At 71.0% G+C, this 113,244-nt stretch carries 110 protein-coding genes and 1 pseudogene (1 of these 111 cut by a window edge); 68 read left to right on the plus strand and 43 right to left on the minus strand.

Annotation, left to right across the window (positions count from 1 at the left end; genetic code table 11):
* Together pgi and DI272_RS36925 are read left to right on the plus strand one after the other, a co-directional pair.
* The coding region (pgi, locus tag DI272_RS36920) for a glucose-6-phosphate isomerase (RefSeq protein ID WP_258314787.1) at positions 1-1,165 on the plus strand (1,165 nt) is incomplete at its 5' end.
* Positions 1,166-1,269: 104 nt separating this feature from the next.
* Positions 1,270-2,253 carry a hypothetical protein gene (locus DI272_RS36925; RefSeq protein WP_181387438.1) on the plus strand — a complete coding sequence of 328 codons (984 nt, stop codon included), beginning with the start codon at positions 1,270-1,272 and terminating at the stop codon, positions 2,251-2,253.
* A gap of 30 nt (positions 2,254-2,283) precedes the next feature.
* Here the strand turns inward: DI272_RS36925 and pgl are convergent, their stop codons facing one another.
* From pgl to tkt, 5 genes are read right to left on the minus strand one after another with little or no spacing between them, the layout of a single operon-like run.
* Positions 2,284-3,066, minus strand: coding sequence for a 6-phosphogluconolactonase (gene pgl, locus DI272_RS36930; protein ID WP_109499524.1), 783 nt, complete (start codon positions 3,064-3,066; stop codon positions 2,284-2,286).
* The gene (gene opcA, locus DI272_RS36935; protein ID WP_109499525.1) at positions 3,063-4,097 is read right to left on the minus strand and encodes a glucose-6-phosphate dehydrogenase assembly protein OpcA; all 1,035 of its coding nucleotides are present in this window, start codon (positions 4,095-4,097) and stop codon (positions 3,063-3,065) included. Before opcA ends, pgl begins: the two co-directional genes overlap by 4 nt.
* Positions 4,094-5,632, minus strand: a complete 1,539-nt coding sequence (zwf, locus tag DI272_RS36940) for a glucose-6-phosphate dehydrogenase (RefSeq protein ID WP_109499526.1) — start codon at positions 5,630-5,632, stop codon at positions 4,094-4,096. Before zwf ends, opcA begins: the two co-directional genes overlap by 4 nt.
* 3 nt (positions 5,633-5,635) lie before the next feature.
* Entirely contained in the window at positions 5,636-6,754 is a 1,119-nt protein-coding gene (gene tal / locus DI272_RS36945) for a transaldolase (protein WP_109499527.1), read from the minus strand.
* 33 nt (positions 6,755-6,787) lie between these two features.
* Entirely contained in the window at positions 6,788-8,875 is a 2,088-nt protein-coding gene (gene tkt, locus DI272_RS36950; protein WP_109499528.1) for a transketolase, read from the minus strand.
* Positions 8,876-9,289: 414 nt separating this feature from the next.
* Between tkt and DI272_RS36955 the strand changes: the two genes are divergently transcribed.
* From DI272_RS36955 to DI272_RS36970, 4 genes are all read left to right on the plus strand, one after another.
* Positions 9,290-10,276, plus strand: coding sequence for a heme o synthase (locus tag DI272_RS36955; protein ID WP_109499529.1), 987 nt, complete (start codon positions 9,290-9,292; stop codon positions 10,274-10,276).
* Between the two features lie 68 nt (positions 10,277-10,344).
* Entirely contained in the window at positions 10,345-10,677 is a 333-nt protein-coding gene (locus DI272_RS36960; protein ID WP_109499530.1) for a hypothetical protein, read from the plus strand.
* A gap of 91 nt (positions 10,678-10,768) precedes the next feature.
* Positions 10,769-11,875: an amidohydrolase family protein gene (locus DI272_RS36965; protein WP_109499531.1), complete on the plus strand. Its 1,107-nt coding sequence runs from the start codon at positions 10,769-10,771 to the stop codon at positions 11,873-11,875.
* 46 nt (positions 11,876-11,921) lie between these two features.
* Positions 11,922-12,662, plus strand: coding sequence for a nucleotidyltransferase domain-containing protein (locus tag DI272_RS36970; protein ID WP_109499532.1), 741 nt, complete (start codon positions 11,922-11,924; stop codon positions 12,660-12,662).
* Here the strand turns inward: DI272_RS36970 and DI272_RS36975 are convergent.
* From DI272_RS36975 to DI272_RS36990, 4 genes are all read right to left on the minus strand, one after another.
* Entirely contained in the window at positions 12,617-13,618 is a 1,002-nt protein-coding gene (locus DI272_RS36975; protein WP_181387572.1) for a heme A synthase, read from the minus strand. The two genes, DI272_RS36970 and DI272_RS36975, sit on opposite strands and share 46 nt — an antisense overlap.
* A 66-nt stretch (positions 13,619-13,684) precedes the next feature.
* Positions 13,685-14,455: an ABC transporter permease gene (locus DI272_RS36980; RefSeq protein WP_109499534.1), complete on the minus strand. Its 771-nt coding sequence runs from the start codon at positions 14,453-14,455 to the stop codon at positions 13,685-13,687.
* Complete coding sequence (locus DI272_RS36985; protein WP_109499535.1) at positions 14,452-15,375, minus strand: ABC transporter ATP-binding protein; 924 nt, start codon at positions 15,373-15,375, stop codon at positions 14,452-14,454. The genes DI272_RS36980 and DI272_RS36985 overlap by 4 nt, the downstream gene beginning before the upstream one ends.
* A gap of 45 nt (positions 15,376-15,420) precedes the next feature.
* Positions 15,421-16,218, minus strand: a complete 798-nt coding sequence (locus tag DI272_RS36990) for an aminoglycoside N(3)-acetyltransferase (protein ID WP_109499536.1) — start codon at positions 16,216-16,218, stop codon at positions 15,421-15,423.
* Between the two features lie 161 nt (positions 16,219-16,379).
* On the opposite strand from DI272_RS36990, the gene DI272_RS36995 reads away from it, so the two are divergent.
* The 8 genes from DI272_RS36995 to DI272_RS37030 are packed head-to-tail and all read left to right on the plus strand — an operon-like array spanning position 16,380 to position 22,928.
* Positions 16,380-17,123, plus strand: a complete 744-nt coding sequence (locus DI272_RS36995; protein WP_109499537.1) for a metalloregulator ArsR/SmtB family transcription factor — start codon at positions 16,380-16,382, stop codon at positions 17,121-17,123.
* On the plus strand, positions 17,120-18,544 hold the full coding sequence (sufB, locus tag DI272_RS37000) for a Fe-S cluster assembly protein SufB (RefSeq protein ID WP_109499538.1): 1,425 nt from the start codon (positions 17,120-17,122) through the stop codon (positions 18,542-18,544). The genes DI272_RS36995 and sufB overlap by 4 nt, the downstream gene beginning before the upstream one ends.
* A 54-nt stretch (positions 18,545-18,598) precedes the next feature.
* Positions 18,599-19,780 (plus strand): Fe-S cluster assembly protein SufD, encoded by a 1,182-nt coding sequence (gene sufD / locus DI272_RS37005; RefSeq protein ID WP_109499539.1) that lies wholly within the window; start codon positions 18,599-18,601, stop codon positions 19,778-19,780.
* Entirely contained in the window at positions 19,780-20,097 is a 318-nt protein-coding gene (locus DI272_RS37010) for a non-heme iron oxygenase ferredoxin subunit (protein ID WP_109499540.1), read from the plus strand. The genes sufD and DI272_RS37010 overlap by 1 nt, the downstream gene beginning before the upstream one ends.
* A 7-nt stretch (positions 20,098-20,104) precedes the next feature.
* Complete coding sequence (sufC, locus tag DI272_RS37015) at positions 20,105-20,869, plus strand: Fe-S cluster assembly ATPase SufC (RefSeq protein ID WP_109499541.1); 765 nt, start codon at positions 20,105-20,107, stop codon at positions 20,867-20,869.
* A complete protein-coding gene (locus tag DI272_RS37020) occupies positions 20,866-22,122 on the plus strand; it encodes a cysteine desulfurase (protein WP_109499542.1) in 1,257 nt (418 codons plus the stop codon). The genes sufC and DI272_RS37020 overlap by 4 nt, the downstream gene beginning before the upstream one ends.
* A 9-nt stretch (positions 22,123-22,131) precedes the next feature.
* Positions 22,132-22,599 carry a Fe-S cluster assembly sulfur transfer protein SufU gene (sufU, locus tag DI272_RS37025; protein WP_109499543.1) on the plus strand — a complete coding sequence of 156 codons (468 nt, stop codon included), beginning with the start codon at positions 22,132-22,134 and terminating at the stop codon, positions 22,597-22,599.
* A complete protein-coding gene (locus tag DI272_RS37030; RefSeq protein WP_058926035.1) occupies positions 22,596-22,928 on the plus strand; it encodes a metal-sulfur cluster assembly factor in 333 nt (110 codons plus the stop codon). The genes sufU and DI272_RS37030 overlap by 4 nt, the downstream gene beginning before the upstream one ends.
* 54 nt (positions 22,929-22,982) lie before the next feature.
* Here the strand turns inward: DI272_RS37030 and DI272_RS37035 are convergent, their stop codons facing one another.
* Positions 22,983-23,798, minus strand: coding sequence for an AbfB domain-containing protein (locus DI272_RS37035; protein WP_109499544.1), 816 nt, complete (start codon positions 23,796-23,798; stop codon positions 22,983-22,985).
* Between the two features lie 345 nt (positions 23,799-24,143).
* On the opposite strand from DI272_RS37035, the gene DI272_RS37040 reads away from it, so the two are divergent.
* The 3 genes from DI272_RS37040 to DI272_RS37050 are packed head-to-tail and all read left to right on the plus strand — an operon-like array spanning position 24,144 to position 26,004.
* The gene (locus DI272_RS37040; RefSeq protein ID WP_109499545.1) at positions 24,144-25,124 is read left to right on the plus strand and encodes a sulfotransferase; all 981 of its coding nucleotides are present in this window, start codon (positions 24,144-24,146) and stop codon (positions 25,122-25,124) included.
* A 17-nt stretch (positions 25,125-25,141) separates the two neighbouring features.
* Positions 25,142-25,462 carry a multidrug efflux SMR transporter gene (locus DI272_RS37045; protein WP_109499546.1) on the plus strand — a complete coding sequence of 107 codons (321 nt, stop codon included), beginning with the start codon at positions 25,142-25,144 and terminating at the stop codon, positions 25,460-25,462.
* Positions 25,462-26,004 carry a TetR/AcrR family transcriptional regulator gene (locus DI272_RS37050; RefSeq protein ID WP_109499547.1) on the plus strand — a complete coding sequence of 181 codons (543 nt, stop codon included), beginning with the start codon at positions 25,462-25,464 and terminating at the stop codon, positions 26,002-26,004. Before DI272_RS37045 ends, DI272_RS37050 begins: the two co-directional genes overlap by 1 nt.
* Here DI272_RS37050 and DI272_RS37055 read toward each other — a convergent pair.
* Positions 25,988-26,875 carry a winged helix-turn-helix transcriptional regulator gene (locus DI272_RS37055; protein WP_109499548.1) on the minus strand — a complete coding sequence of 296 codons (888 nt, stop codon included), beginning with the start codon at positions 26,873-26,875 and terminating at the stop codon, positions 25,988-25,990. The genes DI272_RS37050 and DI272_RS37055 overlap by 17 nt on opposite strands.
* A gap of 133 nt (positions 26,876-27,008) precedes the next feature.
* On the opposite strand from DI272_RS37055, the gene DI272_RS37060 reads away from it, so the two are divergent.
* Together DI272_RS37060 and dapD are read left to right on the plus strand one after the other, a co-directional pair.
* Positions 27,009-28,271 (plus strand): MFS transporter, encoded by a 1,263-nt coding sequence (locus DI272_RS37060; RefSeq protein ID WP_109499549.1) that lies wholly within the window; start codon positions 27,009-27,011, stop codon positions 28,269-28,271.
* A gap of 33 nt (positions 28,272-28,304) precedes the next feature.
* The gene (dapD, locus tag DI272_RS37065; RefSeq protein ID WP_109499550.1) at positions 28,305-29,294 is read left to right on the plus strand and encodes a 2,3,4,5-tetrahydropyridine-2,6-dicarboxylate N-succinyltransferase; all 990 of its coding nucleotides are present in this window, start codon (positions 28,305-28,307) and stop codon (positions 29,292-29,294) included.
* Between the two features lie 66 nt (positions 29,295-29,360).
* Here the strand turns inward: dapD and DI272_RS37070 are convergent, their stop codons facing one another.
* Positions 29,361-30,281, minus strand: a complete 921-nt coding sequence (locus tag DI272_RS37070) for a DUF4231 domain-containing protein (RefSeq protein ID WP_109499551.1) — start codon at positions 30,279-30,281, stop codon at positions 29,361-29,363.
* Positions 30,278-30,511 (minus strand): hypothetical protein, encoded by a 234-nt coding sequence (locus tag DI272_RS37075; RefSeq protein ID WP_109499552.1) that lies wholly within the window; start codon positions 30,509-30,511, stop codon positions 30,278-30,280. The genes DI272_RS37070 and DI272_RS37075 overlap by 4 nt, the downstream gene beginning before the upstream one ends.
* Positions 30,512-30,715: 204 nt before the next feature.
* On the opposite strand from DI272_RS37075, the gene DI272_RS37080 reads away from it, so the two are divergent.
* The gene (locus DI272_RS37080; RefSeq protein WP_109501245.1) at positions 30,716-31,264 is read left to right on the plus strand and encodes a SigE family RNA polymerase sigma factor; all 549 of its coding nucleotides are present in this window, start codon (positions 30,716-30,718) and stop codon (positions 31,262-31,264) included.
* A complete protein-coding gene (locus DI272_RS37085; RefSeq protein ID WP_109499553.1) occupies positions 31,261-32,481 on the plus strand; it encodes a hypothetical protein in 1,221 nt (406 codons plus the stop codon). The genes DI272_RS37080 and DI272_RS37085 overlap by 4 nt, the downstream gene beginning before the upstream one ends.
* Position 32,482: 1 nt before the next feature.
* Here DI272_RS37085 and dapA read toward each other — a convergent pair whose 3' ends face one another.
* Complete coding sequence (gene dapA, locus DI272_RS37090; RefSeq protein ID WP_181387440.1) at positions 32,483-33,379, minus strand: 4-hydroxy-tetrahydrodipicolinate synthase; 897 nt, start codon at positions 33,377-33,379, stop codon at positions 32,483-32,485.
* 175 nt (positions 33,380-33,554) lie between these two features.
* Between dapA and DI272_RS45740 the strand changes: the two genes are divergently transcribed.
* The 5 genes from DI272_RS45740 (at position 33,555) to DI272_RS37110 (ending at position 36,121) form a co-directional block, all read left to right on the plus strand.
* Positions 33,555-33,689, plus strand: coding sequence for a hypothetical protein (locus DI272_RS45740; protein WP_258314788.1), 135 nt, complete (start codon positions 33,555-33,557; stop codon positions 33,687-33,689).
* The gene (locus DI272_RS37095) at positions 33,686-34,357 is read left to right on the plus strand and encodes a hypothetical protein (RefSeq protein WP_109499555.1); all 672 of its coding nucleotides are present in this window, start codon (positions 33,686-33,688) and stop codon (positions 34,355-34,357) included. Before DI272_RS45740 ends, DI272_RS37095 begins: the two co-directional genes overlap by 4 nt.
* A 52-nt stretch (positions 34,358-34,409) precedes the next feature.
* A complete protein-coding gene (locus tag DI272_RS37100; protein WP_109499556.1) occupies positions 34,410-34,820 on the plus strand; it encodes a phage holin family protein in 411 nt (136 codons plus the stop codon).
* Positions 34,817-35,317, plus strand: coding sequence for a DUF3618 domain-containing protein (locus tag DI272_RS37105; protein ID WP_109499557.1), 501 nt, complete (start codon positions 34,817-34,819; stop codon positions 35,315-35,317). The genes DI272_RS37100 and DI272_RS37105 overlap by 4 nt, the downstream gene beginning before the upstream one ends.
* 102 nt (positions 35,318-35,419) lie before the next feature.
* The gene (locus DI272_RS37110) at positions 35,420-36,121 is read left to right on the plus strand and encodes an antibiotic biosynthesis monooxygenase (protein WP_109499558.1); all 702 of its coding nucleotides are present in this window, start codon (positions 35,420-35,422) and stop codon (positions 36,119-36,121) included.
* 57 nt (positions 36,122-36,178) lie between these two features.
* On the opposite strand, the gene DI272_RS37115 is transcribed toward DI272_RS37110, so the two are convergent.
* The gene (locus DI272_RS37115) at positions 36,179-38,008 is read right to left on the minus strand and encodes an endonuclease/exonuclease/phosphatase family protein (protein ID WP_109499559.1); all 1,830 of its coding nucleotides are present in this window, start codon (positions 38,006-38,008) and stop codon (positions 36,179-36,181) included.
* Between the two features lie 318 nt (positions 38,009-38,326).
* Between DI272_RS37115 and DI272_RS37120 the strand changes: the two genes are divergently transcribed.
* Positions 38,327-39,754: a hypothetical protein gene (locus tag DI272_RS37120; RefSeq protein WP_109499560.1), complete on the plus strand. Its 1,428-nt coding sequence runs from the start codon at positions 38,327-38,329 to the stop codon at positions 39,752-39,754.
* A 68-nt stretch (positions 39,755-39,822) separates the two neighbouring features.
* Here the strand turns inward: DI272_RS37120 and DI272_RS37125 are convergent, their stop codons facing one another.
* Genes DI272_RS37125 through DI272_RS37135 form a run of 3 tightly spaced genes read right to left on the minus strand, consistent with a single transcriptional unit; the run spans position 39,823 to position 41,755 of the window.
* On the minus strand, positions 39,823-40,272 hold the full coding sequence (locus DI272_RS37125; protein WP_109499561.1) for a hypothetical protein: 450 nt from the start codon (positions 40,270-40,272) through the stop codon (positions 39,823-39,825).
* 37 nt (positions 40,273-40,309) lie between these two features.
* A complete protein-coding gene (locus tag DI272_RS37130; protein ID WP_258314789.1) occupies positions 40,310-41,470 on the minus strand; it encodes a S1 family peptidase in 1,161 nt (386 codons plus the stop codon).
* Positions 41,471-41,521: 51 nt separating this feature from the next.
* Positions 41,522-41,755, minus strand: coding sequence for a hypothetical protein (locus tag DI272_RS37135; protein WP_109499562.1), 234 nt, complete (start codon positions 41,753-41,755; stop codon positions 41,522-41,524).
* A 270-nt stretch (positions 41,756-42,025) separates the two neighbouring features.
* On the opposite strand from DI272_RS37135, the gene DI272_RS37140 reads away from it, so the two are divergent.
* The 3 genes and pseudogenes from DI272_RS37140 to DI272_RS37155 all read left to right on the plus strand — a co-directional run.
* Complete coding sequence (locus DI272_RS37140; protein ID WP_109499563.1) at positions 42,026-43,474, plus strand: alkaline phosphatase PhoX; 1,449 nt, start codon at positions 42,026-42,028, stop codon at positions 43,472-43,474.
* 443 nt (positions 43,475-43,917) lie between these two features.
* The gene (locus DI272_RS37150) at positions 43,918-45,498 is read left to right on the plus strand and encodes a TROVE domain-containing protein (protein ID WP_109499564.1); all 1,581 of its coding nucleotides are present in this window, start codon (positions 43,918-43,920) and stop codon (positions 45,496-45,498) included.
* A 65-nt stretch (positions 45,499-45,563) separates the two neighbouring features.
* A pseudogene (locus DI272_RS37155) lies at positions 45,564-45,967 on the plus strand (pyridoxal-phosphate dependent enzyme); the annotation flags it as partial.
* 38 nt (positions 45,968-46,005) lie between these two features.
* Here DI272_RS37155 and DI272_RS37160 read toward each other — a convergent pair.
* The 8 genes from DI272_RS37160 to DI272_RS37195 form a co-directional block, all read right to left on the minus strand.
* A complete protein-coding gene (locus DI272_RS37160) occupies positions 46,006-47,220 on the minus strand; it encodes a TerD family protein (protein ID WP_109499565.1) in 1,215 nt (404 codons plus the stop codon).
* A gap of 85 nt (positions 47,221-47,305) precedes the next feature.
* Positions 47,306-47,530 carry a hypothetical protein gene (locus tag DI272_RS37165; protein WP_109499566.1) on the minus strand — a complete coding sequence of 75 codons (225 nt, stop codon included), beginning with the start codon at positions 47,528-47,530 and terminating at the stop codon, positions 47,306-47,308.
* A 73-nt stretch (positions 47,531-47,603) separates the two neighbouring features.
* Complete coding sequence (locus DI272_RS37170) at positions 47,604-48,593, minus strand: zinc-dependent alcohol dehydrogenase family protein (RefSeq protein WP_109499567.1); 990 nt, start codon at positions 48,591-48,593, stop codon at positions 47,604-47,606.
* Positions 48,590-49,435: a carbohydrate ABC transporter permease gene (locus tag DI272_RS37175; RefSeq protein ID WP_109499568.1), complete on the minus strand. Its 846-nt coding sequence runs from the start codon at positions 49,433-49,435 to the stop codon at positions 48,590-48,592. The genes DI272_RS37170 and DI272_RS37175 overlap by 4 nt, the downstream gene beginning before the upstream one ends.
* On the minus strand, positions 49,432-50,370 hold the full coding sequence (locus tag DI272_RS37180; protein WP_109499569.1) for a carbohydrate ABC transporter permease: 939 nt from the start codon (positions 50,368-50,370) through the stop codon (positions 49,432-49,434). Before DI272_RS37180 ends, DI272_RS37175 begins: the two co-directional genes overlap by 4 nt.
* Positions 50,367-51,737, minus strand: a complete 1,371-nt coding sequence (locus DI272_RS37185) for a sugar ABC transporter substrate-binding protein (RefSeq protein WP_109499570.1) — start codon at positions 51,735-51,737, stop codon at positions 50,367-50,369. The genes DI272_RS37180 and DI272_RS37185 overlap by 4 nt, the downstream gene beginning before the upstream one ends.
* A 76-nt stretch (positions 51,738-51,813) precedes the next feature.
* Entirely contained in the window at positions 51,814-52,581 is a 768-nt protein-coding gene (locus DI272_RS37190) for a DeoR/GlpR family DNA-binding transcription regulator (RefSeq protein ID WP_109499571.1), read from the minus strand.
* 307 nt (positions 52,582-52,888) lie between these two features.
* The gene (locus DI272_RS37195) at positions 52,889-53,698 is read right to left on the minus strand and encodes an NAD(P)-dependent oxidoreductase (RefSeq protein WP_109499572.1); all 810 of its coding nucleotides are present in this window, start codon (positions 53,696-53,698) and stop codon (positions 52,889-52,891) included.
* A 163-nt stretch (positions 53,699-53,861) separates the two neighbouring features.
* Between DI272_RS37195 and DI272_RS37200 the strand changes: the two genes are divergently transcribed.
* The 24 genes from DI272_RS37200 to DI272_RS37315 all read left to right on the plus strand — a co-directional run bounded on the left by DI272_RS37200 (position 53,862) and on the right by DI272_RS37315 (position 81,436).
* Entirely contained in the window at positions 53,862-54,806 is a 945-nt protein-coding gene (locus tag DI272_RS37200; RefSeq protein ID WP_109499573.1) for a 5-dehydro-4-deoxyglucarate dehydratase, read from the plus strand.
* Entirely contained in the window at positions 54,803-55,963 is a 1,161-nt protein-coding gene (locus tag DI272_RS37205; protein ID WP_109499574.1) for a hypothetical protein, read from the plus strand. Before DI272_RS37200 ends, DI272_RS37205 begins: the two co-directional genes overlap by 4 nt.
* Positions 55,964-56,211: 248 nt before the next feature.
* Positions 56,212-56,802 carry a TIGR03086 family metal-binding protein gene (locus tag DI272_RS37210; RefSeq protein WP_109499575.1) on the plus strand — a complete coding sequence of 197 codons (591 nt, stop codon included), beginning with the start codon at positions 56,212-56,214 and terminating at the stop codon, positions 56,800-56,802.
* A gap of 151 nt (positions 56,803-56,953) precedes the next feature.
* Complete coding sequence (locus DI272_RS37215; protein ID WP_109499576.1) at positions 56,954-57,703, plus strand: MBL fold metallo-hydrolase; 750 nt, start codon at positions 56,954-56,956, stop codon at positions 57,701-57,703.
* A 162-nt stretch (positions 57,704-57,865) separates the two neighbouring features.
* Positions 57,866-58,534 carry a GntR family transcriptional regulator gene (locus DI272_RS37220; RefSeq protein WP_109499577.1) on the plus strand — a complete coding sequence of 223 codons (669 nt, stop codon included), beginning with the start codon at positions 57,866-57,868 and terminating at the stop codon, positions 58,532-58,534.
* A complete protein-coding gene (locus DI272_RS37225; RefSeq protein WP_109499578.1) occupies positions 58,531-59,439 on the plus strand; it encodes a dihydrodipicolinate synthase family protein in 909 nt (302 codons plus the stop codon). The genes DI272_RS37220 and DI272_RS37225 overlap by 4 nt, the downstream gene beginning before the upstream one ends.
* The gene (gene araD / locus DI272_RS37230; protein WP_109499579.1) at positions 59,436-61,175 is read left to right on the plus strand and encodes an L-arabinonate dehydratase; all 1,740 of its coding nucleotides are present in this window, start codon (positions 59,436-59,438) and stop codon (positions 61,173-61,175) included. Before DI272_RS37225 ends, araD begins: the two co-directional genes overlap by 4 nt.
* Before the next feature lie 84 nt (positions 61,176-61,259).
* Positions 61,260-62,195 (plus strand): carbohydrate ABC transporter permease, encoded by a 936-nt coding sequence (locus DI272_RS37235; protein ID WP_109499580.1) that lies wholly within the window; start codon positions 61,260-61,262, stop codon positions 62,193-62,195.
* A gap of 23 nt (positions 62,196-62,218) precedes the next feature.
* Positions 62,219-63,085 carry a carbohydrate ABC transporter permease gene (locus DI272_RS37240; RefSeq protein ID WP_258314929.1) on the plus strand — a complete coding sequence of 289 codons (867 nt, stop codon included), beginning with the start codon at positions 62,219-62,221 and terminating at the stop codon, positions 63,083-63,085.
* A complete protein-coding gene (locus DI272_RS37245) occupies positions 63,085-64,368 on the plus strand; it encodes a polysaccharide lyase family 1 protein (protein WP_109499582.1) in 1,284 nt (427 codons plus the stop codon). Before DI272_RS37240 ends, DI272_RS37245 begins: the two co-directional genes overlap by 1 nt.
* Positions 64,365-65,504 (plus strand): Gfo/Idh/MocA family protein, encoded by a 1,140-nt coding sequence (locus tag DI272_RS37250; RefSeq protein ID WP_109499583.1) that lies wholly within the window; start codon positions 64,365-64,367, stop codon positions 65,502-65,504. Before DI272_RS37245 ends, DI272_RS37250 begins: the two co-directional genes overlap by 4 nt.
* A complete protein-coding gene (locus DI272_RS37255; protein ID WP_109499584.1) occupies positions 65,504-66,349 on the plus strand; it encodes a PmoA family protein in 846 nt (281 codons plus the stop codon). Before DI272_RS37250 ends, DI272_RS37255 begins: the two co-directional genes overlap by 1 nt.
* The gene (locus DI272_RS37260) at positions 66,346-67,848 is read left to right on the plus strand and encodes a glycoside hydrolase 43 family protein (RefSeq protein WP_109499585.1); all 1,503 of its coding nucleotides are present in this window, start codon (positions 66,346-66,348) and stop codon (positions 67,846-67,848) included. The genes DI272_RS37255 and DI272_RS37260 overlap by 4 nt, the downstream gene beginning before the upstream one ends.
* A 33-nt stretch (positions 67,849-67,881) precedes the next feature.
* On the plus strand, positions 67,882-69,876 hold the full coding sequence (locus tag DI272_RS37265) for a pectinesterase family protein (protein ID WP_109499586.1): 1,995 nt from the start codon (positions 67,882-67,884) through the stop codon (positions 69,874-69,876).
* 48 nt (positions 69,877-69,924) lie between these two features.
* Entirely contained in the window at positions 69,925-71,268 is a 1,344-nt protein-coding gene (locus DI272_RS37270) for a sugar ABC transporter substrate-binding protein (RefSeq protein ID WP_109499587.1), read from the plus strand.
* Between the two features lie 92 nt (positions 71,269-71,360).
* A complete protein-coding gene (locus DI272_RS37275) occupies positions 71,361-72,155 on the plus strand; it encodes a rhamnogalacturonan acetylesterase (RefSeq protein ID WP_109499588.1) in 795 nt (264 codons plus the stop codon).
* A gap of 34 nt (positions 72,156-72,189) precedes the next feature.
* On the plus strand, positions 72,190-73,518 hold the full coding sequence (locus DI272_RS37280) for a polysaccharide lyase family 1 protein (protein ID WP_109499589.1): 1,329 nt from the start codon (positions 72,190-72,192) through the stop codon (positions 73,516-73,518).
* A 125-nt stretch (positions 73,519-73,643) separates the two neighbouring features.
* A complete protein-coding gene (locus tag DI272_RS37285) occupies positions 73,644-74,774 on the plus strand; it encodes a pectinesterase family protein (protein ID WP_109499590.1) in 1,131 nt (376 codons plus the stop codon).
* Entirely contained in the window at positions 74,774-75,799 is a 1,026-nt protein-coding gene (locus DI272_RS37290) for a pectinesterase family protein (RefSeq protein ID WP_109499591.1), read from the plus strand. The genes DI272_RS37285 and DI272_RS37290 overlap by 1 nt, the downstream gene beginning before the upstream one ends.
* Positions 75,792-77,036 (plus strand): polysaccharide lyase family 1 protein, encoded by a 1,245-nt coding sequence (locus tag DI272_RS37295; RefSeq protein ID WP_109499592.1) that lies wholly within the window; start codon positions 75,792-75,794, stop codon positions 77,034-77,036. The genes DI272_RS37290 and DI272_RS37295 overlap by 8 nt, the downstream gene beginning before the upstream one ends.
* Positions 77,023-78,072, plus strand: a complete 1,050-nt coding sequence (locus DI272_RS37300; protein WP_109499593.1) for a dienelactone hydrolase family protein — start codon at positions 77,023-77,025, stop codon at positions 78,070-78,072. The genes DI272_RS37295 and DI272_RS37300 overlap by 14 nt, the downstream gene beginning before the upstream one ends.
* Before the next feature lie 46 nt (positions 78,073-78,118).
* Positions 78,119-79,231 (plus strand): chondroitinase-B domain-containing protein, encoded by a 1,113-nt coding sequence (locus tag DI272_RS37305; protein ID WP_109499594.1) that lies wholly within the window; start codon positions 78,119-78,121, stop codon positions 79,229-79,231.
* Between the two features lie 108 nt (positions 79,232-79,339).
* Positions 79,340-80,137: an HAD family acid phosphatase gene (locus DI272_RS37310; protein WP_109499595.1), complete on the plus strand. Its 798-nt coding sequence runs from the start codon at positions 79,340-79,342 to the stop codon at positions 80,135-80,137.
* A 144-nt stretch (positions 80,138-80,281) separates the two neighbouring features.
* On the plus strand, positions 80,282-81,436 hold the full coding sequence (locus DI272_RS37315) for a right-handed parallel beta-helix repeat-containing protein (RefSeq protein WP_109499596.1): 1,155 nt from the start codon (positions 80,282-80,284) through the stop codon (positions 81,434-81,436).
* A 115-nt stretch (positions 81,437-81,551) separates the two neighbouring features.
* Here DI272_RS37315 and DI272_RS37320 read toward each other — a convergent pair whose 3' ends face one another.
* The 3 genes from DI272_RS37320 to DI272_RS37330 form a co-directional block, all read right to left on the minus strand.
* A complete protein-coding gene (locus DI272_RS37320) occupies positions 81,552-82,382 on the minus strand; it encodes a pectate lyase (protein ID WP_109499597.1) in 831 nt (276 codons plus the stop codon).
* Between the two features lie 106 nt (positions 82,383-82,488).
* Positions 82,489-83,349, minus strand: coding sequence for a hypothetical protein (locus DI272_RS37325; protein WP_109499598.1), 861 nt, complete (start codon positions 83,347-83,349; stop codon positions 82,489-82,491).
* Positions 83,346-83,912, minus strand: coding sequence for a SigE family RNA polymerase sigma factor (locus DI272_RS37330; protein WP_109499599.1), 567 nt, complete (start codon positions 83,910-83,912; stop codon positions 83,346-83,348). The genes DI272_RS37325 and DI272_RS37330 overlap by 4 nt, the downstream gene beginning before the upstream one ends.
* Before the next feature lie 235 nt (positions 83,913-84,147).
* Between DI272_RS37330 and DI272_RS37335 the strand changes: the two genes are divergently transcribed.
* Complete coding sequence (locus DI272_RS37335) at positions 84,148-85,605, plus strand: NCS2 family permease (RefSeq protein WP_109499600.1); 1,458 nt, start codon at positions 84,148-84,150, stop codon at positions 85,603-85,605.
* 12 nt (positions 85,606-85,617) lie between these two features.
* Here the strand turns inward: DI272_RS37335 and DI272_RS37340 are convergent, their stop codons facing one another.
* The 3 genes from DI272_RS37340 to DI272_RS37350 all read right to left on the minus strand — a co-directional run bounded on the left by DI272_RS37340 (position 85,618) and on the right by DI272_RS37350 (position 88,412).
* On the minus strand, positions 85,618-87,069 hold the full coding sequence (locus tag DI272_RS37340; RefSeq protein WP_109501247.1) for a penicillin-binding protein 2: 1,452 nt from the start codon (positions 87,067-87,069) through the stop codon (positions 85,618-85,620).
* A 95-nt stretch (positions 87,070-87,164) separates the two neighbouring features.
* Entirely contained in the window at positions 87,165-87,635 is a 471-nt protein-coding gene (locus DI272_RS37345) for a GNAT family N-acetyltransferase (protein WP_109499601.1), read from the minus strand.
* Positions 87,636-87,638: 3 nt separating this feature from the next.
* A complete protein-coding gene (locus tag DI272_RS37350; RefSeq protein ID WP_109499602.1) occupies positions 87,639-88,412 on the minus strand; it encodes an IclR family transcriptional regulator in 774 nt (257 codons plus the stop codon).
* Between the two features lie 133 nt (positions 88,413-88,545).
* Here DI272_RS37350 and DI272_RS37355 point away from each other — a divergent pair, with 133 nt between their 5' ends.
* A complete protein-coding gene (locus tag DI272_RS37355) occupies positions 88,546-90,075 on the plus strand; it encodes an aldehyde dehydrogenase (NADP(+)) (protein WP_109499603.1) in 1,530 nt (509 codons plus the stop codon).
* Positions 90,076-90,194: 119 nt separating this feature from the next.
* The gene (locus tag DI272_RS37360) at positions 90,195-90,803 is read left to right on the plus strand and encodes a DUF1349 domain-containing protein (protein ID WP_109499604.1); all 609 of its coding nucleotides are present in this window, start codon (positions 90,195-90,197) and stop codon (positions 90,801-90,803) included.
* Here the strand turns inward: DI272_RS37360 and DI272_RS37365 are convergent.
* Positions 90,706-92,163 (minus strand): MFS transporter, encoded by a 1,458-nt coding sequence (locus DI272_RS37365; protein WP_109499605.1) that lies wholly within the window; start codon positions 92,161-92,163, stop codon positions 90,706-90,708. The genes DI272_RS37360 and DI272_RS37365 overlap by 98 nt on opposite strands.
* A gap of 49 nt (positions 92,164-92,212) precedes the next feature.
* Between DI272_RS37365 and DI272_RS37370 the strand changes: the two genes are divergently transcribed.
* The 5 genes from DI272_RS37370 to DI272_RS37390 all read left to right on the plus strand — a co-directional run bounded on the left by DI272_RS37370 (position 92,213) and on the right by DI272_RS37390 (position 96,859).
* Positions 92,213-93,220, plus strand: a complete 1,008-nt coding sequence (locus tag DI272_RS37370) for a GlxA family transcriptional regulator (RefSeq protein WP_258314791.1) — start codon at positions 92,213-92,215, stop codon at positions 93,218-93,220.
* A 90-nt stretch (positions 93,221-93,310) separates the two neighbouring features.
* Positions 93,311-94,027, plus strand: coding sequence for a DsbA family oxidoreductase (locus DI272_RS37375; protein ID WP_109499606.1), 717 nt, complete (start codon positions 93,311-93,313; stop codon positions 94,025-94,027).
* 61 nt (positions 94,028-94,088) lie between these two features.
* Positions 94,089-95,183, plus strand: a complete 1,095-nt coding sequence (locus DI272_RS37380) for an aminotransferase class V-fold PLP-dependent enzyme (RefSeq protein WP_181387442.1) — start codon at positions 94,089-94,091, stop codon at positions 95,181-95,183.
* Between the two features lie 40 nt (positions 95,184-95,223).
* Positions 95,224-95,829, plus strand: coding sequence for an RNA polymerase sigma factor (locus DI272_RS37385; RefSeq protein ID WP_109499607.1), 606 nt, complete (start codon positions 95,224-95,226; stop codon positions 95,827-95,829).
* Positions 95,830-95,854: 25 nt separating this feature from the next.
* Entirely contained in the window at positions 95,855-96,859 is a 1,005-nt protein-coding gene (locus DI272_RS37390) for a maleylpyruvate isomerase family mycothiol-dependent enzyme (RefSeq protein WP_109499608.1), read from the plus strand.
* An 89-nt stretch (positions 96,860-96,948) separates the two neighbouring features.
* Here DI272_RS37390 and thpD read toward each other — a convergent pair whose 3' ends face one another.
* From thpD to DI272_RS37415, 5 genes are all read right to left on the minus strand, one after another.
* Positions 96,949-97,836 (minus strand): ectoine hydroxylase, encoded by an 888-nt coding sequence (gene thpD / locus DI272_RS37395; RefSeq protein ID WP_109499609.1) that lies wholly within the window; start codon positions 97,834-97,836, stop codon positions 96,949-96,951.
* 5 nt (positions 97,837-97,841) lie between these two features.
* On the minus strand, positions 97,842-98,240 hold the full coding sequence (locus DI272_RS37400) for an ectoine synthase (protein ID WP_109499610.1): 399 nt from the start codon (positions 98,238-98,240) through the stop codon (positions 97,842-97,844).
* A gap of 20 nt (positions 98,241-98,260) precedes the next feature.
* On the minus strand, positions 98,261-99,532 hold the full coding sequence (gene ectB, locus DI272_RS37405) for a diaminobutyrate--2-oxoglutarate transaminase (RefSeq protein WP_109499611.1): 1,272 nt from the start codon (positions 99,530-99,532) through the stop codon (positions 98,261-98,263).
* A gap of 131 nt (positions 99,533-99,663) precedes the next feature.
* A complete protein-coding gene (ectA, locus tag DI272_RS37410; RefSeq protein ID WP_109499612.1) occupies positions 99,664-100,194 on the minus strand; it encodes a diaminobutyrate acetyltransferase in 531 nt (176 codons plus the stop codon).
* A gap of 440 nt (positions 100,195-100,634) precedes the next feature.
* Positions 100,635-101,735, minus strand: a complete 1,101-nt coding sequence (locus tag DI272_RS37415) for an alanine--glyoxylate aminotransferase family protein (RefSeq protein WP_109499613.1) — start codon at positions 101,733-101,735, stop codon at positions 100,635-100,637.
* A 261-nt stretch (positions 101,736-101,996) separates the two neighbouring features.
* Between DI272_RS37415 and DI272_RS37420 the strand changes: the two genes are divergently transcribed.
* From DI272_RS37420 to DI272_RS37445, 6 genes are all read left to right on the plus strand, one after another.
* Entirely contained in the window at positions 101,997-102,860 is an 864-nt protein-coding gene (locus DI272_RS37420; protein ID WP_109499614.1) for a transporter substrate-binding domain-containing protein, read from the plus strand.
* A gap of 4 nt (positions 102,861-102,864) precedes the next feature.
* Positions 102,865-103,698 carry an amino acid ABC transporter permease gene (locus DI272_RS37425; RefSeq protein WP_109499615.1) on the plus strand — a complete coding sequence of 278 codons (834 nt, stop codon included), beginning with the start codon at positions 102,865-102,867 and terminating at the stop codon, positions 103,696-103,698.
* Complete coding sequence (locus DI272_RS37430) at positions 103,695-104,492, plus strand: amino acid ABC transporter ATP-binding protein (RefSeq protein WP_109499616.1); 798 nt, start codon at positions 103,695-103,697, stop codon at positions 104,490-104,492. Before DI272_RS37425 ends, DI272_RS37430 begins: the two co-directional genes overlap by 4 nt.
* 55 nt (positions 104,493-104,547) lie before the next feature.
* Positions 104,548-105,339, plus strand: a complete 792-nt coding sequence (locus tag DI272_RS37435; protein WP_109499617.1) for a PIG-L deacetylase family protein — start codon at positions 104,548-104,550, stop codon at positions 105,337-105,339.
* A 30-nt stretch (positions 105,340-105,369) separates the two neighbouring features.
* Positions 105,370-106,461, plus strand: a complete 1,092-nt coding sequence (locus DI272_RS37440) for an amidohydrolase family protein (RefSeq protein ID WP_109499618.1) — start codon at positions 105,370-105,372, stop codon at positions 106,459-106,461.
* A gap of 254 nt (positions 106,462-106,715) precedes the next feature.
* The gene (locus DI272_RS37445; RefSeq protein ID WP_109499619.1) at positions 106,716-107,621 is read left to right on the plus strand and encodes an SCO1860 family LAETG-anchored protein; all 906 of its coding nucleotides are present in this window, start codon (positions 106,716-106,718) and stop codon (positions 107,619-107,621) included.
* 174 nt (positions 107,622-107,795) lie between these two features.
* Here DI272_RS37445 and cobC read toward each other — a convergent pair whose 3' ends face one another.
* The 5 genes in view from cobC to cbiE are tightly spaced (each overlapping or abutting the next) and all read right to left on the minus strand, a layout consistent with a single transcriptional unit that may run on beyond the window.
* On the minus strand, positions 107,796-108,872 hold the full coding sequence (cobC, locus tag DI272_RS37450; protein ID WP_109499620.1) for an Rv2231c family pyridoxal phosphate-dependent protein CobC: 1,077 nt from the start codon (positions 108,870-108,872) through the stop codon (positions 107,796-107,798).
* Positions 108,862-109,806, minus strand: coding sequence for a sirohydrochlorin chelatase (locus tag DI272_RS37455; RefSeq protein WP_109499621.1), 945 nt, complete (start codon positions 109,804-109,806; stop codon positions 108,862-108,864). Before DI272_RS37455 ends, cobC begins: the two co-directional genes overlap by 11 nt.
* Complete coding sequence (locus tag DI272_RS37460) at positions 109,803-110,390, minus strand: precorrin-8X methylmutase (protein ID WP_109499622.1); 588 nt, start codon at positions 110,388-110,390, stop codon at positions 109,803-109,805. The genes DI272_RS37455 and DI272_RS37460 overlap by 4 nt, the downstream gene beginning before the upstream one ends.
* Positions 110,387-112,090: a precorrin-3B C(17)-methyltransferase gene (cobJ, locus tag DI272_RS37465; protein ID WP_109499623.1), complete on the minus strand. Its 1,704-nt coding sequence runs from the start codon at positions 112,088-112,090 to the stop codon at positions 110,387-110,389. Before cobJ ends, DI272_RS37460 begins: the two co-directional genes overlap by 4 nt.
* Positions 112,087-113,244: the 3' portion of a precorrin-6y C5,15-methyltransferase (decarboxylating) subunit CbiE gene (cbiE, locus tag DI272_RS37470; RefSeq protein ID WP_109499624.1), read on the minus strand. The gene runs 78 nt beyond the window's last position; only the last 1,158 of its 1,236 coding nucleotides appear in the window; its start codon lies off the right edge, out of view; it ends in the stop codon at positions 112,087-112,089. Before cbiE ends, cobJ begins: the two co-directional genes overlap by 4 nt.

The following is a 113,244-nucleotide window of genomic DNA, read 5'->3' on the forward strand; positions in this document are numbered from 1 at the left end:
CCCCGCGATGGCGTACGAGGTGCTGCGCGCCTACACCGACCGCGACCTCACCGTCCGTTTCGTGTCGAACGTCGACGGCGCCGACCTGCACGAGGCGACCCGCGACCTGGACCCGGCCGAGACACTGTTCATCGTCGCGTCCAAGACCTTCACCACCATCGAGACGATCACCAACGCCACTTCGGCGCGGGAGTGGCTGCTCGATGAGCTGAAGGCCGGTCAGGAGGCCGTCGCCAGGCACTTCGTCGCCCTGTCGACGAACGCCGGGAAGGTCGCCGACTTCGGCATCGACACGGCGAACATGTTCGAGTTCTGGGACTGGGTCGGCGGTCGCTACTCCTACGACTCGGCGATCGGCCTGTCCCTGATGATCGCCATCGGCCCGGACCGCTTCCGCGAGATGCTCGACGGCTTCCGCATCGTCGACGAGCACTTCCGCACCGCGCCCGCCGAGTCCAACGTGCCCCTGCTGATGGGCCTGCTGGGCATCTGGTACGGCAACTTCCACGACGCGCAGTCGCACGCGGTGCTGCCCTACAGCCACTACCTGTCGAAGTTCACCGCCTATCTCCAGCAGCTGGACATGGAGTCCAACGGCAAGCACGTCGGGCGGGACGGGCAGGCCGTGGACTGGCAGACCGGACCGGTGGTGTGGGGCACGCCCGGCACCAACGGGCAGCACGCCTACTACCAGTTGATCCACCAGGGCACCAAGCTGATCCCGGCGGACTTCATCGGCTTCGCCGAGCCGCTGGCCGAGCTGAGCGAGGGGCTGAAGGCGCAGCACGACCTGCTGATGGCCAACTTCTTCGCCCAGACCCAGGCGTTGGCGTTCGGCAAGACGCCGGACGAGGTGCGGGCCGAGGGGGTGCCGGAGGAACTGGTGGCCCACAAGACGTTCCTGGGCAATCACCCGACGACGACGATCCTGGCGAAGGAACTCACGCCGTCGGTGCTCGGACAGCTCGTCGCGCTGTACGAGCACAAGGTCTTCGTGCAGGGCGCCGTCTGGAACATCGACTCCTTCGACCAGTGGGGCGTCGAGCTGGGCAAGGTGCTCGCCAAGCGGGTCGAACCGGCACTCACGGAAGGCGCGGAGGTGCCGGGGCTGGACGGCTCGACGCAGGCCCTGGTGGCCAAGTACCGGGAGCTGCGCGGCCGGTAATCGTCGCGAAGGGTCAACGATGCGGGAAAGCGGACGGTGCGCCGCCGTCCGCTTCCCGTAGAATCCCCGACGATCATGGAAGCCATGGCTCGGGGGAGTGCAAAGTGGCTGGTTCGTACGGCAGTTGGACAGGTGGCTCGCTGACGGCGAGAGATCTGCTGAAGCCGAAGCACGCGGCACGGGCGGCGTTTCATCCCGCGTGGATCCCGGAGTCCATCGACCCGGCGGTCGAGCAGCTCAAGAAGATCCGCCTCATCGCCGGGACGATCGCCGCGGTCGGTGTCTACACCTTCGTCGAGGGCGGCTTCGCCTTCGACGAGATGCTGGAGAACATGCTGACGGCGTCCGTCGTCCTGCTGTTCGTCACACCGCTCACGGTGGGCATCATGCTTCTGGTGTGGAAGCGTGACGGAGACATCCGGGCGCTGAAGCCGTCGCTGTTCAACTCGTTGAAGCTGCTGCTGCTCTTCGTCGGGTCGATCGTGCTCACCGTCGTTCTGCTGCAGTCGGCGAACGCGGCGGGACTCCTCATCCTGCTGCTCGCCCCGCTGGTGATCTGGCTCGCGGTCTTCGTCGGGCGCGGTGCCTGGCACGTGGGCGCGAACTTCTTCGGCACGGCCGGTGTGCACCGCTGCCTGCCGCCGCTGCTGGCCACGGTCACCACCTGGCTGATGGCCCTGCCCGACCTCCTCACGGGCGATCTGCACGGCCTCAGCCTCGGGATGGGTGTCCTGTTCATCCTGGGCGCGCCGGTGACGGTCACGGGGATCGCGCTGATGGAGATGCGGCGACTGGACCAGCGGTACGGCATCCGGCTGAAGGCCCACCCGGCCACCCAGACGCCGTTCGTCCCACCGATGCCACCGAACGCCCCGCCCGTACCGCCGGGCACCCCTCCGTACGTGCCGCCACAGGGCAATCCGTACGGCCCGCCGCCCGGAAACCCCTACAACCAGGGCAACCCGTACGGCCCGCCGCCCGGAAACCCGTACGGTCCGCCGCCCGGGCACCCCTACAACCGGGGCAGCAACCCGTACGGTCCGCCCTCCGGGAGTCCCTACAACGGCGGGAACCCGTACGGAAGTTGACCGTACGGGTTCCTCAGGGGGCCGATGGCGTCAGGACGACGCCGGCGGGTACAGCGACCTCGGCAGCTGCGAGGCCGCCGCCGCGTCCAGCAGCCACAGGGTGCGGGAGCGGCCCTGGGCCCCGGCCGCCGGGGCCTGGATCTCGCCCGCGCCCGACAGGGCGATCGCCGCGGCCTGCGCCTTGTCCTCGCCGGCCGCCAGGAGCCAGACCTCGCGGGCGGCGCGGATGGCGGGCAGGGTGAGGGTCACCCTGGTCGGCGGGGGCTTCGGGGCGCCGTGGACGCCGACCACCGTGCGCTCGGTCTCGCGGACCGCCGGGAGCTCCGGGAACAGCGAGGCGACGTGCGTGTCCGGGCCGACGCCCAGCATCAGGACGTCGAAGGTCGGCACGGAGCCGTGGTTCTCCGGGCCGGCCGCACGGGCGAGTTCCTCGGCGTAGGCGGCTGCCGCCGCCTCCACGTCGGCGCCGTGCGGGCCGTCCGAGGCAGGCATGGCGTGCACCCGCTTCGGGTCCAGCGGCACCGCGTCCAGCAGGGCCTCGCGGGCCTGCGTGACATTGCGGTCCGGGTCGCCCTCGGGCAGGAACCGTTCGTCGCCCCACCACAGGTCGAGCCGGCCCCAGTCGATCGCGTCCCGGGCGGGTGCCGCCGCCAGCGCGGCCAGCAGGCCGTTGCCGTTGCGTCCGCCGGTGAGGACCACGGACGCGTAGCCCCGGGAGGCCTGCGCGTCCACGATCTTCGTGATCAGGCGGGCCGCCGCGGCCTGCGCCATCAGCTCCTTGTCGCGGTGCACGACCAGCTGCGGAGTGCTCATTTCGCCGCCGCCTTCCTCGACGAGGCAGTGGCCCGCTTGGCGGTCGCCTTCTTCGCCGGAGCCTTGACCGCCTCCTCCACGGGAGTCTCCACGGCCACCGCCGGGGCGGGGTTGAGCTTCTCCACCCCGAACCGCAGCGCGGACGCGTACGTGTCGTCCGGGTCCAGGCGGCGCAGCTCCTCCGCGATCAGCTCGGCCGTCTCGCGCCGCTTGAGCGCCACCGCACGGTCCGGCTGGCCCTCGATGGACAGCGTCGCGAGGGCGCCGTCCGCACGGTCGAGGACGATCGGGCCGTGATTGGTGTCCATGCGGACCGCGGTGAGACCGGGCCCCGAGGACAGCGACCGCTTCACCGGCACGTCCAGCCGGTCCGCGAGCCACATCGCGAGGAGCTCGCAGCTCGGGTTGAACTCCTCGCCCTCCACCTCGACCGCGTTGACGTCCACCGTGACCTGGTCGAGGGCCGCAGCCAGCATCGAGCGCCACGGCGTGATGCGGGTCCAGGACAGGTCGGTGTCGCCGGGCGTGTAGGTGTCGGCGCGGGCGCCCAGGTCCCGTACCGGCTGCTCGGAGGCGTAGGTGTCGGTGACCCGGCGCTGGGCGAGCGCGCCCAGCGGGTCGTTCGCCGGGTCGAGCGGCGCGTCCACCGGCCACCAGACCACCACGGGGGCGTCGGGCAGCAGCAGCGGCAGGACCACCGACTGGGCGTGGTTGACGACTTCGCCGTACAGCCGCAGGACGACCGTCTCGCCGGTGCCCGCGTCCGCGCCCACCCGCACCTCGGCGTCCAGGCGGGACTGCGTCCGGTCGCGGGGGGAGCGCGAGACCCGCTTGATGACCACCAGCGTGCGCGAGGGATGCTCGCGCGACGCGTCGTTGGCGGCCTTCAGGGCGTCGTACGCGTTCTCCTCGTCCGTGACGATGACCAGCGTGAGCACCATGCCGACGGCCGGCGTGCCGATGGCCCGGCGGCCCTTGACCAGCGCCTTGTTGATCTTGCTGGCGGTGGTGTCCGTGAGGTCTGTCTTCATGGCCGGCGCCAGCTCCGTCCCTCTCGTGCGAGCATTTCGTCCGCCTCGACCGGCCCCCACGTACCGGACGGGTACTGGGCGGGCTTGCCGTGCTTGTCCCAGTACTCCTCGATCGGGTCGAGGATCTTCCAGGACAGCTCGACCTCCTCGGTGCGCGGGAAGAGGTTCGAGTCGCCGAGCAGCACGTCGAGGATCAGACGCTCGTACGCCTCGGGGCTGGACTCCGTGAAGGACTCGCCGTAGGCGAAGTCCATCGACACGTCCCGGATCTCCATCGAGGTGCCCGGCACCTTGGAGCCGAAGCGGACCGTGACGCCCTCGTCCGGCTGGACGCGGATGACGATGGCGTTCGACCCGAGTTCCTCGGTGGCCGTGGTGTCGAAGGGGGAGTGCGGGGCCCGCTGGAACACCACCGCGATCTCGGTGACCCGGCGGCCCAGACGCTTGCCGGTGCGCAGATAGAAGGGGACGCCCGCCCAGCGGCGGTTGTCGACCTCCAGCTTGATGGCGGCGTACGTGTCGGTCTTCGACTTGGGGTCGATGCCCTCCTCCTGGAGGTAACCGACCGCCTGCTCGCCGCCCTGCCAGCCCTCGGCGTACTGGCCGCGCACGGTGTCCCGGCCCAGGTCCTTCGGCAGCCGTACCGCGCCGAGCACCTTGGTCTTCTCGGCGGCCAGCGCGTCCGCGTCGAAGGACGAGGGCTCCTCCATGGCGGTGAGCGCCATGAGCTGGAGGAGGTGGTTCTGGATGACGTCACGGGCGGCGCCGATGCCGTCGTAGTACCCCGCGCGACCGCCGATGCCGATGTCCTCGGCCATCGTGATCTGCACGTGGTCCACGAAGGACCGGTTCCAGATCGGCTCGAACATCTGGTTGGCGAAGCGCAGCGCCAGGATGTTCTGGACCGTCTCCTTGCCCAGGTAGTGGTCGATGCGGAAGACCTGGTCCGGGGCGAAGACCTCGTGGACGACCTTGTTCAGCTCCTCGGCCGACTTCAGGTCGTGGCCGAAGGGCTTCTCGATGACCGCGCGCCGCCAGGAGCCGGACGACTGGTCGGCCAGCCCGTGCTTCTTCAGCTGCTGGATGACCACCGGGAAGGAACGCGGCGGCACCGACAGGTAGAAGGCGAAGTTGCCGCCCGTGCCCTGCGCCTTGTCGAGCTCCTCGATGGTGCCGCGCAGCCGCTCGAAGGCGTCGTCGTCGTCGAAGGTGCCCTGGACGAAGCGCATCCCCTGGATGAGCTGCTGCCAGACCTCCTCACGGAACGGCGTACGGGCGTGCGCCTTGACGGCGTCGTGGACCTCGGCGGCGAAGTCCTCGTGCTCCCACTCGCGGCGCGCGAACCCGACGAGCGAGAAGCCCGGCGGCAGCAGACCCCGGTTGGCGAGGTCGTAGACGGCGGGCATGAGCTTCTTCCGGGACAGATCGCCCGTGACGCCGAAGATGACCAGGCCCGACGGCCCCGCGATACGCGGGAGCCGTCGGTCCGCGGGGTCACGGAGCGGGTTCGCTCCGGAACCGGAAAAGGCTGGCAAGGTCTAGCCCTCCGAGGGTGCGAGGCGCTCCAGCTCCGCCTCGGTCGACTTGAGCAGGTCGTTCCAGGACGCCTCGAACTTCTCGACGCCCTCGTCCTCCAGGAGCTGCACGACCTCGTCGTAGGAGATCCCGAGCTTCTCGACGGCGTCGAGCTCGGCGCGGGACTGCTCGTACGTACCGGCGACGGCGTTGCCGCGGATCTCGCCGCTCTCCTCGGTGGCCTGGAGGGTGGCCTCCGGCATGGTGTTCACCGTGTTGGGCGCGACGAGCTCGTCGACGTAGAGGGTCGCCTTGTAGGCGGGGTCCTTCACGCCGGTCGAGGCCCACAGCGGGCGCTGCTTGTTGGCCTGCGCCTTGTCCAGGGCGGCCCAGCGGTCGGAGGAGAAGACCTCCTCGTACGCCTGGTAGGCGAGGCGCGCGTTGGCGACACCGGCCTTGCCGCGGGCGGCCTTGGCCTCGTCGGTGCCGAGCGCGTCGAGCCGCTTGTCGATCTCGGTGTCCACGCGGGACACGAAGAAGGACGCCACCGAGTGGATCAGGGACAGGTCGAGGCCCTTGGCCTTGGCCTTCTCCAGACCGGCGAGGTACGCGTCCATGACCTCGCGGTAGCGCTCCAGCGAGAAGATCAGCGTGACGTTGACGCTGATGCCGTTGCCGATCACCTCGGTGATGGCCGGCAGACCCGCCTTGGTGGCCGGGATCTTGATGAGGGTGTTGGGGCGGTCGACCAGCCACGCGAGCTGCTTGGCCTCGGCGACCGTCGCCTTGGTGTTGTGGGCCAGACGCGGGTCGACCTCGATCGACACCCGGCCGTCCTGGCCGCCGGTGGAGTCGAAGACCGGGCGCAGGATGTCGGCGGCGTCGCGGACGTCCGCCGTCGTGATCATGCGGATGGCCTCTTCGACGGTGACCTTGCGGGCGGCGAGGTCCGACAGCTGCTGGTCGTAGCCGTCGCCCTGCGAGATCGCCTTCTGGAAGATCGACGGGTTGGTGGTGACGCCCACGACGTGCTGCTGGTCGATCAGTTCGGCGAGGTTGCCGGACGTGATCCGCTTGCGCGACAGGTCGTCCAGCCAGATCGCGACGCCTTCTTCGGAGAGGCGCTTGAGTGCGTCTGTCATGGAATTACATCTCCTACGTGTCGTATGTCAGCGTCAGCGCTGGGCGTCGGCCAGGGATTCCCGGGCCTTGGCAGCCACGTTCTCGGCAGTGAAGCCGTACTCCTGGAAGAGGACCTTGCCGTCGGCGGAAGCGCCGAAGTGCTCCAGGGAAACGATGCGACCGGCGTCCCCGACGTACTTGTGCCAGGTCAGACCGATCCCGGCCTCGACCGCGACACGCGCCTTGACGGCGGGCGGCAGGACGCTGTCCCGGTACCCCTGGTCCTGCTCCTCGAACCACTCCACGGACGGCATGGACACGACGCGCGTGGGCACACCGTCGGCCTCCAGCGCCTCGCGCGCCTCGACGGCGACGTGCACCTCGGAGCCGGTGGCGATCAGGACGACCTCCGGGGCGCCGTTCGACGCCTCGAAGAGGACGTAACCGCCCTTGGCGGCGTCCTCGTTGGGCTCGTACGTCGGCACGCCCTGGCGGGTCAGCGCGAGGCCGTGCGGGGCGCCCTTGCCGAACTCCTTCGTCCAGCGCTTGAGGATCTCGCGCCAGGCGATGGCCGTCTCGTTGGCGTCGGCCGGGCGGACCACGTTCAGGCCCGGGATCGCGCGCAGCGAGGCCAGGTGCTCGACCGGCTGGTGCGTCGGACCGTCCTCACCGAGGCCGATGGAGTCGTGCGTCCACACGTACGTCACCGGCAGGTGCATCAGCGCCGACAGGCGGACGGCGTTGCGCATGTAGTCGGAGAACACGAGGAACGTGCCGCCGTAGATGCGGGTGTTGCCGTGCAGCGCGATGCCGTTCATCTCCGCGGCCATGGAGTGCTCGCGGATGCCGAAGTGGATCGTGCGGCCGTACGGGTTCGCCTCCGGCAGCGGGTTGTCCGCCGGGAGGAACGAGGAGTCCTTGTCGATCGTGGTGTTGTTGGAGCCCGCGAGGTCGGCGGAGCCGCCCCACAGCTCGGGGATCACCGCGCCGAGCGCCTGGAGGACCTTGCCGGAGGCCGCGCGGGTGGCGACGCCCTTGCCGGGCTCGAAGACCGGGAGCTTCTCCTCCCAGCCCTTGGGCAGCTCGCCCGCGGCGATGCGGTCGTAGTCGGCGGCGCGCTCGACGTTGTTGTCCCGCCACTGCTGGAAGGACTTCTCCCACACCGCACGGGCCGCCTGCCCGCGCTCGAGGGCGCCCCGGGTGTGGGCGATGACCTCGTCGGCGACCTCGAAGGTCTGCTCCGGGTCGAAGCCGAGGACGCGCTTGGTGGCGGCCACCTCGTCGTCGCCGAGCGCCGAGCCGTGGGCGGCCTCGGTGTTCTGGGCGTTCGGGGCGGGCCAGGCGATGATCGAGCGCATCGCGATGAAGGACGGCCGGTCGGTGACCGCCTTGGCCTGCTGGATCGCGGCGAAGATGGCGGCCGGGTCGAGGTCGCCGTTGGCCTGCGGCTCGACGCGCTGGACGTGCCAGCCGTAGGCCTCGTAGCGCTTGACGGTGTCCTCGGAGACGGCCGTCTCGGTGTCGCCCTCGATCGAGATGTGGTTGTCGTCCCACAGCAGGATCAGGTTGCCGAGGTTCTGGTGGCCGGCCATCGAGGACGCCTCGGCGGAGATGCCCTCCTGGAGGCAGCCGTCACCGGCGATGACGTACACGAAGTGGTCGAACGGCGACTCGCCCTCGGCGGCCTCCGGGTCGAACAGGCCGCGCTCGTAGCGGGCGGCCATGGCCATGCCCACCGCGTTGGCGACACCCTGGCCGAGCGGGCCGGTCGTGGTCTCCACGCCCTTGGTGTGGCCGTACTCCGGGTGGCCGGGGGTCTTCGAGCCCCAGGTCCGGAACGCCTTCAGGTCGTCCAGCTCCAGGCCGAAACCGGCCAGGTAGAGCTGGGTGTAGAGGGTCAGGGACGAGTGGCCCGCGGACAACACGAACCGGTCGCGCCCGACCCACTCCGGGTCCGCCGGGTCGTGCCGCATCACCTTCTGGAAGAGGGTGTAGGCGGCGGGGGCCAGGCTCATCGCCGTACCCGGATGGCCGTTGCCGACCTTCTGTACGGCGTCGGCGGCCAGGACGCGGGCGGTGTCCACGGCCCGCTGGTCCAACTCGGTCCACTCGAGGTCTGTGGTGGTCGGCTTGGTGCTCACCCTGGGTCAGGGCTCCTCTCCACATGTCGCGCATGTCGAAATGCCGGTGCTCGGGGCGCCCCGGACGTTGTCGAGCCTACCCCCGTAAGTACGTGCGTTTTTTCGACTCAATCCAGACTGACGGGCCCTTCGAGAATCCGCCTGCCGACTGGTCCGAATCGCGTTCGGCAACTGAATACGGCGCCGCTCGTTCGAGTGCTCAACCGAGTGTCGGCGGGCTCGTCCGAAGAGGGGGCGGCCGGGCCTTCCGAGGACCCCCGCCGCGCCCTGGTCCGGGTCATCCGTGGGGTGCTGCCCAACACGACCCCACCCCCGCGAATGTCGGGGTATGGGCAACGTCTACAGTGGCGTGGTACGCGCGAGCCTTTACCGGGACTTCACACGGGAGGGGTTTGCTGGGATGTCTCTGTAGGGGTGTGCGTGACGGCCGTCGAATCCCGTCCAGCCGATGGGGGCACCTCCCACGCCTTTAAGGCAGTGGGGGAGCTGGGGGAGAGCAAGAGCTCAAGTCACCGGCCGTTCGGGGCCCGTGTGAAGGCATTCGTGGCGCTGACCAAGCCGCGGATCATCGAGCTCCTCCTCATCACCACCGTTCCGGTGATGTTCCTCGCCGAGCAGGGGGTGCCCGACCTGACGCTGGTGCTGCTCACCTGCGTCGGCGGCTACCTGTCCGCGGGCGGCGCCAACGCGCTGAACATGTACATCGACCGGGACATCGACGCCTTGATGGACCGCACCTCGCAGCGTCCGCTGGTCACCGGCATGGTGTCGCCGCGCGAGTGCCTGGCCTTCGGCATCACCCTCGCGGTCGTCTCGACGCTGCTGTTCGGCCTGACCGTCAACTGGCTGTCGGCCTGGCTGTCCCTCGGTGCGCTGCTCTTCTACGTCGTCGTCTACACGATGATCCTCAAGCGCCGCACCGCGCAGAACATCGTGTGGGGCGGCATCGCCGGCTGCATGCCGGTCCTGATCGGCTGGTCGGCCGTGACCGACTCCCTCACCTGGGCGCCGGTCATCCTCTTCCTGGTCATCTTCTTCTGGACGCCGCCGCACTACTGGCCGCTGTCCATGAAGGTGAAGGAGGACTACGCGCGCGTGGGCGTGCCGATGCTGCCGGTCATCGCCTCCAACAAGACGGTCGCCAAGCAGATCGTCGTCTACAGCTGGGTGATGGTCGCCGTCTCCCTGCTGCTGACCCCCCTCGGCTACACCGGCTGGTTCTACACGCTGGTCGCCCTTGTCGCGGGCGGCTGGTGGCTGTGGGAGGCGCACGCGCTCCAGAACCGCGCCAAGGCTGAGGTGACGGGCGCGAAGCTCAAGGAGATGCGCCTGTTCCACTGGTCGATCACCTATGTGTCGCTGCTCTTCGTGGCGATCGCGGTGGACCCCTTCCTGCGCTGAGCCGGGCTGACGTACGTCACAGTGCCCTGGCCTCGCCAGTGGATCTACCGGTGAGTAGCATCCTGGCCATGGCAGACACGCAGCAGGTTGACGCGAAGGCGGACCGCAAGGCGGCCAAGCTCGCCAAGCAGATCACCGCCTTCTCCAAGGCACACGGCGGCGCCGAGGGCCAGGTGGCCTACCTCGGTCAGCGCGGCGCCCGGATCGCCCTCGTGGGCGAGGACGGCAACTGGGGCAACCTGGTCGCCCCCACCTTCGAGATCGCCCAGAAGGCCGTCGAGAAGTCCGGCATCACGGTCCACGAGGACTTCGACGGCGAGTTCGCGGCCAAGGTGCGGACGGGCCGGTACGAGTGGACCCGCATGGCGGGCATCCAGGTCGGCGGCCCGAGCAACGGCTGACGATTCACACCGGGCGCGCGGGACCAACACCTGACGCCCCGTTCACCCGTTAGGCCCCGTGAGAGGACAAGGTCCAGTCACGGGAGCCCGGATGATCGAAACGCCGTCCCTCGTGGACCAGTACTGCCACGGCGTACTGAGAACCGAGCTGGGCCTCGGCACCTTCGAGGCCCAGTTGGCGCGCACCGAGGGGCCGCCCGCCCCCGGTACGACCCTCTTCGACACCCAGACCGGCTTCGCCGTGCGCCGCTGGTGCCCCCCGCTGCTCGGTCTGGAACCGCACTGCCCGCCCGCCCGCTACCTCGCCCGGCGCCGTGAACTCGGCGTGCTGGAAGCGGGCCGCAGGCTGCTGCGCGGCAGCGGCATCACGACGTACCTCGTCGACGCGGGCCTGCCCGGCGATCTGACCGGCCCCGACGAGATGGCGACGGCGTCGGACGCCGACGCCCGCGAGATCGTGCGGCTGGAGCTCCTCGCCGAACAGGTCGCCGACACCTCCGGCACCGTCGAGTCCTTCCTCGCCAACCTCGCCGAGTCGGTGCACGGCGCGGCGAGCGGCGCGGTCGCCTTCACCTCGGTGGCGGGCGTACGGCACGGACTCGCCCTCGCCCCCGAGCCGCCGGGGCCGGGCGAGGTGCGGGGCGCGGCGGGGCGGTGGCTGGCGGACCGCCGGGTGGGCGGCGAGCTGTCCGATCCGGTGCTGTTACGGCACCTGCTGTGGATCGCCGTCGCGTCGGGGCTGCCGCTCCAGCTGCACGCCGGGCTCGGCGAGCCGGGCCAGCGGATCGACCGCACCGACCCGGTCCTGCTCACCGACTTCGTCCGGGCCACGGCCGGCCTCGGCACCGACCTGGTCCTGCTGCACGGCTACCCGTACCACCGGCACGCCGCCCACCTCGCGGGCGTCTTCCCGCACGTCTACGCCGACTCCGGTGCGGCACTCGTACGGACCGGGGCCCGGGCGGCGACCGTCCTCGCGGAGATCCTCGAACTCGCCCCCTTCGGCAAGATCCTCTTCTCCAGCGGCGCACAGGGGCTGCCGGAACTGCACGTGGTGGGCGCCCGGTTGTTCCGCGAGGCCCTGGGGCGGGTGCTCGGCACCTGGGTCGCCGAGGGGGCCTGGTCGCTGGCGGACGCGCAGCGGGTGGCGGGGCTGATCGCGGCGGGCAACGCGCGACGGGTGTACGGGCTGGAGTGAGGCGCACGGGGTGTACGAGCCCGGAGGGTCTGCACAGGATGGGGGCATGCAGACCGACGCGTTACTCGACCGCTTCCTGTCCGGCCTCGCCGCGCTGCGGCCGCTCGCCGTCTGGGCGCACGGGTCGCTCGCCGGCGGCGACTACCAGGAGGGCCGCAGCGATCTGGACCTGATCGCCGTGCTGGACCGCCCGATCGGCGCGCGCACGCTCTGGCGGCTGGCGACACTGCACGCCCGGCTGCGGAACGAGCCGCTCGCCGGGCTGCTGCACTGCACCTACCTGCACCCCGAGGCCGTCGAGGACTCCCGGCGCTCCCATCCGACCTGGGCGCACGCGCAATTGTTCAAGCGCCCGGTCACCCCGGTGACCCGGCGGGAACTGCACACCTTCGGGCGGGTGCTGCACGGGGAGGCGCCCGCGGAGCTGTTGCCGCCGGTGCCGGACATCGCGCTGGACGCGTTCGTCGTACGCGATCAGCGCGACTTCTGGCGGCCGAAGCTCGCGAAGCCGGAGCGGTGGCGCGAGGCGCCCTGGGTCGACGTGGGGCTGACGACCTTCGCCCGCGCGACCGCCACCCTGCGCGAGGGACGGCTCATCACCAAGCGGGAGGCGCTGGAGCTGCTGCCGGAGCTCGGCGCGCCCGCCGAGGTCGTCGAGGACATCCGCCGGCGGCGGTACGACAGGACGCCGACGCCGGCCACCGAGGAGTGGGCGGCGCGCAGGGGCGAGCTGACCCGGAACTACCTGGGACCGGCGATCGACGAGCTCGTGGCGGCGTACGGCTGATCCGGCAGCCGGACCTCGACCTCGGGCCGCTCGCGCAGCGCCAGCAGCACCCGCAGCACCGCGATCCACACCAGGCACGAGCCGAACATGTGCACGCCGACGAGGATCTCGGGAAGGTCGGTGAAGTACTGGACGTACCCGATGACGCCCTGCGCGAGCAGGATCAGGAAGAGGTCGCGGGTGCGGTCCAGGGGGCCCTTGGGCGCGTCGACGGCCTTGAGGACGAACCACAGGGCGAACGTCAGCGTCACCACGATCCACGCCAGCACGGCGTGCAGCTTGCTGACCGTCTCCCAGTTCAGCGGCATCCGCTCGACCTCGCTGGAGTCGCCCGCGTGCGGGCCCGAGCCGGTCACCACCGTGCCCACCGCGATCAGCAGGACGGACGCGGCGACCAGGAACCACACCAGCTGCTGCACCGACTTGCCGACCAGCGGACGCGGCGTGCCGTCCCCCTCCCGGGTGCGCTGCCACATCACGGTGGCGACCGCGATCAGGGCGGAGGAGAGCAGGAAGTGCGCGGCGACCGTGTACGGGTTCAGACCGACGAGGACGACGATGCCGCCGAGCACGGCGTTGCCCATCACGACCCAGAACTGCGCCCAGCCCAGCCGGGTGAGGCTGCGGCGGTACGGCTTCTCGGAGCGCGCGGCGATGATGGCCCAGCCGACGGCGGCGCACAGGACGTACGTCAGCATGCGGTTGCCGAACTCGATGTAGCCGTGGACGCCCATCGCGGCGGTGTTGTGGATCGAGTCCTCGGTGCACTTGGGCCAGGTCGGGCAGCCGAGGCCCGATCCGGTGAGCCGCACCGCCCCGCCGGTGACCACGATGACCACCGACATGACGAGCGCGGCGAGAGCCGCCCGCTGCACCGTCCGGGGTTCCGGGGTCCAGCGCGCGGCGATGAAGGCGAGCGGGTTGCGCACGGCGGCTGCGGCGTCGGCGCGGGTCATCTTTGGCACGGGGTCCATCGTAGGGGGCTGCTTGTGCACGCTTTCACGAGGGGGTTGCCCGAGGGGCTATTCCCACCGGAAGAACCGCCCGGCCGCGGCGAGTCCGACGACTGCCCACACCGCCAGGATTCCCAGGTCGCCCCACGGCATGGCGGCCCCGTGCTGGAGCACGTCCCGCAGACCGTCCGAGAGGGCCGAGATGGGCAGCAGGCCGAGGACGTCCTGCGCGCCGGCGGGGAACTTGTCCATCGGGACGATGACTCCGCCGCCGACCAGGAGGAGCAGGAAGACGAGGTTGGCGGCGGCCAGGGTGGCCTCGGCCTTCAGCGTCCCCGCCATCAGCAGGCCGAGGCCCGAGAAGGCGGCCGTCCCCAGGATCAGCAGCAGCACGACGGCCGCCGGGTTCCCCTGCGGGTCCCAGCCCAGCGCGAAGGCGATCACCGTCAGCAGCACGATCTGGAGGATCTCCGTCACCAGCACCGACGCCGTCTTCGCCGTCATCAGGCCCCAGCGGGGGAGCGGGGAGGCGGCCAGCCGCTTCAGCACGCCGTAGCGGCGCTCGAAACCCGTCGCGATCGCCTGACCGGTGAAGGCCGTGGACATGACCGCGAGCGCGAGGATGCCGGGGGTGAGGAAGTCCACCGCCTCGCCCGCGCCCGTGTCGACGATGTCGACGGAGCTGAACAGGACGAGGAGCAGGGTCGGGATCACGACCGTCAGCAGGAGCTGCTCGCCGTTGCGGAGCAGCATCTTCGTCTCGAGTGCCGCCTGAGCCGCGATCATGCGGCCGAGCGGGGCCGCGCCCGGCTTCGGGGTGTACGTACCGGTCGCGGTCACGAGCGCAGCTCCTTGCCGGTCAGCTCAAGAAATACGTCTTCCAGCGTGTGCCGCTCGACCGAGATCTTCTCCGGCATCACGCCGTGCTGGGCGCACCAGGAGGTGACGGTGGCGAGCAGCTGCGGGTCCACCTTGCCGCCCACCCGGTAGGAGCCCGGTGTCAGCTCCGCCGCCGTGCAGTCCGCCGGGAGCGCCTTCAGCAGGGAGCCGACGTCCAGGCCAGGGCGGCCCGAGAAGCGGAGGGTGTTCTCGGCGCCGCCCTTGCACAGCTCCTCCGGGGAGCCCTGGGCGATGACCCGGCCGGCGTCGATGATCGCGACGTCGTCGGCGAGCTGCTCGGCCTCGTCCATGTGGTGCGTGGTGAGGATGACCGAGACGCCGTCGGCGCGCAGCTCGCGGACCAGGTCCCAGGTGGCGTGCCGGGCCTGGGGGTCGAGGCCGGCGGTCGGCTCGTCCAGGAAGACCAGCTCCGGGCGGCCCACCACCGCCATCGCCAGCGCGAGGCGCTGCTGCTGGCCGCCGGACAGCCGCCGGTACGTCGTCCGGCCGCAACTGCCCAGCCCCAGACGCTCGATGAGGGCGTCGACGTCCAGGGGGTGGGCGTGCAGCTTGGCGACATGGCGCAGCATCTCGTCCGCGCGGGCGCCCGAATAGACGCCGCCGGACTGGAGCATGACGCCGATCCGGGTGTGCAGCTCGCGGGACTGCCGGACCGGGTCGAGGCCCAGGACGCGTACCGTGCCGGAGTCCGGTTTCCGGTAGCCCTCGCAGGTCTCGACCGTGGTCGTCTTGCCCGCCCCGTTGGGACCGAGCACGGCGGTGACACCCGCCCTGGCCACCAGGTCGAGGCCGTCCACCGCGGTCTTCGTGCCGTACCGCTTCACCAGGGCCTGGACCTGGACCACGGGCTCACTTCGCATGGCTCAAGAGTCTAGGTACGGCGGGGACGGCTCCGGTCGCCGGGTTCAGATCTCCTCCTCGCGGGACCGGTGCACCGCCAGCCAGCGCTGCGCGTACGCCACCGCGTCCACCACCGGGAACAGCCGTGCGTCGGCCGCGCCCACCGTGCCCCGGACGACGGGGCGGTCCCGTTCGAAGTCGTGCCCCAGCTCGTCGAAGCGGTCGGAGGTGATCGACACCTCGGTCACCGTCTCCCAGCCGACCGGGCCCGGGCGGCCGACCTTCACCAGGGGCGACGGAATGCGGTACTCGGCGAGGTGGAAGCTGGTGCAGGCGTCGTAACCGGCGCCCAGGAGCAGCACGCGCGCGTGGAGCTCCTCCAGGCGGGCCAGGGGGCTGCGCTCGCCGAGCCGGCAGTCGGTGGCGTGGCCGTCGATCACCTCACGCGCGCGGGCGCCGATCGCCGCGAAGGACGTCTGGGGGTGCGCGCTGCGCAGGGCGCCGGGCCAGGTGCGGACGGTCTCAGGGATCACACCGACCCCGCGGGTGGGGGTGATCGAGGGGTCGTAGGCGGGCATGGCGGCCCGGATCGGCTCCCACCACTCCTCGGGCACCGGCGGGTTCTCCCAGAGGGCCGGGTCGGAGAGGTCGCCGGTCTGGGTGGGGACCACCAGGGTGCCGCGCGGGCCGAGGGCGTCGAGAAGTCCCTGGACGACGGCCACCGGCCCGCCGCAGACCCAGCCGAGCGCCTTCAGGGAGGAGTGCACGAGGAGGATCTCGCCGTCCCGGACACCCAGCTCGCGCAGGTGCGCGGCGATGGTGCCGCGGGTGACAAGAGGGCCGGTCGGAGGGGGTGTGGGCATGGTTGTGGAGTGTCCCCGAAGGGGGTCGGCGATGCCACCGAATTGATCGATCAAAGATCGTTCTCGCAGGTCAGGTTAGCTTTACCTAAGTGATGCACCGCACCGTTGATCGGTCCGGACGTGGGTTGCCCGGCTCTGGAGAATTACGCAACAATGGCGTTGTGAAAAACGTCGGCGAGGCTCGGGAGACCCCCACGGGGACCCCGCAGGAGGAGCTCGCGACCGGGGAGCGCTCGACGCGCAACCGGGTCGCGCGATCCATCCTGGACCACGGGCCGTCGACCGTCGCCGAGCTGGCCGGCCGGCTGGGCCTGACCCAGGCCGCCGTGCGCAGGCATCTCGACGCGCTGGTCGCCGACGACGTCGTGGAGGCGCGCGAGCAGCGGGTCTACGGAGCGCGGACGCGCGGTCGCCCCGCCAAGGTCTTCGCGCTCACCGACTGCGGCCGCGACGCCTTCGACCAGTCGTACGACAAACTCGCCGCGGACGCCCTGCGCTTCATCCAGGAGCGGTTCGGCGGGGACGAGGCCGTCGCCGCCTTCGCGCGCGCGAGGGTCGCCGAGCAGGCCGGCGCCTACCGCGAGGCCATCGAGGCCGCCGCCCCCGAGGAGCGCACCGAAGCCCTGGCCAAGGCCTTGAGCGCGGACGGGTACGCTGCTACGGCGCGCAGCGCACCGGTCGGCGAGCAGCTGTGCCAGCACCACTGCCCCGTCGCCCACGTCGCGGAAAAGTTCCCGCAGCTCTGCGAGGCGGAGACCGAGATCTTCTCCCAGCTGCTCGGAACGCACGTCCAGCGACTGGCGACCATCGCGCACGGTGACGGCGTCTGCACGACGTTCATCCCCAAGATTTCCCACACCACACACAACGCATCTGCAAGCACGGCCGGGAGGAACCCCGCATGACTCTCCCCATCGAGGAGACTGCCCACCCCGAGCTCGAGGGCCTGGGTAAGTACGAATACGGCTGGGCGGACTCCGACGAGGCCGGTGCCTCTGCCAAGCGCGGCATCAACGAGGACGTCGTCCGCGACATCTCGGCGAAGAAGAACGAGCCGGAGTGGATGACCAAGCTCCGCCTCAAGGGCCTGCGCCTGTTCGACAAGAAGCCCATGCCGACCTGGGGCTCGGACCTCTCGGGCATCGACTTCGACAACATCAAGTACTTCGTGCGCTCCACGGAGAAGCAGGCGGAGTCCTGGGAGGACCTGCCCGAGGACATCAAGAACACCTACGACAAGCTCGGCATCCCGGAGGCGGAGAAGCAGCGCCTCGTCGCCGGTGTCGCGGCCCAGTACGAGTCCGAGGTCGTCTACCACCAGATCCGCGAGGACCTGGAGGAGCAGGGCGTCATCTTCCTCGACACCGACACCGCCCTCAAGGAGCACCCGGAGCTCTTCAAGGAGTACTTCGGCACCGTCATCCCGGTCGGCGACAACAAGTTCGCGTCGCTGAACACCGCGGTGTGGTCCGGCGGCTCCTTCATCTACGTCCCGCCGGGCGTCCACGTGGAGATCCCGCTCCAGGCCTACTTCCGCATCAACACGGAGAACATGGGCCAGTTCGAGCGGACCCTGATCATCGTCGACGAGGGTGCCTACGTGCACTACGTCGAGGGCTGCACCGCCCCGATCTACAAGTCGGACTCGCTGCACTCCGCGGTCGTCGAGATCATCGTCAAGAAGAACGCCCGCTGCCGCTACACGACCATCCAGAACTGGTCGAACAACGTCTACAACCTGGTCACCAAGCGCGCCGTGGCGTACGAGGGCGCGACCATGGAGTGGATCGACGGCAACATCGGCTCCAAGGTGACGATGAAGTACCCGGCCGTCTACCTGATGGGCGAGCACGCCAAGGGCGAGACCCTGTCCATCGCCTTCGCGGGCGAGGGCCAGCACCAGGACGCCGGCTCCAAGATGGTCCACATGGCGCCGAACACCTCCTCCAACATCGTCTCCAAGTCGGTGGCGCGCGGTGGCGGTCGTACGTCCTACCGCGGTCTCGTCGAGATCGGTGAGGGCGCCGCCGGCTCCAAGTCCAACGTGCTGTGCGACGCGCTGCTCGTCGACACCATCTCCCGCTCCGACACGTACCCCTATGTGGACGTCCGCGAGGACGACGTGTCCATGGGCCACGAGGCGACCGTCTCCAAGGTCTCCGAGGACCAGCTCTTCTACCTGATGAGCCGTGGTCTGAGCGAGTTCGAGGCGATGGCCATGATCGTGCGCGGCTTCGTCGAGCCCATCGCCAAGGAGCTGCCCATGGAGTACGCGCTGGAACTCAACCGGCTGATCGAGCTCCAGATGGAAGGCGCGGTCGGCTAAGCGACCCCCGTCTCCGTCAAGTCACTTACGCAGGAAGAGAGCAGACCGACAGCCATGGCTGAGGCTCACAACATCCCGGTGGGTTCCACCACCGCCGGCTCGATCGCGGTGGCCGCCGAGTCGACCGTCGCCACGCGCATGAGCGCGCCCCCGTCCTTCGACGTGGCGGATTTCCCGGTCCCGCACGGCCGCGAGGAGGAGTGGCGGTTCACCCCGCTGGAGCGCCTGCGCGGGCTCCACGACGGCACCGCCGTCGCCACCGGCGACGGCGTGAAGGTCGACGTGCAGGCCCCCGAGGGCGTCACCGTCGAGACCGTCGGCCGCGACGACGCGCGCCTCGGCAAGGCGGGCACCCCGGTGGACCGCATCGCCGCGCAGGCGTACTCGGCGTTCGAGAAGGCCGGTGTCATCACCGTCCCCAAGGAGACGGTCCTCACCGAGCCGATCCGGATCGCCGTGCACGGCGAGGGCGGCACCGCCTTCGCCCACCAGGTGATCGAGCTGGGCGCCTTCGCCGAGGCCGTCGTCGTCATCGACCACACCGGTGACGCCGTCCTCGCCGCCAACGTCGACTACGTCCTGGGCGACGGCGCCAAGCTGACCGTCGTCTCCGTCCAGGACTGGGACGACAAGGCCGTGCACGTGGCGCAGCACAACGCCCTCGTCGGCCGGGACGCCTCCTTCAAGTCCGTGGTCGTCACCTTCGGCGGTGACGTCGTACGGCTGCACCCGCGGGTCGCCTACGCCGGCACCGGCGGTGAGGCCGAGCTGCTGGGCCTGTACTTCACCGACTCCGGTCAGCACCAGGAGCACCGCCTCCTGGTCGACCACAACACCCCGCACTGCAAGTCCAACGTCGTCTACAAGGGCGCGCTCCAGGGCGACGACGCGCACGCGGTGTGGATCGGTGACGTGCTGATCGAGGCCGCGGCCGAGGGCACCGACACCTACGAGATGAACCGCAACCTGGTCCTCACGGACGGCGCCCGCGTCGACTCGGTGCCCAACCTGGAGATCGAGACCGGCGAGATCGTCGGCGCCGGCCACGCCTCCGCGACCGGCCGCTTCGACGACGAGCAGCTCTTCTACCTGATGGCCCGCGGCATCCCCGCCGACGAGGCCCGTCGCCTGGTGGTCCGCGGCTTCTTCGCCGAGCTGGTCCAGCAGATCGGCGTCGAGGACATCGAGACGCGGCTGCTGGAGAAGATCGAGGCCGAGCTGGAGGCCACCGTCTGATGGCCTACGTACGCGCCTGTGGGCTGAGCGAGCTGGAGGAGGACACCCCGAAGCGGGTGGAACTCGACGGCACGCCGGTCTCGGTCGTCAAGACCGAGGGCGAGGTGTTCGCCATCCACGACATCTGCTCCCACGCGAACGTCTCGCTCTCCGAGGGCGAGGTGGAGGACTGCCAGATCGAGTGCTGGCTGCACGGCTCCAGCTTCGACCTCCGCACCGGCAAGCCGTCCGGCCTTCCCGCGACGCGCCCCGTCCCCGTATACCCCGTAAAGATCGAAGGGGACGACGTGCTCGTCTCCCTCACCCAGGAGTCCTGAGGCACCCATGGCAACGCTTGAAATCCGAGACCTGCACGTCACCGTCGAGGCCGACAACGCCACGAAGGAGATCCTCAAGGGTGTCGACCTGACCGTGAAGCAGGGCGAGACGCACGCCATCATGGGCCCCAACGGCTCCGGCAAGTCGACCCTCGCCTACTCGCTCGCGGGTCACCCGAAGTACACGATCACCAGCGGCACCGTCACCCTCGACGGCGAGGACGTCCTGGAGATGTCCGTCGACGAGCGCGCCCGCGCGGGCCTGTTCCTGGCGATGCAGTACCCGGTCGAGGTCCCCGGCGTGTCCGTCTCCAACTTCCTGCGCACCTCCGCCACCGCCGTCCGCGGCGAGGCCCCCAAGCTGCGCACCTGGGTGAAGGAGGTCAAGGAGGCCATGGAGCGCCTCAACATGGACCCCTCCTTCGCCGAGCGCAACGTCAACGAGGGCTTCTCCGGCGGTGAGAAGAAGCGCCACGAGATCCTCCAGCTGGAGCTGCTCAAGCCGAAGGTCGCGATCCTCGACGAGACCGACTCCGGTCTGGACGTCGACGCCCTCCGCATCGTCTCCGAGGGCGTCAACCGCGTCCGCGAGACCGGCGAGGTCGGCACCCTGCTGATCACGCACTACACGCGCATCCTGCGCTACATCAAGCCCGACCACGTCCACGTGTTCGCCAACGGCAAGATCGTCGAGTCGGGTGGCCCCGAGCTCGCCGACAAGCTGGAGGCCGAGGGCTACGAGGCTTACACGAAGGGTGGCGCATCCGAGTGACACAGCTGCCGGGCCTCCTCGACGTCGAGGCGATCCGCAAGGACTTCCCCATCCTGGACCGCCAGGTCCACGACGGGCAGAAGCTCGTGTACCTGGACAACGCGGCGACGTCGCAGAAGCCGCGCCAGGTGCTGGACGCCCTGAGCGAGTACTACGAGCGCTACAACGCCAACGTCCACCGCGGTGTGCATGTGCTCGCCGAGGAGGCCACGGCGCTGTACGAGGGCGCGCGGGACAAGGTCGCCGCGTTCATCAACGCGCCCTCGCGCGACGAGGTCATCTTCACCAAGAACGCCTCCGAGTCGCTCAACCTCGTGGCGAACATGCTGGGCTGGGCCGACGAGCCCTACCGCGTGGACTCCGACACCGAGATCGTCATCACGGAGATGGAGCACCACTCCAACATCGTGCCGTGGCAGCTGCTCGCGCAGCGCACGGGCGCGAAGCTGAAGTGGTTCGGGCTGACCGACGACGGCCGTCTCGACCTTTCCAACATCGACGAGATCATCACGGAGAAGACGAAGATCGTCTCCTTCGTGCTGGTGTCGAACATCCTCGGCACGGTCAACCCGGTCGAGGCGATCATCCGCCGTGCGCAGGAGGTCGGTGCGCTCGTCTGCATCGACGCCTCCCAGGCGGCGCCCCACATGCCGCTGGACGTCCAGGCCCTGCAGGCCGACTTCGTGGCCTTCACCGGCCACAAGATGTGCGGTCCGACGGGCATCGGCGTGCTCTGGGGCCGCCAGGAGCTCCTGGAGGACCTGCCCCCGTTCCTGGGCGGCGGCGAGATGATCGAGACGGTGTCGATGCACTCGTCGACGTACGCTCCCGCCCCGCACAAGTTCGAGGCGGGCACGCCCCCGATCGCCCAGGCGGTCGGGCTCGGCGCGGCGATCGACTACCTGAACTCGATCGGCATGGACAAGATCCTCGCCCATGAGCACGCGCTGACGGAGTACGCCGTCCAGCGGCTGGCGGCGGTCCCCGACCTGCGGATCATCGGCCCGACCACGGCCGAGGACCGGGGCGCGGCGATCTCCTTCACGCTCGGCGACATCCACCCCCACGACGTGGGCCAGGTGCTGGACGAGCAGGGCATCGCGGTCCGCGTGGGTCACCACTGCGCCCGGCCCGTCTGCCTGCGCTACGGAATTCCCGCGACCACGCGAGCGTCGTTCTATCTGTACTCCTCGCCGACCGAGATCGACGCACTGGTCGACGGCCTGGAGCACGTACGGAACTTCTTCGGCTGAGAGGCTGTCGTGAAGCTGGATTCGATGTACCAGGAAGTCATCCTGGACCACTACAAGAACCCGCACGGGCGTGGTCTCCGGGACGGCGACGCCGAGGTGCACCACGTGAACCCGACGTGCGGTGACGAGATCACCCTGCGTGTGAAGTACGACGGCACGACGATCGAGGACGTGTCGTACGAGGGCCAGGGCTGCTCCATCAGCCAGGCCTCGGCCTCGGTCCTGAACGAACTCCTGGTCGGCAAGGACCTGTCCGACGCGCAGAAGATCCAGGAGACCTTCCTGGAGCTGATGCAGTCCAAGGGCAGGCTGGAGCCCGACGACGCGATGGAGGAGGTGCTGGAGGACGCGGTCGCGTTCGCCGGTGTCTCCAAGTACCCGGCCCGGGTCAAGTGCGCCCTCCTCAGCTGGATGGCGTGGAAGGACGCGACGGCCCAGGCCCTGGGCGGAGCCGACGCGGAAAGGAAGACGGCATGAGCGAGACCGTTGAGATGAAGCCGGCCTCGGAGGAAGAGATCCGCGAGGCGCTGTACGACGTCGTCGACCCCGAGCTGGGCATCGACGTCGTCAACCTGGGCCTGATCTACGGCATCCACATCGACGACGCCAACATCGCGACGATCGACATGACCCTGACCTCCGCGGCCTGCCCGCTGACGGACGTCATCGAGGACCAGGCCAAGTCCGCCACGGACGGCCTCGTCAACGAGCTGCGCATCAACTGGGTCTGGATGCCGCCGTGGGGCCCGGACAAGATCACGGACGATGGGCGGGAGCAGCTTCGGGCGCTCGGGTTCAACGTCTGACACAGGGCGTGCGGAAGGGGCCGTGGTCGTGGACCGCGGCCCCTTCCCGTGTGCTCAGGCCGGCCCCGCCACCAACCGGAACGCCGAGTCCTGGCGGTACAGGTCGCTGTACTGGTACGGGTCCAGCTTGAGTTGGAAGTTCTGGTGGCGCAGGTAGCGGCCGGGGTAGTTGACCGACTCCAGCATGATCGCGCCGGAGACGGATGCCGCGCGGGAGCAGAAGGTCGCGTCCTGCCGGAACAGGGGCGAGCCGTCGTTGCGGCCGGCCACCAGGATGAAGTCGCGGTGGCGCAGGTACTGGCCGTCGGCGGTGGCGAAGGAGTAGCAGGAGCTGTCGGCCAGGCCCTTGACCAGCTTGAAGGTGGAGTCCTCGCGGAACTCCGAGCCGCCGACGGGGTCGAGCTTCACATAGCCGCCGCTCACGTGCCAGTACCGGTCGGGGTAGTTGACCGAGCGGACGGAGCGCCAGCTGGCCGCAGGCTTCGGGGCCGATGAACTCGGCTGTGACGACGGGGATTTGGCCGTCGGATGCGCGGCCGGGGAAGGGGACGCGGAGCCCTGTTGGCGGGGGGCCGAGGTAGTGGCCTCGTCGGTGGTGAGACCGCTCTTGCCCTTCGGCGGCGTCACCTCCGGCTGTGACGGGGTGCCGAACGAGATCAGGCCCGGCAGTGTCCCGCCGTCCGAGGGGGACGCCTGTGACAGGGTGTCAGGATTCCGGTCCGTCCAGGCTATCGCCGTCACACAGGCGATGATCGTGGCCACCGCCAGCGCACCCGCGAGATAGAGACGCCGGGTGCCGGGGGCTCGGGACGGGTCGGGGGCCCACCCGCTCTCCCAGGGCTGAGGAGGGCGGGACTGGTCTTCTGGCATGCGCGGTTCCTCCGGCGGAGCCCATGGCAAGGCCGCGGCTGTGATGGGGGGTGGATGAACGGTGAAGCAGACGGCACAGTAGTGGAACCGCTTGCTTCGCAGCAGTCCTTTCAGCGAGCGGTTTCCATATCGTTCCCCACCGCGCGTTCACACCGCTTTCGCCGCCGCTTCCACATCGCTTTCTCAGCGCCCTCCCAGGCCCGCCTCATCCCCGGTCGGCAGCGTGGAAGCGTGGTTACCTCCGTACCTTCCGTACCTTCCGAGCCCTCCGTACCTTCCGAGCCCTCCGAGCCCTCCGTACCTTCCGAGCCCTCCGAGCCCTCCGCCCCTCGTGGTCCGTCCGCCGTGCGGCCCGTCTTCGTGCTCGGCTGCCCCCGCTCCGGGACCACGCTGCTGCAACTCATGCTGCACGCCCACCCGCGCATCGCCCTGCCTCCCGAGACCCGTTTCGTGCTGCCCGCCTACGAGCGGCGGCTGGGCTTCGGCGACCTGCGGGAGCGGGGCAACCGTGCCGCGCTCGCCCAGTGGATCACCGGCCGCGAGGAGACCCGCTTCCATGAACTCGGCCTGGACGCCGACGCCGTGGCCGAGCGGATCGCGGACGGGCCGCCCACCCTCGGCTCCGCGCTGGGCGTCCCGCTCCAGGCCTACGCCGAGAGCCACGGCAAGGTGCGCTGGGGCGACAAACGGCCCGCCTACGCCCTGCACGTCGAGGAGATCCTGCGGCTCTTCCCCGACGCCCAGTTCGTGCACCTGGTCCGCGACGGCCGCGACTGCGTCGCCTCCCTGCTGGGCATGCCCTGGTGGCATCGCGGCTTCCACGAGGCCGTCGCCACCTGGGCGCAGGTGATGGACACGACCCGCCGACACGCCCGCCGACTCGGCCCCGGCAGCTGGCACGAGCTGCGCTTCGAGGACCTGGTCGCCGATCCCGAGCCGCAACTGCGCGCGCTGTGCGGTTACTTGGGTGAGGAGTACGACCCCCGGACGACCGAGCCGCGGCGCCTCGCGAGCACGGCCGTACCCGCCCGCAAGACCTGGCACCGCCGCACCCACGGCGCGCTCGACGCCTCCCGCGCGGGGAGCTGGCAACAGCGGTTGACGCCCCATCAGATACAGCTGTGCGAGGCGGCGTTGGGTGAACGCCTGCGCCGCAACGGCTACGAACTCAGCGGCGCCGTCCGGCCCGACCCCGCCGAGCTGCTCCGCTACCGCAAGGTCTCCGCCCTGCGCCGCGCCGCCCACGCCAAGCGGCGGCTGCTCGACCGCATGGCGCGGCTGCGTGAACCCGGTCCCGTGAGCAGTTGTGTACGCCCGTACGCATGATGTGTACACTCGTACACATGGGATACGTACTGCTGGCCGGGGCCATCGCCGCCGAAGTGGCCGCGACGACCGCGATGAAGTACAGCGAGGGCTTCAGCCGGCTGCTGCCGTCGCTGCTGACCGTCCTCGGCTACGTGGTCTCCTTCGCACTGCTCGCGCAGACCCTGAAGTCGGTCGCGATCGGTACGGCGTACGCGATCTGGGCCGGGGTCGGCACCGCGACCATCGCCACCATCGGGATGGTCTTCCTCGGGGAGGGCATGACGGCCGCCAAGGCCGCCGGGATCGCGCTGATCATCGTCGGGGTGGTCGTGCTGAACCTGGGCGGGGCGCACTGATGGCCCGCCGCTACGACCCCGAGCGCCGGCAGCGGATCATCGACGCGGCGATCCGGGTCGTCGGGGAGAAGGGGCTGGCCGGGCTGAGCCATCGCACGGTCGCCGCCGCGGCCGATGTGCCGCTCGGCTCGACGACGTACCACTTCAAGACCCTCGACGAGCTGATGGTCGCGGCCCTGCGGCAGGCGAACGAGGGCTTCGCCAAGGTGATCGCGGCGCGCGGCGGGCTGGAGGACCCGCGGGCCGACCTGGCCGCGGAACTCGCGGGCTGGATGGGCGAGTGGCTCGCCGGGGACCGTACCGGTGTGGAGCTGGAGTACGAGCTCTACCTCGCCGCCCTGCGCCGCCCCGCGCTGCGTCCGGTCGCCGGCGAATGGACCGAGCGGCTCGTCGACCTGGTGGCCCGCCGCACCGATCCGGTCACGGCGCGGGCGCTGGTGGCGCTGATGGACGGGATCTGTCTTCAGGTGCTGCTGACGGACGGGGTGTACGACGAGGAGTACGCGCGGGACGTGCTGGCGCGGATCATCCCCGCCCGGTGAGGTTCCGGACGGTGGTCAGCGCCGCCGCCACGCTCCCCGCGATGTCCGTCACCGGATACTGCACGTCCCGTACCACCCGCTCCCGGTCGACCACGAGGGTGAGCCGCTTCAGCCTGCTCGCGCCCGCCGCGCGGAACGTCGGCAGCCGCAGGGCGGCGATGAGATCGAGGCCGGCGTCGGAGAGCAGGGGGAAGCCCAGCCGTTCCTTCTCCGCGAACGCCCGCTGTTCGTCCGGGCGTTGGGTGGAGACGCCGTGCACGGTGGCGCCCGCCGCGGTGAACTCGGCCCGCCGGTCGCGGTAGGTGCAGGACTCCAGGGTGCAGCCGGGGGTGCCGGGGATGTCCGACCAGCCGGGCGGATAGGAGTCGGCGCGGGCGTAGGCGCCGGGGAAGCAGTACAGGACGGTGAACGGGGTGCCGTCCGCGACCGGGTCGCGCAACTCGCCCTGGTCGTCGAGGAGTCGGAGCTCGGGGAGGCGGGTGCCGGCGAGTTCGTGGACCCGCCGGGTCTCCGCCGAGGCCTGTGCCGCGGTGGCCGTCGTGCCGCCGTCGCCGAGGACCCAGGTGTCGCCCCAGTCCTGGAGGGCGACGAGGACGGGCAGCAGGGCGTGGCCGCGCGGGGTGAGCCGGTACTCGTAGCGCACGGGGCGTTCCTGGTACGGCACCCGGGTGAGCACGTCCGCGTCCACGAGGAGGTGCAGCCGTTCGGTCAACACCTTTCGGGACATGCCGAGTTCGCGCTGGAGCTCGTCGAAGCGGTGCACGCCGCGGGCGGTGTCGCGGACGATCAGCAGGGTCCACCAGTCGCCGACGACGTCCAGGGCCTGCGCGATGGCGCAGGTGGAGTCCTCCAGGCTCGTCCTGCGGGCCATGGTGTCCCGTCCCTTCGTCCGCCGGCTGGTGTCCGGCGGGGTGTCCGTCGGCGTCTTGTGTGTCGTTGACCCGAGGCTGCCATGCTGACATAGTCAGTTCCCAAAAGGAACTCAGTCGGGCGGTGGGGGACCGGTGCGAGCGTTGCGAGAAGTGCCGCGGGCGGTGTGGCTGTTGGCCTGCGGCACGTTCGTGAACATGGCCGTGAGTGTCGGGTTCGCGTTCGTGTTCCTGTACGCGACCGGTCCGCGGGGGCTGGGTGCCGGCGAGGCCGGGGTGCTCGTCGGGATCGGGGGCGCCGGGCTGGTCGCGGGGAACTTCACCGGGGGGTGGTACGGGGACCGGTTCGGGCATCGGCGGGTGCTGCTGGTGGCTGCCGTGGGGGCGGGGGTGCTGCTGGGGGCGGTGCCGGTGCTGCCGACGGCGGCCCTGTACGGGGCGCTGCCGCTGGCGCAGTACGCGTCCGGGGTGCAGCGGGCCGCGCAGTCGGCGTTGGTCGCCGTCATCGTGCCGGAGGGGGTGCGGCGGCAGGCGTTCGCCGTGGTGCGGGCCGCGGCGAACGGGGGGTTCACGGTGGGGCCGGTGCTGGGGGCGGTGGTCGCGACGCGGTTCTCGTACGACTGGCTGTACGTGGGGGAGGGGGTGGGGAGTGCGGGGCTGGCGTGCTGGACGGCTCGGGTGGTGCCGGCGGCGCGCGAGGTGATCCGGCGCCGGCCGCGGGAGGAGCGGAGCGGGGGTGTGTGGGCGGCGTTGCGGGCGCGGCCGGCGGTGCTGGTGCTGCTGCCGGCGATCGTGGTCGTCGACGTCGTCTACCGGCAGCAGTACTCGACGTTTCCCGTCTTCCTCGCGGAGCACGGGATGGATGCGCGGGTGTACGGGACGCTGCTCGCCGTCAACGGAGGGATGCTGCTGTGCCTTGAGCTGCCGGTCGCGGTGGTGCTGCGGAAGCGGTCGCCGTTGCGGGTGATCGGCGCGGGACTGGTGTTGGTGGGGGCGGGGTACGGGGTGCTGCTGGTGGGGGTGGGACTCGGTACGTGTGTGGTGATGATGGCGTTGCTGACCTTGGGGGAGGCGCTGTACAAGACGACGGCCACGGCGTACGTCGCCGATCAGGCGCCGGAGCATGTGCAGGGGCGGTTCCAGTCGTTGTACGCCGGGGCCTCGATCAGTGGGGTGGTGCTGGCTGCGCCGTTGGGCGGGGGGTTGTATGCGGTGGCCCCGGGGACGGTGTGGCCGGTGTGTGCGGGGCTGGCGGTGGTGGCGGGGGGCGCGGTGTTGTGGAGCGGTGGGCTCTTTCGCCCCCGCCGCCCGCACCCGTCCCCAGGGGCTGCCGCCCCTTCGCCCCCGCCGCACCCCCGCCCCACCGCCCGCCACCTGAGACGCGCCCGCGCTGGTTAGCCTCCGCGGCCCCCCGCCGGTTAGGTTGCCCTCATGACCGACACGACTGCTCCTCGTACCACCGGCGCCGTGGCCGCCGGGCTTGCCACCATCGCTGCTGACGGCACCGTTCTCGACACCTGGTTCCCCGCGCCCGAGCTGAAGGAAGAGGCCGGGCCCTCCGGCACCGAGCGGCTGTCCGCCGAGCAGGCCGTGGCGGCGCTCGGGGACGGGGCCGCCAAGGCAATCGGTCCGGACGCACGCCGTGGGGTCGAGGTCGTCGCGGTTCGTACGGTCATCTCCTCGCTCGACGCCAAGCCGATCGACGCCCATGACGTCTACCTGCGCCTCCACCTGCTCAGTCACCGGCTGGTGAAGCCGCACGGGCAGAGCCTGGAAGGCATGTTCGGCTTCCTCGCCAACGTCGCCTGGACCTCCCTCGGCCCCGTCGCCGTCGACGACGTCGAGAAGGTGCGGCTCAACGCCCGCGCCGAGGGCCTGCACCTGCAGGTCACGTCCATCGACAAGTTCCCGCGGATGACGGACTACGTCGCCCCCAAGGGTGTCCGGATCGCCGACGCGGACCGGGTCCGCCTCGGCGCGCACCTCGCCGAGGGCACCACCGTCATGCACGAGGGCTTCGTCAACTTCAACGCCGGCACCCTCGGCACCTCCATGGTCGAGGGCCGTATCTCCGCCGGTGTCGTCGTCGGTGACGGTTCCGACATCGGTGGCGGCGCCTCCACCATGGGCACCCTCTCCGGCGGCGGCAGCGTCATCATCTCCATCGGCGAGCGCTGCCTCGTCGGCGCCGAGGCCGGCGTCGGCATCGCGCTCGGCGACGAGTGCGTGGTCGAGGCCGGGCTGTACGTCACCGCCGGCACCCGCGTCACCATGCCCGACGGCCAGATCGTCAAGGCCCGGGAGCTCTCCGGCGCCTCCAACATCCTCTTCCGCCGCAACTCGGTCACCGGCGCGGTCGAGGCCCGGCCGAACAACGCGGTGTGGGGCGGCCTGAACGAGATCCTGCACAGCCACAACTGATCAGCGGCCACGGAGCAGACAGCGCCCTCCCGGCGGACCCCGTCCCCGGGAGGGCGCTCGCGCACCTCACTCCGGATGCATCCGCACGGCCCGCATCCCCAGCCGCCGCGCCAGCCACATCGTGTGCTCCCTGCTGATCGCCTGCTCCGCCGAGACGACGTACCGCGACCAGTCGGCCTCGGTCGTGACGTTGGTACCCGTCATACGGACGAAGCCGAGTTCCGTGGCCGTGAGGGAGTAGGCCGAGGCGAGGTTGTCGTACTGCTTGACCTCCAGCCACGCACCCGCCGCGGCGACGGCGGCGGCCACGACACTGCCGGCGTCGATGTCGGCGAGGTCCAGCAGACTGACGGTGCTCGCGGCCACGCCGAGGACCTCGAAGACGATCAGAGTGGTGCGCCACTTGGCGGAGTTCTGCTTGTTGAACCTGGCTTTGCCGATGTACCAGGCCTCCTGGTCCGCCACCCGCAGCGTGAGGTAGGCGGACTTGCGGCCCGCGAAGTCGAGCGCCCTGACCTCCCGCATCCGGTCCGTGACCTGTGCCTGGCCGAACGCCAGGCCGGGGAGACCGCCCTCCGTCGTCAGGTCGTGGATGCGGGTCAGCAGGACGTCGCGGGCCTCGTCGTCCGCGAGCGACGGCGGGAACGGCTCCGCGCCCGCCATGTAGCGCCACGCCAGCGTCTTGACGGACTCGGCCAGCGCCCGGCCGTTGTACCAGCGTTCCTCGGGCTTGTCCCGCAGCAGATGGACCTCGGTGAGCAGCGCGGCGATGAAGGCGGTCAGCGCGAGGGCCGCCGCCGTCCTCCCCACCGCGCCGTGGCGGTCGACGGCGGCCGCGACGCCGCCGAACACGGCTGCGGCGAGGGCGAGTTGCAGCCGTCCCCGGGTCCACTTGAGGTAATCGCGCTGCCCTTCCTTGGATATCGCGTCCGCCGACTCGAACACCCCGGGAAGATCCTTCTCCTCGAGGGGGCTTGGCGACGTCATCGAGTGGTTCCCCCGCTCTGCGCTGACGGTGCGTTCACGTCAGCGTAGCGTTCCGCAACATCGCAAAGTCCCGCTCCCGGGTGCAGGGTCACCCGGATCGTCGTGCAACCCTCGGGGCGGCGCTCCGGCTTCGCCGCGTACGGGTTCAGCGGGCCGTCGACGTTGAGGAAGAGCAAGTCGAGGAAGAGCAAGTCGGGGAAGAGCAAGGGGCGCAAGGAGCGGCTGCTCACCGGATCACCGTACGGCGAGGAGGGGATGCCGGCCGCTGAGAATTCCGCGCGCGGCAGGCATAGCGGGACGCGACCGCGCGCGTCACAAGGGGGCAGAGGGGCGGACACCGGGTCCGCCCGGGGGACGGGCCCAAGGTACGGGCCCCAGGTACGGGTCCCAGGGACGGGCCCCGGGGGAATCAGCCGGGGGAAGAGAAGGTGACGATGGATGCCGAGGCGCAGGACAGTTTCCGGGAGTTCGTGGAGCACCGGTCGTCCGCGCTGCTGAAGACGGCCGTGCTGCTCAGCGGCGGGGACCGGCACGCCGCCGAGGACCTGCTGCAGAACGCGCTGATCAAAGCGGCCGGCCGCTGGCACCGCATCGACGAACCCGAGGCGTACGTACGGCAGATCCTCTACCGCCAGCAGATCAGCCGCTGGCGGCTGAAATGGCCCAGACGCGAACTCAGCGTCGCCGAGCCGCCGGAGGGCCGTACCGGCGCCGACGACTCCTCGGCCGCCGAGGTGCGCCTGGTGATGCGGGGCGCGCTCGCACGGCTCACCGCCCGGCAGCGCACCGTCCTGGTGCTGCGCTACTTCGAGGACCTGCCGGAGGCGGACGTGGCCCGCATCCTGGGCTGCTCCGTCGGCACCGTACGGTCCACCACCCACCGTTCGCTCGCGCGACTGCGCACCCTCGCCCCCGAACTGGCCGCCCTGAACACGTCGAGCCGGCCGTCCCGTGACTACGCACCCGTGGAGGTACGTCCGTGAACGTCGAGGAACTCGTACGGGACTCGCTGCGGGACCTGGCCGGTGCGCAGCAGCCGGCGCCGCCGGGGTTCGCCGACCGGGTGCTGGCCGTGCGACGACGCCGGCGGGCCCGCACGTTCGCGTCCGTCGCGGCGGCCACCGCGGCCGTGGTCGCCGTCTCGGTGGCGGTGCCGCAGCTGGTCTCCGGCGGCGACGACGTACGGCCGAGCGGGGTCACGGGCGGGCGGAACGGCTCGCTGCCGGTGCGGGCGATCTCGGCCGGGCAGACCGTGATGGCCGCCTACTACACCGCCGAGGCCCGGCGGACCACCAAGGACGAGGGGATCTCCGAACGGACGTACCGGCTCCTCGACCCCGCCACCGGGCGCTACCGGAAGGACACCCGGTGGTCCTACGTCGCCGTCGCACCCGGCGCCAGGACCGCCGCCGTCCTGGAACGCACCCTGCCCACCCGCCGGATCGGGCTGCTCGACCTCACGACGCGGAAAGTCACGAAGTGGATCCCGGTCAGCGTGGGGGTCGGCGGGCTGGCGTTCTCCCACGACGGGACCAAGCTGGTCGCCACGACGTACGACGAGCACCCCGACCGGCTGTTCGAGGTCAAGAGCGCCAACGGCGGCGTGCCCGGCTGGATGGCGGACCGGGCCACGAGCCGGAGCGGATACATGGTCCTGGACCTGGTGAGCGGCGACGGTACCTGGTGGCAGATCAAGTCCGGCCGCGACGTCCCCAGCCGCGCGGACTTCGCCTTCACCGACGACGACAAGGCGCTGTACGGGCGCATCGTCAGCAGCGAGGACGGAACCGAGGAGTTCTACGACCTGTCCGGCCGGAAGATCGCCGCGCCCGCGAAGGAGAAGCACCTGCGCTGGGACGTCCCGGCCCGGCTCTCCCCGAACGGTGAGCTGGCCGCCCTCGGTCTGACCAAGGAGGTCGACCTCGGCAAGAAGCTCGCCGGCAAGTCCTACTCCTCGATCCGCAACCCCCGCACCGGCAAGGAGATCACCAAGGTGCGCGGCGGCCACCTGCTCGCCTGGGTCGACGACCACCGTCTGATCGCCTGGGAACGCACCACACCGCTCAAGAACGCCGGCTACAAGGACCATCTCGTCCTCGTCACGATCGGCAGCGACAAGGTCGTCCCCCTGAGCGGCGAGCGCGATCCGGACGACGGCTCCCAGCGCCTGGCCTGGGAGCCGGTGTTCGTGCGGCGCTGATTCAGCGAAGCTCCCGGTAGGCCGCGAGCAGCCCGTCGACCGTCCGCCGGTCGGCGGGCAGCAGCGGTGCGCGGACCGGGCCCGCGGGCAGGCCCAGTTCGTTCAGCAGGGCCTTCGCGGTGACCGTGCCGGGCAGGCCCGCCGACATCATCAACTCGATGAGGGGCGTGGCGCGTTGCTGGAGGCGGGCCGCCTCGGCCGTGTCGCCCGCGTCGAACGCGTCGAGAACGGCGCGCAGTCGGGCGGGTACGACATTCCCCACCGTGCTGATGTAACCCGCGCCGCCCACCGCGTACAGGGCGAGGTTGTGCTCGTCGCAGCCCGCGTAGTACGCCAACTCCGTGCGGGCGATGACCTTCTGGGCGGCGAGGAAGTCGTAGGAGCAGTCCTTGACCGCGACGATCCTCGGGTGTTCGGCGAGCCGGATCAGGGTGTCCGGCTCGATGCGGGTGCCGGTGCGGCCGGGGATGTCGTAGAGGGCGATCGGCAGGCCGGAGGCGTCCGCGATCTGGCGGAAGTGCGCCTCGAGGGCGTCCTGCGGGGGCCTGCTGTAGTACGGGCTGACCAGCAGCACCCCGTCGGCGCCCGACTTCTCGGCCTCCAGGGCGAGTTCGACGGTGTGCCGGGTGTCGAAGGTGCCGATGCCGGTGAGGACCGACGCCCGGGTGCCCACCGCCTCCCGCACCGCCCGTACGAGGTCCGCCTTCTCGGCGTCCGAGGTGGTCGGCGACTCACCCGTCGTGCCGGACAGGACCAGGCCGTCGCAGCCCTCCGACACCAGCCGCTCGGCGAGCCGCTGCGCGCCGTCCAGGTCGAGGGCGCCGCCCTCGGTGAAGGGCGTGATCATCGCGCAGAGGGCGCGGCCGAAGGGCGGGGCGGCGGAACCGGAGTAGGTCATGGGAGTAGTCTCGGCACAGTCATCGTGAAGCTCCACTTAATTCTTCTACGATGTATTGATAAGCGATGCTGAGAGATTGTGGGGGTGCGGTCCGGCGCAGGCCCTATGTCCAAATCGGCCCCTGATGGGTCACCATGGCCAGGACGGTCATCGGCCCCTGGTCATGGGAGGCGTCATGAAGCTCGGCAAGGCACTCGCCACCGGAGTCGCGGAAGAACGGCCGCAGACCCATGAGGAAGAACCCGGACTCCGGCTCCCCGAGGAGATCGAGGAACTGCAGGCGCCCGAAGAGGTACCGGCCGCCCGATGAGGTTCCGGCTTCCGGAGGAACGCCCGACGGAGCCACCGACCGGATACAAGATCGCCCACCCGGTGCTGTCCCACGACGGCACCCGGGCCGGGTTCACCGGTGTGTCGCTGGGCGGCGCGCTGCCGTACGGGGTCCTGGCCGACGCGTCCTGCGTCTACGGCCTGCGGCACCGGGCGCCGCACCGCCGCTGCGACTGCGGCTTCCACTGCGTCCACGACCGCGCGACGGCCGAGGCGCTGCTCTGCACCGCCGAGCACCGCGCGGCCGTCCTGCTGGAGGTCACCGTCCTCGGCCGCTACCTCCGCTTCGAACTCGGCTACCGCTACGCCCGCCAGCGCGTACGCACCGCCACCGTCGCCCCCTGCGCCTGCGGCGCGACCGCCTCCGCCCTCGCCGACGCCGGCTGGGGCAGGCCGGGCTGGCGCGGCCTCGCCCCGTCCTGCGCGGCCTGTCTGCGCGGGCGCACATCCGTGTCGCTCGCCTCCTTCGCCCGGCTGGCGGGGGAGGGGCTGCGGGTGGTGGCGGGCAGCGGGGGCACGGCGACGGCGGACCTCGACGTGTCCGAACTCGCCGCGGAGGCGGCCCTGTTGCAGGCACGCCTCGACTGGTTCCAGACGCAGCTGGCCAGGCTCGGGGAACGGGGGCACGGCCGGGACCCGCAGGGGTAGCGCGGGCGGGTCCGGGTACCCGGAGGTTCCGAACCGAGAGGAGGCGGACACCGTGACCCAGACCCCGGAATCCCGGCAGGCCCAGCACTCCGTGGGCGAACTCGTCGGCCAGGCCACCGAGCAGCTCTCCCAGCTCGTACGACAGGAAGTGGCCCTCGCCAAGGAGGAGCTCGCCGAGAAGGGGCGGCGGGCCGGCCGCGGCGGCGGGCTGCTCGGCGCCGCGGGCGCGATCGCCTACGCCGGGCTGCTCGCCCTCGCCGCCACGGCCGCCGCCGCCCTCTCGCTGACGCTGCCCGTCTGGGCCGCGGCGCTCATCGTGACGGCCGTGCTCTTCCTGACCGCCGCCCTGCTGGCCGCGAACGGCCGCGCCCAGCTCCGCCGCGCCGCGCCGCCCACGCCCGAGGAGGCCCTCGGCAGCGTCAGGGCCGATGTCGAGGAGATCAGGGAAAGGGCGCATCGATGACGGACAGGACGACGCCGGGTGTGGACAGCGGGGCCAAGGGCCCCGAGGAACTGCGCGAGCAGATCGAGCGGACCCGCAGCCAACTCGGTGACACAGTGGAGGAGCTGGCAGGAAAGATGGACGTGAAGAGCCGGGCGCGGGCGCGCGCGGCCGACCTGCGGGACAAGGCGGGCGCGATGACCGTGCAACTGCGCAGCACCGCGGCGCAGGCCGGCCACACGGCGCACGACAAGGCGGCCCAGGCCGGGCACGCGATGCACGACAAGGCCGCCCAGGCCGGTCGGAAGGTCCAGGACCGGGCCGCGCGGACCGGTCATCAGGGCCAGGACCGGGCCACGAAGGCGGGGCACGAGGTGCAGCGGCGGGTGGAGCACAGCGTTCCGCAGCCCGCCCGGTACGTCGTCCAGGCGGCGATCCGGCACCCGCGGCCGGCGCTCGTCATCGGCGCGACGCTCGCCGCGGTGGCCGTGGTGACGTGGCGGTACCCGAAGAAGTAGGGAGCTGGGACGCACCGGACAGGATGAGCACTTGACCTGAACCTTGGTTGAGGCCGGAGGGTCGTCGGTACACGCATCGGCAAGCGAACAGCGGAGACCGACATGACCCGTCGTACCGACGACCACCCCGACCTGACCGACCCGCGCGTCGGAGCGCCCTTCTTCAGCACCTGGCGCGTCGGCACCCCCGAGCGGCAGCGCCGGGCGGTGGCGGCGATCGCGCGGACCTGGGAGCGCCGCGCCTGGCCCACCGCCGGCCTGCTCGGCTACCACGTCTACGCCGGACACGACGGCTCCACACTCCTCCACCACTCGCAATGGACGAGCGAGGCCGCGTACGAGGCCTTCGTGAAGACCCAGCGGCAGGAGCGCGTCGACGAGGTCGACACCGACGTGCCGGGCATCGAGCGGGTCCGGCTCGACCGCTTCCGCCGCTATCGCAGCGGTACCCGCGAGGGCGACACACGGGTGCCGGGGTGCATCGTGATCGTCGACGTCGAGTTCGAGGGCCCCGACCCGGAGCGGCAGCGCGCCTGGGTCGACGCCGTCCTCGAGGCGCTGGAGAGCGAGCCGGACCCGCACCCCGGCGGCATCGGCGCCCACTTCCACCTCGCCACCGACGGCACCCGCGTCCTCAACTACGCGGAGTGGGAGACCGCCCAGGCCCACATCGACGCCCTGGCCGCACCCGGCGACGGCATCGGCTCGGCGACCGAACCGTGGCGGCGCGTCCAGAACTTCCCCGGACTCAAGAGCAGCACGGTCAGCCGCTACGAGCACGTGCTCGGGCTGGTACCCGCCTAGTACGGCCGGGCCCGGCCGAACTCGTCGTCCGGCCGGGCCCGGCGAAGTGCCGTACGGTCACGGCTTGAAGCGCAGGACCTGCGGGTCGTGGTCGCTGATCTGGTCGTTGAACTCCGAGTTGACGTGCACGCTGTCGTACTCGAAGCCGCAGCCGCGCCGGATCGACGGGGAGACCAGGATCTGGTCCAGGACCTGGGCGTTGCCCTGGTAGACGTACGAGTAACGCTCGCTCTTCGGCAGCGACTTGATCGCCGACCACAGGGCGCCGTCCGTCTCCAGGATCTTGGCGGTGTCGGAGAACTCGTAGTCGTTGATGTCGCCGAGGGCGACGACGTCCGCGTTCTTCTGGGTGTCGAGGATCGACTTCACGAAGGCGTTGACCAGGGTGGCCTGCTGGTGGCGCTGCACCTCCGAGCTGCGCGGCACCGGCTGGTACTGCGAGGTCAGGCCGTAGTCGCCGCCCTTGGAGTTGAAGTGGTTGGCGATCACGAAGACCGTGCGGCCGCGGAAGACGAACTCGCCGGCCAGCGGCTTGCGGCTGTCGTCCCAGGCCGCGTCGGCCGGGGCGATGCGACCGGGGGAGACCGTCAGGGCCGCCTTGCCGTGCTCCCTCGTCACCCCGACGGCCGTCGTGGCGTCGCCGCCCGCGCGGTCGGTGAAGGAGACCCGCTCCGGGTTGAACAGGAACACCTGGCGGATGTTGCCGCCCGGCTGGCCGCCGTCCTCGCCGTTCACCGGGTCGATGGAGCGCCAGTCGTACGCCGGGCCGCCCGCGGCCACGATCGCGTCGATCAGCTTCTGCACCGTCTGGTCGGCGGCGACCGTACCGTCGTTCGTCACGCCGTTGTTGTCCTGGATCTCCTCCAGGGACACGATGTCGGGCGACTGCAGGTTGTTCACGATCGCGGCGGCGTGCGCGGCGAAGGTGCCGTCGGAGGGGTCGAGGTTCTCGACGTTGTACGTCGCGACCGCCAGCTCGCCGTTCTTCTGCTTCTGCGTCGTCTCGCGGGCGATGCCGCTGCTCTTCAGCGTGCCGATGGTGTGGGCGACGAGGGTGTAGCCGCCGTACTGGCTGTAGTCCAGCGGGCCCTCGGTGGCGCCCTCCAGGACGTCACCGACGTTCGCCACCGGGAAGGCGGAGGTCGCGCCGAGCGACTGGATCTGCAGCCGGCCGGTGTTCTGGGAGTCGTAGGAGCCGTAGACCGTGCCGCCGCGGCGGTTGGCGTTCTCGTGCGGCTTCACCGTGACCCACAGCTCGGTGTACGGGTCGGTGGCGCCGGTCACCCGGGTGTCGGCGACCCGGACGTTCTCGCCCTCCAGGGACTCGTAGTAGTCCAGGGCGTACTTCGACGGCTGCAGGGTCAGGCCGTTGACCGAGTTGTTCGCGGCGCTGTCGCCGGCCGGGGCGTAGGCGTCCGGGACCGACTCGGCGTCGACGACCGTGGCGGCCGGGACGGCGTTGCCGCTGGAGACGACCGTGGTGGTCGGCTTGGTGATCTCGGTGATCGACTGGTTGCCGGAGGAGGTGCCGCCGGGGACGTACTCCGAGACCGTGCCCGACACCCTGACGAGGTCGCCGACGGCGACGCCCTTCGGGGTGGAGCTGGTGAAGACGAAGACGCCCTCACTGGTGGCCGGGTTGTCGTCCGCGTCCGGGTCCTGGATCCAGAAGCCCTTCGACGAGCCGTAGGTGCGGATGCCGGTGACGATGCCGGAGACGTCCGCGACCTTCTGGCCGGCGTACGGGGATATCCGGGTCGTGCCCTGGATGTCGTGGATGCGCACGGAGTCGGCGTGCGCGGGGGAGGTCAGGACGACCGTGGACGCGGCGGAGCACACGGCGGCGACGGTGAGCGCGGCGAGGCGCGCGGAAGACTTGCTCGGCAACGGGATCCCTCCGGGGACGTTCTGGTGCGCCGGGACGAGGGTGGAGCGTGGAACGGCGGGAGCCGCGACCGGTGGGGCGGTGGCGACGCGCGTAGAAAATACAGTGAACAGGTGTGCAGCAGGTTTCTACGCGCGTAATCTCCTGTGTGATCAGGTCACTTGTCAAGGTTTCGGCCATGTACGGGACCTGACGGGGAGATGAACCGGGCGGCATGGGTGGAAATCCGTCTAGGCTGAGCGGCTGAGTGGTACGAAGCGCTGCCCCGCGGCCTCGCGTCGTCCCGCGTCGTCCCGCGTCGCCTCTAGGAGAACCATCCGATGTCAGACAGCTCCCCCCTGCCGCCGGTGCGGCTGCACCCCGAAGCGGAGCTGGCGCGGGACGCGCTGTCCACGCCGTTGCTCGCCCGGGCCGCCCGGCTCGCCCGCTGGGCCTCCGCCGAGACCCGCGTCGACGCCGGCGGCGGGCTCGTCGAGGACCAGCTCCCCGCCGCCGCCGAGTTCCTCGGCCTGACCGGGGACGACGCCGCGGCCTGGGCGAGCGAGGCCTGGCGGGTCGCCGTCGACACCGGGCTCGTCGAGATCACCGACGAGGAGGAGGGCGCCGTCGCGGCCGGCGAGGACCTCGCCCTGCTCACCGGCGGCTCCCCGCAGGACGTGCTCGGGGTGTGGCTCGGGGCGCTGGAGACGGTCGTCGCCGACGCGAGTGTGCCCGACCTCGACGACCTGATGGACGCCATGGACGAGGGCGGCGAGATCGACCTCTCCTCCCTCGACTGGGACCCGGAGGCCGAGGCCGACTTCCTCGACGGCGTGCTCGGCAACCTCTATCTGCTCACCGTCAACGAGGACGGCCCCGGCGACCGCCCGGTGCCGCTCCCCGCGCTCGCCGCGTCCATGATCGTGCCCAACGACATGGGGGAGCCCACCAACGACGTCCTCGAACAGGTCTCCGACGCGATGATGCGCCTCGACGACCAGTTCCGGGTCCTGGAGCCGATCGGGCTCGTCGAGTACCAGCCCGTCGACGAGGCCCTCATGGCCGACGCCGACGAGGAGCCCGCCGCCCCGGTCGACGACACCGACGTCTCCCGCTACGGCATGGTGCGGCTCACCCCGCTCGGGCTCTACGGGCTCCGGGCGCGGCTGCTGGAGGCCGGATTCGCGGCGCCCGCCGTCGGGGACCTCGCCGACAAGGGTGCGGACGTGCTCCTCGACGGGACGGCGGCCTTCCCGCCCGGCGCCGCGCAGGCCGAGACCGAGCAATGGCTCACCCGGCGTGAACCCCTCGCCGCCGCACGAGAGTTGCTCGCCGCCAGCCGCGGCGGCGACAGCGGCGCCCCGCTGCGCAGACTGCGCTGCCAGCAGGCGCTGTCCCTCGTGGGCGCGGAGGCCGAACCGGCGCTGCGGGACGTCCTCGACGACCCCGAACTCGGCGGACTGGCCCGCGTCTGGCTGACCGAGCGCGGCGCCACGGACGTACCGCCGCCCTCGGAGGCGATGATCTTCTGGCTCACCGTCGACACCGTCGCCGCGCAACTCGCCGCCGAAGGCAACTCCGAGGAGCTGCAAGGGCTCGTGGAGGGCCTCGCCCAGCAGCACAGCGGGTTCTTCGCCGCCGCCTGGCGGGTGGACCACCCGGCCACCGCGGACGTGCTGGAGGCGATGGGCCGGCTGCACCCCGACAAGAAGATCGCCAAGGAGGCCAGGAAGGCCGCCTTCAAGGCCCGCTCCCAGCAAGGCGGTTGACCCGCCCCCGGGATGCCGCGGGGCCCGGCGGCGGGCGACGCCGCCGGGCCCCGCGTCCGGAAAACGGGTCAGCAGTGGTACACCGTCGTGTGCCGGAACGACGACGTGGCCCCGTTGAAGCCGTACGTCCCCCGGTACGCCGGCGGGTTCTGGAACTCCCCGATGAGGGTCAGCGTCTCGGCGCAACCGCCGCCGCTTCCCGCGCGCCGGGCGTCCAGCCGGATCGTCTGGCCCATGAAGCCGCCCGTGATGTTCCAGGTGCCGCCGCAGATCGTGCCGGTGATCTGACCGCCGATCACGACGTACGGGTAGGTGTTGGGGTTGTACTTCACCTCCAACTGCCAGGTGACCGCGGCCCCGTTGTGCAGCTCCAGCTTGGCCGACGTCGCCAGCGCCTCCGGCGACACGCCCTGCTCCCTCGCGAAGGCCTCGTCGCGCGTCTTGACCTCGGCGCCCTGCGCGTTGTGGAAGCGGTGCTCGGCCTGCGCGCCCTTCTTCTTCTGTGCCTGTGTGGTCATGGGGATACGCCCCCTCCCGTGACGAGTTGACCGGCCGTCAGGCCAGCAGTTCGGCGATCTCGACACGCAGCAGCGCGCGGACGTTCTCGATGTGGTTGGCGACCGTCACCACGGACGACCCCGCGAACAGCAGCCCCACCGCCACGTTGTCGAGCGAGGTGACCAGCGAACCGGAGTCGCCGCCGGCCGAGATGTTCGTGGTGAGGACCTGGTCCTTGAAGCGGGCGGTGCCCGCCGTGCCGTAGTTGACGTCGATCGTCGCGTCGACCGAGATGATCCGGCCGAAGCTGATGTTGGTCGTGCGGCCCGACTTCTTCACCAGATCGCCGACCGACACCTTGGCCTTGCGCCGCCAGGCCCGTGGCGCCCCGCTGAAGTACTGCTCCCGCGTCGCGTCCTGGAACTCCACCCGGCCCAGCGCCGCGTCCACCACGTTGCCCTGGCGCTCCAGCGGGATCTGCGGCGCGAACTGGATCGGGATGAAGCGGTCCAGGGTCGCGATCCGGTCCGCCGGGTCCGTGCCGCCGTCGAAGACGCCCGGCTGCACGATCGGGCTGCCCAACTGCGCCCGGTTGGAGTCCGCCAGCACGTGGTTGTTGGACAGGAGGTAGAACTTCGCCGGTGTGCCCAGCCCCGGCCCCGGCGGGTCGACCGTCGCACCCGGCAGGAAGTCGTACACCACGCTGCCGAGCGTGCCCGCCGTCACCCGCACGTTGCCGATCGAGAACCCCGACGGACACGGCCGCATCCGGCGCCGGAGCAGCTGCGGCTCCAGCCCCGGCGCCCCGCTCAGCTCCTCCAGCAACGGCTGGGAGAGCCGCGCCAGTTGCTCCTGCACGTTGCCGTCCGGGCCGTAGGACAGCCCGAGCCGGTCCTCGGCGCGCCGGGACTGCCGCTGCTGCCGCTGCGCGGCGACATGGCCGACCGCCACCACGTCCGTGGGGGTGCCGTCGTCCATCTGATACGGGATCACGTCCCGCTCCGGGATCATCGATTCCGGGACTTTCTGCGTCACGAACACCAACACGGCTTCCTCGCCGGTGGGTTGGCCGCCCGTCCACTTCACGCCGTGTCCGAAGCCGACCACGTTCGCCAGCGGCTGCTCACGGCGCAGGAAGTCCGACAGTGCCTGTTGGCGGGAGCTGTCGCTCAGCTGACCGCCGGTGGGTCCTCGCATCAGTTCGGGCCGGCTCGTCATGGCCAGACCACCTTCTTCCCCGGTGTCATCGCAGTTCCGGGGCAGGACGGGCTACTCCTCCTGCGCGGAGACCTCGCCGATCGCGAGCACGCGCACGGGTACGCCGTCGAGCTCGTCCGGAACCACGTCCTCGTCCCTGAGCCGGTCCCGGGGCACCTTGCGGGTCACGAAGACGAAGATGACGTCCTCGCCCGTGTGCTCGTCCTTCCCGGTTCCGACCCCCGTCACATGGGGCAGGCTCAACAGCCGGCCCTCGTGGAGGCTGCGCGCACGATGTGCGTCCACGTCGGCTCGCCTCCCCCGGGTTCTTCAGGTAGTTGGGTGTCTATTGCCGCGCACACCGGCGGTCAAGGTGTGCCGCCTTAAATCATGGCATTGGTGCAGTTTCACACGTGATGACCTTGTTTACGAAGATTCACGGATGTACGGATTCATGGAAGCGATCCTGCGGACGTCGTCCGGTGTTCAACTCCCGTTCAGGCATGGACGGGAGCGTGACGCCGACCCGAGGTCCGCCACCCTCCACGGCACACCTTTCGCCACACAGGAGACACCATGTCGCTCACCCGCAGGGACTTCGCCAGAACATCCGCGATCACCGGTGCCGGTGTCGTACTGGCCGGAAGCGTCGGCGCCCTCGCCACCGCGCCGCAGGCCCTCGCGTCCACCGACACCGGCCTCGACGCCGAGAGCGGGGCGGACGCTCGCGGCGGGGTCGGCTACGGTCCCCTGATCCCCGACCCCGACGGCATCCTCGCGCTGCCCGCCGGGTTCAAGTACCGCGTCGTCACCTACAGCGGCAAGACCAAGCTGGAGTCGGGCGAGACCACCCCGTCCAACCACGACGGCACCGCCACCTTCGACGGCCCCCGCGGCACCACCCTCCTCGTCAACAACCACGAGCTGAAGGGCCCGCGCGCCAACTGGAAGTACCCCGTCCCGCTCACCGAGGGCCTGGTCTACGACCCCGCCGCGGCCGGCGGCTGCACCGTCGTCGAGGTCCGCCCCGACGGACACGTCGCCGAGTGGGTCGGCATCGCCGGCACCTCCACCAACTGCGCCGGCGGCCGCACCCCTTGGGGCACCTGGCTCACCTGCGAGGAGAACTCCGACAAGGCCGGCGTCAACGGCATGACCAAGGACCACGGCTACGTCTTCGAGGTCGACCCGTCCGACCGGCGCGCCAACCGTGACCCCAAGCCGCTGAAGTTCTTCGGCCGTTACGACCACGAGGCCGTCGTCATCGACCCCAAGCGCGGCCACGCCTACCTCACCGAGGACGCGGCCTCGCCCAACGGCCTCCTGTTCCGCTGGACCCCGCCGAAGGGCTTCGCGTACGGCCGCGGCAAGTTCCGCACCCTCGCCGACGACGCCGGCGCCCTCCAGGCCTTCAAGTGCTTCGACTCCGGCGGCCAGTTCGTCGACGACCTCTCGCGCGCCACGAAGATCGGCACCGTCTACGGCGTCGACTGGGTGGACGTCCCCGACCGCGACGCCAGGACCGTCGCCGTCCGCAAGCAGTTCACCGACGGCCAGGTCACCCGCGCCCGCAAGCTGGAGGGCATGTGGTGGGGCGACGGCGGCGCCTACATCGTCTCCTCCTACGCCCGCGCGGAGAGCCCCGTCCAGCACGACGGCCAGGTCTGGTTCTACGACCCCAAGCGCCGCACGCTGACCCTCAAGGTGCTCCTCGGCGTCAACCCCGACCCCTCCGCCGACGGTGCCTTCGACGGCCCCGACAACATCACCGTCTCCCCGTACGGCGGCCTCGTCATCGCCGAGGACGGCGAGGGCGTCCAGCACCTCTTCGGCGCCACCGACAGCGGCCGGACCTACCCGATCGCCCGCAACGAACTCAACATCGGCACCGAAGACGAGCCCGAGTACAGCGAGTTCACCGGCGTCACCTTCTCCTGCGACGGCAGGACCCTGTTCGCCAACATCCAGACCCCCGGCATCATGCTCGCCATCACCGGCCCCTGGAAGCGCCAGAAGCGCGCCTGAATTTAATTGAGTCGCCCACCCGCGGCCCGCCTCCTAGAGTGAAGAACGTCCAGGTGCGAAGGCAGGACCTACTTCCACTCATAATGGGGCGGCCGCGGGTTCGAATCCCGCCACCGGTACCACGCGCCGGTGTAGCTCAGGGGTCAGAGCACCTACGTCGGTTCCGCCGACCTGAACTCTGGACACCACAACTTCACGCACTTCCCGGTGCGAGTCTTTTGATCTCGGGGAGGCGCAGCTCATGGTGGGTGCCCGGTGCGCAGGCAACGGCTACTTCTCCGGATCAGAACGTTGCGGGTTCGAATCCCGTCATCGACTCAGGGTCGGTGTAGCTCAATGGACAGAGCATCTGACTTAGTTCCGTGGCCGACTTCTGATCTCGGGCACCCTCCTTCTGCCGCGCCTCCCTCCGAAAACCTTCAGTGAATTCGGGGGAATTCAGCATGTCGCGATTCAACAAGCGAGCCGCCAGGGCACAGCCCACTTCGCGCGTCACCGCCACGGGCCGCGTGCTGCGCACCTACGAGGGCGGCCGGGGCCGCGAGCGGGACGCGCGCTCCGAGCTCTTCCTCCTCGCCGTCGCCAACTTCGTCTCCCAGCAGACCTTCTACGAGAGCGGTGCCGACCGCGACGACCGGTTCGCGAAGCTCGTGCGCGAGCTCGCCGTCACCGACCCGGAGTGGACCGCCGGCCTGCTCGGCTGGCTGCGCGGCGAGGGCAACCTCCGTACCGCGTCCGTCGTCGGCGCCGCCGAGTACGTGAAGGCACGCCTCGACGCGGGCGCCACCGGCGGCCCCTCCAACCGGCAGGTCGTCGACTCCGTGCTGCGGCGCCCGGACGAGCCCGGTGAGCTGCTCGCGTACTGGACGGCGACCCACGGCCGCAACGTGCCCAAGCCCGTCAAGCGCGGCATCGCCGACGCCGTACGCCGTCTCTACAGCGGGAAGTCCCTGCTGAAGTACGACACCGCGGCCAAGGGCTACCGCTTCGGCGACATCCTCAACCTGGTGCACGCGGCGCCCGACCCGGACAAGGCATGGCAGGGAGAGCTGTTCCGGTACGCCCTCGACCGCCGGCACAACCCGGACACGGCCGTGCCGCCCGCGTCGAACCGGACGCTGGTTGCGCACCGTGAGCTGATGGCGCTGCCGGTCGGGGAGCGGCGCGCGGTCGTCACCGCCGAGGGCGGCGCCGAGCGGCTCGCCGCGGCCGGGATGACGTGGGAGGCGCTGGCCGGGTGGATCCAGGGGCCGATGGACCGGGCCGCCTGGGAGGCGGTGATCCCGTCCATGGGCGCGATGGCCCTGCTGCGCAACCTGCGGAACTTCGACCAGGCCGGCGTCTCCGACGAGGTCGCCGCCCAGGTGGCGGCCCGGATCAGTGACCCGGCGGAGGTCGCGCGGTCGCGGCAGTTCCCCTTCCGGTACCTCGCCGCGTACCAGCACGCACCGTCGCTGCGCTGGGCGTACCCGCTGGAGCAGGCGCTCGGCCACTCGCTGGCCAACGTGCCCGCGCTGCCCGGCCGGACGCTCGTGCTCGTGGACCGTTCGGGCTCGATGTGGGGCCGGCTGTCCGACCGTTCGCAGCTCAACCGGGCGGACGCGGCGGCGATCTTCGGCACCGCGCTCGCGCTGCGTGCCGAGCGCGCCGTCCTCGTGCAGTTCGGCACCACCAGCGCCGAGGTGCGGTTCCGCAAGGGGGAGTCGGTGCTGAAGATCCTGGAGCGCTTCGGCGACCTGGGCGGCACCGACACCACGGGCGCGGTGCGCCGGCACTACCGGAAGCACGACCGGGTGCTGATCGTCACCGACGAGCAGTACGCGTTCAGCCACTACGGCGACCCGACCGAGCAGGTCCCCGCCGACGTGCCGGTCTACACCTGGAACCTCGCCGGCTACCGGGCGGGCCACGGCCCGTCGGGCAAGGCGAACCGGCATGTATTCGCGGGACTTTCGGATGCCGCGTTCCGCATGGTTTCACTGATCGAAAGGGGCCATGACGGTCATTGGCCCTGGCTTGCCTGACCAGTTGGAGTTCATCGGTATGTCGCCATGAAAACAAGGCTGTGCGCCATGCCTGACTGTTCGAGGCCGCACAAGGGGGGGCCTTCGACCATCCGCTCGGCGGCCTCGGCCTCGCCGGATGGGCCTGTTCCACCCAGAAGCCGGCCGCGACGCGCGAGCAGATCGCCAGGATCGCGCGGGGCACCGGGCGACTCATCGGCGTCGAGCGGGAGCTGACCCCGGACGACGTCGAGCTGGACGAGCGCTACCACGCCGGTGTCTGCGGCATCCCCGACGAGGCCACCCTCGCCGCGATGCGGCTCGCCGCCCGGACCGAGGGGATGGTCACCGGCCCCGTCCACGAGGGAAGTCGATGGCCGGGATGATCGACCTCGTCGCGCGCGGGGAGATCGGGTGGGATGCGACGGTGCTCTACGCGCACCTGGGCGGGCAGCCGGCGCTGAACGCGTACAGCGCGCTGTTCGCGTAGATCTCAGCGGCCCGGCTGCCCGTGGTCCGGCGGGCCGGCTACAGCGCCTGTGCCGCCGGCTTCACCATGCCCCGCACCGTGCGCGACTTCACGAAGTCGCCCATCGCCGTCATCTCCCACTCGCCGGAGAACTGCTTGATCAGCTTGGCCATCATCACGCCGGTCTGGGGCTCGGCGTTGGTGAGGTCGAAGCGGACGAGTTCCTCGCCGGTGGCGGCGTCGAGGAGGCGGCAGTAGGCCTTGGCGACCTCGGTGAACTTCTGGCCGGAGAAGGAGTTGACGGTGAAGACCAGACCGGTGACCTCCTGCGGGAGGCGGCCGAGGTCGACGACGATGACCTCGTCGTCGCCACCGCCCTCGCCGGTGAGGTTGTCGCCGGAGTGCTTGATCGCGCCGTTGACGATGGACAGCTTGCCGAAGTAGCAGCTGTCGATGTGGTTGCGCTGCGGGCCGTAGGCGATGACCGAGGCGTCCAGGTCGATGTCCTTGCCGCGGTAGGCCGGCTCCCAGCCGAGGCCCATCTTGACCTGGGAGAGCAGCGGGCGGCCGCCCTTGACCAGGGACACGGTCTGGTTCTTCTGGAGGCTGACGCGGCCCTTGTCGAGGTTGATCTTGCCGGTGCCGGGCGCGTGGGCCGGCGGCGGGGGAGTCGGCGAGGTCACCGGCGGGGCCGACGGGGCGACCGGGGGCTGGAGGGTGGGCTGCGGCGGGGCGGCCGGAGGAGCGGCCGGCTGGGGCGGCGCCACCGGGGCCGGGGCCGGTTCCTCGACCGACACGCCGAAGTCGGTGGCGATGCCGGCCAGGCCGTCGGCGTAGCCCTGGCCGACCGCGCGGGCCTTCCAGGCGCCGTTGCGCAGGTAGATCTCCACGACCACCAGGGCCGTCTCGGTGCCGAGCTGCGGGGGTGTGAAGGTGGCGAGGACGGAGTTGTCGTCGGCGTTGCGGATCGTGGCCGTCGGTTCGATGCCCTGGAAGGTCTGGCCGGCGGCGTCCGGGCTGGCCGTGACGACGATCTTCTCGATGCCCGGGGGGACGGCCGCGGTGTCGACCGTGATCGCGTCGGGGCTGGTGCCGCCGCCCGAGCGGTACGTCACGCCCGGTCCCGTCGGCTGGTTGTAGAAGATGAAGTCGTCGTCGGAGCGCACCTTGCCGTCGGCGGTGAGCAGCAGGCCCGATACGTCGAGCCGCACCGGGGCGGCGACGTCCACCGTCACGCGCGCGGTGGAGAGAGGGATGTTCGAGCCGGGGGTCATAGCTGTCATGACCGGTGAACGATCCAGCCCGCTTTACCGTTCCCTTACCCGCGATCGTTTGGACCACGGACGCGTAGGGGGCGGCTCAGCGGCGGTTGCGGGGGTGGTTCCGGGCCGTGCGTTCGTTGCCGCGCTTGTAGTTCCCGGTCCAGCGGGCCATGACGAGCTGGGGGTCGGGGGCGGTTTCCACCTCGGCGAGGAACTGGGCGGCACGGGGGCCGTGGAGGGTGGTCGCGGGGCGGTGGTGGTGGGTGATGCGGACGGTTCCGTCGGCGTGGGCTTCGTAGCGGAAGCCGTGGGGGCTGGGCATGGGCGGGATGGTAGGGCGTGGGGCGGGGGTGCGCGCCAGGGGTTTTCGCCCCCGGCGCCCCGCCGTCAAACCTCTACGGCACCACCACGATCTTCCGTCCCACCCCCGCCGCGAACTGCTCCAGCGCCTCCGGATACCGCTCCAGCGGGATGCGGTCGCTGATGAAGACCTCCGGGTCCAGGACCCCGTTCGCGAAGAGCTCCGCCGCCCGCTCGAAACTGTGCAGTACCGCCATGGAGCCGGTGATGGTGATCTCCTGGTTGTAGATGCGGTACGGGTCGATCGTCACCTTCGTCGCGTAGTCCGCCACACCGAACTGCAGGAACGTGCCGGCCTTGGCCACCCGGTCCAGGCCGTCCTGGATCGCCGCCGCGTTGCCGGTCGCGTCGACGACCAGGTCCCAGCCCTGGGGACGGTCCAGCTCGTCCGCGTCCGCCGCGGTTCCCGTGACGCCGAGCCGCCGTGCGGTCTCCAGCCGGGCCGGGTTCACGTCCACCACGTCCACGCTCGCCGCGCCCGTGCGCTTGGCCAGCTCCAGCATCATCAGGCCCATGGTGCCGGAGCCGTAGATCAGGACGTGGGCGCCCAGGCGGGAGCGCAGGACGTCGTAGCCGCGTACCGCGCAGGACAGGGGTTCGACCAGGGCCGCGTCCTGGGTGCGGACGTGCTCGGGGAGCCGTACGCAGTTCGCCACCGGCGCGACCGCGTACTGCGCCGCGCCCCCGGCCGTGGTCACGCCGATCGCGGCCCAGCGTTCGCAGAGGTTGTTGTGGCCGGTACGGCAGTAGCGGCACTCGTGGCAGTAGAGGGAGGGGTCGACCGCCACCCGGTCGCCCACCGACAGTTCCGTGACCTGGGTGCCCACCCCGACCACGGTGCCCGCGAACTCGTGGCCCGGCACGATGGGCAGCTTCGGGGCGAACTCGCCCTGGAGGATGTGCAGGTCCGTGCCGCACAGGCCGCACGCGGCGACCTCCACGACCACGTCCCGCGGGCCCGGCGTCGGGTCCGGGACCTCGGCTGTGACGGCCCTGCCCACGGACTCGATGACGGCGGCCTTCATTTCACTGCTCCCAACGACAGGCCCTGGACCAGCTTGTCCTGGGCGGCGAACCCCGCGGCGAGCACCGGCAGGGAGATGATGAGCGACGCGGCGCACACCTTCGCCAGGAACAGGCCCTGGCTGGTGATGAAGCCGGTCAGGAAGACGGGGGCCGTCTCGGCGACCACTCCGGTCAGGACCCGGGCGAAGAGCAGCTCGTTCCAGCTGAAGATGAAGCAGATCAGCGAGGTCGCGGCGATGCCCGGCAGGGCGATCGGGGCCACCACCCGGGTGAGGATCGTCGGCAGGCGGGCCCCGTCCACCCGGGCCGCCTCGATGATCGCGACCGGGACCTCGGCCAGGAACGACTGCATCATCCAGACCGCGATCGGCAGGTTCATGGAGGTGTAGAGGATGACCAGCAGCCAGATGTTGTCCAGCAGGTCCGTGTTCTTCGCGAACAGGTAGATCGGCAGCAGACCCGCCACCACCGGGAGCATCTTCGTCGACAGGAAGAAGAACAGGACGTCCGTCCACTTGCGGACCCGGTTGACGGACAGGGCGTAGGCCGCGGGCAGCGCCAGCAGGAGGACGAACAGCGTCGACGCCACGGACGCCACGGTCGAGTTGATCAGCGCCGGCCAGGGGCTGGCGCCGCCGCCCGTGCCGAAGAACTCGCGGTAGCCGTCGAGGGTCAACGCCGCCCCGAAGGACGGGGGGTTGGTCGCGGCGTCCTGCTCGGAGTGGAAGGACGTCAGGGCCATCCAGGCGATGGGGAGGAAGAACGCGATGCCCAACAACCAGGCCAGCAGGCCCAGCCCGGCTTCCTTGCGGCGTACGCGGCGCACGGTCATGGCGCTCATGCCCGGCCCACCTCCTCGCGGAACAGAGACGAGACGACCCGCAGGGCGAAGGTCGCGATGACGATGGAGCCGATGACGACCAGGACGCCCGCGGCCGAGGCGAGGCCGTTCTCGTGGGCCTGGTAGAAGCTCTGGTATACGGTGTAGGGGAGGTTCGCCGTGCCCAGGCCGCCGGAGGTGATGGTGAAGACCGCGTCGAAGTTCTGGACGATGTAGATCGAGCCCAGCAGGGCGCCCAGTTCCAGGTAGCGGCGCAGGTGCGGGAGGGTCAGGTGGACGAAGATCTGCCAGTTGCTCGCGCCGTCCACCTTCGCGGCCTCGATCTGCTGGTGGTCGCGGCTCTGCAGTCCGGCCAGCAGGATCAGCATCATGAACGGGGTCCACTGCCAGACCAGGGACGCCTCCACCGCGAGCAGCGGGGTGTTCGAGATCCAGTCCGGCTGCGGGCCGCCCACATAGTGCAACAGGCCGTTGAACAGGCCGTACTCGGGGTTGTAGAGGACGTGCTTCCAGAGCAGCGCCGCCGCCACGGGGACCACCAGGAACGGGGCGATGAGCAGGGTGCGGACCACTCCTCGGCCCCGGAACTTCCGGTCCAGGAGCAGTGCCAGCACCAGGCCGAGGAGCAGGCTGGCCAGGACCACGGCCACCGTCAGCAGGATCGTCGTCCACACCGAGTGGCGCAGGTCGGCGTCGGTGAGGACCTCCTGGTAGTTGTCGACGCCGGTGAAGTGACGGGCCTTCGGATAGAGCGCGTTCCAGTCGAAGAACGAGATCACCAGCGTGGCCACGAACGGGAGTTGGGTGACCGCGACCATGAAGACCAGGGCGGGCAGGAGCGGGGCGCGGGTGGCCCAGGCGCGCAAGCGGGCCGACGGTTGGCGCGTGGTGGGTACGGGTGTGGTGGCCAGGGGGGCCGTCGTCGTCGCGGTCATCGTCCCTCGTACTCCTCGGAGATCTTCTCGGCGAGCCGCTGGGACTTGCTCAGCGCCGACTCGACGGACTGTCGTCCGGCGATGGCCGCGCTGATCTCCTGGGAGACCTTGGTGCCGAGATCGGTGAACTCGGGGATGCCGACGAACTGGATGCCGGGCGCGGGGCGCGGCTGCACCCCCGGGTCGGTGGGCCGGGCGCCCTCGATGGCCTCCTTGGTCATCTCCTGGAAGGCGGCGGCCTCTTGGCGGTAGGCGGGGTTCGTGTACGTCGAGGCGCGCTTGCCGGCGGGGACGTTGGACCAGCCGATCTCGTCGCCGACGAGCTGCTCGTACTGCTTGCCGGAGGCCCAGGAGACGAACTTCCAGGCCTTGTCGGGGTTGCGGGAGGCGTCCTGGATGCCCCAGGCCCAGGTGTAGAGCCAGCCGGAGGACTCCGTCTTCTCCACGGGGGCGGGGGCGTAGCCCACCTTGCCCTTGACGGGGGAGCCCTTCGCCTCCAGCGAGCCGGCGGCGCTCGTGGCGTCGTACCACATGGCGACCTTGCCCTGGGTCATGTTGTTCAGGCACTCGGCGAAGCCGGACTGGGCGGCGCCGGACTCGCCGTGGTCGCGGACCAGGCCGACATAGAACTTCGCCGCCTTCTTCCACTCGGGGGAGTCGAGGCGGGCCTTCCAGTCCTTGTCGAACCAGGTGCCGCCGAAGGTGTTCACGACGGTGGTCAAAGGGGCCATCACCTCGCCCCAACCCGGCAGTCCGCGCAGGCAGATGCCCTTCATGCCGGGCTCGGCGCCGTCCACTTTCGCGGCCAGGTCGGCCACCTGGGTCCAGGTGGGGTGCGCGGGCATCGTCACACCGGCCTTCTCGAACACGTCCTTGCGGTACATCAGGAAGGACGACTCGCCGTAGAAGGGCTGGCCGTAGAGCTTGCCGTCGTCGCCGGTCAGCGACTCGCGCATCGGTGTGAGGACGTCCTGCTCGTCGTATGCCGGGTCCTTGGCGACGTAGGAGTCCATCTCGTGCAGCCAGCCGTTGCGGGCGTAGATCGGGATCTCGTAGTTGGAGAGGGTCGCGACGTCGTACTGGCCGGCCTGGTTGGCGAAGTCCTGGCTGATCTTGTCGCGGACGTCGTTCTCCGGCAGGACGGTGAAGTTGACCTTGATGCCGGTCTCTTCGGTGAAGCGGGGGGCGAGCTTCTGGAGCTCGGTCATCTGGGGGTTGTTGACCATCAGGACGTTGATCGAGTTGCCGCCCGATCCGGCCCCGCCCGCTCCGACCCAGCAGCCGGAGAGGAGTGGGGCGAGCAGCGTCCCTGCGGCGGCCAGGGCGAGCGTGGCTCGCGGTGGCCGTCGTCGGCTCGGGGTTCGCATGGATCGCTCCTGAACATATGGGGAGATAAGGGGCACCGTGAGGCAGGGGGGTGCCCCGGGAGGAGGGGACTGCTTTTCAGACGCGGATGACGTGTGGCCCGAGCAGGGAGTAGCGGTGGGCCTCCGCCGCCGGCAGCAGGGTGCTGGTGACGATCGCCTCCAGCGCGCCGATCTCCGCGAACCGGCAGAAGCTGACCGCGCCGAACTTGGTGTGGACGCCCGCGAACACCGTGCGGCGCGCGGCCCTGATGGCCTGTGCCTTGACCTCGCTGACGGCCGGGTCGGGGGTGGTGAGGCCGTGTTCGCGGGAGATGCCGTTGGCGCCGATGTAGGCCAGGTCGAGGACGAAACCGGCGAGCATCTTCGTCGTCCAGTGGTCCACGGTGGCGAGGGTGCCGGGGCGGACCCGGCCGCCGAGAAGCAGGACGGAGGTGTGCGCGGCCTCGGCGAGCGCGCCGGCCACCGGGAGGGACGCGGTGACCACGGTCAGCGGGCGGTCCCTGGGCAGGGCTTCGGCGATGAGCTGCGGGGTGAAGCCCTCGTCGACGAAGACCGTCTCGGCGTCCCCGAGCAGCTCGGCCGCGGCGGTCGCGATCCGGCGCTTCTCGGGGACGTGGCTGGTGGCGCGGAAGGCGAGCGTCGTCTCGAAACCGGCGCTCTCCACGGGGTAGGCGCCGCCGTGGGTGCGGCGGATCAGACCGTGGTCCTCCAGGGCGCGGAGGTCGCGGCGGACGGTTTCCTTCGCCACGCCCAGTTCGGCGGCGAGGGCGTTGACGTCGACGGAGCCTCGTGCGCGGGCGGCCTGCACGATTTCCCGCTGGCGTTCTTCCGCGGTGCCGGTCATGAGGTCACCCGCTTTCCTGGTGCGTTGCCCGTTCGGGCGTCTGCAGGAAGTTCTACAGCGGGCGCGGGGTCGTGACCAGGCCTGTTGCAGGGGTGAAAGTGACCGGGTGTGCCCGTTCGGGCAGGGGGCGCCCAAGGGCGCGGAGTGTGTTGCCGTCGCGCGGCTGCGGGTGCGTTCGGGCTGGTCGCGGGGTTCCCCGCGCCCCTGGAGCGGTGTCGGCGCGCCACGTCCGGGGGCGCCGCCCGGTGCCCGGACATGCCTGCGGACGGGCCCGTTCGGCGCCCGTCCGGCGTGTGATCAGGACAACCTAGTAGGGCCAGATCGGCGGGTCGCTCACGAAGTGGCCGCCCAGGTAGGCGTGGGCGATGTTCTCGGGGTCCAGGTCGCCCTGTTCGGCGATCAGCTTCTCGGCGTACGGCTCGGAGTCGTCCTGCGGGTCGTAGCCGAGGGCGCGGGCCGTGCTCAGGTCCCACCACAGGCGGGTGTTGGCGGAGGAGCCGTGGACGACCGTGTGCTTGACGTCCTCGGCGGTCAGGGCCGCGTGCAGGAGGCGGGCGCCGTCGGCGGGGCTCATCCAGACCGACAGCATGCGGACGCTGGTGGGTTCGGCGAAGCAGGAGCCGATGCGCACCGAGACCGTCTCCAGGCCGTACTTGTCCCAGTACAGCTGCGCGAGGTCCTCGCCGAAGGACTTGGACAGGCCGTAGAAGGTGTCCGGGCGGTGCGGGGTGTCGACGGGGATCAGGGGGTCGTCGCCCTGCGGGCGGGGGGTGAAGCCCACCGCATGGTTGGAGGAGGCGAAGACGATCCGCGGCACGCCCTCCTCGCGGGCGGCCTCGTACAGGTTGTACGTCCCCTCGATGTTCGCCTTGAGGATCTTGTCGAAGGAGGCTTCCAGGGAGATGCCCGCGAGGTGGATGATCGCGTCGACGCCCCGCACGGCCTCGCGCAGGGCCTCCCGGTCGGCGAGGTCCGCGACGATCGCGTCCGGCTCGCCCTCGACGGGCAGGAGGTCGAGCAGGCGCAGGTCGTAGCCGTACGCGGGCAGCAGTCCCCGCATCAGGGTGCCGAGTCCGCCGGCGGCGCCTGTGAGCAGAACGGTGCGGGGCGCTGGCATGCTCGGGTCTCCTCTGCCTGGTGTCCATCTGCACGGCATTCACATGCGTGGACAAGCTATGGATCAATGTCGCTCGGCGTCAAGGGTGGCACAGGATGCGTTCATAAATATAAACTTTGATCAGAAACTTGCACATCCATCGCATCCGTTCTAGGGAGAGCCCGTGACGTCTGCCGACCTCGCCACCCGACTCGGCATCCCCAGCGGTCCGCTGTTCTTCCCCGTCACCGCCTACGGTCCCGACGGCGCCGTCGACCTCGACACGTACCGCGCGCATGTCCGACGGGGTGTCGAGGCGGGGGCCGCCGCCGTCTTCGCCTGCTGCGGGACCGGCGAGTTCCACGCGCTCACCCCCGAGGAGTTCGAGGCGTGCGTACGGGCCGCGGTCGAGGAGACGGCCGGGCGGGTACCGGTCGTCGCGGGCGCCGGGTACGGCACCGCGCTCGCCGTGCGCTACGCCCGCCTCGCCGCGGCGGCCGGTGCGGACGGGCTGCTCGCCCTGCCGCCGTACCTGGTGATCGCCGGGCAGGAAGGGCTGCTGCGGCACTACCGGGAGATCGCGGCGGCCACCGCGCTGCCCGTCATCGTCTACCAGCGCGACAACGCCGTGTTCACCCCCGGGACCGTCGTCGAACTGGCCCGTACGCCAGGGGTCATCGGGCTCAAGGACGGGCTCGGCGACCTGGACCTGATGCAGCGGACCGTGAGCGCCGTCCGCACCGAAGTGCCGGGCGACTTCCTCTACTTCAACGGGCTGCCGACCGCCGAGCAGACCCAGCTCGCCTACCGCGCCGTCGGCGTCCCGCTCTACTCCTCCGCCGTGTTCTGCTTCGCCCCCGAGATCGCCCTCGCCTTCCACAGGGCCCTGGAGGCCGGGGACCGGGCGACGGCGGACCGGCTCCTCGACGGCTTCTACCGCCCCTTCGTCGAACTGCGCGCCCAGGGCCGCGGCTACGCCGTCGCCCTCGTCAAGGCCGGGGTACGGCTGCGCGGGCTCGACGTGGGGGAGGTCAGGCCGCCCCTGCACGAACCGACCGAGGATCATGTGAAGCAGCTCGCCCAGATCATCGAGCGCGGCTACGCGCTGCTGGAGGAGGACACCAAGTGACAGCGTCGGCATTCGTCTACCCCTGGGACGTCAACGGGGACCCGGAGGCCGCGCCGCGCATCGCCTCCCTCGGTGTCCAGCAGGTCACGCTCGCCGCCGCCTACCACTCCACGCGCGCGCTGACGCCCCGCCACCCGCGCCATCGCATCGTGACGGCGGAGCACGCCGCCGTGCTCTACCCCACCGACGACCGGTGGGACGGGCGGCTGCTGCGGCCCTACGCCGCCGGCGACTGGGCGCCCGGCGACGCGTTCGGCGAGGCCGCCGCCGCGCTCACCGACGCCGGCCTCGAGGTGCACACCTGGGTGGTGCTCGCGCACAACTCCCGGCTGGGCGCCGAGCATCCGGACACCTCCGTCGTCAACGCCTACGGCGACCGCTACCCGTGGGCCCCCTGCATCGCCCAGCCCGCCACGCGCGCGTACCTCGTCGACCTGGCCGCCGAGGCGGCGGTACGGCCCGGCGCGCGCGGCACCGAACTGGAGTCCCTCGGCTGGTACGGCCTCCAGCACCTGCACGCCCACGACAAGACCGGCGGCGTGGGCCTCGGCGACGCGGGCCTGTACCTGATGGCCCTCTGCTTCTGCCCCACCTGCCGGGAGGGCTACGGCGCCCACGGCCTCGACGCCGGCGAACTGGCGGCCGCCGTGCGCACCGCCCTGCAGCCGGTGTGGCAGGGGGCGCCCTCCGACGGGGCCTGGGCCGGCGTCGAGAAGCTCCTCGGCGAGCGGACGGCGGCGGCCACGCGCGCGTGGCGCGACGACACCGCCCGCACCCTCCAGGAGGCGGCCGTCACGGCGGTGCGCGCCGCCGCTCCCGAGGGCTTCCAGATCCTGCTGCACGCCGATCCGGTCTCGTACCACGTCGGCGCCAACGCCGGGGTGGACCCCGCGCACATCCTGTCCGTCGCGGACGGTGTGGTCGTGCCCTGCACGGGCGGGCCGGGCCTGCTGACCCCCTTCGCGGAGGCGTCCAGGGACTCCGTCGTCGCCGCCAACTTCACCGTGGTCTCCGGCATGGGCGGCAGCCCCGGCACCCTCGCCTCGGACGCGGCACGCGCGCGTGCGCTCGGGGCGACGGAACTGCGGCTGTATCACGCCGGGTTGGCGTCGGACGAGGACCTGGGGGCGGTACGGGACGCGCTCACCGGGCGGTGAAGCAGCGGCAGGGCGGTCGCCGGCCACACCAGCCCCAGGGCCGGCAACAGGCGCGCGGATGGGGAAGGTGCCCTGTAAAGCGCCGGGGAGGAGGGCGGGAGTGGAGGGCGGTGCTGAGTCCCGGGGAGGCGAGGGGAGGGGAGGGAAGCGGGCCGGAACGAGGAGGTGGGCGGCCGGATCGGTGGGCGGCGATGAGTTTCGGGGGCGGGGGCGGTCCACCTTCCAGACGACGCCCTGAGGAGCAGCGAATGACCGACGCACCCCTGGATCTCGGACCGCAGACCCGTGTCGTGGCACGCCTCGCGGAGGCGGTGACCGACGAGCAGCTCGCGGCCGGGACGCCGTGTCCCGCGTACGCGGTCCACCACCTGCTGGGCCATGTGCTCGGCCTGTCCGCCGCCTTCCGTGACGCCGCTCGCAAGGACCTCGGCGCCACGACCGACACCCCGCCGACCGCCGCGATTCCGGACATCGGCCCCGGCTGGCGCGAGGCGCTGCCCAAGGTGCTGGCCGAGCTCGCCGACGCCTGGCGCGACCCGGCCGCCTGGACCGGCATGACCCGGGCCGGCGGCGTCGATCTGCCCGGCGAGGTCGGCGGTGCCGTCGCGGCCGACGAACTGGTGATCCACGGCTGGGACCTGGCCGTCGCGACCGGCCAGCGGTACGAGCCCGACCCCGCCGCGCTCCAGGCGACGTACGCCTTCCTCCTGGCCGCCGCCCAGGACCCGAGTCGCGGGGGCGGCATCTTCGGCCCGGTGGTCCCGGTTGCGGATGATGCGCCGCTGCTGGACCGGACGCTGGGGTTGAGCGGGCGGGACCCGGGGTGGACGCCGTCCTGAGCTCGCGCTGTGCGCGGTCCGGTTCGCCGGGGGGCGGGGCGGGGCCGCGCCCAGGGGCGCGCCAACTGAGGGGCGCCCAGGGGCCCAATCGAGGGGCGCCCAGGGGCCCGATTGAGGGGCGCCCGGATGTGTCTCCGCCTACTCTCCCCGCATGTCTCTCCATGTCACCGTGCTCGGTACCGCCTCGCCCCATCCCGGCCCCGACACCCCCTGCTCCGGCTATCTGCTGCGGGGTGGCGGGGCCGAGGTGTGGGTGGACGCCGGGTTCGGGAGTTTCGCGGAGTTGCGGCGGCACACGGATCCGGCGCGGCTCGACGCCATCTGGATCTCGCATCTGCACGCTGACCACAGCGCCGATCTGCTGGCGGCCGTCTACGCGCTGGCCTACGGCGGGCTCACCCCCGCCACGCCGATTCCCGTCCATGCGCCCGAGGGGTGCGCCCAGCGGCTCGCCGGGTTCCTCGGGCGGGCCGATGTCGGCTTCCTGAGCGGGGTGTTCGACTTCCGGAAGCTGTACGACGGGCATCGCGTCCGGCACGGTGACCTGACCCTCGCCGCCCACGAGGTACGCCACGACGTCGAGGCCTACGGGCTGCGGGCCGAGGCCGGCGGGCGGGTGTTCGCGTACTCCGGGGACAGCGGGCCCTGCCCCGCGCTCGCCGATCTCGCCCGCGACGCCGACCTGTTCCTCTGCGAGGCCGACATCGACACGCATCGCGAAAGCGAAGTGCATCTGACCCCCGAGGACGCCGGTCGCGTCGCCCGCGCGGCCCGCGCACGGCAGTTGGTCGTCACGCATGTCGGCCCCACCTTGACCCCCGAGACCGCCACCGCCCGCGCCGCCGCCGTCTTCCCGGGTCCGACCCGCACCGCCCGGGTGGGTGACACCTACGCGGTGTGACCGCAACCTCAACTTCCTTTGTCAGAAGCATTGACGAAACCCTTACCCCCTCCTACCTTCAACGCGTCGTACTTCGTACGTCATATATGAGACGCGATACGCAAGATCAGATACGCGAGATCAGATACCCGACATCTGATACGTGACTTCCGAGAGGCGCGCATGACCTCTGTGCCCACGCCGATCCCGTCCCGCACGCAATTCGTGCTGGACGCGATCAAACACCGCATCCTCACCGGGCAGTTGACGCCCGGGCAGGCGCTGGTCGAGACCGAGCTCGCCGCACAGTTCGGGGTCTCCAAGACCCCGGTGCGCGAGGCGCTCAAGACCCTCGCCGGCACCGGGCTCGTCGTGATGAGCCAGTACAAGGGCGTCACGGTGCGCATGGTGGACGCGGACATGGCGCGCGAGGTCTACGACGTCCGGCTGCTCCTCGAACCCGAGGCGCTGAAGCGGGCCGTCAGGCTAGGGGCCTCCCTGGACGAGGCCCGGGACGCGCTGACCCGCGCCGACCAGGCCACCGACACCGCCGAACGCTCCCTGGCCAACCGGGAGTTCCACCGCGCCCTGTACCTGCCGTGCGGCAACCCGCTGCTCGGCCGGATGCTCGACGAGGTCCGCGACCAGGCGGCCCTCGTCTCCGCCGTCGCCTGGGCGGCCTCGCCCTCCTGGGAGCGGGAGGCCGGCGAGCACCGCGAGATCCTGCGGCTCGCCCTGGACGGTGACGCCGACGGCGCCGCCCGCGCCCTCCACGCGCACATCGCGTCGTTCGTGCAACGGGCCTTCCCGGACGCCGGGTCCGAGGCCCAGGGAGAGGACGGTCAGGCATGACAACGACGTTCGAGACCCAGCGGGCCGCCCTGGCCGACGTGGTCGCGATCCCGGTGACACCGTTCGCCGAGGACGGCTCCGTCGACCAGGACGCCCACCGGGCCCTGCTGCGTCGTCTGCTCGACGGGGGGATCAGGACCCTCACCCCCAACGGGAACACCGGCGAGTTCTACGCCCTGACCCCCGACGAGCGGCAGCTCGTCACCGAGATGACGCTCGACGAGGCCGGGGACCGCGCCGCGATCCTCGTCGGCGTCGGCCACGACGTGCCGACCGCCGTCGCCTCCGCGCGGCACGCCCGTGAGCTGGGCGCGGCGATGGTGATGGTCCACCAGCCGGTCCACCCCTACGTCTCCCAGGGCGGCTGGGTCGACTACCACCGCGCCATCGCCGAGGCCGTGCCCGAGCTGGGCGTCGTGCCCTACATCCGCAACGCCCAGCTCAGCGGTCTCCGGCTGGCCGAGCTCGCCGATGTCTGCCCGAACGTCATCGGCGTGAAGTACGCCGTGCCGGACGCGTCGCGATTCGCGGGCTTCGCCCGGGACGCGGGACTGGACCGCTTCGTCTGGATCGCCGGGCTCGCCGAGCCTTACGCCCCCTCCTACTTCTCCGCGGGCGCCACCGGCTTCACCTCGGGGCTCGTCAACGTCGCCCCGGCCGTTTCGCTGAACATGATCGAAGCGCTTCGATCCGGCGACTACCCGGCCGCCATGAAGGTCTGGGAGCAGATCCGCCGCTTCGAGGAGCTCCGCGCCGCCAACGGCTCCGCCAACAACGTCACCGTCGTCAAGGAGGCCCTCGCCTCCCTCGGCCTGTGCCGCCGCGACGTCCGCCCGCCCAGCAAGCCGCTGCCCGAGGACGAGCGGGACGAGGTCGCCGCGATAGCCGCCGGGTGGTCGATATGAGCGACAGCAGACAGCGGCTGAGCCCGGAGCAGCTCCGCAGCCACCAGTGGTACGGCACCGAGGGCCAGTTGCGCACCTGGTCGCACAACGCCCGGATGCGGCAGCTGGGTTACGAGGCGGAGGAGTACCGGGGCCGCCCGGTGATCGCCGTCCTCAACACCTGGTCCGACATCAACCCCTGCCACGTCCATCTGCGCGAGCGCGCCGAGGCGGTCAAGCGGGGGGTGTGGCAGGCCGGGGGCTTCCCGCTCGAATTCCCGGTCTCCACCCTCTCGGAGACCTACCAGAAGCCGACCCCGATGCTCTACCGCAACCTGCTCGCGATGGAGACCGAGGAGCTGCTGCGGTCGTACCCGATCGACGCGGCGGTGCTGCTCGGCGGCTGCGACAAGTCGACGCCCGCCCTGCTCATGGGTGCCACCTCGGCCGACGTGCCGTCGCTCTTCGTCCCCGCGGGGCCGATGCTCCCCGGGCACTGGCGCGGCGAGACCCTCGGGTCCGGCACCGACATGTGGAAGTACTGGGACGAGCACCGCGCGGGCAATCTGACGGACTGCGAACTGCGCGAGCTCCAGGGCGGGTTGGCGCGGTCGCCCGGTCACTGCATGACCATGGGTACGGCGTCCACCATGACCGCCGCCGCCGAGGCCCTCGGCATGGCGCTGCCCGGCGCCTCCTCGATCCCGGCCGTCGACTCCGGGCACGAGCGGATGGCCGCCGCCTCCGGACGCCGCGCCGTGGAGCTGGCCTGGACCGCGCTCAGGCCGTCGGAGATCCTCACCCGCGAGGCCTTCGAGGACGCCGTCACCACGGCGCTCGGGCTCGGCGGCTCCACCAACGCCGTCATCCACCTGATCGCCATGGCCGGCCGGGCCGGCGTCGAGCTCACCCTCGACGACTTCGACCGCATCGCCCGCACCGTCCCGGTGCTGGCCAACGTGCGGCCCGGCGGCCGGACACACCTCATGGAGGACTTCTACTTCGCCGGCGGCCTGCCCGCCTTCCTCTCCCGGATCACCGACCTGCTCCACCTCGACCGGCCGACCGTCAACGGCACCCTGGGCGAGCAGATCGAGGGCGCGGAAGTCCACGACGACGACGTCATCCGCACCCGCGAGAACCCGGTCGCGGCCGAGGGCGGGGTCGCCGTCCTGCGCGGCAACCTCTGCCCGGACGGCGCGGTCATCAAGCACATCGCCGCCGAGCCGCACCTGCTCAAGCACACCGGTCCCGCGGTCGTCTTCGACGACTACCGGACCATGCAGCGGACGATCAACGACCCGTCGCTCGGCATCACCGCCGACAGCGTGCTGGTGCTGCGCAACGCCGGGCCCAAGGGCGGCCCGGGCATGCCCGAGTACGGCATGCTCCCCATCCCCGACCACCTGCTCAAGCAGGGCGTGCGGGACATGGTCCGGATCTCCGACGCCCGGATGAGCGGCACGAGTTACGGCGCCTGCGCGCTGCACGTGGCGCCCGAGTCCTACGTCGGCGGACCGCTGGCCCTGGTCCGCACCGGCGACCGGATCACCCTGGACGTCGCGGCCCGCTCCCTCCATCTCCATGTGGACGACGAGGAGCTGGAGCGCCGCCGGGCCGCGTGGACGCCGCCGCCGGTGCGGTACGAGCGCGGCTACGGCGCCCTCTACAACGAGCAGATCACCCAGGCCGACACCGGCTGCGACTTCGAGTTCCTCGCCCGGAAGGGCACCGTGCAGGACCCCTACGCGAGCTGATCCGAGCACCCCCGGTCCGCGCACCACCATGCACCCGGAGAAAGCGCTTCCCGCGCCACGTACTGAACTGAACGGAGAACAGTCATGGCCCAAGCCGCAGCCGTGGCGAAACCGCCCGCGCCACCCCGGCGGCGCCGTGCCTCCGCCACCCCGCGCAGGCTCCCGTACCTGCTGATCGCACCGGCCGCCCTGCTCATGCTGGGCTTCATCGCCTACCCCGTGATCAGCGTCTTCTACTACAGCCTGCAGAACTACAACCCGACCAAGCCGTGGCGCAACGGCTACGCGGGCTTCGACAACTTCACGAAGATCTTCACCGACGACCCGGCCTTCTGGGACACGCTGACCTTCAGCGCCAAGTGGGTCTTCGTCGAGGTCGGTCTCCAGCTGCTGTTCGGTCTCGCGCTGGCGCTCATCGTCAACCAGACCTTCGTGGGCCGGGCGCTGGGACGCGCGATGGTCTTCTCCCCGTGGGCCGTCTCCGGCGTGCTGACCTCCGCGATCTGGGTGCTGCTCTACAACTCCCAGACGGGCATCACCCGTTACCTCGCGGACCTGGGCATCGGCTCCTACGGCACCAGCTGGCTGTCGGACACCTCCACGGTGTTCCCGGCGGCGATCGTCGCCGACCTGTGGCGCGGCGTCCCCTTCTTCGCGATCCTCATCCTGGCCGACCTCCAGTCCGTCTCGAAGGACCTGTACGAGGCCGCCGAGGTCGACGGGGCCGGCCGCCTCAAGCAGTTCTGGCACATCACGCTGCCGCACCTGAAGGACGCGATCGTGCTGTCCACGCTGCTGCGCGCGGTCTGGGAGTTCAACAACGTCGACCTCCTCTACACCCTCACCGGCGGCGGACCCGCCGGCGAGACCACGACCCTCCCGCTCTACATCGCCAACACCAGCGTCGACGCGCACAACTTCGGCTACGCGTCCGCCCTGACCACGGTGGCGTTCGTGATTCTTCTCTTCTGCTCGATGGTCTATCTGCGCCTGAGCAAGTTCGGAGGCGAGGACAAGTGAGCATCAAGGAAGCCGCCCCGGTCGTGTCCGAGGCCCGCAAGTCCCCGCCGCCGCCCCGCCCCAAGGCCAGGGAGCGCGCCTGGGACGACGTGCCCCGCTGGCAGATCTACCTCCCGCTCTCGATCTACCTGATCTTCACCCTGATCCCGTTCTACTGGATCCTGCTCTTCGCGCTCCGCCCGACCGGCTCCACCTCGCTCGTCCCCTGGCCGATGACCTTCGACCACTTCCAGAAGGTCTGGACAGACCGTGAATTCGGCACCTACTTCCAGAACAGCGTCCTCGTCGGTGTCGCCACGCTGATCATGACGACCCTGGTCGCGCTGGCCGGCGGGTACGCCCTCGCCCGGTTCAACTTCAAGATCAAGCGGGCGTTCATGCTGGGCCTGCTGTGCTCGCAGTTCGTGCCGGGCGCGCTGCTGCTGGTGCCGCTGTTCGAGATCTTCGCCAAGCTCCAGATGATCAACTCGCTGGGCAGCGTGATCATCGCCGAGACCGTCTTCCAGCTGCCGCTGTCGATCATCCTGATCAGCAACTTCATCAAGAACGTGCCGCCTTCCCTGGAGGAGGCGGCCTGGGTGGACGGCTGCAACCGCTTCACCGCGTTCCGGATCGTCGTGCTGCCGCTGCTGCGACCGGGTCTGATCGCCGTCGGCTCCTTCGCCTTCGTGCACTCCTGGAACCACTTCCTGTTCGCCCTGATGTTCCTCAACAACCCGGAGAAGCAGACCATCCCGGTCGGCCTCAACACCCTGATGGGCGCGGACAGCGTCGACCTCGGCGCCCTCGCGGCGGGCGGCATCATCGCGGCCGTACCCGTGGTGCTCGTCTTCGCCTTCATCCAGAAGTGGCTGATCACGGGCTTCAGCGCGGGGGCGGTGAAGGGCTGATGAGGGTACGTCGGATCGCTGTCGTGGCAGGTGTGCTGGGGCTGCTCTGCGTCCCCGCGCACGCCGGGGCCCGGGACATCAGCCGCGACCCGCTCCCCGCGAACGACGGCTGGGCCGCCGAGGGAGCCGGCACCACCGGCGGTGCCGCCGCCGACGCCGGGCACGTCTTCGTCGTCACCGACCGTGCCGAGCTCGTGGCGGCCCTCGACGGTGGGAGCGCCACCCCGAAGATCATCAAGATCGCGGGGACCATCGACGCCAACACCGACGACGACGGCGACCACCTCGACTGCGACGACTACGCCACCGACGGCTACGACCTGCACCAGTACCTCGCCGCCTACGACCCCCGCACCTGGGGTTCCGCCAAGCCCAGTGGCCCGCAGGAGGAGGCCCGCCAGGCCTCCGCCGCCCGGCAGGCCGAGCGGATCACGCTGAACGTCGGCTCCAACACCACGATCGTCGGCCTGAAGGGGGCCGTCCTCAAGGGCGCCGGCCTCCAGGTCAAGAACGCCGCCAACGTGATCATCCGCAACCTCGACCTGCGGGACGCCTACGACTGCTTCCCCGTCTGGCAGCCCAACACCGGCGGCCTCGGCGACTGGAAGACGGCGTACGACAACATCTGGCTCACCGGCTCCCACCACGTCTGGGTCGACCACGTCACCCTCAGCGACAAGGGCCACCGGGACGAGCAGGAGCCCACCTGGTTCGGCCGGAACTACCTGCGCCACGACGGCCTGCTGGACATCACCAACGGCTCCGACCTGGTCACCGTCTCCTGGAGCCGGTTCGAGGGCCACGACAAGGCGATGCTCATCGGCAACAGCGACTCGGCGACCGGCGACCGCGGCAAGCTCCGGGTCACCCTGCACCACAACCAGTTCGAGTCGATCGTCCAGCGCGCCCCGCGCGTCCGCTACGGCCAGGTGCACGTCTACAACAACCGGTACGTCGTCCCCACCGACGACTACCGCTACTCCCTGGGCGTGTCGACCGAGTCCGGCATCCACGCCCAGAACAACGCCTTCACCACCCTCGGCCGGATCGAGGTCGCCGACCTGGTCAAGAGCTGGAACGGCACCGCCCTGCACGACGAGGGCACCCTCTTCAACGGCTTCCCCGTGGACCTGCTGCCCATCTACAACGCCTACAACTCCGGCAGCGAGCGCGACCTCACGGCCGACGTCGGCTGGACACCTACTCTGCACACAAAGATCGACAGCGCCGGAACGGCCGACCGAGAGGTGGCGCGCGGCGCGGGCGCAGGGAGGATCCCATGAGCACCGTAGACATCGTCCTGGCGGGCGCGCGCGGCCACGGCCGCTGGCACCTGGAGAACATCCGGCGCCTGCAGGACAAGGGGATCGTGCGGCTGGCGGGCATCTGCGAGCTGACCCCGCTGGAGGCCACGGAGATCCCGGAGGGGCTCGGCAGGCCCGAGCAGTCCGCCGACTTCGGCGCCCTGCTGGACTCCACCGGTGCCCGGATCGCGGTGATCTGCACGCCGATCCCGACCCACACGGACCTGGCCCTCGAAGCCGCCCGCCGGGGCGTGCACGTCCTGCTGGAGAAGCCGCCCGCTCCCTCGTACGCCGAGTTCCGGCGGATGGCAGACGGGGTCGCCGCGGCCGGGGTCGTCTGCCAGATCGGCTTCCAGTCGCTGGGCTCGCACGCCGTGCCCGCGATCCGGCAGCTGATCGCCGAGGGCGCGATCGGCGCCGTCGGCGGGATCGGCGGCGCCGGTGCCTGGGCCCGCCCGGAGTCCTACTACCGGCGAGCCCCCTGGGCCGGCAAGCGGCGCCTGAACGGCGTCGACGTCATCGACGGCGCGCTCACCAACCCCCTCGCGCACGCCGTCGCCACCGGTCTCGCCCTCAACGGCTCCACGCGCGCCGAGGACGTCACCGGCATCCGGACCGAGCTGCTGCGCGCCAACGCCATCGAGTCCGACGACACCTCGTGCGTCCGCGTGACCACGGCCCAGGGCCGCCCGGTCACCGTCGCGGCGACCCTGTGCGCCGAGCACCCGGACGAGCCGTACGTCCTGGTGCACGGCAGCCGCGGCCGGATCACGTTCTGGTACAAGCAGGACCGCGTCCTGCTCCAGCGTGCCGGCCACGGCCCCGAGGAGTACGAGTACGGCCGCACCGACCTGCTGGAGAACCTCGTCGACCACCTCACCGACGGCACCGGGCTGCTGGTCCCGCCGGACGCGACCGGCGCCTTCATGAAGGTCGTCGAGGCGATCCGCACGGCCCCCGACCCGGCCCCGCTGCCCGCGAGCGCCTGGCACCTGGTGGACGACCGCCGGGTGGTCCCCGGCGTCGACGGCCTGGTCGCGGCCTCCGCCGACACCCTCGCCCTCTTCTCCGAGCTGGGCGCCTCCTGGGCGCCACCACAAGAGGTGAGCACCTGATGACGACCAACGACACCCCGGTCCTGCGCGTCGCGGGCCGCCCGGTCGGCCGCTACGTCACCCGGCCCGAGCTGGCCCCCCGGCTCTCGCCGCGCCCCTACCTCCACCCGGTCACCACCCTGGCCGGCACGGCTGTCACCGAACTCAGCCCCGCCGACCACCTGCACCACCTCGGCGTCGGTGTCGCCGTTCCCGACGTCGAGGGGCACAACTTCTGGGGCGGGCGCACCTATGTCCGCGACCAGGGCCCCACCGAGCTCGACAACCACGGCGCCCAGCGGCACACCGGGTTCCAGCTGCGCGACCCCGACGGCTTCGTGGAGGAGCTGCGCTGGGTCGCCGCAGGCGGCGAGCTGCTGCGCGAGCGCCGGACGGTGGCGGCCACCGAACTCAGCGACACCGCCTGGGCGCTGGACTTCACGTTCTCGCTCACCAACGTCACCGCCGGCCCGCTGTCGATCGGCAGCCCGGCCACCAACGGCCGCCCGGGGGCGGCGTACGGCGGCTTCTTCTGGCGGGCCCGCAAGGAGGAGCGGACACCGGACGTCTTCACCGCCGACACCGCGGGCGAGCCCGAGGTGCACGGCCGGTGCGCCGACTGGCTCGCCCTCGCGGGCGCCGGCTGGACGCTGGTCTTCGCCGGGGCCACCGAACAGACCCGCCGCGACCCGTGGTTCGTGCGCACGGCCGAATATCCGGGCGTGGGCTCGTCGTTGGCGCACACCGAGCGGGTGCCGATCGCCGCGGGCGACACCCTGGTCCGCCGGGTCGTCACCGTCGTCGCCGACGGCCGCCTCGACCGCGACGCGGCCGCCGCGCTCGTCCGCAAGGCGGTGAGCCTGTGACCACGTACACGAACCCCGTGCTCGACGCCGACTGGTCCGACCCGGACGTGGTCCGCGTCGGCGACGACTTCTACCTCACCGCCTCCAGCTTCGGCCGCGCCCCCGGTCTGCCGCTGCTGCACTCCCGCGACCTCGTCAACTGGACCCTGGTCGGCCATGCCCTCGAACGCCTGGAACCGGCGGCCGAGTTCAGGACCCCGCGGCACGACTGCGGCGTCTGGGCGCCGTCCCTGCGGTACCACGACGAACGCTTCTGGATCTTCTGGGGCGACCCCGACCAGGGCATCTTCCAGATCAATGCCCAGCAGATCAGGGGCCCTTGGAGCCGCCCGCACCTCCTGAAGGCGGGCAAGGGCCTGATCGACGCCTGTCCCCTGTGGGACGAGGAGACCGGCGAGGCCTACCTCGTGCACGGCTGGGCGAAGTCCCGCTCCGGCGTCAAGAACCGCCTCACCGGCCACCGCATGCGTCCCGACGGCACCGAACTCCTCGACGAGGGCAAGGTGATCGTCGACGGCGACCGGATACCCGGCTGGTTCACCCTGGAGGGCCCCAAGCTCTACCGGCACGACGGCTGGTTCTGGATCCTCGCCCCGGCAGGGGGAGTGGAGACCGGCTGGCAGGGCGCCTTCCGCTCGCGCGGGTTCTTCGGGCCGTACGAGGAGCGGATCGTCCTGGAGCAGAAGGACACCGACGTCAACGGCCCCCACCAGGGCGGCTGGGTGCGCACCCCGTCCGGTGAGGACTGGTTCCTGCACTTCCAGCAGCGCGGCGCCTACGGCAGGGTCGTCCACCTCCAGCCGATGCGCTGGGGGACCGACGGCTGGCCGGTCCTCGGCCGCGACGGCGCACCCGTCGCCGTGCACCGCAGGCCCGACCTGCCGCCGCAGCCGCCCGCCGCGCCCGCCACCGACGACGACTTCCCCGGCGGACGCTTCGGCCGCCAGTGGAGCTGGACCGCCAACCCGCAGGACGGCTGGGCCACCCAGCACTCCGGCGACGGCCTCCGTCTGACCTGTGTCCGCTCGGCCGACGCGCACGACCTGCGCCGACTGCCGAACGTCCTCACCCAGCGGCTGCCGGGCACGCCGTGCGCCGTCGAGGTCGAAGTCCGCCTCGACAGCGAGGAACCGGGCGCCCGGGCCGGGCTGGCGGTGCTCGGGGACGCGTTCGGCTGGATCGGGCTGGAGCGCGCCGCCGACGGCACGGTTCACGTCGTGCACCGGTTCGCGGAGGGGGTCGCGGAGCGGGAGCGCGACGCCGACCGTCCGCGGCTCGCCCCCGAGGGACGGGTACGGCTGCGGATCGAGATCGGCGCGGGGGCGCGCTGCCGGTTCCACTACGACGTCGGCGACGGCCCGCACCCCTCGGGTCCCGTCTTCGCCGCCACCCCCTGGCGCTGGGTGGGCGCCCTGCTCGGCCTCGTCGCCCTCGCCCCCACCGGAAACGGGCACGCCGGCGCGGCAACCTTCACGCGGTTCAGGATCACTTCTCTGTAACTCACCTCGTACGTAAGCCTTTTGGGAGCCGCAATGACGCAACTCCAGGGCAAGCGCTTGCCGAGACCGGGAGCCGGTCGGGGCAGGGTGCTGGCCGCCGTGCTCGGCCTCGTGGCCGCGCTGGGACTCGGGGCGGTGGGGCAGGCCGGGGCCGCCGCCCCGGCTCCCGACACGGCGGCCCCGGCCGCCTCCCGGTGGACCGACCGGCCGCACGGGTTCGCCTCGCTCGCCGGCGGCACCACCGGCGGGGCGGGCGGCAAGGTCGTGACGGTCACCGACCAGGCCTCGCTCGCCCGCTACGCGGCGGCCGAGGAGCCGTACGTCATCCGGGTGTCGGGGTCGATAGCCGTCGAGCCCTTCGGCTCGGACATCGTCGTGGCCTCGGACAAGACGGTCATCGGCGTCGGCGACACCGGTGAGATCGTCCACGGCGAACTGCACCTCAACCCCGGCACCAGCAACGTCATCATCCGCAACCTGACCATTCGCGACAGCTATGTCGAGGGCGACTGGGACGGCAAGACCACCGACTTCGACGCGATCCAGATGGACACCGCCGACCACGTCTGGATCGACCACAACCGCTTCACGCACATGGGCGACGGGCTGCTCGACATCCGCAAGGACAGCCGGTACATCACCGTCTCCTACAACCAGTTCGCCGATCACAACAAGGCGTTCGGGATCGGCTGGACCACCAATGTCCTGACCGAGATGACGATCGACCACAACTGGTTCCGCGGCACCAAACAGCGCAACCCCTCGGCGGACAACCTCGCCTACGCCCACCTCTACAACAACTACCTGTCCGCGCAGGTCGAGGACGGCGACCCGGTGTGGACGTACGGGAACTGGGCGCGCGGCAAGACCAGGATGGTCATCGAGAACAGCTACTACGACGGGGTCCAGCACCCCTACCAGGCGGACGCCACGGCCGAGCTGGTGCAGCGCGGTTCGATCCTGCGGGACACCACCGGACGGACGGACGCCTGGGGTACGGCCTTCGACCCGCGGGACTTCTACGACTACCGCCTCGACCCCGCCGCCGCCGTGCCGGCGCTCGTGCCGCTGTTCTCCGGCCCGCAGCAGCAGATCGGGGTCACGCTCCACGTCCCGGCCGACTACCCGACCGTGCAGGCGGCCGTGGACGCCGTTCCCGACGGCAACGCCGTGCCCGTCACCGTCGCGATCGCGCCCGGCACCTACCGGGCCAAGGTGTACATCCCGGCGACCAAGCCGAACGTGGTGCTGCAGGGGACTGGACAAGATCGTGCCGACACCGTCATCGTCTACGACACGCCCGCCGCGTACGGCGGTTCGACCGGCAGCGCCACCGTGCGGATCGCCGCGAACGACGTCACGGCACGGCACCTGACGTTCAGCAACGACTTCGACGAGGCCGCGGTCGAGCTGAACGGCGAGCAGGCCCTCGCGATGAAGACGACCGGTGACCGGATCGTCTTCGAGGACACCGCCTTCCTGGGCAACCAGGACACCCTGATGACCGACAGCCCCAAGCTGACCACCGTCAGCCGGGTCTATGTCCGCGACTCCTTCATCGAGGGCGACGTCGACTTCGTCTACGGGCGGGCGACAACCGTGATCGACCGGTCGGTGATCCGGCTGCTGAGCCGGGGCTCGGCCACCAACAACGGCTATCTGACGGCCGCGTCGACCTGGACCGGGAACCCCTACGGCTTCCTGATCACCCGGTCGAAGGTCGTGAGCGACGCGCCGGACCAGTCCTTCCACCTGGGCCGGCCGTGGCACCCGGGCGGTGAACCCGAGGCCGTCGCCCAGGTGTTGATCCGCGACACCGAACTGCCCGCGGCGGTCAAGGCCGCGCCGTGGACGGACATGAGCGGGTTCTCGTGGAAGGACGCGCGGTTCACCGAGTACCGCAACCACGGCCCCGGTTCCGAAGTCACCGCGGACCGGCCGCAGATGAGCGACGAGGACGCCCGCGCCCACACCGTCGCCGACTACCTCCGGGGCGGCGACGGCTGGGCGCCGTACGCCCGGCACTGACCCCCACAACTTCATATTCAGTTGGATCCAGAAGAAGAGAGCCGACCCATGAAGAACACCATCCGCAGAAGCAGGCGCGCCGCCGTGGCCGTCGCCCTGGGCTCCGTCCTCGCCCTGACCGCCACCGCCTGCGGTGACGACGGCAGCGGCACCGGGGGCGACAACGGCGACGAGGGCAGCGGCAAGGGCAAGATCGTCTTCTGGGACAACAACGGCGGTGTCCGCACCGACGCCTGGAAGGCGATCATCGCCGACTTCGAGAAGGCCAACCCGGACATCGACGTCGAGTACGTCGGCATCCCCTCCGCGGACTACCAGTCCAAGGTGGAGACCGCCATCCAGGGCGGCGGCCTGCCGGACGTCGGCGGTGTCGGCGCGGCGATGATCGCCAGCTTCTCCGCCCAGAAGGTGCTGGAGCCGGTCGACGACCGTCTCGCCAAGTCCTCCCTCAACGGCAAGCTCAACGAGGACATGGTCACCTCGATGAAGGCGGCCGGTGGCGGTGACGGCACCCTGTACTCGGTGCCGACCTCCGCGAACAACGGCGTGCTGTACTACCGCACCGACCTGTTCGAGAAGGCGGGCCTGGACGAGCCGACCACCTGGGACAAGTTCTACGAGGCCGCGAACAAGCTGACCGACGCCAAGAAGAACGAGTTCGGCTACACCATCCGCGGTGGCGCCGGCTCCATCGCCCAGGCGCTGGACGCGATGTACGGGCAGAGCGGCATCACGTCCTTCTGGAACGGTGACAAGACCACCGTCAACGACCCGAAGAACGTGGCGGCGCTGGAGAAGTACGCCGCGCTCTACAAGAAGGACACCCCGTCCGCCGACCTCAACAACGACTTCACCAAGATGGTCGCCCAGTGGGATTCCGGCACGATCGGAATGCTCAACCACAACCTGGGCTCCTACCAGGACCACGTGAAGGCGCTCGGCGTCGAGAAGTTCCGTGGCATTCCGCAGCCGGTCGGCGCGTCCGGAAAGCGGGTCCAGGTCTCCAACCCGGTCGACGGCGTCGGCCTGTTCAAGAGCTCCAAGAACAAGGAAGCCGCCTGGAAGTTCATCGAGTTCGCGGTCTCCCACGCGGAGAACTCCAAGTTCAACGAGTCCGCGGGCCAGGTGCCGGCCAACAACGAGGCCGCCAAGGACGCGTGGATCTCCAAGGCCGAGCCGACGAAGCTGGCCGCTGCCGCGCTGACCGACGGTTCCACGACCATTGTCCAGCTGCCGTACTACCTGCCTGACTGGGGCACCATCTCGAAGGCCGACAACGAGCCGAACTTCCAGAAGGTGCTGCTCGGGAAGATGAGCGCGAAGGACTTCCTGGACACGCTGGCCGATCAGCTGAACGACGCCCAGGCGGAGTGGAATTCGCAGAAGGGCTGAGGGTTCGGGGTGGTTTCGGTTCGTGGGGAGCTGCGGGTTCGCCGTGGCTGGTCGCGCAGTTCCCCGCGCCCCTAGGGCAAGAAGGGCATCGCATGTCAATATCGCGCCGTCAGGTCACGGCAGCGGCCCTCGCCGCCGTTCCTGCCGCTTTCGCGGCCACCGGTACCGCGCAGGCCGCCTCCCGTCATCGCACTCTCTACATCGCCGGTGATTCCACCGCCGCCCAGAAATACGCCGACGCCGCTCCCGAGACCGGGTGGGGCATGGCACTTCCCTTCTTTCTGCACAAGGACCGGCCCGTCGCCAACCACGCGGTGAACGGGCGGAGTTCGAAGAGTTTCCTCGACGAGGGCCGACTCGATGTGATCCTCGCGGCCATCCGGCCCGGGGACTTCCTCCTCGTCCAGTTCGGCCACAACGACGAGAAGTCCGCCGACCCGACCCGCTACACCGAGCCCTGGACGACGTACCAGGACTGTCTGCGGCTGTACCTCGACGGCGCCCGCGCCCGTGGTGCCCGGCCCGTGCTCGCCACCTCCGTGGAGCGCCGGAAGTTCGACGCGGACGGCAACGCCGTGCCGACCCACGGCGACTACCCGGCGGCGATGCGTGCGCTGGCCGAGGAGGAGGGCGTGGCACTGCTCGACATCCAGGCGCTGTCCCTCGCCCTGTGGCAGCGGCTCGGGCCCGAGGAGACCAAGACGTACTTCAACTGGACCGCGACCGAGCAGGACAACACGCACTTCAATCCGCCGGGTGCGATCGCCGTGGCGCGGCTCGTCGCGCAGGAGCTGCTGCGGACGCGGGTGCTGCGCCCGCAGGACGTGTGCCGGATCGACGACGAGATCCCCACGTCCTGGATCACCTGGCCGGAAGCGACCGCGTAACCCCACCCCCCGTACCGGAAGAGAGAGCCGCACAATGAACGCACAGAAATGGCATGGGCATGCCACAGCAATGGCACGTGCCGCCGCCGCCGTGGTGGGCTGCACCGCGCTCGTGCTCGCCGTCACCGGCCCCAGCGCACAGGCACAGGGCCGTGACCTCGCCCGGCAGACACTGCCGGCCAACGACGGGTGGGCGTCCTACGGCACCGGGACCACCGGCGGCGCCGAGGCCGACGCCGAGCACGTCTACACCGTCTCCACCTGGGCCGAGTTCAAGGCCGCCCTCGCCGCCGGCGGCGACGCACCGAAGATCATCAAGGTCAAGGGGACCATCGACGCCGTCTCCGAGGGCTGTGACGCCTTCGCCGCCGACGGATACGACTTCGACGCCTACCTCGCCGCCTACTCACCGGAGGCCTGGGGCTACGACACCGACCTGAGCGCCGAACCCGACGGCAGCCCCGAGGGTCTGCGCCGCGCCTCCGCCGCCGCCCAGGACCAGGCCATCAAGGCGAACATCCCCTCCAACACCACGATCATCGGCGTCGGCAGGAACGCCGCGATCAAGGGCGCCAGCCTCCAGATCAAGGCCGTCGACAACGTCATCGTCCGCAACATCGCCTTCGAGAGCCCGATCGACTGCTTCCCGCAGTGGGACCCGACCGACGGTGACCACGGCAACTGGAACTCCGAGTACGACACCGCCGTCGTCTACGGCTCCACCCACGTGTGGATCGACCACAACACCTTCACCGACGGCGCCCACCCCGACAGCGCCGCACCGACCTACTTCGGCATGCTCTACCAGCAGCACGACGGCGAGCTCGACATCGTCAAGGGCGCCGACTACGTCACCGCCTCCTGGAACGTCTTCACCGAGCACGACAAGACGATCCTCATCGGCAACAGCGACAGCGCCGCCACCACGGCGGTCGACCGGGGGCACCTGAAGGTCACCTTCCACCACAACCTGTTCTCGAACCTCGTCGAGCGCGCCCCCCGCGTCCGCTTCGGCCAGGTCGACTCCTACAACAACCACTTCGTGGCGAACGACGACTACGCCTACAGCTTCGGCATCGGCAAGGAGTCCCAACTGGTCGCCGAGCACAACGCGTTCACACTCCCGGAGGGGATCAGCGCGGCCAAGGTGCTCAAGCGCTGGAACGTGTCGCCGCTGACCGCCGCCGACAACACCGTGAACGGCGAGGTCACCGACCTGATCGCCGTCCACAACGCCGAGATCCCGGCGGAGACCCTGGAGTCCGGCGCCGGCTGGACGCCCACCCTGCGCACCAAGGTCGACCCGGTCCAGGCGGTCCCGGCGATCGTCGACCACCGCGCGGGCGCCGGCAAGGTCTGCTGACCCCCCGCCACCGACCGGCCGGGGCGGACCGCATCGTGCTCACGACCCGCAGCGCGCCCGCCCCGGCCCCCACCCCCCACGGCGAGGAAAACCCCGCACGTCCACGGCACCCAAGGAGCACCCGCATGCCCTCGCCCCACCTCGAACTCCCCCTGACCAGAAGGGGATTCCTCATCGCGAGCGCCGGAGCGGCCGCCGCGCTGAGCCTCACCGGCACCCCCGCCCAGGCCCGTCCCCGCTCGCCCTTCGGCCGCTTCGGCTCGCCCACCGCACGCCGCACCGCGACCACCCTGTACGTCGACACCCAGGGCCGCGGCGACTTCACCACCGTCCAGGCCGCCGTCGACGCCACCACCGGCAGCGGCTGGACGCTCGTCATCGCGCCGGGCACCTACCGGGAGACCGTCAGCCTCGACGCCACCCGCACGGAAGCGACCTGGATCGGCGCCTCGGAGGACCCACGGGACGTCGTCATCGTCCACGACAACGCGGCCGGCACCCCCAAGCCCGACGGCTCCGGCACCTACGGCACCACCGGCTCGGCCACCACCACCCTCAGGGCCGACGGCTTCACCGCCCGCTGGATCACCTTCGCCAACGACTGGCTGCGCGCCGACCACCCCGGCATCAGCGGCACCCAGGCCGTCGCCCTCAAGGTCATGGGCGACCGCTCCGCCTTCCACCACTGCCACTTCCTCGGCCACCAGGACACCCTGTACGCCGACTCCCTCGCCCTGACCGTCTTCGCCCGCCAGTACTTCTCCCACTGCTACGCCGAGGGCGACGTCGACTTCGTCTTCGGCCGGGCCACCGCGGTCTACGAACACTGCCACTTCCGCACCCTGGACCGCACCGACCTGGCCGCCGCCCCGTACGGCTTCGTCTTCGCGCCCTCGACCGCCGGCGCCAACCCGCGCGGCTACCTGGTGACGCGCAGCCGCATCAGCAGCGCGGCCCCGGACGCCTCCTACAAGCTGGCCCGCCCCTGGGTGCCCAGCTCCGACCCCACCGCCCGGCCCGGCCTCATCGTCCGGGACACCCACCTCGGCGCCGGCCTCGACGCGGTCGCGCCCTACACGAACATGTCCAACTCCTATCCCTGGCAGAACCAGCGCTTCGCCGAGTACCGCAACTCCGGCCCCGGCGCCGAGATCACCGTCCCCGAGAACCGCCCCCAACTCAGCGACGAACAGGCCGAGTCGGCGACCCGGGACGCCTTTCTCGGTGACTGGAAGCCATGGCAGGAGGAGTGCTGATGCGCCGACGCACCCTGCTGACGGGCCTGACGGCGGGCCTCGTGGCCGCCGGCTCCACGAACGCCCACGCAAGCAGCCGCCGTGTCCTGCACGTCCGTCCCGGCGACTCCGTGCAGGCCGCCGTGGACGCGGTGGACGGCCCCGGCTGGACGATCGTCGTGCACCCGGGGACGTACCGCGAGGTCGTCGACGTCCCGGCCGACAAGCCAGAGCTGACCCTCCGCGGCGCCTCCCGCGACCCGCGCGACGCCGTCATCGTCCACGACAACGCCAACGGCACCCAGAAACCCGACGGTTCGGGCACCTACGGCACCGCGGGCTCGGCCACCTTCACCTCCGCCGCCCCGGGCCTGACGGTCCGCGACCTCACCCTCGCCAACGACTGGCTGCGCGCCGACCACCCCGACATCACCGGCACCCAGGCGGTGGCGGCCTGCACGTACGGCGACCGCACCCACTTCGAGAACGTCCGGCTCCTCGCCCACCAGGACACCCTCTTCGTGGAGACGACCGCCCTCACCTCCTTCGACCGGCAGTACTTCCACCGCTGCTACATCGAAGGGGACGTCGACTTCGTCTTCGGCCGGGCCACCGCCGTCTTCGAGGACTGCCACTTCCACACCCTGCAACGGGACGTCACCTTCACCCCGAAGGGCATGGTCTTCGCCCCCTCCACCGCCCGCGCCAACCCGTACGGCATCCTCGCCGTCCGCTCCCGCATCACCTCCGGCGCCGAGGACGCGGCGTACAAGCTGGCACGGCCCTGGGTCCCGTCGTACGAGACGACCGCCTGGCCCTCTCTCGTGGTCCGCGACACCCGCATCGGACCCGGCATCGACCCCGTCACCCCCTACACCAACATGCGCGAGCAGTACCCGTGGCAGACCATGCGCTTCCGGGAGTACCGCAACTCCGGCCCGGGCGCGGAGATCACGGTCCCGGAGAACCGGCCGCAACTGACGCCCGAAGAGGCCGAGTTGCACACCAAGGCGGCCTACCTCGGCGACTGGCGTCCCCGTGCGTAGGGCGGCCGCGGCTCTGCTGGCCGCCGCGTGCGTGCTGCTCGGGGCGCCCTCGGGGGCCGCCGCCACCGAGCAGCGCACCCCCGTCGGCTGGGGTGCCGGCACCACCGGCGGCGCGGGCGGCACCACCTGGACCGTGCACACCCGCGCCGAGCTCAAGGAGGCCCTCGCGGCCACCGGCCCGAAGACGATCCGGGTCGTCGGCACCGTCAACGGCCATGAGGGGGACGACGGTTCCCTGCTCGACGAGCAGGACTACGCCCCCGGCTACGACCTCACCAAGTACATGTCCTGCTTCGGCGAGGACGGCACCGCCTGGTCCGACACCCGATTCGACTACTGCAAGCAGCAACGGCAGTTGCGGCAGACCGGCTCCACCAGGGAGAAGGCCCAGATCCAGCTGACCGTGCCGAGCGACACCACGCTCGTCGGCGTCGGACGCGACGCGCAACTCCTGGGCGTCTTCCTCACCGTCAACACGGGCACGAACATCATCGTCCGCAACCTGCGACTCGAAGCCCCGGTCGACCACTTCACCAGCTGGTCGCCGGACGACGGCACCCAGGGCAACTGGAACGCCCGCTTCGACGCGATGACCGTCATCACCGGCAAGCACATCTGGGTCGACCACTGCACCTTCACCGACGGCCGCTTCCCGGACGCCGAGGCCCCCGTCGGCTTCCACGGCGAGCACGTCCAACGGCACGACGGACTGCTCGACATCGAGGACGGCTCCGACTTCATCACGGTCTCCGACAGCCGTTTCGAGGACCACGACAAGGCGCTCCTCATCGGCTCCGGCGACGGCCGCGGCGACCGCGACCGCGGGCACCTCAAGGTGACCTTCGCCCGGAACCTCTTCACCGACATCGTGCAGCGCGGCCCCCGCGTGCGCTTCGGACAGGTGCACGTCGTGAACAACGTGTACGTGGCCCGGAGCCGCACCCCGCTCTACGCCCTCGGCGTGGGCGTGGAGTCCGCGATCTACTCCGAGCGCAACGTCTTCCGGTACGACGCGGCCCTCGCCGCCTACGGAGGAGCGCACTTCCACGACACCGGGTCCTGGATCGACGGCCGCCCCGCCGGTCTGGACGCGGTGGCGGCGGGCCTCGGCCTGACGGACGACGTGGGCTGGGACCCGGCGGACGCGTACGCGTACCGGGCGCTGAAGTCCGCCGCCGCGGTGGAGCGCCACGTCCTCGCCCACGCCGGCGCGGGGAGGCCGTATGGCCACCCCTGACAGCCTCTACGAGGACCTGAAGAAGGACCTCGGCTTCCCCCTGGCCTGGGGCACCTCACCGCTCCGGGACTTCCGGGACTGGCGGCGGGCGGCCCGTGCGAAGGTCGAGGAGCACCTCCTCGTGGAACGGCAGGACGAGACGCCGTACGCACCCGAGTACAGCGACCGCGCCCGGACCGACGCCTACACCCAGGAGGTGGTCACCCTCTCCCTCACCCGCCACCAACGCGTCCGCGGCACCCTGCTCACCCCGCACGGCCCCGGCCCCCACCGCGCGGTGCTCCTCCTCCACGACCACGGCGCCCGGTTCGACATCGGCAAGGAGAAACTCGTCCGGCCCTGGTACGACGACACGCGCCTCGCCGCCGCGCGGGCCTGGGCCGACACGTACTTCAGCGGACGCTTCGTGGGCGACGAACTCGCCCGGCGCGGCTACCTCGTGCTGTGCCTGGACGCGCCGGGCTGGGGCGACCGCGGCCCCATCGCCTACGAGGACCAGCAGGCCCTCGCGTCCAGCTTCTACAACCTCGGCTCCTCCCTCGCCGGACTCATGGCCCGTGAGGACGCCCGCGCCGCCGGCTTCCTGGCGAGCCTCAACCGCGGGCGCGGCGTGGCGGCCGTCGGCTTCTCCATGGGCGCCTACCGCGCCTGGCAGACGGCCGCGCTCACCGACGCCGTCTCCGCGACGGCCGCCGTCTGCTGGATGACCGGCCTGAAGGAGATGATGGTGCCCGGCAACAACACGCTGCGCGGGCAGTCGTCGTACTACATGCTCCACCCCGGGCTGCCCCGGTTCCTCGACTTCCCCGACGTGGCGAGCATCGCCGCACCCAGGCCGATGCTGTTCTTCAACGGCGGGCTCGACCCGCTGTTCCCCGCCGACGGCGTCCAGGTCGCGTACGACAAACTGCGCGCCGTCTGGCACTCCCGCCACGCCGAGGAGCGGTTGCACCTCAAGACCTGGCCCGGCCTCGGCCATGTCTTCGTCGACCGCATGCAGGACGAGGTCTTCGACTGGCTCGACCACGTCCTCTGATCCTCACCGCCCCCATCCCCGCAGTACGAGAAAGGACCCGCACTCCATGTCTCGTCGTACCGCTCTCGCCGCGACGGCCGCCCTCGCCCTCGGCGCCGGTCTCGCCGTCCTGCCCACCCAGGCCCAGGCGGCCACCGTGGTCGTCGCCAACTCGACCGACCTGTCCAACGCCATCAAGAACGCCACCGCCGGCACCGTCATCCAGGTCCGCGGCGGCACCTACTACCCGACGGCGACCCTCCAGTCCACCGCCAACGGCACCTCCTCCGCGCCGGTCACGCTCACCGCGTACGGCTCGGAGACCGTGAAGATCGACGGCTCCTCCCTGCCCGACGGCGACTGGATCTTCAAGCTCACCGCCGACTACTGGAACGTCTCCAACATCACCTTCCAGAACTCCCCGGACAGCGCGGTCGTCTGCCAGTCCTGCACCGGCACGGTCTGGAACAACATCAAGACCATCAACGGCGGCGACTCCGGCTTCACGCTCACCGGCGACGGCACGGTGAACAACACCGTCAGGAACATCGACTCCTACGGCAACTACGACGCCGCCAACCACGGCGAGAACGCCGACGGCGTCGCCGTGAAGTTCGGCTCCGGCACCGGCAACCTGATCACCGGGGCCCGCCTCTACAACAACAGCGACGACGGCATCGACTTCTGGTCCTTCTCCTCGCCCGTCACCATCGAGCACACCTGGTCCTTCGGCAACGGCGTCAACCGCTGGTCCGACTCGGCGTTCGCGGGCGACGGCAACGGCTACAAGCTGGGCGGCGACGGCGAGGTCGTCGCGCACGTCGTCAACAACTCCGCCGCCTGGGGCAACGCCGGCAACGGGTTCACCGAGAACTCCAACACCGGTGCGATCGTCATCAACCGCACCACCGCCTACGCCAACAGCAAGTGGGGCTACTACTTCGCCACCAGCTCCGCCAAGCTCGGCAAGAACCTCGCGGTGAGCAACGGCAGCGGTCTGGTCAACAAGGGTTCGTCGGTCACCTCGGCCGGCAACAACTGGGACTCCGGCATCTCGACCCCGTCCTTCGTCTCCACGGACGCGTCGACCACGTACAACGCCCGCAGCTCCAGCGGCACCCTGCCGGCCACCACGTTCCTCACGACGGGCTCGACCACGATCGGCGCCACGATGAACTGAACGATCTTCCCGCGACCGGGGCGCTTGACCCGTTTTTTGCCCGTGCAGGAGGTATCGATCGGGCAACGGGTCTCGCGCCCGCCACGGTGACGCGCGTAGAACTCTGTCATGCATAAGCCATTGCGTATCGCGGCCGTCGCCGCCGCGTGTGCCGTCGCCGGCGCCGGTCTCTACGGGGCCGGTGCGGCCACCGCCGGGCAGTCGACGGCGAACAGCACCCACGAGCCCTACAACATCGGGCTCCTGGTCAAGGACATCGACACCTACTACGGCACCACGCTGGACGCCGGCGGCGTCTACCAGGCGTCGGCCGACAGCCAGTACGCCAAGGACCTCGCGGCCCTCGACAAGGCCGCCCGGAAGTACATCGACCAGGCGGCCCGCAAGGCCCACCACAAGGGCGAGAAGCCGGCCGTCGTCTTCGACATCGACGACACGCTGCTGCTCAGCCTCGACTACGAGAAGAAGACCAACTACACGTACAACTCGACCACCTGGGCCGAGTACGTGAACAAGGCCGACCGGCCGGGGGTCTTCGGCAGTGCCGAGCTGGTCCGGTACGCCGAGTCCAAGGGCGTCGAGGTCTTCTACAACTCCGGTCTCTCCGAGGCGCAGCGCAGCGCCGCCGTCGAGAACCTGAAGAAGATCGGCGCCGATGTGAACCTCGACGCCGCCCACATGTTCCTCAAGGACAAGGCGAACCCGCCGGCCTACCTGAGCGCCTGCGCCACGCCGGGCACCTGGACCTGCACGACCGTGCAGTACAAGGGCGGCACCCGCGAGCACATCGAGGACGACCTCGGTTACGAGATCATCGCCAACTTCGGCGACCAGTACTCGGACCTGGACGGCGGCTACGCCGACCGCACGTACAAGCTGCCGAACCCGACGTACTTCGTCAGCTAGCCGCCCGCAGGGCGTTCAGGCAGCAAGCGCCCCCTTCCCGGTCCGCGGACCGGGAAGGGGGCGCTGTGCGGTAGGGGCGCGGCAACCCGTCCGGCCGCGGTGGCGACTGCTGTGCGTACGAACCCCCTAGGAAAGGAACGCTCCGTGCGTCAGAGCACCGGACGCCACCGCAGGACCCGCACCCTCTCGATCGCGGCGGCGGTCGCCGTCGCCGCGGGAGCGGGGGGCGTGTACCTCGGGCTGTCGAACGGCGGCGCCCAGGCCGCGTCGACGACGGTCACCGTCTCCACCACGGCACAGCTGGAGTCGGCGGTGAAGAGCGCCACGGCGGGGACCGTCATCCAGGTCCGGGCCGGCACGTACCACCCGACGGCCACCCTGAAGTCGACGGCGAACGGCACGAGTTCGGCGCGCATCACGCTCCGGGCGTACGGCGGCGAGAAGGTGCGGATCGACGGCTCCAAGCTCCCTGACGGGTCCTGGCTGGCCGGGATCTACGGCGACTACTGGACCGTCTCCGACCTCACCTTCCAGAACTCCCCGGCCCAGGGCTTCGTCGCCACCTCCTCCGCGGGCGGGATCTTCAAGAACCTCGTCACCGCGAGGAACGGCGACTCCGGGTTCACGCTGCGCGGCGACGGCACCACGAACAACCTCGTGCAGAACCTGGACAGTTACGGCAACTACGACCCGGACGGGCACGGGCAGAACGCCGACGGCATCGCGATCAAGTTCGGCTCCGGCACCGGCAACAAGGTCACGGGCGCCCGCCTGTACAACAACTCGGACGACGGCCTCGACCTCTGGCAGTTCTCCTCGCCCGTCACCATCGAGCACTCCTGGGCCTTCGGCAACGGCGAGAACCGCTGGAACGACTCGGCCTTCGAGGGCAACGGCAACGGCTACAAGCTGGGCGGCGGGGGAGTCACCGTCGCGCACGTCGTCAACAGCAACGCGGCCTGGGACAACACGCTCAACGGGTTCACCGAGAACTCCAACCCCGGCGCGATCGTCCTGAACCGCAACACCGCGTACGCCAACGCTGAGGCCGGGTTCTTTTTCGCCACCGGCAAGGCCCGGTTGGCGCGGAACCTCGCGGTGGGCAACAAGGGCGGGCTGTCGAAGCCGGGCTCGTCCGCGGTGTCCGCCGCCAACAACTGGGACGGCGGGGTGCCGACGCCGCCCTTCAGGTCGACGGACGCCACGACGGCCTACGGCGCCCGCACGGCGGACGGCTCGCTGCCCGCCACCACGTTCCTGACCACGGGGTCGACGGCCATCGGCGCCACCATGAACTGAGGAACAGGCAAACGCCCCCGCCGGTCGTCACCGACGGGGGCGTTCTCCTTGCCGGCCGAGGGGGCTCTGCCGGCGCTGCTGACCGAGGGGGGCTCGGGTCAGCAGGTCCTGGGCATCACTCGTACGTGATGTCAGAGGCGGTGAACTTGCAGTTGGTTCCGTCCGGGCCCGAACCGATCTCGGTCGGCTCCGCGCCCGTGTTGTTGCCCTTGAACCGGGTGCACGTCTTGATCTTCTTGCTGCTGTCGCCGTGGATGCGGACCTTGCGCAGCGCCGCCGTGTCGCCGTAGTTGGAGTTGATGCCGACGATCGACTTGCCGGGCGCCGTGACGTCCACGTCGTTGATGATGATCGTACGCTTGTACTGCGTCTTGCAGTTGCCGCAGGAGCGCACCAGCTTGCCGAAGTTCTCCACCTGGAACTTGGAGACCACCAGCTTCCCGGCGCCGTTGAACTGCAGGACCTTGTCGGAGGCGTTCTTCGCGCCGCCGCCGTAGACCGTGTACACGGCCGACGAGGACTTGCCCTTGAAGCTCGCCGCGTCCTCGCCGACGTCCAGCCACCACACGTTCTGCAGCGTGCAGCTGCCCAGGCAGTGCACACCGTCCGCGGCCGGGGTACCGATGATCACGTTCTTGAGCGTGGCGCCGTCGGCCAGCTCGAAGATCGGGCCCTGGTCCTCGTCCTGGCTGTCGCTGCCCAGGGCACCGGAGCCGTAGTACTTCACGTACTTGCCGTCCAGCGTCCCGGAGACCTCGACGGTGGAGGACACGGCCTTGCTGCCGGTGGCCGTCGGCCAGGAGGACGCGGCACCCGCGGTGGACAGCATCGTCGTCGTGACGATCGCCGCACCGGTGAGGGTGAGGGCCGACGCCCCGGCGATCACCGCCCGCCGCTTGGTGACCTTGCGACGGTGACGGACGCGCTGTTCAGCTCGTGCAGTCATGCCCATTCCTTGCGTGGGAGAGGAACCTTGCGTCTCCTGGTCGCCACGGGTGGAGAAAGGGTTGCCGCGTCTCCGGGATTTCTTTGCGAATCTCCGGCGGGGGAGCCTACGAGTCGCCGTCGTGCGACGCGTCGTCCCCGCTGTGGGCCGCGAAGTCGCCCTGCACCGCGAGCTGTTCGCCGCCCGCCGTGCCGGTCGCCGTGTAGCTGTCGCCAGCCGCGTCCCGGCCGCCGCGCTCATGGTCGTACTGCCCCGCGAACACCCACTCGCCCTCGGCGACCTTGCGGCCCTCCTTGAGCGTCCAGGTGTAGACGAGGAAGCCGTCCTTCTCCTCGGTGGTGAGGGTGAAGTCGTCCTCCGGCAGCGAGCGCCAGGCACCCGCCGAGGTCACCCCGCCGGTCTGCGCGATCTTCAACTGCACGGTGAGCGCGCTCAGTTCCCCGGAGGTCTTCAGGGTGATGTTGCTCTGCGCCCAGAAGTCGTTGCTGTGCGGGTCGACCGAGCCGTCCGACCACAGCGGGCCGTCCTCCTCGCCGGAGGCGGTCGCGGGCGGCTGGGCGGTGGCGGTCGCGGAGGGCGCCTTCGCCGTGGGGGTGCTGCGCGGCTTCTCGGTCCTCGGCGTCTCGCCCGGCTCCGGGGCCGACGGATGGATCGGCGCCCGGCTCGTCGCGTCCGGGGACGGCTCGGGCGTCGCCGTGGTGGCGACCGTCTGCTGCGGGGTGTCGTCCTTTACGGCCGACGCGACGGCGTAGCCGCCGATGCCGAGCACGCAGGCGACCGCGGCCGTGGCGGAGACCACCCGGACCCAGCCGAACACCGGCGGCCGGCCGGCCCGGTGGCCGGGGCGGGACTGCTCGGCCATGCCGCGCTCGATCCGCGCCAGCATGCGCGCGCGGTCCGGTTCGTGCTGCCCGGCCGCCTCGTGCAGCCGGGCGCGCAGCTCGTCGTGCACGTCCTGCTGCCTCATCGGTTCCGTCCTCCGGTCTCGCCGCCGCGCGCCATCGCCGCGTGCACCTTCTGGGGTACGCCCTGGGAGCCGAGCAACCGCTGGAGTTCGGCCATTCCCTTGGATGTCTGGGACTTAACCGTACCCACGGAAACACCGAGGGCGAGGGCGGTGTCCTTCTCCGACAGGTCGAACGCGTGCCGGAGCACCACACACGCCCGCTTGCGGAACGGCAGCCTGCGCAGCGCGTCCTGGACGTCCACGACCCCGGCGATGTCCGGGTTCTCGGTCTTTTCCTCGCGCTGCGACCAGAACAGGGCGATCCGCCGCCGCTCCCGCACGGCGCTGCGGATGCGGGTACGGGCCAGGTTGGCGACGACGCCCCGGGCGTACGCCACCGGATGGTCGGCGGCACGCACCCGGTCCCAGCGGTGCCACAGCGCGAGCAGCGCATCCGCCGCCAGGTCGTCGGCGGCGTCCGACTCACCGGTCAAGAGGTGGGCGAGACGGGACAGTTCGGCGTAGTGACGCTCGAAGAAGGCATGGAACTCCACGGAGGCTGCGTCGTCGACGACCGTGCCCACGGGCGAAACCTCCCTGTGCCTGTCATGTGAATGACATGTGATCATCCGGAGACGGGCCCGGACGAGATCCGGAAGCGTAGCAGTGATCAACCGCTTGGTTCGTACGGGGCTTCGAACACAGTCTGGCGGGCCGACCCCGATTCCGTAACACGAAGAAAACCTGAAACGCGTTCAACGCGGGAACAATCCAGCCAGCATCCGCGCACCGATCATTCAGGCAACAAGGAGCACAGCCATGTCCGAGACGAAGAGAGCGGCCGACCGGCCAACCGCCCCACCCCAGGCGGCGAACGGTGTGGACCGGTACTTCAGGATCTCCGAACGAGGGTCCACCTTCGGCCGGGAGATACGCGGCGGATTCGCCACGTTCTTCACGATGGCCTACATCCTTGTCCTGAACCCCATCATCCTGGGCAGCGCGAAGGACAAGTTCGGCCACCAGCTCGACGCCGTCCAACTCACCACCGCCACCGCCCTGGTGGCCGCGGTGATGACGATCATCATGGGCGTCGGCGGCAACCTGCCCCTCGCGCTCGCCGCCGGCCTCGGCCTGAACGCGGTCGTCGCCTTCCAGATCGCCCCCATGATGAGCTGGGACGACGCGATGGGCCTGGTCGTCCTGGAGGGCCTGCTCATCTGCGTGCTGGTGGTCACCGGACTGCGTGAGGCCGTGATGCACGCGATCCCGCAGCCGCTCAAGCAGGCGATCAGCGTCGGCATCGGCCTGTTCATCGCGTTCATCGGCTTCGTCGACGCCGGTTTCGTCAGCCGCATCCCGGACGCCGCGAACACCACGGTGCCGGTCCAGTTGGGCGGCACCGGCTCGCTCTCCGGGTGGCCGATCCTCGTCTTCTGCCTCGGTGTGCTGCTGACCATCGGACTGCTCGCCCGCAAGGTCAAGGGCGCGATCCTCATCAGCATCGTGACGATGACGATCCTCGCGATGATCATCAACTCGGCGGCCGACGTGAAGACCTGGGGCCTGACCACGCCGGCCTGGCCGGACAAGCTGGTCGACACCCCCGACTTCGGACTGCTCGGCCACTTCAGCCTGTTCGGCGCGTTCAGTGCGGCCGACGTCGGCGTGATCACCGTCATCCTGCTCATCTTCACCCTCGTGCTGTCCGACTTCTTCGACACCATGGGCACGGTCGTCGGCATCAGCGCGGAGGCCGGGCTGCTGGACGAGGAGGGCAAGGTCCCGCACCTCGGGCGGGTGCTGCTCATCGACGGGGCGGCGGCGGTCGCGGGCGGCGCGGCCTCGTCGTCGTCCGCCACGTCCTACATCGAATCGGCGGCGGGCGTCGGCGAGGGCTCGCGCACCGGCTTCTCGAACCTGATCACCGGCGGCCTGTTCGGCCTCGCGCTGTTCCTGGCCCCGCTGCTGACGATCGTGCCGCTGCAGGCCGCCGCGCCCGCGCTGGTGGCCGTCGGGTTCCTGATGATGACCCAGGTCAAGAACATCGACTGGGACAAGTACGACATCGCGATCCCGGCGTTCCTGACGATCGCGGTGATGCCGTTCACCTACTCGATCACCAACGGCATCGGGGCGGGCTTCCTCGCCTACGTGGTGATCAAGGTCGTGCTCGGGAAGGCGAAGGAGATCCACTGGCTGCTGTGGGGTGTCTCCGCACTCTTCCTGATCTACTTCGCCATCGACCCGATCGAGCAGCTCCTCGGCGTCAAGTAACCACCGGGAAGCCTATTTCCCGAGGGCCGCCTCCATCATGGCCTTGGCCACGGGGGCGGCCAGCCCGTTGCCGCTGACCTCCGAGCGGGCCGCGTCCGACTGCTCCACCAGAACCGCCACCGCGACCTCCTGGCCGCCGGACTTCGCGTACGACGTGAACCAGGCGTACGGCGTCTCGCTATTGTTCTCGCCGTGCTGGGCCGTGCCCGTCTTGCCGCCCACCGTCACCCCGTCGATCTGCGCGTTCGTGCCGGTGCCGTCCTGGACGACCGTCTGCATCGCCGACTGGAGCTGCTCGGCGGTCTCGGAGCTGACGATCCGGGTCGTGGACGCCTCGTCGTCGTAGTCCTCCAGCACATCACCGCCGCCGTCGGTGATCTGCGAGACCAGGTGCGGCGAGACCAACTCACCGCCGTTGGCGATGGCCGCCGAGACCATGGCCATCTGCAACGGGGTCGCGGTGACGTCGAACTGGCCGATGCCGGTGAGGGCCGTGGAGGAGTCGTTCATGTCCGAGGGGTACACGCTGGTGTAGGCCCGGACGGGGACGTCCTGCTCCTTGTCGTTGAAGCCGAACTTCTCCGCCGTCGCCCGCAGCTTGTCCTGCCCGAGGTCGTACGCCATCTTCGCGAAGACGTTGTTGCAGGAGTACTGGAGCGCGGTGCGGATGCTGGCGTCCTCGCAGGGGGCCGACCTGTTCTCGTTCGCCAGCTTGGTGACCGTGCCCGGCAGGGTGTACGGGTCGGGGCTGTCGGTCTTCTCGTCCACCGACGAGTACAGGCCGTCCTCCAGCGCCGCCGCCGCGACCACCAGCTTGAACGTCGAACCCGGCGCCACCGGCTGCCGCAGCGCGCGGTTGGTCAGCGGTTTGTCGGAGTCCTCGGTCAGCTTCTTCCAGGCCGTTCCCGCGGTGTTGGCGTCGGTCAGCGAGGACGGGTCGTACGACGGGGTGGAGACGACCGCGAGGATCTTGCCGGTCTTCGGGTCGATCGCGACGGCCGCGCCCTTCTTGTCGCCGAGCGCGTCATAGGCGGCCTTCTGCACGGCCGGGTCGATCGTGGTGACCACGTCGCCCGGCTCGGCCCGCTGGTTGGTGACCGTGTCCATGACGTCCTTCAGCCGGCTGTCCGAGCCGTTGAGGAGGTCGGCGTAGATGCCCTCCAGCTGGGTCGGCGCGTACGCCTGCGAGGCATAGCCGGTCACCGCGGCGTACAGCTTGCCGTTTTTGTACGTGCGCTTGTACTTGAGGTCGCTCCCTGTCGTCTTCGCGGAACCGGTGATCGACTCACCGGCCACGATGATGTTCCCCAGCGGCGACGAGTACGTCTCGATCGCGTTCCGCCGGTTGTCGCTGTCGTCCGCCAGCGCCTGGCCCTCGTAGAACTGCACCCAGGTCGCCCGCAGCAGCAGAGCGAACACCAGCAGCAGCGCGAAGACCGACGCGCGCCTGATCGTCTTGTTCATCGCGTCCTGGTAGACGACCGGCGGCGGACGAATCGTTCCCATGCGTCCGGTTTTCTCATCGGACGTTCATGTGCGGTGCGTCGACGACGGCGGGGTCAGGCGTCCAGCCTCAGCACGACCTCGTCGATCTCCTCGCCGCGGGCCTGGGCGTACCCCCGGTCGTGGGCCGACAACCGGAACCCGCACTTCTCCAGCACCCGCCGCGACGCGGCGTTGTCCGCCGCCGCGCGGGCGTACAGCGGGCGTTCGGTGACCTCGGCGAGCAGCGCTCCGAGGGCGGCCGTGGCGATCCCGCGCCCCCAGTACGCGCGGTCGACCCAGTAGGTGACCTCACGCTCGCCGGGCTCCCCGTACACCGCCGCGCTGCCCACCACGTCACCGTCCACGAGGATCGTGCGGTTGACGGCGTCGGAGGCGAGGACCCGTTTCCAGTGGGCGTCGAACGCGTCGCGGTCGGCCGGGTCCTTCGGGACGAAGGCGGCCATGCGCAGCGACTCGGGATCGTTCATCTGCCGGAAGAAGACCGGCAGATCACTGGCGTGGACCTCTCGGAGCGCGATCTGCATGCCTCAGAGCCTACGGGTGGCCAGTGTCAGCCGGTCCCGCGCGTCGAACAACGCGTCCTTCACCATCTGCTCGTGCGCCGGCGTCAGCCGCGCCACCGGCACCGAGCAGCTGATCGCGTCGCGGGCGGGCGTGCGGTAGGGGACGGCCACCCCGAAGCAGCGCAGCCCGAGCGTGTTCTCCTCGCGGTCCACGGCGAAGCCCTGCTCACGGACCTGGTGGAGCTCCTCGATGAGCTTCTCCCGGTCGGTGATGGTGTTCTCGGTCAGCGCCGGGAGCGTCTCCGGGAGCATCTTGCGGACCTGTTCGTCCGAGTAGGTGCTCAGCAGCGCCTTGCCGAGGGACGTGGAGTGCGCGGGGAGCCGGCGGCCGACCCGGGTGAAGGGCCGCAGGTAGTGCTGGGACTGGCGGGTGGCGAGGTAGACGACGTTCGTGCCGTCGAGCCGGGCGAGGTGGATGGTCTCGGTCGTGTCGTCCGACAGCCGGTCCAGCGTCGGCCGGGCCGCCGCGACGACCTCGTCGCCGTCGATGTAGGAGGTGCCGACCAGCAGGGCCCGCACCCCGATGCCGTACCGCGTGCCCGTCGCGTCGGTCTCCACCCAGCCCAGCTCCACCAGCGTGCGCAGCAGCATGTAGAGGCTGGACTTCGGGTAGCCGACGGCCTCCTGGACCGCCGCGAGGGAGTGCATACCGGGGCGTCCGGCGAAGTATTCGAGCAGTTCAACCGTCCGTACAGCGGACTTGACCTGCGCGCCGCCCCCCGTCTCGCCAGCCGACATCGCCCTTGACCCCTTCGTTCGACGGGAAATAGTCTCCAACAGCATATTCATCATCAGAGACAGCGTTCAGTATATCGAACGACCCTGGTGAGTGACCCAGTACTGCGGCATTACATGTGTGGAGGGACCCGCGGTGGCAGCAGCACCAGTCTGGAGTGTCGACCCCCGAACCGGGAAGCAGCGTGAACAGGTTGCGGTGGAGGCCACAGCCCAGGAGGTCGACGCCGCCGTCCGCGCCGCGTACGACGCCCGCGCCTCCCTCGCCGACCGCACGGTCCGCGCCGCCTTCCTGCGCACCGCCGCCGACCGGCTGGAGGCCGCCAAGGACCAGCTCGTCGAGGCCGCCGACGCCGAGACCGCGCTCGGCCCGGTCCGCCTCACCGGCGAACTCGCCCGCACCTGCTACCAGCTGCGCGCCTTCGCGGGCATCGTCGACGAGGGCGCCTTCCTCGACGTCGTGATCAACCACCCCGACGACACCGCGACCCCGCCCGTCCCGGACCTGCGCCGCTACAAGGTGCCGCTGGGCGTCGTCGCCGTGTACTCGGCCTCCAACTTCCCCTTCGCGTTCTCCGTCGCCGGCGGCGACACCGCGAGCGCACTGGCCGCCGGCTGCCCCGTCGTGGTCAAGGCCCACCCCGACCACCCCGGCCTGTCCGAGCTGGTCGCGGCCGTGCTGCGCGCCGCGGGCGCCGAGCACGGCATCCCGGCGGGCGTCGTCGGGCTCGTCCACGGCTTCGAAGCCGGCGTCGAGCTGGTCAAGCACCCGCTGGTCGCGGCGGCCGGCTTCACCGGTTCGGTCCGCGGTGGCCGCGCGCTGTTCGACGCGGCGGCGGCCCGTCCGGTCCCGATCCCCTTCCACGGCGAGCTGGGCTCCCTGAACCCCGTGGTGGTGACGGAGGCGGCCGCCGCCGAGCGTGCCGAGGCCATCGGCGCCGGGCTCGCGGGTTCCATGACGCTGGGCGTCGGCCAGTTCTGCGTGAAGCCGGGCCTCGTCCTGGTGCCGTCCGGCGCCGCGGGTGACGGCCTGGTCAAGTCCCTCACGGACGCCGTCAGCGACACCGACGCCGGGGTCCTGCTCGACCACCGCATGCGGGACAACTTCATCGCGGGCGTCGCCGAGCGCGTCGAGCTGCCCGAGGTCGAGTCGCCGGTGACGCCGGGCGCGGGCGGCGAGCACACCGTCAGCGCGGGCTTCCTCACGGTCGCCGCGGACAAGCTCGCCGAGGAGGGCGCCTACGACCTGCTCCTGGAGGAGTGCTTCGGTCCGGTGACGGTCGTCGTCCGCTACGAGGACGACGAGCAGGCGCGCGCGGTGCTGTCGCGGCTGCCGGGCAACCTCACGGCGACGGTTCATCTGTCGGCCGAGGAGGCCGCGGGCGAGGGGCGCGGCAAGGAGATCCTGGCCGAGCTGACGCCGCTGGCCGGGCGCGTGCTGGTCAACGGGTGGCCGACGGGAGTTGCTGTGGCGCCGGCCCAGCATCACGGCGGGCCCTACCCGGCCACCACGTCCACGTCGACTTCTGTGGGCGGGACGGCGATCGAGCGGTGGATGCGGCCGGTGGCCTATCAGGGCGCGCCGGAGGCGTTGCTGCCGCCGGAGTTGCGGGACGACAATCCGCTGGGCCTGCCGCGCAGGTTCAACGGGCGTCTGGAGCGATAGCGCTCCGCGGGACGCGCCGTACGGGGTGCGGTGGATTGCGGTTTACCGGTCCGTTGTGGCTGGTCGCGCAGTTCCCCGCGCCCCTGAGGAGTCGATCCACCCCCTGCGACAATGAGCGGATGGACGTCGAACTTCCCGAACTGCCTTTCTCCCTGCGTACGTACGGGCCCGACGGCCACTGGTCGTACGAGGACGGAGTCCTCACGGGGTGGGCCGGGCCCCGGCAGGACCGGTTCGTGCCGCCCACCGCCGAAGGGCTCGACCCCGCCTCCGACGCGCCCCGTCTGCTCGGGGCGCCCGAAGGGGACTTCCAGCTGATAGCCCGGGTCACGGTCGGATTCGCCGCCGCCTTCGACGCGGGAGTGCTCTACGTCCAGGTCGGCGACCGGACCTGGGCCAAGCTCTGTCTGGAGTACTCCCCGGACGTGCCGACCGTCTGCACGGTGGTCACCCGGGGACACTCCGACGACGCCAACTCCTTCACCGTGGAGGGCAGTTCGGTCTGGCTCAGGGTGAGCCGCACCGGGCGGGCGTTCGCCTTCCACGCCTCCCGGGACGGCAAGCGCTGGACCTTCGTCCGGCTCTTCACCCTCGGCGAGGAGAAGGAGACCGGCGCCGCCCTCGTCGGCTTCATGACCCAGTCGCCGATGGGGGAGGGGTGCGTGGTGACGTACGACCACCTGGAGTTCCGCCCCAACTGGATGCAGGACCTGCGAGACGGAAGCTGAACAGCCAGGTCCCCGCGAACAGGGCCGCCCCGATCCCCAGGCTCACCCGCATCCCCGCGACGAACCCGTCCGACAGCAGCGCCCCGAACACCGCGATCCCGAGCCCGCCGCCCACCTGCCGCGCCGAGTTGAGGACCCCGGCCGCGAGCCCGGCCCGCTCGGCCGGCACCGCCTCCATCATCACGGCGGTCAGCGGCGGGACCGTCAGGGCGCAGCCGAGGGCCATCGGTACGAGGAGCAGGGCCACCAGCACCGGAGAGGTGCCCGCCCCGACGGACAGCAGGAGCAGCAGCCCCATGAGCGCCACGCCCTGTCCGACCAGCATCGGCAGCCGTGGCCCGTACCGGCCCGCCAGCTTGCCGGAGACCACGTTCGTCACGCCGATCAGCGCGCTCATCGGCAGGAACAGCAGCCCGGCGTAGAGCGCGGAGCGTCCCTGGACCTGCTGGAAGAAGAGGGAGAAGACAAACACCATCCCGTAGAAGGCCACGCTGCACGCCACGCCCGCCGCGACCGCGACGGAGATGTTCCGGCTGCGGAACAGGCCGAGCGGGACCACGGGGTGGGGCTGTCGGCGCTCGATCCGGAGGAAGAGGAGCCCGGCCCCCACGGCGACCGCCAGCGCCGCGAGCCCGGTCACCCCGCCCTCGATCACCGCGAAGGTCAGCGCGGTCAGGGTCACCACCGCGGCCACCTGGCCCGGCAGGTCGAGCGGTGCGGGGCGGGGGCGCGACCGGGGTGCCCGGAGGAGCAGCGTCAGCGCCACCGCCCCCAGCGGCAGGTTGACGAAGAAGATGCCCCGCCAGTCCCAGGCCGTGGTCAGCGCGCCGCCCGCCACCGGGCCGAGGGCCACCGCGACCGAGCCGCCCGCGGCCCAGGCGGCCACCGCCCGGGCCCGTCGCGCGGGGTCGTCGTACGCCTGCCGGACGAGCGCGAGCGAAGCCGGCAGTACCACGGCGGCCGCGACGCCCTGCACCACCCGGGCGCCGATCAGCGTCGGCAGGTTCGGGGCCAGGCCGCAGGCCGCCGAGGCCAGGGTGAACAGGGCGATGCCGAGCGCGTACGCCCGGCTCGCTCCGATCCGGTCGGCGAAGGCGCCGGTGGACAGCATCAGGGCGGCGAAGGCGAGAGTGTAGGCGTCCACCACCCACTGCAACCCGGTCATCCCGCCGCCCAGCGAGGAGCCGACGGCGGGGAGGGCCACGTTCACCACGGACGCGTCCAGGGTGATCAGCGCGAAGCCGAGGAGGGCGGCCGTGAGGGCGAGGGCGGGCGCGGGCTTCACGGGGGGCGGGTACCCCGTCCGCGCGGGGCGTTGATGTTCCTCGGTGGGAAGACTGCTCGGCTGTTTGCTCGGCATGACCTCATGCTGCGGATCTTCGCCGCCGTACAGTAGTGGCCTGAATGCCATGCATCCGGAGGTTCTGGCCATGCCGCAGCCGCGGACACCGCACCATGTCGTCGTCATCGCGCCGTCGCCGGTCTCGATGTTCAACCTCGCCATCCCCGAGTTGCTGTTCGCGAAGGTGGAGATCGACGGGGCGCCCGGCTACGCGGTCACCGTCTGCACCCCGGACCCCGGCCCCGTCGCCACCACCGGCGGCCTCGACCTGCACATCGGCCGCGGTCTGGACGCCGTCGAGACCGCCGACACCGTGCTGGTCGCCGGCACGGGCGAGCGGTACGGCCCGGACGCCCGCACGGTCGCCGCCGTGCGCGAGGCGGCGGCGGACGGCAAGCGGGTCACCTCCCTCTGCAGCGGCGCCTTCGTGCTGGCGGAGGCGGGCCTGCTGGACGGCCGCAGCGCGACGACGTACTGGCAACTGGCGGACGAACTGCGGGCCCGCTATCCGGCGCTCGACCTCAAGGGGGACGTCCTGTACGTGCAGGACGGCCAGATCCTCACGTCCTCGGGCTACGCGGCGGGCATCGACATGTGCCTGCACCTGATCCGCACCGACTACGGCGCGGCCGTCGCCAACGAGGTGGCCCGGCTGGCCCTGGTGGCCCCCGTCCGGCCCGGCGGCCAGACCCAGTTCACCCAGACCCCCCTGCCGCCCGAACGCGGCACGGCCTGCGCCGACACCCGGGGCTGGGCCATGCGCAACCTCGACAGGCCGCTGACCCTCACCGACCTGGCCCGCCACGCGGGCGTCTCCGTCCGCACCCTCACCCGGCGCTTCCACGCCGAGAGCGGGGTGAGCCCCCTCCAGTGGCTCCTCCACCAGCGCATCGAGCGCGCCAGGGAACTCCTGGAGACCACAGCCCTCCCAATGGACCAGGTGGCCCGCTCCTGCGGTCTCGGCACCGCCGACTCCCTGCGCACCCACCTGGTCCGCCGCACCGGCCTGACCCCGAGCGCGTACCGCACGCAGTTCAGCCGCCTGGGGGCCGGGGCCGCCTGGGCGCAGCCGTAGGGCACGGGGGAATGAACCCCGCTGCTTGAATGTTCACCGACTGTCCGGAGGGAGTCTCCGTACCCGTACGAGCTGGAGAGAGCCGAGAACATGCGCGTCGAGATCTGGAGCGACATCGCCTGCCCCTGGTGCTACGTGGGCAAGGCCCGCTTCGAGAAGGCGCTCGCGGCCTTCCCGCACCGGGACGGCGTCGAGGTGGTCCACCGCTCCTTCGAGCTGGACCCCGGGCGCGCCAAGGGCGACGTCCAGCCCGTGATCAAGATGCTCACCAAGAAGTACGGCATGAGCGAGGCCCAGGCCCAGGCCGGCGAGGACAACCTCGGCGCCCAGGCCGCCGCCGAGGGGCTGGAGTACCGCACCCGCGACCGCGACCACGGCAACACCTTCGACATGCACCGCCTGCTCCACCTCGCCAAGGAACGCGGCAGGCAGGACCAGCTCATCCAGGCCTTCTACCAGGCCAACTTCGCCGAGGAGCGCTCCGTCTTCACCGAGGGCGACGAGCGGCTCGTCGAGCTGGCCGTCGGTGCCGGGCTCGACGCGGCCGACGTCCGCAAGGTCCTCGCTGACCCCGCCGCCTACGCCGACGACGTCCGCGCCGACGAGCGCGAGGCCGCCGAGCTCGGCGCGAACGGCGTGCCCTTCTTCGTCCTGGACCGCAAGTACGGCGTCTCCGGCGCCCAGCCCGCGGAGGTCTTCACCCAGGCGCTGACCCAGGCCTGGGGCGAGCGCTCCCCGCTCCAGCTCATCGAGCAGACGGACGCGGAGGCCTGCGGCCCCGACGGGTGCGCGGTGCCCCAGCGGTAGAGAACCGCAGGTCGGGGCCGATCTATAAGCATCGCTTGGCGAAACCACGTAGAAATCGGCAATGGACGGGGAGTTCCCGGGGTCCCACAGTGGATGCATGGAGACCCTGGGAACCTTCGAGAGCCTCGTCCGTGCCGAGTTCGCCCCGAAGAACACCTACCTCAACACCGCGAGCACCGGCCTGCTCCCGGCCCGCACCGTGGCCGCGCTGCGCGTCGCCGTGGAGTCGGCCGCCGCCGGTGACCCCACCGACATGTTCGGCGACGTCGAGGCGAGCCGCACCGCGTACGCGCGACTCGTCGGCGTGCCCGACCGCCGGGTCGCGGCCGGCGCCTCGGTCGCCGTCTACAGCGGCCTGATCGCCGCCTCCCTCCCCGACGGCGCCGAAGTCCTCACCGCCGAGGGCGACTTCAGCTCGCTCGTGAACCCCTTCCACATCCGCTCCGGCCTCAAGGTGCGCACCGTCCCCCTGGAACGGCTCGCCGAGTCCGTCCGCCCCGGCACCGCCCTGGTCGCGGTCAGCGCCGCCCAGTCCGCCGACGGCCGGATCGCCGACCTGCCCGCGATCCGCGAGGCCGCCCGGCGGCACGGCGCACGCACCTACGTCGACGCCTCCCAGGCCACCGGCTGGCTGGACTACGACGCGGACGCGGACGACTACTCCACCTCCGTCGCCTTCAAGTGGCTCGTCTGCCCGCGGGGCGTGGCCTTCCTCGTCGTCCCGGAGGACCTCGGCGGACTCCCCCCGCTGTTCGCCGGGTGGGTCGCGGGGGAGCGCCCGTGGGACGCGTGCTACGGCCCCATCGGTGAACTCGCCCACTCCGCACGCCGGTTCGACGAGAGCCCCGCCCTGTTCTCCTACGCGGGCGCCCGCCGCTCCCTCGAACTCCTCGCGGAGCTCGGCGTGGACGCCGTCCGCGCCCACGACCTCGCCCTCGCCGACCGCTTCCGCGCCGGCCTGGCCGCGCTCGGCCACACCCCCGTGCCGTCCCCGGGCTCACCGATCGTCGCCGTCCCCGAACTCGGCCACCGCCAGGCCGAGTTGAGCCGAGCCGGAATCGAGGTCTCCGACCGCGCGGGCAATCTGCGGGCGGCGTTCCACCTCTACAACACGACCGACGACGTCGACCGGCTGCTGGCCGCTCTGGCTGCCTGAACCACTGGCGCCGACCCCGCGGGGACGCTAGGAAGGGCACGTGGAGTCCAGGCAGAGCGCCTCCGCACAACCACCCGCGGACACCGAGCTGCACCGGCGGCTCGTGTACGGCGACGAGTCCGCGCTGGCCGAGGTGTACACGGCCTACGGCGGCCTGGTGCGACGGGTCGCCGCGCGGGTCACCCGCAGCCCCGGCGCCGCCGAGGACGTCGCACAGGAGGTCTTCGCCCACTTGTGGAGCAGGCCGTACGCCTTCGACGCGCGCCGCGGCACGCTGCGCACCTGGCTGTCCCTGCTCGCCCACCGGCGGGCCGTGGACTACGTGCGCAGCGAGGAACGGCACCGCAAGGACGCCCGCGTCGACGACTCGGCGCTGCACGCCGTCCCCGAGCCCGGACCCGGCCCCGACGAGACGGTCGTCGACCGGGAACGCTCCCTGCTGCTGCACACCGCCCTCGCCGCACTCCCGCCGCAGCAGCGGGAAGTGGTGCACCTGGCGTACTTCGCGGGCTGCACCTACCGGCAGGCGGCGGCCGAACTCGGCATCCCCGAGGGCACCGCGAAGACCCGGCTGCGCACCGCGTTGCGGGCCTTGGCCGAGATCTTGGCGGACCCGCCCGATCCTGCGCTGGAAAGGGGCGCATGATGACCGGCAGAGGAGGTGTGTCGCGGTGACCACGGAACACGACGGCGTACGGGAGCTGCTGGCCGCCTGGGCCTTCGGAGCACTGGAACCGGCCGAACGGCGCGCGGTGCCGCTGCACCTGGCCGAGTGCGAGAGCTGCGCGGCGGAGGCGGAACGACTGCGCGAGACGGTACGCCTGCTCGACGGGCCGCGCCTGGACGGCGCCGCCCGCCGCCCCGCCGCGGACGTCCTCGCCGGCGCCCGGCGCGCCCGGCCCACCGGGCCCCGGGTGGCCGCGCACGCCGCGCCGTACGCCGCCGCCGTCGCCGGACTCCGGGCCCTGGTGCCGGAACTGGCGGGGCGCTGGACGACACCGGTGGTGCACGACTGGGACGCGCACGCCACGGTCGCCCATCTCCTCGCCGCCGACGAGCACTTGGCACGCCTGCTGGGCCTGGCCCCGAGGGTGCCGGCCGCACCGCTCCCGGCGGACCTGAGCTGGACCGAGGCCTGGGACCGGCGCACCGCCGACGTCATCGCCCACGAGCACGGCCGGGACCCGGCCCGGACCGTCGCCGACTGGTCCGCGCAGGCGGACGGGCTGTTGACCGTTCCCGAGGCCCACGATCCCGAACGCGCGGCGCGGGCCGTGCTGTCGATGGGGCTGCGGCTGCCGGTCGCCGACCACTACCTGGGGCGGGCCTTCGAGACCTGGATCCACACCGACGACCTCGGCCGCGCCCTCGGACTCGTCGTACCACCACCGCCCGAGCGGCACCTGTGGCAGCTGGTCCGGCTGGCCGTCCGCATCCTCGGCATCGCCCTCGGACCCACCGCGCCCCCGGTGCTGCTCTCGGTCACCGGGGGCGAGGAGTGGGTGCTGGGCGCCGAAGGCGAACCCGTGCTGGCCGAACTCACCCTGGAACCCTATGACTTCTGCCGCCTCGTCGGCGGCCGGGGCGACCCCGACACGGTGGCCGGCAACGCCACCGGCGACGCGGCCGCCGTACGGAACGTACTGGAGCGGGCCGCGTCGCTGGCGTGGCTGTGAGGCGACGGGTCAGCGCACCGGGGTGAAATCCCGTGATCCAATGCTGCATTCTCCGGGGGACAACCCCCGGACCCCCGGCCGGGCTCGGCTCACCGGACGGGAGTGAAATCCCGTGATCCAATGAACGTCGGCCGCCGCACCGGTGCCGCGAACGGCTCCACGGCCGCGTTGTCCACGCTGTTGAACACGATGAAGACGTTGCTGCGCGGGAACGGCGTGATGTTGTCGCCGGAGCCGTGCATGCAGTTGCAGTCGAACCAGGTCGCCGAACCGGCCTTGCCCGTGAAGAGCTTGATGCCGTACTCGCCCGCCATGGCGGTCAGCGCCTCGTCCGACGGCGTGCCCGCGTCCTGCATCTGCAGCGACTTCTTGTAGTTGTCCGTCGGCGTGGCCCCCGCGCACCCGAGGAAGGTCCGGTGCGAGCCGGGCATGATCATGAGCCCGCCGTTGGTGTCGTAGTTCTCGGTCAGCGCGATCGAGACGGACACCGTCCGCATGTTCGGCAGCCCGTCCTCGGCGTGCCAGGTCTCGAAGTCCGAGTGCCAGTAGAAACCGCTGGCCCCGAACCCCGGCTTGACGTTGATCCGCGACTGGTGGACGTAGACGTCCGAGCCGAGGATCTGCCGGGCCCGGCCGACCACCCGCTCGTCCCGCACCAGCGCCGCGAACACCTCGCTGATCCGGTGCACCTCGAAGACCGAGCGGATCTCCTTGGACTTCGGCTCGACGATCGACCGCTCGTCCTCCCGGATCGCCGGGTCGGTGATCAGCCGCTCCAACTCCTGCCGGTAGACCGCCACTTCGTCGTCGGTGATGAGTTCCTCGACGGCGAGGAAACCGTCCCGCTCGTACGACTGGAGATCGAGGGACGAGATCGGGCCGGGGGTGTCGGGGTTGCCCCAGACGACAGGGTCCTGGCGCGGGACGGTGACCTCGGCGGCGCCCCGGCTCGGGTACAGATCGGTGATGGTGGTCATCGGGCTCAGCCCTCCTCGGTCAGCAGCGGGTACACGCCGTTCTCGTCGTGGTCCTCCCGGCCGGTCACGGGCGGGTTGAACACACAGATGCAGCGGAAGTCCTCCTTGATCCGCATCGTGTGCCGCTCGTGCCCGTCGAGGAGGTACATGGTCCCGGGCGTGATCGTGTACTTCTGCCCGGTCTCGTCGTCGGTCAGCTCTGCCTCGCCCTCGACGCAGACGACGGCCTCGATGTGGTTCGCGTACCACATCGACGTCTCCGTACCCGCGTACAGGATCGTCTCGTGGAGGGAGAACCCGACCCTTTCCTTGGCGAGCACGATCCTTTTGCTCTCCCAGGTGCCGGACGCCGACTTCACATGGCGGTCGGTGCCCTCGAGGTCCTTGAACGATCGGACGATCACGTGCTGAACAACTCCTTCTCTCAAACGGTTTCGCGTACGGAGCGGGCGAGGACGCTCAGGCCCTCGTCCAGCTCGTCCGGGGTGACGGTCAGCGCCGGGAGCAGCTTCACGACCTCGCTCTCCGGCCCCGACGTCTCGATGAGCAGCCCGAGTTCGAAGGCGCGCGCGGCGACCCGCCCGGCCCGCGCCTTGTCGTGGAACTCCAGGCCCCACACCAGGCCCCGGCCCCGGTACTCCTTCACATCGGCGAGGTTCTCCTCCGTGATGGAGATGAGCCCCTGCTCGACCTGCTCGCCGCGCGCCCGGGTCTGCTTCTCCATCGCCGACCCGTCGGCCCAGTACGTCTCCAGGGCCGCGGTCGCGGTGACGAACGCGGGGTTGTTGCCGCGGAACGTGCCGTTGTGCTCGCCCGGCTCCCAGATGTCCAGCTCAGGCTTGAACAGGCACAGCGACATCGGCAGCCCGTAGCCGCTGATCGACTTGGAGACGGTGACGATGTCGGGCGTGATGCCGGCCTCCTCGAAGGAGAAGAACGCGCCGGTGCGCCCGCAGCCCATCTGGATGTCGTCGACGATCAGCAGCATGTCCTGCCGCTCGCACAACTCCTTGAGCGCGCGCAGCCATTCGGGCCGGGCGACATTGATGCCGCCCTCGCCCTGCACGGTCTCCACGATCACGGCGGCGGGCTTGTTGAGACCGGACCCCTGGTCCTCCAGCAGCCGCTCGAACCACAGGAAGTCGGGGACCTTGCCCTCGAAGTAGTTGTCGAACGGCATGGGCGTGCCGTGCACCAGCGGGATGCCGGCCCCGGCCCGCTTGAAGGCGTTGCCGGTCACGGCGAGGGACCCGAGGGACATGCCGTGGAAGGCGTTGGTGAACGACACGATCGCCTCGCGCCCCTTCACCTTCCGGGCCAGCTTGAGCGCGGACTCGACGGCGTTGGTGCCCGTCGGCCCCGGGAACATGACCTTGTACGGCAGATCACGCGGCCGCAGCACCAGATCCTGGAAGGTCTGGAGGAAGGCCCGCTTGGCGGTGGTCGACATGTCGAGCCCGTGCGTGACGCCGTCCCGCTCCAGGTAGTCGATCAACGCCCGTTTCAGGACCGGGTTGTTGTGCCCGTAGTTCAGCGAACCGGCGCCGGCGAAGAAGTCCAGGTACTCGTGGCCGTCCTCGTCGTACATACGGCTGCCGTGCGCGCGGTCGAAGACGGTGGGCCAGCCGCGGCAGTAGCTGCGCACCTCGGACTCGAGGGTCTCGAAGACGCTGAGGTCGGGCTGGGTGATGGTCACGACGAATCGCTCCTCGTTGCGTGGGGGGAGTGCCGGGGTCGTCAGCTGTGCGGTCGGGGTGAGGGGGGCTGTGTGCGGGCGGTCTTGCGTGATGGGACCGCGGGTGGTCAGGGTGCGGGGACCGCGTGCGGTCAGGGGGAGAGGGGACCGATGCGGTACAGCACTTCGGGGTCGTGCGGCCCGTCGGGGAACAGGCGGGTCGGGAACAGCACCTCGCGCTCCAGGGCGGCGTCGTGCCGTTCGGCGAAGGCGCCGAACAACCGCTCCGAGGCGGTGTTGCCGGGAGTGATGGTGGTCTCGACGCTCGTGACGCCGTACTCGCCGCCGACCCGCGCGACGAGCCCGTCGAGCAGCGCGGCGGCCACACCGCGCCCCCGGTGGGCGTCGTCCACGGCCACCTGCCAGACGAGCAGGGTGCGCGGACGGTCCGGTCGCACATAGCCGGTGACGAACCCGACCGGCTCCCCGCGCTCGTCCCGGGCGACGGCCGACGTGGCGGCGAAGTCACGGCACCACAGCAGATAGCTGTACGACGAGTTCAGGTCGAGGGTCTTCGAGTCCCTCGCTATCCGCCACAATGCGGCACCGTCCGTCACCGACGGGCGGTCGATTTTCAGGTCGGTCTGCGGCTTGGCTTGCAGGTCTGCTGGTGAGGCAGTCATGCAAATTGAATTTACCGAGGGAAAATGAAAAATGCATGGCCGTCGGGGGTTACGCGGTGGACCTTGCTGTGTTATCGCGCGGGCGCGGGCGGCTGCGCGAGGGTGGTGCGATGTGTCCAGATATGACCGGCATGAAAGGTGCAAATTGGTCAGAGTGTGTAACGCGTCACACCCATGTAACCCCCACGAGATCTGCCCGAATTACCCCTCTTGGCGTTCGCGAAATCTTTGCGTTTAGGCCGCGGAAAAGCGGGCAGAAGAATACGGGAAGCTGCACTCAAAAGAATTCAGTAATTACCCGGGAATTATGCTCCGGTAACCCCGTCGATGTGTTCCCGTGAAATATCCGCGTGCCCGTTGTGCCGGGGCGGGGCAGGGCGGGGCAAGCCTGGAGACAGGCGGGCGCGGCCGGAAGGCCCCGGCCGCGCCCGCCTGGACGACTAACGCCAGTCGCTCTCCGCGGCCCGCAGGGCCCGCTCCACGTCCACGTCCAGGCCGCGCTCGCGCAGCGCCGCCCCCAGTGCCGCGAGGCTCGCCCGGACCGCGCCGGGAGTCGCGTCCGGGCCGTAGTGGTTGACCCGGATCATCTCCTTGGCCAGCGCACCCCCACCCGCGGCCAGCGGCAGCGCCGGGTCCGAGGCCAGTGCCCGAGCCACCAGCTCCGACGCCACCACTCCCGCCGGCGCCCGCAGCGTCGTCGCGACCGGCGCCGCGTCCCGTGCCTCGTGCACGTACGGCTCAAGCCCACCGCCCAGAGCCAGCACTCCCGCCCGGGTGGCCGCGGCAGCCGACGCGTGCCGGGCCATCACCGCGTCGAGCCCGACCTCCTCGATCCGCTCGACGCACGCCTCCAGCGCCAGCATCTCCAACTGCGCGGGCGCGTGCAGGAGCGCCTTCCGGCCGCCGTCGACCCACCGCTCCTTCCAGTCCAGCAGCGACAGGTACGACCGCCGGGGAGCCCGCGGATTCGCGGCCATCCGCGTCCACGCCCGCTCGCTCACCGACACCGCCGACACCCCCGCGGGGCCGCCCATCGCCTTCTGCGCCCCGATCACGCACAGGTCGACGCCCCACGCGTCCGGCAGCACCGGCTCCGCGCCGATCGACGCCACCGCGTCCAGGTAGAACAGCGCGCCGTGCGCCCGCACGACCTCGCCGATCTCGGCCACCGGGTTGGTGTTGCCGGTCGCCGCCTCCGCGTGCACCAGCGACACGAAGTCGATCGACGGGTGCTCGGCGAGGGCCTCCCGGATCTGCTCGGCCGTGACAGCGGTGTGGAAGGGCACTGCGAGGTCGATCACCGTCGCCCCGCAGTCCCGCAGCCAGTCCCCGAAGGTCTGCCCGTACGGCCCCGTGATCACGTTCAGCGCGACCGTCCCGGGACCCGCGGTCGCGCGGATCGCGCCCTCCAGCGGCAGCAGCGCCTCGCCCTGCATGATCACGACGTCCTGCTCGGTGCTCAGCAGCCGCGCCACGCGGTCCTCGACCGACGCGAAGTGCGCGGCGCTCAGCGGGGCCAGGTCAAGGAACGGGTGCGTCACGGCGGTGCTCTTTCGCTCACTGGGGTAGACGTGATCGAGGGTAACCGTCCCGCGACCACCGCCACCGACGGGTGCTTGCCCGACCACCGCCCGGTGCTTCCCCGACCACCGCCCGGTGCTTCCCCGACCACCGGCCGGTGCTTCGCCGGCCGTCGACCCGTGCTTCTTAGGCTGAACGGCCTCCCGACCATCGCTTTGGTTTGAGAGACTCAAACCTTTCCTTATAATCGGAACTCACAGTTCCCTGACAGGAGGCTCCCCGTGAAGACGATCCCCGGGCGCCGGACCCGCATCCTGGCCGCCACCACCGCGACGGCCGGGCTCCTGCTCGTGGCCGGCTGCTCCTCGGACGACGACGGCGGCAGCGGCACCAAGACCGCCGCCGGCGGTGTCGAACTCGTCAAGGCGGGGCAGCTCACGACCTGCACCCACCTGCCCTACCCGCCCTTCCAGTCGGAGATCGACGGCAAGGTGCAGGGCTTCGACGTCTCGCTGATCGACCTCGTCGCCAAGAACCTCGGCGTGAAGCAGGAGATCCTCGACACCCCCTTCGAGAACTTCAAGACGGGCGCCTTCCTCAACTCCGGCGAGTGCGACCTCGCCGCGGCCGGCATGACCATCACCGAGGAGCGCAAGAAGAACGTCGACTTCTCGGACCCGTACTTCGAGGCCACCCAGGCCCTGCTCGTCGACAAGGGCAGCGGGATCACCTCGCTCGCCGACGTGAAGTCCAAGGACGTCAAGCTGGGCGCCCAGGCCCAGACCACCGGCGAGGACTACGCCAAGAGCCAGGGCTTCGACCCGGTCTCCTTCGAGTCCTCCGACGCCGTCCTCAACGGCCTGCGCTCCGGCCAGGTCAAGGCCGTCGTCATCGACTACCCGGTGGTCCAGGGCTGGCTGAAGGACAAGGCCAACTCCGCCGCCTTCTCGGTCGCCGAGCAGATCAACACCGGTGAGCAGTACGGCTTCACGGTGAAGAAGGGCAACACCAAGCTGCTCGCCGCCGTCAACAAGGCCCTCGCCGACGCCAAGGCGGACGGCACTTACAAGAAGCTGTACGAGAAGTGGATCGGCCCGTACGACGCCTCGGCGGCCTCCGCCTCCCCGTCCGCGTCGGCATCCTGACCCCATGGCCGATACGGACACACAACTCCAGCCCCGCAAGAAGGGCCTGACCCGGCGTCAGAAGCGCAGCCTGTCGCGTGGCGCGCAGTACGTCCTGTTCGTCGGCGCCGTGATCGCCTTCGCGGTGTCGGCGGACTGGGACCGGCTGAAGAACCAGTTCGCCCAGTGGGACATCGCGCAGCAGATGTTCCCGGACGTCATCACGCTGGCGCTGAAGAACACCGTGCTGTACACGCTGTCCGGCTTCGCCTTCGGGCTCGTCCTCGGCATGGTCATCGCGCTGATGCGGCTGTCGTCGGTGGGCCCGTACCGCTGGTTCGCCGGCGTGTACATCGAGATCTTCCGCGGGCTGCCCGCCCTGCTCATCTTCATCTTCATCGGTGTGGCCGTGCCGCTCGCCTTCCCGGGGACCGAGATCCCCGGCGGCACCTACGGCAAGGTCGCGCTCGCGCTCGGCCTGGTGGCGGCGGCGTACATGGCGGAGACGATCCGCGCGGGCATCCAGGCGGTGCCCAAGGGACAGATGGAGGCCGCCCGTTCACTGGGCTTCTCACCGGCCCGCGCGATGGTCTCGATCATCATCCCGCAGGCGTTCCGGATCATCCTGCCGCCGCTCACCAACGAACTCGTCCTGCTCTTCAAGGACTCCTCGCTGGTGCTGTTCCTCGGCGTCACCCTGGAGGAGCGCGAACTGTCCAAGTACGGCCGCGATCTGGCCAGCCAGACCGCCAACTCCACGCCGATCCTCGTCGCCGGCCTGTGCTACCTGCTGGTGACGATCCCGCTCGGCTTCGTCGTCCGCCGTATGGAGGCCAAGGCCCAGGAGGCGGTCAAGTGACCAGCACGGCAGAGATCCAGGTCCAGGGCCTGCACAAGTCGTTCGGCGACAACGAGGTCCTCAAGGGCATCGACCTGGAGATCGGACGCGGCGAGGTCGTCTGCGTCATCGGCCCGTCCGGCTCCGGCAAGTCCACCCTGCTGCGCTGCGTGAACCTCCTCGAAGAGCCCACCAAGGGCCAGGTCTTCGTCGGCGGCACCGAACTCACCGACCCGGACGTCGACATCGACGCCGCTCGCCGCCGTATCGGCATGGTCTTCCAGCAGTTCAACCTCTTCCCGCACCTCACCGTGACCGAGAACCTCACGCTCCCGCAGCGCCGGGTCCTCAGGCGCGGCAAGGCGGAGGCGGCGAAGGTGGCCGCCGAGAACCTGGAACGCGTCGGCCTGTCGGAGAAGGCGGGCGCCTACCCGGCCTCCCTCTCCGGCGGCCAGCAGCAGCGCGTCGCGATCGCCCGCGCGCTGTCCATGGGGCCCGAGGTGATGCTCTTCGACGAGCCGACCTCCGCGCTCGACCCCGAACTCGTGGGGGACGTCCTCGCGGTGATGCGGATGCTCGCGAACGAGGGCATGACGATGATGGTGGTCACCCACGAGATGACCTTCGCCCGCGAGGTCGCCGACCGGGTCGTCTTCATGGACGGCGGAGTGATCGTCGAGGACGGCGACCCGGCCCGGGTCATCGGCAACCCGAGCCACGAACGCACCCGCCACTTCCTCTCCCGCCTCCTCGACCCGGCGATGGCCGAGGTGGAGGAGGAGACGTCCGACCAGGTGGGCGGCGAGAAAGCCTGAAGAAGGACATACGTTCCTCTGTCCCCCGCACACCGCCAACCGTCATCATTCGGGCATGACGACTCAAGAGGAGACGGGCGGTCTCGGCGCCGGCGCCACGCTGCCGCCGCTGCCGGAGGACTGGGAACGCTGTCTGGCCGTGGCGGCGCACCCGGACGACATCGAGTACGGCACCGCCTCGGCCGTGGCCCGCTGGACGGCCCAGGGCAAGCAGGTCAGCTATCTGCTGGCCACCCGCGGCGAGGCGGGCATCGACGGACTCCACCCCGACCGGGCCGCTCCGCTGCGCGAGGCCGAGGAGCGCGCCGGGGCCCGTGAAGTGGGCGTCGACACAGTGGAGTTCCTCGACCACCGGGACGGCGTGGTCGAGTACGGGCCCGCCCTGCGCCGGGACATCGTCCGGGCGATCCGCCGGCACCGGCCCGAGATCCTCGTGACCGGGGCGTACACCGTCCGCATGGTCGCCGGCGTGGTCAACCAGGCCGACCACCGCGCGGTGGGCCTCGCCGCCCTCGACGCCGCCCGGGACGCGGGCAACCGCTGGATCTTCCCCGAACTCGCCGACGAGGGCCTCGAACCCTGGGGCGGCATCCGCTGCGTGTGCTTCGCCGGGGCCGAACGGCCCACCCACGGCGTGGACGTCACCGGCGAGCCGCTGGAGCGGGGCATCGCCTCCCTGGCGGCCCACGCCGAGTACACCAAGGGCCTCGGCGCCGGTTCCTTCGAGCCCCGCGCCTTCCTGACCTGGGCGGCCCGCCGGGGCGGCCCCGCGCTCGGCGTGCGGGAGGCGGTCCTCTTCGACGTCCACATGCTGGCCTTCGAGGGACCCCCGCCCTGGGAGCAGTGACCCGCCGGGCCCCCTACTAAGGTGCGAGGCATGAGCGATCACGCGGTGCTGCACGTCAAGGGACGAATCCTGGTCGGGCCCGAGGAGGTCCGCGACGACCTGTGGATCGTCGACGGCCGGATCTCCTACGACCGTCCCGTCGGCGCCCGTGACATCCGTACCGTCGTCGGCTGGGCCCTGCCGGGCCTGGTCGACGCGCACTGCCATGTCGGCCTCGGCCCGCACGGGCCGGTCGCGGAGGACGTCGCCGAGAAGCAGGCGCTGGCCGACCGCGAGGCCGGCACGCTGCTGATCCGGGACGCCGGATCGCCCTCCGACACCCGCTGGATCGACGACCGCGACGACCTGCCGAAGATCATCCGCGCCGGCCGGCACATCGCCCGCACCCGCCGCTACATCCGCGGCTACGCCCACGAGATCGAGCCGGACGACCTGGTCGCGTACGTCGCCCAGGAGGCGCGGCGCGGCGACGGCTGGGTCAAGCTGGTCGGCGACTGGATCGACCGTGACCTCGGTGACCTGTCCGCGGTCTGGCCGCGCGAGGCACTGGACGCCGCCATCGCCGAGGCCCACCGCCTGGGCGTCCGGGTCACCGCCCACTGCTTCTCCGCGGACTCCCTCCCGGACCTGGTCGGCGCGGGCATCGACTGCATCGAGCACGCCACCGGGCTGACCGAGGACCTCATCCCGCTCTTCGTCGAGCACGGCGTGGCGATCGTCCCGACCCTCGTCAACATCGCCACCTTCCCGCAGTTGGCGGCGGCCGGCGAGGGCAAGTTCCCGCGCTGGTCGGCACATATGCGGCGGCTCCACGAGCGGCGCTACGACACCGTGCGCTCCGCGTACGACGCCGGCATCCCGGTGTACGTCGGCACCGATGCCGGTGGCACCCTGCCGCACGGCCTGGCCGCGGCCGAGGTCGCGGAACTGGTCGCCGCGGGCATCCCCCCGGTCGAGGCGCTCGCGGCGACCACCTGGAAGGCCCGGGCGTGGCTCGGCCGCCCCGGCCTGGAGGAGGGTGCCGCCGCCGACCTCGTGGTGTACGAGGCCGACCCGCGCGCCGACGTACGCGTGCTGGCGGCCCCGCACCGGGTCGTCCTCAACGGCCGGGTCGCCGCCTAGGTCACGTTGACGCAGCGTAACCAGCGACCGCCCCGCCTCGTTCTGCACTCCTGCTCACGCGCCGCCCCGTCAACCCGCGCGCTCGCACGGAAGGGGGTGCGGGGGTGACTTCGAGGAACACCCGTGCCGTATGAATCGAAAAAGTTCACGGGAGCACCACGTTGGGGTGAAGTCCCGTGGGACTGCTGACTGTTCACTCTCAGTGCGTAATTCTTGCCGAGTCCCGAGCAAGTCTCCTCTGAGGGGTCCCCACCTTGAACGGCAAGAACTTCCGCATGCCCGCACGCCGTCTCGCGACCGTCGCGACGGCCACCGCCCTGGCCGCCGGTCCCGCGGTCCTGGCCGGCGCGGGCCCAGCGCACGCCACCGGCGGCGAGGGCCGCGCCGGCGCCGTCGTCCTGCGTACCGGGCTCGACGTGTCCCTGCTCAACAAGACCGTGAACGTCCCGCTCGCGGTCTCCCTGAACGAAGTGCAGGCGCCGCAGAGCGCCGAGAAGACCGCGCTGACGGCCGAGTTGAACGGCGTGAACAACGGCCGGGCCTTCAGTGTCCTGAACGCCGAGGTGGCGTCCGCGAAGGCGAACGTCACCGCGGCCAAGGCCGAGGCATCGACCCAGCTGGCCCACGCCAAGCTCCATGTCCCCGGCCTGCCCCTGCTCTCGGTCGTCGAGCTCGGCGCGGTCAGGTCGGAGGCGGTCTGCGAGGCCGGGAAGACCCCGGTCGCCCGGTCCAACGTGCTCGGTGACGTCACCGTCCTCGGCAAGAAGGTCTCCCTGACCGCGGGCGGCCCGACCGAGGTGAAGGTCCCGGGCGTCGGCGAGGTCCGCCTCGACCTCTCCAAGCGGGAGACCACCTCCCGCACGGCCGCCGCCACCGCCCTCGAACTCACCGTCTCCGTCAACCCGTTGAAGCTCAACGTGGCCGAGGTCGAGGGCACCCTGACCCTGGCGAAGGCGACCTGCGAGGCACCGCAGGCGCAGGCTTCCGCGGCGCCCTCGCAGAGCCCGGTCGGTGAGGTGAAGCCCCAGGGCGCCCCCGCCGAGGCCGGGCTGGCCGAGACCGGCGGCAACTCCATGACCCCGTACATCGCGGGCGGCGCCATCGCCCTGCTCGTCGCGGGCGGGGGAGCGGTCGCGGTGGCGCGACGCGGCAGGAGCTGACCGCCCGGCGGTAGCCTGACCGAGGCCGGCGGTCGACAAGCCCCCTGCCCGTCAGGGGTGTTGGCCGCCGGCCGGCACCAGTGACCGGCTTCCGGGAAGCCGACCGGCACGGTCCCGCGGGTGCCGGCGGCCTCACCCGCGTCGGCGCCCGCATCCTGGAACCTGTGCCGCCGGTCAGTGCTGCGACAGGACCATCGCCCGGTCCAGCGCCTGAAGGAACGAGTTGACCGTCGCCCGGTCCCGCACCGCGAGCCGCAGCCACTCCTCGTCCAGACCGGGGAAGGTGTCCCCGCGCCGCACCGCGAAGCCGAGGTCGCGCAGATGCCGGCGCACGGCGGCCGCGCGAGGCAGGCGTACGAGGACGAAGGGGCCTTCCGCCGGCTCGGCGACCCGGAGTCCGTCCGGGGCGAACTCCCGCAGCCCGGCGACGAGATGGGCCCGGTCGGCGGCGATGCGGTGGGCCGCGTGCGCCGCCTCGGCCAGCGCCTGCGGCGCCACGCAGGCCTGCGCCGCCGCGAGGGCCGGGGTGGACACCGGCCACAGCGGCTGGGCCCGTTCCAGTTCCTCGATCATCTCCGGGGCGGCGAGGACGTACCCGATGCGCAGCCCGGCCAGACCCCAGGTCTTGGTCAGGCTGCGCAGCACGACCAGCCCGGGCACGTCCGTGCGGCCCGCCAGCGCCTCCCGCTCACCCGGCACCGCGTCCATGAACGCCTCGTCCACGACCAGCGTCCGCCCGGGACGCGCGAGTGCGGCGATCGTGTCCGCCGGGTGCAGGACCGAGGTCGGGTTGGTCGGGTTGCCGATCACCACCAGGTCCGCGTCCTCGGGCACCGCCGCCGGGTCCAGGCGGAAGCCGTCCTCCGCGCGCAGCAGCAGCCGGTCGACCCGGTGCCCCGCGTCCCGCAGCGCCGCCTCCGGCTCCGTGAACTGCGGGTGCACCACCAGTGGCTGACGTGCCCTCAGGGCGCGCGCGAGCAGCACGAAGGCCTCCGCCGCGCCCGCCGTCAGCAGCACCCGCGCCACCGGCAGTCCGTGCCGGGCCGCCACCGCCGCACGCGCGTCCCGGCCGTCCGGATAGGCGGCCAGCCCGGCCAGCGACGCGGCGATCCGCTCCCGCAGCCACGCCGGGGGCGTGTCCGTGCGGACGTTCACGGCGAGGTCGGTGAGCCGCGCCCCGTCGTCCCGGACCTCCGCGTCACCGTGGTGCCGCAGGTCGTGGCTGCCGGTGCCCTGTCTGTCAGTGCGCATGGGAGTGGGAGCCGTGGTGGTGGTGTCCGTGGCCGTGGCCGTGGTGGTGGCCGTCGTCGTCGGGGTGGAAGTGCGGCTGCTGCGGCATCCCCACCTTGTCCTCGAAGCCCGGCAGCGCGATGCGGTACACGCACGAGTCGCAGTTCATCCGCAGATCTCCCTTGATCGCTTCCTGGTACCGCTCCATCACGAGGGCGAGCAGCTCCGGCTCCGGGCCGATCACGTCGGCGCAGTGCACCTCGGCCTCCGGGTGCGCGGCCGCCCAGCCCTCGGTCTGCTCCCGGACCCGGTCCGGGAGGATGCCGGTGAACAGGAAGTAGGGCAGGACGACGATCCGCCGCGCGCCCAGCTTCACGCAGCGGTCGAGGCCGCTCGGCACGTCCGGCGCGGCCAGCGACACGAACGCCGTCTCCACGCCCGCGTACCCGCGTCCCTCCCACAGCAGCCGGGCCGCCTTGTGCACCTCGGCGTTGGCGTCGGGATCGGTGGAGCCGCGCCCGACGAGCAGCACGGTGACGTCCGCGCGGTCGCCGGGGGAGCGCCCGGCGGAGGAGCCGGAGCCCAGCGCCTCCTCCAGCCGCCGCTCCAGGACGTTCAGCAGCGACGGGTGCGGGCCCAGGGGACGCCCGTAGGTGTACGAGATCCCCGGGTGCCGCTCCTTCTCGCGGGCCAGCGCCGCCGGGATGTCGCCCTTGGCGTGCCCGGCGGAGACCAGCATGAGCGGCACGGCGGTGAACCGTCGTACGCCCTGCTCCACCAGCTCGGTGACGGCCTCGCCCAGCGGCGGCGGGGACAGCTCGATGAAGCCGCCCGCGACGGGCAGTTCGGGGTGGCGGCGTCCCAGCTCCCGGACGAAGTCACGGAACGCCTCGGCCCCGGCCTCGTCGCGGGTGCCGTGGCCGGCGATGAGCAGAGCGGGCTGGGGGGTGGTCACGATTTCTCCTCGGTGGAAACGGGGTGGTACAGCAGGGCGTTGAGCGCGGCCGAGGCGACGGCCGACCCGCCCTTCTCGGACACGTTGCTCACGGCGGGCAGCCCGCTCTCGCGCAACGCGGCCTTGGACTCGACCGCGCCGACGAAACCGACGGGCAGGCCGATGACGAGCGCCGGGGCGGCGTCCAGGGTGAGCAGTTCCTCCAGCGCGGTCGGCGCGTTGCCGATCACCCAGAGGGCGCCGGGGCCGACCTGCTCGTGGGCGAGCCGGATCGCGTGCGCGGAACGGGTCAGGCCCGGCCCGGCGACGGCGTCCCGCAGCCGGCAGACGGTCTCGCGCCGGGTGATCCCGGCGGCCACCATCTCCACGTCCACGACGACGGGCGCCCCGCCGTGCAGCGCGGCGTGCGCCTTCGCCAGTTCGCCCTCGTCCATGACGAGGTCGTCGGCGTACTCCAGGTCGGCGGCGGAGTGGATGACCCGCTCCACCACCGCCCGGGTCAGCGGCGGGAGGTGCGAGGTGTCCAGACGGGCCCGCAGCCGCCGGTAGGACTCCTCCTCGATCGGATGGATCACGCGATTCACTTGGCGTCCTCCAGTGAGCCGTCCTGCCAGCGGTAGCCGCGCGGTGTCACCATGCGCCCCGCGATGTCACGGGTCGCCGTGTTGCCGACGGTCACCACCGTCATCATGTCGACCGTCGCCGGATCCAGGGACCCCAGCGACGTGAGCCGACTGGACTCGTCCGGCCGCGACGCGTTCCGTACGACCCCGACCGGTGTCGCGGGCTCGCGGTGCTCGGCGAGGATCGCCAGCGCCTTGGGCAGCTGCCAGTCACGGCCCCGGGAGCGCGGGTTGTAGAAGGTGACCACGATGTCCGCCTCGGCCGCCGCCCGTACCCGCCGCTCGATGACCTCCCACGGGGTGTGCAGGTCGGAGAGGCTGATGGACACGTGGTCGTGGCCCAGCGGGGCGCCCAGGATCGCGGCGGCGGCGAGCGCGGCGGTCACACCGGGGACACCGACCACCTCGATGTCGTCGGAGGCCTCGGCGAGCGCGGGGGAGGCCATGGCGTACACGCCCGCGTCCCCGCTGCCGATCAGCGCCACGGCCTGCCCCTTGCGGGCCTCCGCCACGGCCGTGCGGGCCCGCTCCTCCTCGGCGCCGAGCCCCGACTCCAGGATCACGGTGCCGGGCCGCAGCAGGTCGCGGATCTGGTCGACGTACTGGTCCAGGCCGACCAGCACGGAGGCGCGCCGGAGTTCGGCCTTCGCGCGCGGGGTGAGCAGGTCCCGGGCGCCGGGCCCGAGCCCGACCACCGCGAGCCGGCCGCGCGCGGGACGCCGTACGACGGCACAGGTGGCCATCGCGGGCAGCCCGTCCGCACGTTCCGACTTCCGCTTGGGTACGAGGAGTTCGCCGCCGGTCGCGAGCGCGGCGGCCTCGGCGACGGACGGGGTACCGACGGCGGCGAGCGGCGCGTCGGAGGGGTTGGGCACCTCGACGGCCGCCAACTCTTCGGCGGAGTGGGTCACCACGGGGACGCCCAGCCGAGCCGCCGCCTCCACGATGCCGGGTTCCCCGGCCTTGGCGTCGACGGTGGCGAGTTCGGCGACCGAGCGCGCGGACAGCCCGGCGTCCCGGAGGGCGTCCCGGACCAGCCCGAGCACCTCCTCGACGGGCGCCCCCCTGGAGGCGCCGACGCCGACGACGAGGGACGGCGGCCTGAGGACCACCTCGCCCTCGGCGGGCGCCACGAGCCGGTCGGTGACCCGCACGGTGCGGGCGCCCTCCGCGGTGACCTTCAGCGCGGGCAGCGGCCACGCCAACTCCGCCGCCAGGGCGACCGGTTCACCGTCCAGCAGGGCCCGCGACACGGCGGCGACATCCCCCTCGACGGGGAAGCCGAGCGTGTCAAGGCCCGGCAGCCCGACCGCGTCCGTCGCCGTCGTCACCACCGGCATCGCACCCAGCAACTCACCCACCTCACCGGCGAGTTCGTTGGCTCCGCCGCCGTGCCCGCCGACCAGCGACACGGCGAACCGCCCGCCCTCGTCGACGCACACCACACCCGGGTCGGACGCCTTGTCGCCGAGCAGCGGCGCGACCAGCCGCACCACGGCACCCGTGGCGAGGAAGCACACCAGCTGCTCGCACTCCGCGAACGCGGCCCGTACGGCGTCCCCGACGGGACCCTCGTACACCCGTGTCCGCTCCGGCCACGCGGCGGCCAGCCGGTCGCGCGCAGCCGCGCCCGCCGCGGTGGCGGAAATGAGGCCGATCACAGGGCAACTCCCTCTTGAGAAACGGGGGTCCGGGACCCCCACAGCAGAAAAACAGGATTGGTCGCCGCGAGCCGGGTGACATCCCCCGGCAGCGGCGCCAGCCGCGACGACTGCAACAGCACGCCGTCGCAGGAGAACCCGGCGCCCGTCAGCGCCTCGCGCACGGCCGGCACCCGGTCGAGCGCGGCCATCGCCACGACCACCGTCCGCCGCGCCCGTCGCGCGCACGCGGTCACGATCGCGGGCAGCTCACGTCCCCCGCCGCCGACGAACACGGCGTCCGGCTCGTCGAGATCGGACAGCACCGTCGGCGCGGCCCCGTGCACGGCCCGTACGTCGACACCGTGCGCCGCCGCGTTGGCGCGCACCCGCTCCACGCCGTCCCGGGTCTTCTCGACGGCGGTGACGGCGGCGCCGAGCCGCGCGCACTCCACGGCGACGGAGCCGGAGCCCGCCCCGATGTCCCAGACGTGGTCGCCGAGCCGCGGGCCGAGCCGGGCCAGCGCGAGGGCCCGTACCTCGAACTTGGTGATCATCGAGTCGCGGTGCGCGAACTCGTCCTCGTCCAGCGCCCACCGGGACGGGCCGGGGCCGGCCCCGGCCACCGTCAGCGCCGTGCCGCCGAGCACCCGCGTCTCGTCCAGGCACAGCACCACGCTGACCGACGTCCCCCAGTCCCGGGCGGCGGCCTCGGCCGGGGTCACCCGCTCGACGCGCTCCTCGGCGGAGCCCAGCGCGGAGGCGACGACCAGGACCCGGGCGTCGGCGCGCAGCGCGGCGCCGAGCTCGGCCGGCCCGGACCCGGGCCCGGTCAGCACGGCGACCTTGGGCCGCGCCCGGCACACGTTGACGGCCGTCCGCAGCTCCCGCCCGTGCGCGCTGACCACCACCGCGTCGTCCCACGTCAGCCCGAGCCGCGCGAAGGCGGCGGCGACGGACGACACCCCGGGCCGCACCTCCAGCCGGTCGGCCCCGAACCGCTCGGCCAGCGCCCGCACGATCCCGAAGAACCCGGGATCACCGGAGGCGAGCACGACGACGGGGTTCCGCAGCTTCAGATGCCGCTCGACGGCGTCCAGCGCGGGCGCGAGCGGCCCGAGGACGACCTGCTCGGCGTCGGCCGGGACCGGCGCGGACGCCAGATGACGCCGGCC

The organism is Streptomyces sp. Act143, assembly GCF_003143935.1.
In the GTDB taxonomy this organism is placed as follows: Bacteria; Actinomycetota; Actinomycetes; order Streptomycetales; family Streptomycetaceae; genus Streptomyces.

Bases quoted from the DNA above. Each gene is read 5' to 3' on its own strand.
- pgl (WP_109499524.1), bottom strand. From the start codon at position 3,066: ATGAGCACTCCGCAGCTGGTCGTGCACCGCGACAAGGAGCTGATGGCG.
- opcA (WP_109499525.1), bottom strand. From the start codon at position 4,097: ATGAAGACAGACCTCACGGACACCACCGCCAGCAAGATCAACAAGGCG.
- tal (WP_109499527.1), bottom strand. From the start codon at position 6,754: ATGACAGACGCACTCAAGCGCCTCTCCGAAGAAGGCGTCGCGATCTGG.
- DI272_RS36960 (WP_109499530.1), top strand. From the start codon at position 10,345: ATGGCAGACACGCAGCAGGTTGACGCGAAGGCGGACCGCAAGGCGGCC.
- DI272_RS36965 (WP_109499531.1), top strand. From the start codon at position 10,769: ATGATCGAAACGCCGTCCCTCGTGGACCAGTACTGCCACGGCGTACTG.
- DI272_RS36970 (WP_109499532.1), top strand. From the start codon at position 11,922: ATGCAGACCGACGCGTTACTCGACCGCTTCCTGTCCGGCCTCGCCGCG.
- DI272_RS36975 (WP_181387572.1), bottom strand. From the start codon at position 13,618: ATGACCCGCGCCGACGCCGCAGCCGCCGTGCGCAACCCGCTCGCCTTC.
- DI272_RS36985 (WP_109499535.1), bottom strand. From the start codon at position 15,375: ATGCGAAGTGAGCCCGTGGTCCAGGTCCAGGCCCTGGTGAAGCGGTAC.
- DI272_RS36990 (WP_109499536.1), bottom strand. From the start codon at position 16,218: ATGCCCACACCCCCTCCGACCGGCCCTCTTGTCACCCGCGGCACCATC.
- sufB (WP_109499538.1), top strand. From the start codon at position 17,120: ATGACTCTCCCCATCGAGGAGACTGCCCACCCCGAGCTCGAGGGCCTG.
- sufD (WP_109499539.1), top strand. From the start codon at position 18,599: ATGGCTGAGGCTCACAACATCCCGGTGGGTTCCACCACCGCCGGCTCG.
- DI272_RS37010 (WP_109499540.1), top strand. From the start codon at position 19,780: ATGGCCTACGTACGCGCCTGTGGGCTGAGCGAGCTGGAGGAGGACACC.
- sufC (WP_109499541.1), top strand. From the start codon at position 20,105: ATGGCAACGCTTGAAATCCGAGACCTGCACGTCACCGTCGAGGCCGAC.
- DI272_RS37030 (WP_058926035.1), top strand. From the start codon at position 22,596: ATGAGCGAGACCGTTGAGATGAAGCCGGCCTCGGAGGAAGAGATCCGC.
- DI272_RS37035 (WP_109499544.1), bottom strand. From the start codon at position 23,798: ATGCCAGAAGACCAGTCCCGCCCTCCTCAGCCCTGGGAGAGCGGGTGG.
- DI272_RS37045 (WP_109499546.1), top strand. From the start codon at position 25,142: ATGGGATACGTACTGCTGGCCGGGGCCATCGCCGCCGAAGTGGCCGCG.
- DI272_RS37050 (WP_109499547.1), top strand. From the start codon at position 25,462: ATGGCCCGCCGCTACGACCCCGAGCGCCGGCAGCGGATCATCGACGCG.
- DI272_RS37055 (WP_109499548.1), bottom strand. From the start codon at position 26,875: ATGGCCCGCAGGACGAGCCTGGAGGACTCCACCTGCGCCATCGCGCAG.
- dapD (WP_109499550.1), top strand. From the start codon at position 28,305: ATGACCGACACGACTGCTCCTCGTACCACCGGCGCCGTGGCCGCCGGG.
- DI272_RS37070 (WP_109499551.1), bottom strand. From the start codon at position 30,281: ATGACGTCGCCAAGCCCCCTCGAGGAGAAGGATCTTCCCGGGGTGTTC.
- DI272_RS37080 (WP_109501245.1), top strand. From the start codon at position 30,716: ATGGATGCCGAGGCGCAGGACAGTTTCCGGGAGTTCGTGGAGCACCGG.
- dapA (WP_181387440.1), bottom strand. From the start codon at position 33,379: ATGACCTACTCCGGTTCCGCCGCCCCGCCCTTCGGCCGCGCCCTCTGC.
- DI272_RS45740 (WP_258314788.1), top strand. From the start codon at position 33,555: ATGAAGCTCGGCAAGGCACTCGCCACCGGAGTCGCGGAAGAACGGCCG.
- DI272_RS37095 (WP_109499555.1), top strand. From the start codon at position 33,686: ATGAGGTTCCGGCTTCCGGAGGAACGCCCGACGGAGCCACCGACCGGA.
- DI272_RS37105 (WP_109499557.1), top strand. From the start codon at position 34,817: ATGACGGACAGGACGACGCCGGGTGTGGACAGCGGGGCCAAGGGCCCC.
- DI272_RS37110 (WP_109499558.1), top strand. From the start codon at position 35,420: ATGACCCGTCGTACCGACGACCACCCCGACCTGACCGACCCGCGCGTC.
- DI272_RS37120 (WP_109499560.1), top strand. From the start codon at position 38,327: ATGTCAGACAGCTCCCCCCTGCCGCCGGTGCGGCTGCACCCCGAAGCG.
- DI272_RS37125 (WP_109499561.1), bottom strand. From the start codon at position 40,272: ATGACCACACAGGCACAGAAGAAGAAGGGCGCGCAGGCCGAGCACCGC.
- DI272_RS37130 (WP_258314789.1), bottom strand. From the start codon at position 41,470: ATGACGAGCCGGCCCGAACTGATGCGAGGACCCACCGGCGGTCAGCTG.
- DI272_RS37140 (WP_109499563.1), top strand. From the start codon at position 42,026: ATGTCGCTCACCCGCAGGGACTTCGCCAGAACATCCGCGATCACCGGT.
- DI272_RS37150 (WP_109499564.1), top strand. From the start codon at position 43,918: ATGTCGCGATTCAACAAGCGAGCCGCCAGGGCACAGCCCACTTCGCGC.
- DI272_RS37160 (WP_109499565.1), bottom strand. From the start codon at position 47,220: ATGACCCCCGGCTCGAACATCCCTCTCTCCACCGCGCGCGTGACGGTG.
- DI272_RS37165 (WP_109499566.1), bottom strand. From the start codon at position 47,530: ATGCCCAGCCCCCACGGCTTCCGCTACGAAGCCCACGCCGACGGAACC.
- DI272_RS37170 (WP_109499567.1), bottom strand. From the start codon at position 48,593: ATGAAGGCCGCCGTCATCGAGTCCGTGGGCAGGGCCGTCACAGCCGAG.
- DI272_RS37175 (WP_109499568.1), bottom strand. From the start codon at position 49,435: ATGAGCGCCATGACCGTGCGCCGCGTACGCCGCAAGGAAGCCGGGCTG.
- DI272_RS37180 (WP_109499569.1), bottom strand. From the start codon at position 50,370: ATGACCGCGACGACGACGGCCCCCCTGGCCACCACACCCGTACCCACC.
- DI272_RS37185 (WP_109499570.1), bottom strand. From the start codon at position 51,737: ATGCGAACCCCGAGCCGACGACGGCCACCGCGAGCCACGCTCGCCCTG.
- DI272_RS37190 (WP_109499571.1), bottom strand. From the start codon at position 52,581: ATGACCGGCACCGCGGAAGAACGCCAGCGGGAAATCGTGCAGGCCGCC.
- DI272_RS37195 (WP_109499572.1), bottom strand. From the start codon at position 53,698: ATGCCAGCGCCCCGCACCGTTCTGCTCACAGGCGCCGCCGGCGGACTC.
- DI272_RS37210 (WP_109499575.1), top strand. From the start codon at position 56,212: ATGACCGACGCACCCCTGGATCTCGGACCGCAGACCCGTGTCGTGGCA.
- DI272_RS37215 (WP_109499576.1), top strand. From the start codon at position 56,954: ATGTCTCTCCATGTCACCGTGCTCGGTACCGCCTCGCCCCATCCCGGC.
- DI272_RS37220 (WP_109499577.1), top strand. From the start codon at position 57,866: ATGACCTCTGTGCCCACGCCGATCCCGTCCCGCACGCAATTCGTGCTG.
- DI272_RS37225 (WP_109499578.1), top strand. From the start codon at position 58,531: ATGACAACGACGTTCGAGACCCAGCGGGCCGCCCTGGCCGACGTGGTC.
- araD (WP_109499579.1), top strand. From the start codon at position 59,436: ATGAGCGACAGCAGACAGCGGCTGAGCCCGGAGCAGCTCCGCAGCCAC.
- DI272_RS37235 (WP_109499580.1), top strand. From the start codon at position 61,260: ATGGCCCAAGCCGCAGCCGTGGCGAAACCGCCCGCGCCACCCCGGCGG.
- DI272_RS37245 (WP_109499582.1), top strand. From the start codon at position 63,085: ATGAGGGTACGTCGGATCGCTGTCGTGGCAGGTGTGCTGGGGCTGCTC.
- DI272_RS37250 (WP_109499583.1), top strand. From the start codon at position 64,365: ATGAGCACCGTAGACATCGTCCTGGCGGGCGCGCGCGGCCACGGCCGC.
- DI272_RS37255 (WP_109499584.1), top strand. From the start codon at position 65,504: ATGACGACCAACGACACCCCGGTCCTGCGCGTCGCGGGCCGCCCGGTC.
- DI272_RS37265 (WP_109499586.1), top strand. From the start codon at position 67,882: ATGACGCAACTCCAGGGCAAGCGCTTGCCGAGACCGGGAGCCGGTCGG.
- DI272_RS37270 (WP_109499587.1), top strand. From the start codon at position 69,925: ATGAAGAACACCATCCGCAGAAGCAGGCGCGCCGCCGTGGCCGTCGCC.
- DI272_RS37275 (WP_109499588.1), top strand. From the start codon at position 71,361: ATGTCAATATCGCGCCGTCAGGTCACGGCAGCGGCCCTCGCCGCCGTT.
- DI272_RS37280 (WP_109499589.1), top strand. From the start codon at position 72,190: ATGAACGCACAGAAATGGCATGGGCATGCCACAGCAATGGCACGTGCC.
- DI272_RS37285 (WP_109499590.1), top strand. From the start codon at position 73,644: ATGCCCTCGCCCCACCTCGAACTCCCCCTGACCAGAAGGGGATTCCTC.
- DI272_RS37290 (WP_109499591.1), top strand. From the start codon at position 74,774: ATGCGCCGACGCACCCTGCTGACGGGCCTGACGGCGGGCCTCGTGGCC.
- DI272_RS37300 (WP_109499593.1), top strand. From the start codon at position 77,023: ATGGCCACCCCTGACAGCCTCTACGAGGACCTGAAGAAGGACCTCGGC.
- DI272_RS37305 (WP_109499594.1), top strand. From the start codon at position 78,119: ATGTCTCGTCGTACCGCTCTCGCCGCGACGGCCGCCCTCGCCCTCGGC.
- DI272_RS37310 (WP_109499595.1), top strand. From the start codon at position 79,340: ATGCATAAGCCATTGCGTATCGCGGCCGTCGCCGCCGCGTGTGCCGTC.
- DI272_RS37320 (WP_109499597.1), bottom strand. From the start codon at position 82,382: ATGACTGCACGAGCTGAACAGCGCGTCCGTCACCGTCGCAAGGTCACC.
- DI272_RS37325 (WP_109499598.1), bottom strand. From the start codon at position 83,349: ATGAGGCAGCAGGACGTGCACGACGAGCTGCGCGCCCGGCTGCACGAG.
- DI272_RS37335 (WP_109499600.1), top strand. From the start codon at position 84,148: ATGTCCGAGACGAAGAGAGCGGCCGACCGGCCAACCGCCCCACCCCAG.
- DI272_RS37340 (WP_109501247.1), bottom strand. From the start codon at position 87,069: ATGAACAAGACGATCAGGCGCGCGTCGGTCTTCGCGCTGCTGCTGGTG.
- DI272_RS37345 (WP_109499601.1), bottom strand. From the start codon at position 87,635: ATGCAGATCGCGCTCCGAGAGGTCCACGCCAGTGATCTGCCGGTCTTC.
- DI272_RS37350 (WP_109499602.1), bottom strand. From the start codon at position 88,412: ATGTCGGCTGGCGAGACGGGGGGCGGCGCGCAGGTCAAGTCCGCTGTA.
- DI272_RS37360 (WP_109499604.1), top strand. From the start codon at position 90,195: ATGGACGTCGAACTTCCCGAACTGCCTTTCTCCCTGCGTACGTACGGG.
- DI272_RS37365 (WP_109499605.1), bottom strand. From the start codon at position 92,163: ATGCCGAGCAAACAGCCGAGCAGTCTTCCCACCGAGGAACATCAACGC.
- DI272_RS37370 (WP_258314791.1), top strand. From the start codon at position 92,213: ATGCATCCGGAGGTTCTGGCCATGCCGCAGCCGCGGACACCGCACCAT.
- DI272_RS37375 (WP_109499606.1), top strand. From the start codon at position 93,311: ATGCGCGTCGAGATCTGGAGCGACATCGCCTGCCCCTGGTGCTACGTG.
- DI272_RS37380 (WP_181387442.1), top strand. From the start codon at position 94,089: ATGGACGGGGAGTTCCCGGGGTCCCACAGTGGATGCATGGAGACCCTG.
- thpD (WP_109499609.1), bottom strand. From the start codon at position 97,836: ATGACCACCATCACCGATCTGTACCCGAGCCGGGGCGCCGCCGAGGTC.
- ectA (WP_109499612.1), bottom strand. From the start codon at position 100,194: ATGACTGCCTCACCAGCAGACCTGCAAGCCAAGCCGCAGACCGACCTG.
- DI272_RS37425 (WP_109499615.1), top strand. From the start codon at position 102,865: ATGGCCGATACGGACACACAACTCCAGCCCCGCAAGAAGGGCCTGACC.
- DI272_RS37435 (WP_109499617.1), top strand. From the start codon at position 104,548: ATGACGACTCAAGAGGAGACGGGCGGTCTCGGCGCCGGCGCCACGCTG.
- DI272_RS37440 (WP_109499618.1), top strand. From the start codon at position 105,370: ATGAGCGATCACGCGGTGCTGCACGTCAAGGGACGAATCCTGGTCGGG.
- cobC (WP_109499620.1), bottom strand. From the start codon at position 108,872: ATGCGCACTGACAGACAGGGCACCGGCAGCCACGACCTGCGGCACCAC.